109 protein-coding genes, 3 tRNA genes and 1 pseudogene (1 of these 113 cut by a window edge) are annotated in these 115,343 nt (G+C 43.6%); 69 read left to right on the forward strand and 44 right to left on the reverse strand.

Going from position 1 to position 115,343, the window contains the following annotated elements; all coding sequences use genetic code 11:
- The 11 genes and pseudogenes from kdsA to DW121_RS00615 form a co-directional block, all read left to right on the forward strand.
- Positions 1-198, forward strand: the 3' end of a protein-coding gene (kdsA, locus tag DW121_RS00565; RefSeq protein WP_117711214.1) for a 3-deoxy-8-phosphooctulonate synthase. 603 nt of this gene lie to the left of the window's left edge; the window shows 198 of its 801 coding nt (coding positions 604-801); the start codon falls outside the window, past its left edge; it ends in the stop codon at positions 196-198.
- 76 nt (positions 199-274) lie between these two features.
- Positions 275-3,094, forward strand: coding sequence for a M16 family metallopeptidase (locus tag DW121_RS00570; RefSeq protein WP_187119989.1), 2,820 nt, complete (start codon positions 275-277; stop codon positions 3,092-3,094).
- 199 nt (positions 3,095-3,293) lie between these two features.
- Positions 3,294-4,781 carry a DUF5687 family protein gene (locus tag DW121_RS00575; RefSeq protein ID WP_117711212.1) on the forward strand — a complete coding sequence of 496 codons (1,488 nt, stop codon included), beginning with the start codon at positions 3,294-3,296 and terminating at the stop codon, positions 4,779-4,781.
- Positions 4,782-4,812: 31 nt separating this feature from the next.
- Positions 4,813-5,574: an ABC transporter ATP-binding protein gene (locus tag DW121_RS00580; protein ID WP_117711246.1), complete on the forward strand. Its 762-nt coding sequence runs from the start codon at positions 4,813-4,815 to the stop codon at positions 5,572-5,574.
- A 2-nt stretch (positions 5,575-5,576) separates the two neighbouring features.
- Positions 5,577-6,089, forward strand: a complete 513-nt coding sequence (locus DW121_RS00585) for a C40 family peptidase (RefSeq protein ID WP_118322711.1) — start codon at positions 5,577-5,579, stop codon at positions 6,087-6,089.
- An 88-nt stretch (positions 6,090-6,177) separates the two neighbouring features.
- Positions 6,178-6,810 (forward strand): annotated as a pseudogene (locus DW121_RS00590) (HAD family hydrolase); the annotation flags it as partial.
- Between the two features lie 411 nt (positions 6,811-7,221).
- Positions 7,222-7,539, forward strand: a complete 318-nt coding sequence (rplU, locus tag DW121_RS00595; RefSeq protein ID WP_117711209.1) for a 50S ribosomal protein L21 — start codon at positions 7,222-7,224, stop codon at positions 7,537-7,539.
- A 22-nt stretch (positions 7,540-7,561) separates the two neighbouring features.
- Positions 7,562-7,831, forward strand: a complete 270-nt coding sequence (gene rpmA, locus DW121_RS00600; RefSeq protein ID WP_117711208.1) for a 50S ribosomal protein L27 — start codon at positions 7,562-7,564, stop codon at positions 7,829-7,831.
- A gap of 158 nt (positions 7,832-7,989) precedes the next feature.
- Entirely contained in the window at positions 7,990-9,264 is a 1,275-nt protein-coding gene (serS, locus tag DW121_RS00605) for a serine--tRNA ligase (protein ID WP_118322713.1), read from the forward strand.
- Between the two features lie 348 nt (positions 9,265-9,612).
- A complete protein-coding gene (gene tnpA / locus DW121_RS00610; RefSeq protein WP_117711206.1) occupies positions 9,613-10,065 on the forward strand; it encodes an IS200/IS605 family transposase in 453 nt (150 codons plus the stop codon).
- 235 nt (positions 10,066-10,300) lie between these two features.
- The gene (locus DW121_RS00615; protein WP_118322716.1) at positions 10,301-12,607 is read left to right on the forward strand and encodes a bifunctional dihydroorotate dehydrogenase B NAD binding subunit/NADPH-dependent glutamate synthase; all 2,307 of its coding nucleotides are present in this window, start codon (positions 10,301-10,303) and stop codon (positions 12,605-12,607) included.
- Positions 12,608-12,683: 76 nt separating this feature from the next.
- On the opposite strand, the gene panD is transcribed toward DW121_RS00615, so the two are convergent.
- Positions 12,684-13,037 carry an aspartate 1-decarboxylase gene (panD, locus tag DW121_RS00620; protein ID WP_004289575.1) on the reverse strand — a complete coding sequence of 118 codons (354 nt, stop codon included), beginning with the start codon at positions 13,035-13,037 and terminating at the stop codon, positions 12,684-12,686.
- Between the two features lie 22 nt (positions 13,038-13,059).
- On the reverse strand, positions 13,060-13,905 hold the full coding sequence (panC, locus tag DW121_RS00625) for a pantoate--beta-alanine ligase (RefSeq protein WP_118322718.1): 846 nt from the start codon (positions 13,903-13,905) through the stop codon (positions 13,060-13,062).
- A 245-nt stretch (positions 13,906-14,150) separates the two neighbouring features.
- On the opposite strand from panC, the gene DW121_RS00630 reads away from it, so the two are divergent.
- Both DW121_RS00630 and DW121_RS00635 read left to right on the forward strand, forming a co-directional pair.
- Positions 14,151-14,975: a glycogen/starch synthase gene (locus DW121_RS00630; protein WP_118322721.1), complete on the forward strand. Its 825-nt coding sequence runs from the start codon at positions 14,151-14,153 to the stop codon at positions 14,973-14,975.
- A gap of 23 nt (positions 14,976-14,998) precedes the next feature.
- Positions 14,999-16,606: a DUF4270 domain-containing protein gene (locus tag DW121_RS00635; protein WP_117711202.1), complete on the forward strand. Its 1,608-nt coding sequence runs from the start codon at positions 14,999-15,001 to the stop codon at positions 16,604-16,606.
- Between the two features lie 86 nt (positions 16,607-16,692).
- On the opposite strand, the gene DW121_RS00640 is transcribed toward DW121_RS00635, so the two are convergent.
- The 3 genes from DW121_RS00640 to DW121_RS00650 are packed head-to-tail and all read right to left on the reverse strand — an operon-like array spanning position 16,693 to position 21,334.
- Positions 16,693-18,096, reverse strand: coding sequence for a glycoside hydrolase family 57 protein (locus tag DW121_RS00640; protein WP_117711201.1), 1,404 nt, complete (start codon positions 18,094-18,096; stop codon positions 16,693-16,695).
- Positions 18,097-18,113: 17 nt separating this feature from the next.
- On the reverse strand, positions 18,114-19,379 hold the full coding sequence (locus DW121_RS00645; RefSeq protein WP_117711200.1) for a glycosyltransferase family 4 protein: 1,266 nt from the start codon (positions 19,377-19,379) through the stop codon (positions 18,114-18,116).
- A gap of 14 nt (positions 19,380-19,393) precedes the next feature.
- On the reverse strand, positions 19,394-21,334 hold the full coding sequence (locus DW121_RS00650; RefSeq protein WP_117711199.1) for a glycogen debranching enzyme N-terminal domain-containing protein: 1,941 nt from the start codon (positions 21,332-21,334) through the stop codon (positions 19,394-19,396).
- A 172-nt stretch (positions 21,335-21,506) separates the two neighbouring features.
- Between DW121_RS00650 and DW121_RS00655 the strand changes: the two genes are divergently transcribed.
- On the forward strand, positions 21,507-22,118 hold the full coding sequence (locus DW121_RS00655; RefSeq protein ID WP_118322724.1) for a rhomboid family intramembrane serine protease: 612 nt from the start codon (positions 21,507-21,509) through the stop codon (positions 22,116-22,118).
- Here DW121_RS00655 and DW121_RS00660 read toward each other — a convergent pair.
- On the reverse strand, positions 22,115-22,711 hold the full coding sequence (locus DW121_RS00660) for a MarC family protein (RefSeq protein WP_117711197.1): 597 nt from the start codon (positions 22,709-22,711) through the stop codon (positions 22,115-22,117). The genes DW121_RS00655 and DW121_RS00660 overlap by 4 nt on opposite strands.
- Positions 22,712-22,889: 178 nt before the next feature.
- On the opposite strand from DW121_RS00660, the gene DW121_RS00665 reads away from it, so the two are divergent.
- Positions 22,890-23,573, forward strand: a complete 684-nt coding sequence (locus tag DW121_RS00665; protein ID WP_118322727.1) for a Crp/Fnr family transcriptional regulator — start codon at positions 22,890-22,892, stop codon at positions 23,571-23,573.
- Between the two features lie 35 nt (positions 23,574-23,608).
- Here DW121_RS00665 and guaA read toward each other — a convergent pair whose 3' ends face one another.
- Positions 23,609-25,162 carry a glutamine-hydrolyzing GMP synthase gene (gene guaA / locus DW121_RS00670; protein ID WP_117711195.1) on the reverse strand — a complete coding sequence of 518 codons (1,554 nt, stop codon included), beginning with the start codon at positions 25,160-25,162 and terminating at the stop codon, positions 23,609-23,611.
- Positions 25,163-25,355: 193 nt separating this feature from the next.
- On the opposite strand from guaA, the gene DW121_RS00675 reads away from it, so the two are divergent.
- A complete protein-coding gene (locus DW121_RS00675; protein ID WP_117711194.1) occupies positions 25,356-26,066 on the forward strand; it encodes a DUF5039 family protein in 711 nt (236 codons plus the stop codon).
- A gap of 109 nt (positions 26,067-26,175) precedes the next feature.
- Here DW121_RS00675 and DW121_RS00680 read toward each other — a convergent pair whose 3' ends face one another.
- The 12 genes from DW121_RS00680 to DW121_RS00735 all read right to left on the reverse strand — a co-directional run bounded on the left by DW121_RS00680 (position 26,176) and on the right by DW121_RS00735 (position 36,312).
- Positions 26,176-26,415: a hypothetical protein gene (locus DW121_RS00680; protein ID WP_118322730.1), complete on the reverse strand. Its 240-nt coding sequence runs from the start codon at positions 26,413-26,415 to the stop codon at positions 26,176-26,178.
- 3 nt (positions 26,416-26,418) lie between these two features.
- Positions 26,419-27,171, reverse strand: a complete 753-nt coding sequence (locus tag DW121_RS00685; protein WP_118322733.1) for a glycosyltransferase family 2 protein — start codon at positions 27,169-27,171, stop codon at positions 26,419-26,421.
- Between the two features lie 12 nt (positions 27,172-27,183).
- Positions 27,184-28,647 carry a B12-binding domain-containing radical SAM protein gene (locus DW121_RS00690; RefSeq protein WP_118322736.1) on the reverse strand — a complete coding sequence of 488 codons (1,464 nt, stop codon included), beginning with the start codon at positions 28,645-28,647 and terminating at the stop codon, positions 27,184-27,186.
- A gap of 14 nt (positions 28,648-28,661) precedes the next feature.
- Positions 28,662-29,375, reverse strand: a complete 714-nt coding sequence (locus tag DW121_RS00695; RefSeq protein ID WP_233555748.1) for a glycosyltransferase family 2 protein — start codon at positions 29,373-29,375, stop codon at positions 28,662-28,664.
- A gap of 56 nt (positions 29,376-29,431) precedes the next feature.
- Positions 29,432-30,340 carry a glycosyltransferase gene (locus DW121_RS00700; protein ID WP_118322742.1) on the reverse strand — a complete coding sequence of 303 codons (909 nt, stop codon included), beginning with the start codon at positions 30,338-30,340 and terminating at the stop codon, positions 29,432-29,434.
- Positions 30,341-30,346: 6 nt separating this feature from the next.
- Positions 30,347-31,531 (reverse strand): hypothetical protein, encoded by a 1,185-nt coding sequence (locus tag DW121_RS00705; protein ID WP_147399657.1) that lies wholly within the window; start codon positions 31,529-31,531, stop codon positions 30,347-30,349.
- The gene (locus tag DW121_RS00710) at positions 31,528-32,370 is read right to left on the reverse strand and encodes a glycosyltransferase family 2 protein (protein WP_158573907.1); all 843 of its coding nucleotides are present in this window, start codon (positions 32,368-32,370) and stop codon (positions 31,528-31,530) included. Before DW121_RS00710 ends, DW121_RS00705 begins: the two co-directional genes overlap by 4 nt.
- A 53-nt stretch (positions 32,371-32,423) precedes the next feature.
- Positions 32,424-33,290, reverse strand: coding sequence for a glycosyltransferase (locus DW121_RS00715; RefSeq protein WP_118322751.1), 867 nt, complete (start codon positions 33,288-33,290; stop codon positions 32,424-32,426).
- An 8-nt stretch (positions 33,291-33,298) separates the two neighbouring features.
- A complete protein-coding gene (locus tag DW121_RS00720; protein WP_118322754.1) occupies positions 33,299-34,006 on the reverse strand; it encodes a glycosyltransferase family 2 protein in 708 nt (235 codons plus the stop codon).
- 107 nt (positions 34,007-34,113) lie between these two features.
- Complete coding sequence (locus DW121_RS00725; protein ID WP_118322757.1) at positions 34,114-34,995, reverse strand: DUF4435 domain-containing protein; 882 nt, start codon at positions 34,993-34,995, stop codon at positions 34,114-34,116.
- 3 nt (positions 34,996-34,998) lie between these two features.
- Positions 34,999-35,745, reverse strand: coding sequence for an AAA family ATPase (locus DW121_RS00730; protein ID WP_233555749.1), 747 nt, complete (start codon positions 35,743-35,745; stop codon positions 34,999-35,001).
- Positions 35,746-36,126: 381 nt separating this feature from the next.
- Positions 36,127-36,312 carry a hypothetical protein gene (locus DW121_RS00735; RefSeq protein ID WP_117711183.1) on the reverse strand — a complete coding sequence of 62 codons (186 nt, stop codon included), beginning with the start codon at positions 36,310-36,312 and terminating at the stop codon, positions 36,127-36,129.
- A gap of 182 nt (positions 36,313-36,494) precedes the next feature.
- Here DW121_RS00735 and DW121_RS00740 point away from each other — a divergent pair, with 182 nt between their 5' ends.
- Positions 36,495-38,600, forward strand: a complete 2,106-nt coding sequence (locus DW121_RS00740; protein ID WP_117711182.1) for a BT4734/BF3469 family protein — start codon at positions 36,495-36,497, stop codon at positions 38,598-38,600.
- Between the two features lie 55 nt (positions 38,601-38,655).
- Here DW121_RS00740 and DW121_RS00745 read toward each other — a convergent pair whose 3' ends face one another.
- The gene (locus tag DW121_RS00745; protein WP_117711181.1) at positions 38,656-38,898 is read right to left on the reverse strand and encodes a DUF4248 domain-containing protein; all 243 of its coding nucleotides are present in this window, start codon (positions 38,896-38,898) and stop codon (positions 38,656-38,658) included.
- Between the two features lie 200 nt (positions 38,899-39,098).
- Here DW121_RS00745 and DW121_RS00750 point away from each other — a divergent pair, with 200 nt between their 5' ends.
- From DW121_RS00750 to DW121_RS00755, 3 genes are read left to right on the forward strand one after another with little or no spacing between them, the layout of a single operon-like run.
- On the forward strand, positions 39,099-39,575 hold the full coding sequence (locus DW121_RS00750; RefSeq protein ID WP_117711180.1) for a DNA-binding protein: 477 nt from the start codon (positions 39,099-39,101) through the stop codon (positions 39,573-39,575).
- 42 nt (positions 39,576-39,617) lie between these two features.
- On the forward strand, positions 39,618-39,725 hold the full coding sequence (locus DW121_RS15555; protein WP_158560991.1) for a smalltalk protein: 108 nt from the start codon (positions 39,618-39,620) through the stop codon (positions 39,723-39,725).
- Complete coding sequence (locus tag DW121_RS00755) at positions 39,722-40,135, forward strand: N-acetylmuramoyl-L-alanine amidase (RefSeq protein ID WP_117711179.1); 414 nt, start codon at positions 39,722-39,724, stop codon at positions 40,133-40,135. Before DW121_RS15555 ends, DW121_RS00755 begins: the two co-directional genes overlap by 4 nt.
- A 136-nt stretch (positions 40,136-40,271) precedes the next feature.
- On the opposite strand, the gene gmd is transcribed toward DW121_RS00755, so the two are convergent.
- From gmd to DW121_RS00790, 7 genes are read right to left on the reverse strand one after another with little or no spacing between them, the layout of a single operon-like run.
- Positions 40,272-41,363: a GDP-mannose 4,6-dehydratase gene (gmd, locus tag DW121_RS00760; RefSeq protein ID WP_118322760.1), complete on the reverse strand. Its 1,092-nt coding sequence runs from the start codon at positions 41,361-41,363 to the stop codon at positions 40,272-40,274.
- Between the two features lie 13 nt (positions 41,364-41,376).
- Complete coding sequence (locus DW121_RS00765; protein WP_118322763.1) at positions 41,377-42,339, reverse strand: GDP-mannose 4,6-dehydratase; 963 nt, start codon at positions 42,337-42,339, stop codon at positions 41,377-41,379.
- 5 nt (positions 42,340-42,344) lie between these two features.
- Entirely contained in the window at positions 42,345-43,412 is a 1,068-nt protein-coding gene (locus DW121_RS00770; RefSeq protein WP_118322766.1) for a glycosyltransferase family 4 protein, read from the reverse strand.
- 59 nt (positions 43,413-43,471) lie between these two features.
- The gene (locus DW121_RS00775; protein WP_233555750.1) at positions 43,472-44,785 is read right to left on the reverse strand and encodes a lipopolysaccharide biosynthesis protein; all 1,314 of its coding nucleotides are present in this window, start codon (positions 44,783-44,785) and stop codon (positions 43,472-43,474) included.
- Positions 44,786-44,840: 55 nt separating this feature from the next.
- A complete protein-coding gene (locus DW121_RS00780) occupies positions 44,841-45,476 on the reverse strand; it encodes a sugar transferase (protein WP_117711176.1) in 636 nt (211 codons plus the stop codon).
- A 37-nt stretch (positions 45,477-45,513) separates the two neighbouring features.
- A complete protein-coding gene (locus tag DW121_RS00785; RefSeq protein ID WP_118322772.1) occupies positions 45,514-45,996 on the reverse strand; it encodes a UpxZ family transcription anti-terminator antagonist in 483 nt (160 codons plus the stop codon).
- 16 nt (positions 45,997-46,012) lie between these two features.
- Positions 46,013-46,546 carry a UpxY family transcription antiterminator gene (locus DW121_RS00790; RefSeq protein WP_117711174.1) on the reverse strand — a complete coding sequence of 178 codons (534 nt, stop codon included), beginning with the start codon at positions 46,544-46,546 and terminating at the stop codon, positions 46,013-46,015.
- Between the two features lie 660 nt (positions 46,547-47,206).
- Here DW121_RS00790 and DW121_RS00795 point away from each other — a divergent pair.
- The gene (locus DW121_RS00795; protein ID WP_118322775.1) at positions 47,207-48,382 is read left to right on the forward strand and encodes a TlpA disulfide reductase family protein; all 1,176 of its coding nucleotides are present in this window, start codon (positions 47,207-47,209) and stop codon (positions 48,380-48,382) included.
- A gap of 129 nt (positions 48,383-48,511) precedes the next feature.
- On the opposite strand, the gene mscL is transcribed toward DW121_RS00795, so the two are convergent.
- Positions 48,512-48,946, reverse strand: a complete 435-nt coding sequence (mscL, locus tag DW121_RS00800; protein WP_117711172.1) for a large-conductance mechanosensitive channel protein MscL — start codon at positions 48,944-48,946, stop codon at positions 48,512-48,514.
- A gap of 141 nt (positions 48,947-49,087) precedes the next feature.
- Here mscL and gap point away from each other — a divergent pair, with 141 nt between their 5' ends.
- From gap to DW121_RS00830, 6 genes are all read left to right on the forward strand, one after another.
- On the forward strand, positions 49,088-50,098 hold the full coding sequence (gene gap / locus DW121_RS00805) for a type I glyceraldehyde-3-phosphate dehydrogenase (RefSeq protein ID WP_009122556.1): 1,011 nt from the start codon (positions 49,088-49,090) through the stop codon (positions 50,096-50,098).
- Between the two features lie 140 nt (positions 50,099-50,238).
- The gene (locus DW121_RS00810; RefSeq protein ID WP_117711171.1) at positions 50,239-52,296 is read left to right on the forward strand and encodes a M3 family metallopeptidase; all 2,058 of its coding nucleotides are present in this window, start codon (positions 50,239-50,241) and stop codon (positions 52,294-52,296) included.
- On the forward strand, positions 52,293-52,811 hold the full coding sequence (locus DW121_RS00815; protein ID WP_118322778.1) for a DUF4847 family protein: 519 nt from the start codon (positions 52,293-52,295) through the stop codon (positions 52,809-52,811). Before DW121_RS00810 ends, DW121_RS00815 begins: the two co-directional genes overlap by 4 nt.
- Before the next feature lie 14 nt (positions 52,812-52,825).
- Positions 52,826-53,263, forward strand: a complete 438-nt coding sequence (locus tag DW121_RS00820; protein WP_117711169.1) for a dCMP deaminase family protein — start codon at positions 52,826-52,828, stop codon at positions 53,261-53,263.
- 76 nt (positions 53,264-53,339) lie between these two features.
- The gene (locus tag DW121_RS00825; RefSeq protein WP_118322781.1) at positions 53,340-55,085 is read left to right on the forward strand and encodes a S41 family peptidase; all 1,746 of its coding nucleotides are present in this window, start codon (positions 53,340-53,342) and stop codon (positions 55,083-55,085) included.
- Entirely contained in the window at positions 55,027-55,536 is a 510-nt protein-coding gene (locus DW121_RS00830) for a 5-formyltetrahydrofolate cyclo-ligase (RefSeq protein ID WP_233555763.1), read from the forward strand. The genes DW121_RS00825 and DW121_RS00830 overlap by 59 nt, the downstream gene beginning before the upstream one ends.
- Positions 55,537-55,608: 72 nt before the next feature.
- On the opposite strand, the gene DW121_RS00835 is transcribed toward DW121_RS00830, so the two are convergent.
- Both DW121_RS00835 and recF read right to left on the reverse strand, forming a co-directional pair.
- Complete coding sequence (locus DW121_RS00835; RefSeq protein WP_009122563.1) at positions 55,609-55,899, reverse strand: DciA family protein; 291 nt, start codon at positions 55,897-55,899, stop codon at positions 55,609-55,611.
- The gene (gene recF, locus DW121_RS00840; RefSeq protein ID WP_118322925.1) at positions 55,896-57,035 is read right to left on the reverse strand and encodes a DNA replication/repair protein RecF; all 1,140 of its coding nucleotides are present in this window, start codon (positions 57,033-57,035) and stop codon (positions 55,896-55,898) included. Before recF ends, DW121_RS00835 begins: the two co-directional genes overlap by 4 nt.
- Positions 57,036-57,211: 176 nt before the next feature.
- On the opposite strand from recF, the gene DW121_RS00845 reads away from it, so the two are divergent.
- The 16 genes from DW121_RS00845 to DW121_RS00920 all read left to right on the forward strand — a co-directional run bounded on the left by DW121_RS00845 (position 57,212) and on the right by DW121_RS00920 (position 73,194).
- Complete coding sequence (locus tag DW121_RS00845) at positions 57,212-57,895, forward strand: tetratricopeptide repeat protein (protein ID WP_117711166.1); 684 nt, start codon at positions 57,212-57,214, stop codon at positions 57,893-57,895.
- A gap of 146 nt (positions 57,896-58,041) precedes the next feature.
- Positions 58,042-58,536, forward strand: a complete 495-nt coding sequence (ribH, locus tag DW121_RS00850) for a 6,7-dimethyl-8-ribityllumazine synthase (RefSeq protein ID WP_118322786.1) — start codon at positions 58,042-58,044, stop codon at positions 58,534-58,536.
- A 72-nt stretch (positions 58,537-58,608) separates the two neighbouring features.
- Positions 58,609-58,691: transfer RNA gene (locus DW121_RS00855), tRNA-Tyr, on the forward strand.
- An 8-nt stretch (positions 58,692-58,699) separates the two neighbouring features.
- Positions 58,700-58,772 (forward strand) — tRNA-Gly (locus tag DW121_RS00860).
- A gap of 116 nt (positions 58,773-58,888) precedes the next feature.
- Positions 58,889-60,103 (forward strand): site-specific integrase, encoded by a 1,215-nt coding sequence (locus tag DW121_RS00865; RefSeq protein ID WP_118322926.1) that lies wholly within the window; start codon positions 58,889-58,891, stop codon positions 60,101-60,103.
- A gap of 451 nt (positions 60,104-60,554) precedes the next feature.
- Positions 60,555-61,076 (forward strand): hypothetical protein, encoded by a 522-nt coding sequence (locus tag DW121_RS00870; protein WP_118322789.1) that lies wholly within the window; start codon positions 60,555-60,557, stop codon positions 61,074-61,076.
- Positions 61,057-61,548, forward strand: a complete 492-nt coding sequence (locus DW121_RS00875) for a hypothetical protein (protein ID WP_118322791.1) — start codon at positions 61,057-61,059, stop codon at positions 61,546-61,548. Before DW121_RS00870 ends, DW121_RS00875 begins: the two co-directional genes overlap by 20 nt.
- 57 nt (positions 61,549-61,605) lie before the next feature.
- A complete protein-coding gene (locus tag DW121_RS00880; RefSeq protein WP_118322794.1) occupies positions 61,606-63,426 on the forward strand; it encodes a DEAD/DEAH box helicase family protein in 1,821 nt (606 codons plus the stop codon).
- Between the two features lie 495 nt (positions 63,427-63,921).
- Complete coding sequence (locus tag DW121_RS00885; protein ID WP_118322796.1) at positions 63,922-64,947, forward strand: DUF3871 family protein; 1,026 nt, start codon at positions 63,922-63,924, stop codon at positions 64,945-64,947.
- Between the two features lie 84 nt (positions 64,948-65,031).
- A complete protein-coding gene (locus DW121_RS15750) occupies positions 65,032-65,307 on the forward strand; it encodes a hypothetical protein (protein ID WP_016271279.1) in 276 nt (91 codons plus the stop codon).
- Positions 65,308-65,318: 11 nt separating this feature from the next.
- Positions 65,319-65,765: a RadC family protein gene (locus DW121_RS00895; protein ID WP_118322798.1), complete on the forward strand. Its 447-nt coding sequence runs from the start codon at positions 65,319-65,321 to the stop codon at positions 65,763-65,765.
- 104 nt (positions 65,766-65,869) lie between these two features.
- Positions 65,870-66,544, forward strand: a complete 675-nt coding sequence (locus DW121_RS00900) for a recombinase family protein (protein ID WP_057329276.1) — start codon at positions 65,870-65,872, stop codon at positions 66,542-66,544.
- 515 nt (positions 66,545-67,059) lie between these two features.
- A complete protein-coding gene (locus DW121_RS00910; protein WP_118322804.1) occupies positions 67,060-69,582 on the forward strand; it encodes a leucine-rich repeat protein in 2,523 nt (840 codons plus the stop codon).
- A gap of 354 nt (positions 69,583-69,936) precedes the next feature.
- Positions 69,937-70,040 (forward strand) — tRNA-Gly (locus DW121_RS15560).
- Positions 70,041-70,401: 361 nt separating this feature from the next.
- Positions 70,402-71,625, forward strand: a complete 1,224-nt coding sequence (locus DW121_RS00915) for an LruC domain-containing protein (protein ID WP_117711165.1) — start codon at positions 70,402-70,404, stop codon at positions 71,623-71,625.
- Positions 71,626-72,309: 684 nt separating this feature from the next.
- Positions 72,310-73,194 (forward strand): YitT family protein, encoded by an 885-nt coding sequence (locus DW121_RS00920; protein WP_117711164.1) that lies wholly within the window; start codon positions 72,310-72,312, stop codon positions 73,192-73,194.
- Between the two features lie 2 nt (positions 73,195-73,196).
- Here the strand turns inward: DW121_RS00920 and DW121_RS00925 are convergent, their stop codons facing one another.
- The 3 genes from DW121_RS00925 to truA form a co-directional block, all read right to left on the reverse strand.
- Entirely contained in the window at positions 73,197-73,847 is a 651-nt protein-coding gene (locus tag DW121_RS00925) for a DUF3256 family protein (protein WP_118322807.1), read from the reverse strand.
- Between the two features lie 96 nt (positions 73,848-73,943).
- A complete protein-coding gene (locus tag DW121_RS00930; protein ID WP_118322809.1) occupies positions 73,944-74,843 on the reverse strand; it encodes a DMT family transporter in 900 nt (299 codons plus the stop codon).
- Between the two features lie 68 nt (positions 74,844-74,911).
- Entirely contained in the window at positions 74,912-75,670 is a 759-nt protein-coding gene (gene truA, locus DW121_RS00935; protein ID WP_118322811.1) for a tRNA pseudouridine(38-40) synthase TruA, read from the reverse strand.
- 148 nt (positions 75,671-75,818) lie between these two features.
- On the opposite strand from truA, the gene DW121_RS00940 reads away from it, so the two are divergent.
- Positions 75,819-76,499, forward strand: a complete 681-nt coding sequence (locus DW121_RS00940; protein ID WP_118322814.1) for a DUF5715 family protein — start codon at positions 75,819-75,821, stop codon at positions 76,497-76,499.
- 570 nt (positions 76,500-77,069) lie between these two features.
- Here the strand turns inward: DW121_RS00940 and DW121_RS00945 are convergent.
- Complete coding sequence (locus DW121_RS00945) at positions 77,070-78,584, reverse strand: NAD(P)H-hydrate dehydratase (RefSeq protein WP_187119996.1); 1,515 nt, start codon at positions 78,582-78,584, stop codon at positions 77,070-77,072.
- A 182-nt stretch (positions 78,585-78,766) separates the two neighbouring features.
- Here DW121_RS00945 and hpt point away from each other — a divergent pair, with 182 nt between their 5' ends.
- The gene (gene hpt, locus DW121_RS00950; RefSeq protein WP_117711158.1) at positions 78,767-79,303 is read left to right on the forward strand and encodes a hypoxanthine phosphoribosyltransferase; all 537 of its coding nucleotides are present in this window, start codon (positions 78,767-78,769) and stop codon (positions 79,301-79,303) included.
- Between the two features lie 62 nt (positions 79,304-79,365).
- Positions 79,366-79,938, forward strand: coding sequence for an adenylate kinase (locus tag DW121_RS00955; RefSeq protein ID WP_117711157.1), 573 nt, complete (start codon positions 79,366-79,368; stop codon positions 79,936-79,938).
- A 96-nt stretch (positions 79,939-80,034) separates the two neighbouring features.
- On the opposite strand, the gene DW121_RS00960 is transcribed toward DW121_RS00955, so the two are convergent.
- Positions 80,035-80,877, reverse strand: a complete 843-nt coding sequence (locus DW121_RS00960; RefSeq protein WP_118322819.1) for a helix-turn-helix domain-containing protein — start codon at positions 80,875-80,877, stop codon at positions 80,035-80,037.
- 90 nt (positions 80,878-80,967) lie between these two features.
- On the opposite strand from DW121_RS00960, the gene DW121_RS00965 reads away from it, so the two are divergent.
- The 21 genes from DW121_RS00965 to miaA all read left to right on the forward strand — a co-directional run bounded on the left by DW121_RS00965 (position 80,968) and on the right by miaA (position 102,670).
- Positions 80,968-82,302 (forward strand): nucleoside hydrolase-like domain-containing protein, encoded by a 1,335-nt coding sequence (locus tag DW121_RS00965; RefSeq protein ID WP_118322822.1) that lies wholly within the window; start codon positions 80,968-80,970, stop codon positions 82,300-82,302.
- Between the two features lie 123 nt (positions 82,303-82,425).
- A complete protein-coding gene (gene obgE, locus DW121_RS00970; protein WP_117711154.1) occupies positions 82,426-83,607 on the forward strand; it encodes a GTPase ObgE in 1,182 nt (393 codons plus the stop codon).
- On the forward strand, positions 83,604-84,428 hold the full coding sequence (gene pgeF / locus DW121_RS00975) for a peptidoglycan editing factor PgeF (RefSeq protein ID WP_118322825.1): 825 nt from the start codon (positions 83,604-83,606) through the stop codon (positions 84,426-84,428). The genes obgE and pgeF overlap by 4 nt, the downstream gene beginning before the upstream one ends.
- Positions 84,429-84,437: 9 nt before the next feature.
- Positions 84,438-85,103 (forward strand): B3/4 domain-containing protein, encoded by a 666-nt coding sequence (locus DW121_RS00980; protein WP_118322828.1) that lies wholly within the window; start codon positions 84,438-84,440, stop codon positions 85,101-85,103.
- A gap of 138 nt (positions 85,104-85,241) precedes the next feature.
- Positions 85,242-86,237 (forward strand): PhoH family protein, encoded by a 996-nt coding sequence (locus DW121_RS00985; protein ID WP_118322831.1) that lies wholly within the window; start codon positions 85,242-85,244, stop codon positions 86,235-86,237.
- 33 nt (positions 86,238-86,270) lie between these two features.
- Complete coding sequence (locus tag DW121_RS00990) at positions 86,271-87,215, forward strand: phosphoribosylaminoimidazolesuccinocarboxamide synthase (protein WP_117711150.1); 945 nt, start codon at positions 86,271-86,273, stop codon at positions 87,213-87,215.
- 3 nt (positions 87,216-87,218) lie between these two features.
- On the forward strand, positions 87,219-87,956 hold the full coding sequence (gene ubiE / locus DW121_RS00995) for a bifunctional demethylmenaquinone methyltransferase/2-methoxy-6-polyprenyl-1,4-benzoquinol methylase UbiE (RefSeq protein WP_117711149.1): 738 nt from the start codon (positions 87,219-87,221) through the stop codon (positions 87,954-87,956).
- 37 nt (positions 87,957-87,993) lie between these two features.
- Positions 87,994-88,740, forward strand: coding sequence for a shikimate dehydrogenase family protein (locus tag DW121_RS01000; protein WP_117711148.1), 747 nt, complete (start codon positions 87,994-87,996; stop codon positions 88,738-88,740).
- 1 nt (position 88,741) lies between these two features.
- On the forward strand, positions 88,742-89,692 hold the full coding sequence (locus DW121_RS01005) for an alpha/beta hydrolase (RefSeq protein WP_118322833.1): 951 nt from the start codon (positions 88,742-88,744) through the stop codon (positions 89,690-89,692).
- A gap of 39 nt (positions 89,693-89,731) precedes the next feature.
- Positions 89,732-90,643, forward strand: a complete 912-nt coding sequence (locus DW121_RS01010; RefSeq protein ID WP_117711146.1) for a TPM domain-containing protein — start codon at positions 89,732-89,734, stop codon at positions 90,641-90,643.
- A gap of 87 nt (positions 90,644-90,730) precedes the next feature.
- Positions 90,731-91,312: a LemA family protein gene (locus DW121_RS01015; protein ID WP_118322834.1), complete on the forward strand. Its 582-nt coding sequence runs from the start codon at positions 90,731-90,733 to the stop codon at positions 91,310-91,312.
- 252 nt (positions 91,313-91,564) lie between these two features.
- Positions 91,565-92,734 carry an AIR synthase-related protein gene (locus DW121_RS01020; protein WP_118322835.1) on the forward strand — a complete coding sequence of 390 codons (1,170 nt, stop codon included), beginning with the start codon at positions 91,565-91,567 and terminating at the stop codon, positions 92,732-92,734.
- Positions 92,735-92,776: 42 nt separating this feature from the next.
- Entirely contained in the window at positions 92,777-93,889 is a 1,113-nt protein-coding gene (gene prfA / locus DW121_RS01025) for a peptide chain release factor 1 (protein ID WP_118322836.1), read from the forward strand.
- Between the two features lie 2 nt (positions 93,890-93,891).
- Positions 93,892-95,664 carry a DUF4153 domain-containing protein gene (locus DW121_RS01030; RefSeq protein ID WP_117711142.1) on the forward strand — a complete coding sequence of 591 codons (1,773 nt, stop codon included), beginning with the start codon at positions 93,892-93,894 and terminating at the stop codon, positions 95,662-95,664.
- 26 nt (positions 95,665-95,690) lie between these two features.
- The gene (gene pyrF / locus DW121_RS01035; protein ID WP_117711141.1) at positions 95,691-96,521 is read left to right on the forward strand and encodes an orotidine-5'-phosphate decarboxylase; all 831 of its coding nucleotides are present in this window, start codon (positions 95,691-95,693) and stop codon (positions 96,519-96,521) included.
- 20 nt (positions 96,522-96,541) lie between these two features.
- Positions 96,542-97,768: an HD domain-containing protein gene (locus tag DW121_RS01040; protein ID WP_117711140.1), complete on the forward strand. Its 1,227-nt coding sequence runs from the start codon at positions 96,542-96,544 to the stop codon at positions 97,766-97,768.
- Positions 97,769-97,852: 84 nt separating this feature from the next.
- On the forward strand, positions 97,853-98,893 hold the full coding sequence (gene lpxD, locus DW121_RS01045; RefSeq protein ID WP_117711139.1) for a UDP-3-O-(3-hydroxymyristoyl)glucosamine N-acyltransferase: 1,041 nt from the start codon (positions 97,853-97,855) through the stop codon (positions 98,891-98,893).
- 3 nt (positions 98,894-98,896) lie between these two features.
- On the forward strand, positions 98,897-100,282 hold the full coding sequence (locus DW121_RS01050) for a bifunctional UDP-3-O-[3-hydroxymyristoyl] N-acetylglucosamine deacetylase/3-hydroxyacyl-ACP dehydratase (protein WP_117711138.1): 1,386 nt from the start codon (positions 98,897-98,899) through the stop codon (positions 100,280-100,282).
- A 7-nt stretch (positions 100,283-100,289) separates the two neighbouring features.
- Entirely contained in the window at positions 100,290-101,066 is a 777-nt protein-coding gene (gene lpxA / locus DW121_RS01055; protein WP_117711137.1) for an acyl-ACP--UDP-N-acetylglucosamine O-acyltransferase, read from the forward strand.
- 13 nt (positions 101,067-101,079) lie between these two features.
- Positions 101,080-101,640 (forward strand): IS1096 element passenger TnpR family protein, encoded by a 561-nt coding sequence (locus DW121_RS01060; protein ID WP_117711136.1) that lies wholly within the window; start codon positions 101,080-101,082, stop codon positions 101,638-101,640.
- Between the two features lie 115 nt (positions 101,641-101,755).
- Entirely contained in the window at positions 101,756-102,670 is a 915-nt protein-coding gene (gene miaA, locus DW121_RS01065; RefSeq protein WP_117711135.1) for a tRNA (adenosine(37)-N6)-dimethylallyltransferase MiaA, read from the forward strand.
- A gap of 40 nt (positions 102,671-102,710) precedes the next feature.
- Here miaA and DW121_RS01070 read toward each other — a convergent pair whose 3' ends face one another.
- The gene (locus DW121_RS01070) at positions 102,711-103,949 is read right to left on the reverse strand and encodes a hypothetical protein (RefSeq protein WP_118322837.1); all 1,239 of its coding nucleotides are present in this window, start codon (positions 103,947-103,949) and stop codon (positions 102,711-102,713) included.
- A 156-nt stretch (positions 103,950-104,105) separates the two neighbouring features.
- Here DW121_RS01070 and DW121_RS01075 point away from each other — a divergent pair, with 156 nt between their 5' ends.
- Both DW121_RS01075 and DW121_RS01080 read left to right on the forward strand, forming a co-directional pair.
- Positions 104,106-104,810, forward strand: coding sequence for a hemerythrin domain-containing protein (locus DW121_RS01075; protein WP_118322838.1), 705 nt, complete (start codon positions 104,106-104,108; stop codon positions 104,808-104,810).
- Positions 104,800-105,414 carry a response regulator transcription factor gene (locus DW121_RS01080; protein WP_118322839.1) on the forward strand — a complete coding sequence of 205 codons (615 nt, stop codon included), beginning with the start codon at positions 104,800-104,802 and terminating at the stop codon, positions 105,412-105,414. The genes DW121_RS01075 and DW121_RS01080 overlap by 11 nt, the downstream gene beginning before the upstream one ends.
- Here the strand turns inward: DW121_RS01080 and DW121_RS01085 are convergent.
- The 8 genes from DW121_RS01085 to DW121_RS01120 all read right to left on the reverse strand — a co-directional run bounded on the left by DW121_RS01085 (position 105,398) and on the right by DW121_RS01120 (position 115,253).
- On the reverse strand, positions 105,398-105,712 hold the full coding sequence (locus DW121_RS01085; protein ID WP_117711131.1) for a hypothetical protein: 315 nt from the start codon (positions 105,710-105,712) through the stop codon (positions 105,398-105,400). The genes DW121_RS01080 and DW121_RS01085 overlap by 17 nt on opposite strands.
- A 212-nt stretch (positions 105,713-105,924) precedes the next feature.
- Complete coding sequence (gene ccsA / locus DW121_RS01090) at positions 105,925-107,988, reverse strand: cytochrome c biogenesis protein CcsA (protein WP_118322840.1); 2,064 nt, start codon at positions 107,986-107,988, stop codon at positions 105,925-105,927.
- An 11-nt stretch (positions 107,989-107,999) separates the two neighbouring features.
- Positions 108,000-109,148, reverse strand: a complete 1,149-nt coding sequence (locus DW121_RS01095; RefSeq protein WP_118322841.1) for a Rid family hydrolase — start codon at positions 109,146-109,148, stop codon at positions 108,000-108,002.
- A 33-nt stretch (positions 109,149-109,181) separates the two neighbouring features.
- Positions 109,182-109,886: a hypothetical protein gene (locus DW121_RS01100; protein WP_117711128.1), complete on the reverse strand. Its 705-nt coding sequence runs from the start codon at positions 109,884-109,886 to the stop codon at positions 109,182-109,184.
- A gap of 23 nt (positions 109,887-109,909) precedes the next feature.
- A complete protein-coding gene (locus DW121_RS01105) occupies positions 109,910-111,121 on the reverse strand; it encodes a porin (RefSeq protein WP_117711127.1) in 1,212 nt (403 codons plus the stop codon).
- Positions 111,122-111,164: 43 nt separating this feature from the next.
- Complete coding sequence (locus DW121_RS01110; protein ID WP_118322842.1) at positions 111,165-112,598, reverse strand: di-heme oxidoredictase family protein; 1,434 nt, start codon at positions 112,596-112,598, stop codon at positions 111,165-111,167.
- A gap of 19 nt (positions 112,599-112,617) precedes the next feature.
- Positions 112,618-113,853 carry an imelysin family protein gene (locus DW121_RS01115; RefSeq protein WP_118322843.1) on the reverse strand — a complete coding sequence of 412 codons (1,236 nt, stop codon included), beginning with the start codon at positions 113,851-113,853 and terminating at the stop codon, positions 112,618-112,620.
- A 23-nt stretch (positions 113,854-113,876) separates the two neighbouring features.
- On the reverse strand, positions 113,877-115,253 hold the full coding sequence (locus DW121_RS01120; RefSeq protein ID WP_117711124.1) for a hypothetical protein: 1,377 nt from the start codon (positions 115,251-115,253) through the stop codon (positions 113,877-113,879).
- Positions 115,254-115,343 lie beyond the last annotated feature (90 nt).

Raw genomic sequence — 115,343 nt, forward strand, 5'->3', positions numbered from 1 at the left:
AGCGGTGTCACAGGCGGTATGCCGCAACTGATTGAAACCGTAGCCAAAGCCGGTATAGCCGTCGGTGCAGACGGCCTGTTCATCGAAACACACGAGAATCCTGCGATAGCCAAGAGCGATGGTGCCAATATGTTGAAATTGGATTTATTGGAGGGACTTTTAACTAAATTAGTACGTATCCGGGAAGCGATTAAATAAAAAAACAAAAACGTTTTGTGATTTATTATTTACCGTTTCGACAGATAAGGCAAAAACATTTTAAAATCAAATAATGATGAAACATTTATTACGCAACTTATGGATTGTTGCATTAATCGTATGCTGTAACTTCCAGCAGGTATTTGCCCAACAAATGCCCCCTATTCCTATCGACAAGGATGTCCGCATCGGCAAACTGGATAACGGATTAACTTATTACATCCGCAAAAACAGTCTTCCCGCCAACCGGGCCGACTTCTATATTGCCCAAAAAGTAGGTTCCATACAAGAAGAAGACAACCAACGCGGTCTAGCCCATTTCCTTGAACATATGTGCTTCAATGGAACAACTCACTTTCCCGGTAACTCCCTGATACAGTATCTGGAACGTATCGGTGTGAAATTTGGTGAGAACCTCAACGCCTATACCTCTATAGACGAAACAGTCTACAACATTTCCAACGTACCGGTCGGCACTCCGGGCGCCATCGACTCCTGTCTGTTGATTCTGCACGACTGGAGTAACGATCTTATTCTGGATCCCAAAGAGATTGATAAAGAACGTGGCGTTATCAATGAAGAATGGCGTACCCGCATGAGCGCCATGCAACGTTTTCAGGAAAAAATGCTTCCAACGATGTTTGCCGGAACCAAATACGCCAACTGTTTCCCCATCGGAACAATGGATGTTGTGATGAATTTCAAGCCTCAAACACTAAGAGACTATTACGAAAAGTGGTATCGTCCCGATTTGCAAGGGATAGTAGTGGTAGGTGACATTGATGTAGATGCCATTGAAGCTCTAATCAAAAAAACATTTGCCGACATTCCCTCACAACCCAATGCCGCCAAACGTGAATATTATCCTGTAACCGACAATAAAGAACCTATCATATTGGTTGCCAAAGACAAAGAACAGCCATATGTACAAACCTTCATTTTCAACAAGCATGAAGCCACTCCCGATGAAGAAAAGAACAATGTAGGCTACCTGATGCAAAACTATGCAGCGACCCTCATCACCAATATGCTGAACGCACGTCTGAACGAGTTGCTCCAGGTTGCCAACCCACCTTACATCTACGCTACAACATACGATGATGATTTCTTCGTAGCCAAGACAAAGGATGCTCTCACCAGTGTCGTAGTTTGCAAAGAAGATGCCATTGAAAACGGTATCTCAACCATTCTCCGCGAAATAGAACGCGCCCGCCAATTCGGATTCACAGAAACAGAATACAGTCGTGCCCGTGCAGAATATTTACGCCACTTGGAGTCCGCTTTCCAAGAACGCGACAAACGTAAGAACGAAAGTTATGTAAAAGAATATGTCCGCCACTTCCTCGACAACGAGCCTATTCCGGGAATTGCCGACGAATATGCCATCATCAACCAAATAGCTCCGGCTATTCCGGTAGCTGCCCTGAACCAAATGATGCAACAAATGGTGACAGACAGTAACCAAGTCGTTGCTCTGTTTGGTCCTGAAAAAGAAGGTCTGACACTTCCTACGGAAGAGGCTCTTAAGAATCTTCTGAAAGAAGTAAAATCAGAGAAACTGACTCCGTATGTAGACAAAGTTTCTAACGAGCCTTTGATGAAGGAAGCCCCGAAAGGCGGTAAAATCGTTTCTGAAAAGAAAGATGATATCTTTGGAACTACTATGCTGACACTGTCCAACGGTGTAAAAGTCATCATTAAAAAGACAGATTTCAAAGCTGACGAAATCCGCATGAAAGGTGTTAGTATGGGTGGCAGTTCACTCTTCCCCGATTCGGAAATCATCAACATCAACGGACTGGATGCGGTAGCATTAGGTGGTCTGGGTAATTTCAGCGCTATTGAACTTGAAAAGACTTTAGCCGGTAAAAAAGCTTCCGTAAACTATGGTATCGGTGATAAGACAGAGGCCGTAGTCGGCAATTGCTCTCCTAAAGACTTTGAGACAATGATGCAACTCACCTATCTTACTTTCACCGCTCCGAGACGTGACAATGACGCTTTTGCATCCTACAAGAACCGCAGCAAAGCCGAATTGCAGAATATGGACCTGAATCCCGGCTCTTCATTCAGCGATTCCATCACCTCCACTCTCTACATGAAGCATCCCAGAACCCTGCGTATGAAAGCTGACATGGTGGACAAGATGGATTATGACAAAATCCTGTCTATGTATCAAGACCGCTTCAAAGATGCCAGCGACTTCACCTTCATCTTTGTAGGAAATGTTGACGTAGAAGCCGTGAAACCCCTGATTGAATCTTACTTGGGTTCATTGCCTTCCATCAACCGCAAGGAAACGTTCAAAGACAATCACATTGCAATGCGTAAGGGTGTCTACAAGAATGAATTTATCCGCCAACAGGAAACTCCGAAAGTAAACAATTTCATCTGCTATAGCGGCACTTGCCAATACAACCTTCGCAATGACATCCTTATGAGCATGACCGACCAGCTTCTGAACCTTATCTACACCGAAAAAGTACGTGAAGACGAAGGCGGTACTTACGGTGTATATCCGAGAGGACAACTCCTTAAATATCCGACGGAGAAAGCCGTCCTTCAAATCTTCTTCAATACAGCTCCCGAAAAACAAGACAAACTGATGAAGATTATCTATGCCGAGGCAGAAGCCTTTGCCAAGAACGGTCCTGACGAAGCCAGCCTGAACAAGGTGAAAGAATATATGCTGAAGAAGCACAACGAAGACCTGAAAGAAAACGGTTATTGGCTGAACAGCATAGACGAGTATCTGTATACCGGCGTAAACCCGGTGAAGGACTACGAAAAAATCATTAACAGTATCACCACCAAGGACGTTCAGCGCTTTGCCGACGAACTCTTGAAACAAAAGAATCAAATCACTGTTTCAATGATTAGTCCCGAAAAGAAATAAAGGCATTTACCTTTAGAGTTGTAAAGCTGACCTTTAGAGTTGCAGAGTAGACCTTTAGATTTGTAGAACAGAGCTTCACGAATCATATCATCAGCAAAGAGGCTTTCAGCTTTCCAACCTCAAAAACAGTTTCTAAAAAAGGCTGCGTTGTTCGTAAGGCAGCGCAGCCTTTTTCATATACACTAACCACCCATCCATTATGAGCCTCTTTATAGAATTACGTAAACAAGGAAAGTTGGCTGCCAAGCGAAACCCAATGTATGAAAAGAACAAATTCGGAAAGTTCTGGATGTACTTCATGGCTGTGTTCTGGGCCGGCTATCTGATTTTTCTCGGAACATTGTTTGCTATTGCTTTCAGTGACAGTTCAACCGAGGCATACCATGTATTGAACAGCGGACTGATATTTGTTCTTGCTTTGGACTTCCTGATGCGCTTCCCGTTTCAGAAGACGCCCACCCAAGAAGTAAAACCTTACCTCCTGCTGCCGATAAGACGCAATCGCCTCATTGACTTCCTGCTGATACGTTCCGGACTAAACGGTTTCAACCTGATATGGCTCTTCTTCTTTGTTCCGTTCGCTATCATCAGCATCACTAAATTCTATGGTATAACAGGCGTGCTGACCTATAGTATCGGAATATGGTTATTGATGGTACTCAACAATTACTGGTTCCTGCTATGCCGCACATTAATGAACGAACGCATCTGGTGGATAGCCTTGCCGGTATTGGTGTACGGAGCCATAGCGGCCGGACTGTTCATACCGGAAAACAGCCTGCTATTTGATTGGTCTACCGACTTGGGAGAAGAATTTATCCTCGGGCATCTTATTGCTTTCATCGGGACATCCGCAGCTATCGCAGTGCTATGGTTCATCAACCGCAGACTAATGATTAAACTGATTTACAACGAAATAAACAAAGTAGAAGACACTAAGGTAAAGCATGTATCCGAATACAAGTTCTTGGACCGCTACGGTGAAATCGGAGAGTATATGCGACTGGAACTGAAGATGCTACTGCGCAACAAAGTCTGCAAGACGGCCCTGCGCACTGTATTCTTGGTTGTCATAGCCTTTACCTGCGCCCTGAGTTTTACCGAAGTATACGATGGCCAGGGGATGAAGAGTTTTATCATGGTCTACAACTTTGTGATTTTCGGTATTCTGTTCCTGTCGAGCCTGATGAGCTACGAAGGCAATTATATTGACGGGCTGATGAGTCGCAAAGAGTCTATCTATACATTGCTCCGCGCCAAGTATATCTTATACAGCATTGCCATACTCATACCCCTAATCCTGATGATACCCGCCATGGCAAGCGGCAAACTATCTGTACTGAGTTGCATTGCCTGGGCCATATTTGTAGCCGGTGGCGTTTACTTCTGCCTGTTCCAATTGGCAGTATACAACAACAAGACGGTGGATTTGAATGCCAAAATGACCAACCGCCAAAATATGGGAACCGGACTACAGAACCTGATTTCCGGAGCGGCATTCGGTGTGCCCCTTCTTATGAACTTTACACTGACAGCCTTTTTCGGTCCCACCGTTACAGCTTGGATATTGATTGCAATCGGTGCGGGATTTATACTGACTTCTCGTTTTTGGTTGAAGAACGTGTATCATCGTTTCATGAAACGACGCTACAAGAATATGGAAGGATTCAGAGACAGCAGACAATGAGGTTTATAATTTAGATTTATAATTTATGGCTATGATTCAGATAAATAATTTACAAAAACGCTTTGGCGAAAAGACCGCCGTAGATATCGACAACTACACCATCCATCAAGGTGATATGTTAGGTTTGGTAGGTAATAACGGAGCCGGAAAGACTACCCTTTTCCGACTGATACTGGATTTATTGCAAGCCGACCGCGGCAATGTCACCATCAATGACATAGATGTATGTAAAAACGAGGATTGGAAGAAATTTACCGGCGCCTTCATTGACGACGGTTTCCTGATAGACTATCTCACCCCGGAGGAATATTTCTATTTCATCGGCAGGATGTACGGTCTGAAAAAAGAAGAAGTAGATGAACGTATCGCTCCCTTTGAACGCTTCATGAACGGTGAAGTCATGGGACAGAAGAAGTTCATACGCAATTTCTCAGCCGGAAACAAACAAAAAATAGGTATCATCTCCGCCATGCTGCACCATCCGCAACTACTGATATTGGACGAACCCTTCAACTTCCTCGACCCCAGTTCGCAGTCCATCATCAAGCAACTGCTGAAAAAGTACAACGAAGAACACGGAGCCACCGTCATCATCTCCAGTCACAACCTTAACCACACGGTAGATGTATGCCCGCGCATCGCCTTGTTGGAACACGGAATTATCATTCGTGACATACAAAACGAGAACAATTCGGCAGAAAAGGAACTGGAAGCCTATTTCAATGTCAGCGTAGAAGAAGCCGATACAGGAGTTGCAGATAGTACAGACGAAGAAACACCCGCAGAAGAATAAGCATGAAACAATCCTTTTCTTATACAATTGCTCTCATAGGGTTAGTATTCTGTTTAAGTTCCTGCCATACTGCCGCTCCCCGCTTTGACTATAAGGCCCTGGCAAAAGCCTCTGTGCGTCTGGGTATGGATATTGAATTGACAGACAACCACAAACTCTATATCAATGCAGCCGGATGGATAGGTACTCCCTATCGGTCCGGCGGCGACAACAAGCATGGAACGGACTGTTCCGGTCTGGTATCCCAACTTTATAAGAAAACCTACCGCATACACTTATCGCACAGCACGGACGGGCAACTAAAAGAAAGCCACAGAATAGCCCGCCGCAACCTGCGTGAAGGAGACTTGGTGTTTTTCACCAGCCGCTCATCGCGTAAAAAGGTAGCCCATGTAGGCATCTATTTGAAAGACGGCAAGTTCATTCATGCCAGCACCAGTCAGGGAGTCATCGTCAGCAGTCTCAAAGAGAAGTACTATACGCAATACTGGCTCTGCGGAGGTAGGATACAATAAAGCGCAAAGCAGCTAATATTAAGAAATCCAATAAACAAGTGTAACACAAAATTCCGATTTATTCATAACTTCGCCCACAAAAAAACTTATGAATTATACAACCTACCTCTTTGATTTCGACTATACGCTTGCCGATTCTTCGCGTGGCATTGTTACTTGCTTTCGCAACGTGCTGAACCGCCATGGCTACACTCGCCCCACAGACGACGACATTAAGCGTACCATCGGCAAGACATTGGAAGATTCTTTTTCCATTCTTTCCGGTGTAACCGATCCCCTGCAACTTGCCGAATTCAAAAAAGAATACGTAAGAGAGGCAGATACGCATATGACCGTCAACACGGTACTGTTCCTTGAAACCAAATCCGTACTGATAGCTTTAAAAGATTCCGGCGCCCGCATAGGAATCATCTCCACCAAGTTTCGCTATCGCATAAAAGAACTGCTGAGCCAGCACTTTCCTGAAGATTTTCTAGACATCATCATCGGCGGAGAAGACGTAAAAACACCCAAACCCTCCCCCGAAGGGCTCTTGCTTGCCATCAAACAGCTACACACCACTAAAGCCGAAACACTGTACATCGGCGACAGTACGGTAGATGCGGAAACAGCCCAAAAGGCAGGGGTGGACTTTGCAGGCATCACGCATGGCATGACCACCGCCGAAGAACTGCAACGCTACCCGCACAAAAAGATAATGAGCAGCTTGGAAGAGTTGTTAGAGCAAGAGCCGCTGCCCGTCGTTGCTCCGAAGAACACAAACATACGGCGCATCCTCTTGCTGCTGGCACTTTTCGCCGTATTCGTCGCACTTTTCTGTTTCCTTACTTACGCATAATTCCTGCAAGATTTAAATCGTTCCTTCATGGAGAACTTTTCGTTCCACCGTGGAGGAACGAATAGCAATTCACGCTTCTGTTGCCTGACACCGCTTCCGGAACACCGGCTTATCGCGGGAAAACCGTCTAAACATGAAAATATTAATTGTCTTAAAAAAGAGGAAGAAACATTTGCCCGTTCCAAATAAAAGAGGTACTTTTGTGCCCGATTATTCCGCACCGGGTTTAATTAAGTGCTTTCTAAGTGATTAGAGACCACCCGACGGAGCTAACTTATACATTATATATAAGAAATGTACGCAATTGTAGAAATCAACGGTCAGCAATTCAAAGCAGAAGCTGGCAAAAAGCTGTTTGTACACCATATGCAGAATGCAGAAGCCGGTGCGACAGTAGAATTCGAGAAAGTTCTTTTGGTAGACAAAGACGGTAACATCACTGTAGGTGCTCCTACTGTAGAAGGCGCAAAGGTAGTTTGCGAAGTTGTTTCCGGTTTGGTAAAAGGTGAAAAAGTTCTTGTTTTCCACAAGAAAAGAAGAAAAGGTCATCGCAAATTGAACGGTCACCGTCAACAATTCACAGAGTTAACAATTAAGGAAGTAGTAGCTTAATCAATTAAAAAAGTAAGAAGAAATGGCACATAAAAAAGGTGTCGGTAGTTCTAAGAACGGCCGCGAATCACAGAGTAAGAGATTAGGCGTTAAGATATTTGGTGGCGAAGCTTGCAAGGCAGGTAACATCATCGTTCGTCAAAGAGGTACTGAATTCCACCCGGGTGACAACATCGGTATGGGTAAAGACCACACTCTTTTCGCTTTGGTAGACGGAACTGTACAGTTCAAGGTAGGTAAGGCAGACAGAAGATCTGTCTCTATCATTCCCGCTGAAAACGCAGAAGCATAAGTTTCCGGACAAAAAATAAAGCAAAGGGATGCAATCAGTTAGATTGCATCCCTTTCTTTTTAAACGTAAAAATAAGCAAGTTTCTTTTTTGTATTACTTTTGATTTGCACTATCTTTGTCCTCGCAAATCCAGAGTATCATAAAAACAAGTATAAGATATGCTTACCATTAAACAAATTACAGACAACACCGACGCGGTAATCCGCGGACTGGAGAAAAAGCACTTCAAAAATGCCAAAGAAACCATTGAGCAAGTGCTGGAAACTAACAACAAACGACGCAATACCCAAACAATCTTAGATAAGAACCTGTCGGAAGTCAACTCCCTTTCCAAGTCTATCGGACTGTTAATGAAAGAGGGTAAGAAAGATGAAGCCGAAGCCGCGAAAAATCGCGTAGCCGAACTCAAGGAAGCCAACAAGGCATTGCAGGAAGAAATGGATCAGGCTGCAACCGAACTCCAGAACCTACTTTATACAATCCCCAATATCCCTTACGACAGTGTACCCGAAGGCGTAGGCGCCGATGACAACGTGGTGGAGAAAATGGGCGGCATGGAAACCGAACTTCCCAAAGACGCACTTCCCCACTGGGAACTGGCCAAGAAATACGACTTGATAGACTTCGACTTGGGTGTTAAGATTACAGGTGCAGGTTTTCCCGTATACAAAGGCAAAGGCGCACAACTTCAGCGTGCACTTATCAACTTCTTCTTGGACGAAGCGCGCAAATCCGGCTATACCGAGATAATGCCTCCCACGGTGGTTAACGCTGCCTCCGGCTATGGTACAGGCCAGCTGCCCGACAAAGAAGGGCAGATGTATCATTGCGAAGTAGACGACTTGTATTTGATTCCAACCGCCGAAGTTCCCGTAACGAACATCTACCGTGACGTAATCCTCGACGAAAAGCAGTTGCCCATCAAAAACTGCGCTTATACGCAATGCTTCCGTCGCGAGGCAGGCTCATACGGCAAAGACGTACGCGGCTTGAACCGCCTGCACGAATTCTCCAAAGTAGAATTGGTGCGCATCGACAAGCCGGAACATTCCAAAGAATCCCATCAGGAAATGTTGAACCACGTGGAAGGATTGCTCCAAAAACTTGAACTACCCTATCGCATCCTGCGCCTGTGTGGTGGCGACATGAGTTTCACCGCCGCCCTTTGCTTTGACTTCGAGGTATATTCTGAGGCACAGAAACGTTGGTTGGAAGTCAGTTCGGTATCCAACTTTGATACTTATCAGGCCAACCGCCTGAAATGCCGCTACCGTACAGCAGAAAAGAAGACAGAACTTTGCCACACATTGAACGGCTCTGCACTCGCCCTGCCACGTATCGTAGCAGCCTTACTGGAAAACAACCAGACTCCGGAGGGTATCCGTATTCCGAAAGCGCTGGTTCCGTATACAGGATTTGAGATGATTGACTAAGGGGTTTCATTCCTCATCCAAAATAACAAAAGGTGCGTCAGAATAATAGAAGTTTCATATTCTGACGCACTTTTCTTATTCAAAGACCGGCAGCCTAAGAAGAAAACAACGTGACTCCTTAGAACTACAAAAATAAGAGCAATGAAAGTCAGAACAAAAAGCTATGAAGTAAAAGGCTGAGGGACGGAGCTGAAGACCGAAACATAAAGCTGAAGACTGGAACATAAAACTGAAGACCGAAACATAGAACTGAAGGCTGAAAGCCTTATAGCTTACAGCCCGGGGTAACACCCCGGGTTAATTATCCCCTCATTCCTCTTACGCCCTGAAAGGGCAAAACCAAACATCATGTCACAATCCTTAAACAAAATCTACATACACATCATCTTCTCCACCAAAAATCGCGAAGACCTATTACCGGAAAAAAACCTGAATGAAATACACTCTTACATAGGTGGAATCATCAACCAAAACCTGTGCAAAAGCATCATCATAGGTGGCACCGCCAATCACATACACATTCTATGCGAATTGACAAGTACCGTTTCTACCGCCATTCTACTACAAGAAATCAAAAGAAGTTCCTCTAAATGGATAAAAGGCAAATATTCCCAATATTCCAATTTTGCATGGCAAAGCGGTTATGCCGCATTTTCAGTCAGTCAATCAAAAGTTGACGCCGTCACCAATTATATCCGAAACCAAAAAGAACATCACACAAAGAAAAATTTCAAAGAGGAATTGGTTGAATTCCTGAAAAGTTATCAGGTTGAGTATAAGGAGGAATACCTGTGGAGTTAATTCTTATGCCCTTACAGGGCGCAAAAGGAAAATACCGTTCTTACCCGGGGTGTTACCCCGGGCTATAAGATATGAGGCTTACAGCCTTCCTCCCCCTCCCTCAAAATCGTCTTATCCCTTCTTCCGCCTTCTTTTTTCCCCGCACATTCTTTGTTATTAACAAATAAGCCGTATCTTTGCAAAATCTATCATTCTGAAAGAAATTACGTAATTATACCAACAAAATTATAAGATAATGAATAAAATCATTAGCAAAGAACATTTCTCAGAAAAGGTCTTCAAGTTAGTAATCGAAGCACCGTTAATTGCTAAATCACGCAAGGCAGGACACTTTGTAATAGTACGCGTAGGCGAAAAAGGCGAGCGTATGCCGCTGACCATAGCCTCTGCCGACCCTGTAAAAGGAACTATCACTTTGGTTGTGCAAGAAGTAGGCCTCTCATCCACCCGTCTGTGCGAGCTGAATGAGGGCGATTACATAACCGATGTTGTTGGTCCGCTGGGGCAAGCCACCCATATTGAGAACTTCGGGACTGTTGTTTGCGCCGGCGGCGGTGTGGGCGTGGCTCCGATGCTTCCTATCGTGCAAGCGCTGAAGGCTGCCGGAAATCGTGTAATTACGGTATTGGCAGGTCGCACCAAAGAACTGATTATCCTTGAAAAAGAGATGCGGGAAAGTTCCGACGAAGTCATCATCATGACGGACGACGGCTCGTACGGCCGCAAAGGCTTGGTTACGGAAGGCGTGGAAGATGTTATCAAACGCGAGAAAGTAGACAAATGCTTCTGTATCGGTCCTGCCATTATGATGAAATTCGTTTGTTTGCTGACAAAGAAATACGAGATACCTACCGATGTATCCCTGAATACCATCATGGTGGACGGAACAGGAATGTGCGGTGCTTGCCGTATCACCATCGGTGGTAAAACCAAATTTGTATGCGTAGACGGGCCGGAATTTGACGGTCACCAAGTAGATTTCGACGAAATGCTGAAACGCATGGGTGCGTTCAAAAACATAGAACGTGAAGAGATGCACAAGTTGGAAGAACCGCAAACCTGCCAAGCTACCGGCGAGAATACTCGGGAAGCGGACGAAAAGAGCCGCAATGCCGCTTGGCGTCAAGAATTGCGTAAATCCATGAAAGCCAAAGAACGTACTGCCATTCCCCGCGTGGAAATGAACGAACTGGATGCGGAATACCGTTCGCACAGCCGTAAAGAAGAAGTAAACCGGGGATTGACCGAAGAACAGGCGTTGACAGAAGCAAAGCGCTGTTTGGACTGCGCCAATCCGGGCTGTATGGAGGGTTGCCCCGTAGGTATAGACATCCCCCGTTTCATCAAAAATATAGAACGCGGCGAGTTCTTGGAAGCCGCCAAGACGCTGAAAGAAACCAGCGCACTGCCCGCCGTTTGCGGTCGCGTCTGCCCGCAGGAGAAGCAGTGCGAGTCCAAATGTATCCACTTAAAAATGAACGAAAAGCCGGTTGCCATTGGCTATCTGGAACGCTTCGCTGCAGATTATGAACGCGAAAGCGGACAAATCTCCGTACCGGAAATCAAAGAAAAGAACGGTATCAAGATTGCCGTAATCGGTTCGGGTCCCGCCGGTCTGTCTTTCGCGGGAGACATGGCGAAATATGGCTACGACGTTACCGTATTCGAAGCGCTGCACGAAATCGGCGGCGTACTGAAATACGGTATTCCCGAATTCCGCTTGCCCAACAAAGTGGTGGATGTAGAAATCGAGAACCTTGCCCAAATGGGTGTAAAGTTCATTAAGGACTGCATCATCGGCAAGACATTAAGCGTGGGGCAACTGGAAGAAGAAGGCTTCAAAGGCATATTCGTCGCTTCCGGTGCCGGATTGCCTAACTTCATGAATATCCCCGGTGAAAATTCCATCAACATCCTGTCGTCCAACGAATACCTGACGCGTGTCAACCTCATGGACGCCGCCAGTGAAGATTCCGATACGCCTGTGCCCTTCGGCAAATGCGTAGCCGTAATCGGAGGTGGCAATACGGCTATGGACTCCGTCCGCACAGCCCGTCGTCTGGGTGCCGAACGCGCCATGATTATCTATCGTCGTTCGGAAGAAGAGATGCCCGCACGTTTGGAGGAGGTGAAACACGCTAAAGAAGAAGGCGTGGAGTTCCTGACACTTCACAACCCGATAGAATACATTGCCGACGAACAAGGAAAAGTAAAGCAGGTGGTTCTTCAAAAGATGGAATTGGGTGAACCCGACGCGTCCGGACGCCGCAGCCCTGTACCCATTCCGGGAGCTACCGAAACAATTGATATAGACCTTGCTATCGTCAGCGTAGGCGTATCTCCCAACCCTATCGTTCCCAGCTCCATCAAAGGACTCGAATTAGGACGTAAAGGCACCATTGCCGTAAACGACAGTATGCAGTCGTCTATACCAACCATCTATGCCGGCGGCGACATTGTCCGTGGCGGCGCTACCGTAATCCTTGCCATGGGAGACGGACGAAAAGCGGCAGCGGCAATGAATGAGCAGTTGAAGAAATAAGAAACCTCACCATAAAAAGAAAGTTCCGTTTGCCATTCAGCAAACGGAACTTTCTTTTTATTATCTGATAAAGACCTTACTTCACCACCTTGTTTGTTGCCGGGTCGGGAAAAATCACGGTCGGCTTAAACGTCTTGGCTTCTTCAAAGTCCATCAATGCATACGACATGATAATAACAATGTCATCCGGTTGAACCTTACGGGCCGCCGCACCGTTCAAGCATATTTTACCCGAACCGCGCTCGCCTTTAATGATATAAGTTTCAAAACGTTCACCGTTATTGTTGTCGGCAATATAAACCTTTTCACCGGCAATCATGTTAGCGGCATCCATCAAATCCTCGTCAATCGTGATGCTTCCCATATAATTGAGGTTAGCTTCCGTAACACGGGCACAATGGATTTTCGACTTCAACACTTCAATCATCATAAGATTGTCTTTTTTATGTTTATTACTCCTTATACTTGATATTGTCAATCAGGCGGACTTCTCCACAGAATACCGTAATGCAACCTACGGCATATGAGGTATCTTCCCAATTGGCAATCTTCTGCAACGTATTACCGTCCACCAGCTCGAAGTACTCCAAACGCAAGCCGGGAGCGGCTGCAACGGCATCCTCCACAAATTTCTGTGTCTCGGCAACTGTATGTGAAGTTGCAAAGGTACGACTTTCAAATAAAGTCTGCGAAATTTTTAAAGCATTTTTGCGCTCTTCAACGGACAAACGGGCATTACGGCTGCTCAAGGCCAATCCGTCCTCCTCACGCACGATAGGACAGCCCACAATCTCCAACGGATAATTCATGCGGCGTACCATTTCACGAATAATGGCCAGTTGTTGAAAATCTTTCTCACCAAAATATGCGCGGTCCGGCTGTACCGCATCAAACAGCTTGCTCACAATCTGGCACACGCCGTTAAAGTGTCCCGGACGAAAAGCGCCTTCCATAACGGTATCCAAGGGTGCGTAGCTGAAGCATCGGGTATCCGGTTCCGGATACATCTCTTCCACAGCCGGAGCAAAGACAAACGCAGCCCCGCACTCTTCCAGCAGACGACAATCAGCTTCCAGCGTACGGGGATATTTGACTAAATCATTCTGGTCATTGAACTGGGTAGGATTTACAAAAACACTTACTACAGCGGCATCATTCTCTGCCACACAACGTTTTACCAATGAAGCATGACCGGCATGCAAGGCTCCCATCGTAGGCACTAAACCTACCTTTTTACCTTGGGCTCTCATAGCCGAAAGTCCGGCCTGCAAGTCCTTGATAGTATGTACTATTTCCATTTTTATTGGTTATATATAACTTAGTTGTTTGCAAAAACGGTGCAAAATAAGCTATTATTTACCACATAAAGAAGAAATATCGTAAATTAATGCAAAAGTTGTCCCAAAGCCGGAGGTGAGATTTCGTCTATTTTCTACTGATATACAAGCGGTTAACAATTCATAAGGAATTATAGACGAGCCCGGTTTGCTTTATTGCCCGATTTTTTTTATATCTTTGCAGAATAATTGAGAACATTGTTATTATGACAAAGGCGAACAAGGTTTTATTTATAACACAAGAAATTACCCCTTACGTTTCAGAATCCGAGATGTCCCTTGTAGGCAGAAACCTGCCGCAAGCAATCCAAGAAAAAGGCAGAGAAATCAGAACGTTTATGCCCAAATGGGGAAATATCAATGAGCGCAGAAATCAGTTGCACGAAGTGATACGTCTCTCCGGTATGAACCTTATTATTGACGATACCGACCATCCGCTTATCATTAAAGTAGCATCTATACAGTCTGCCCGTATGCAGGTTTATTTCATCGACAACGATGATTACTTCCAGAACCGCCTGCAAGTGATTGACGAAAACGGTGTTGAGTACGAAGACAACGACGCACGTGCTATCTTCTATGCCCGTGGCGTACTGGAGACTGTTAAGAAACTGCGCTGGTGTCCGGACATCATCCACTGTCATGGCTGGATGACTGCATTAGCACCGCTGTATATCAAGAAAGCATACAAAGACGAACCTTCATTCAGAGATGCAAAAGTAGTCTTTTCACTGTATGACGATGACTTCAAGCAGCCGTTTCACCCCGATTTCGCAAGCAAGCTCCTTCTGAAGGGTATCACCAAGAAAGATATTACCGACTTGAAAGAGCCGATTGATTATACGGCTCTCTGCAAATTGGCGATAGACTATTCCGACGGTGTTATTCAGCAAAGCGAACACGTAAACGAAGAAGTCATGGAGTATGCCCGGCAAGCCGGTAAACCTATCTTAGGTTATCAATCTCCCGAAAACTTCGCAGATGCCTGCAACGACTTCTACGACCAAGTTTGGGGAGAAGAACAAGAATAAAGTTGATTTCAAGACGAACAATTATGAAAGTAAAATATTTAGGAATATTGCTTTTAGCACTCCTGGCTTTCTACGGATGTGATGACAACACCGGAACATTGGGCATGGATATGTTGCCCGATTCAGACGGTATCAAAGCCCAAACCGAAAAATTTAATGTTACTACCAAATCAATTCTTGCAAAGAAAGTTTATTCCAAAACCAGTACGGGATATATCGGTAAGTTTACAGATCCCGAATCCGAAGGGTTCGGAAGCTACGAAGCCAGCTTTTTAGCAGAATTGAACTGTACGGAGAATTTTACTTTCCCCGCTGTATATAAAGAAAGCGCTGACGGGAAAAGCGGTACCGGTACAATGGTTAAAGACGAGGTAGAAAAAATCCAGTTAGTGGTCTATTACTCCAGTTGGTTCGGCGACTCCCTAAATGCATGCAGAATGAGTGCATATGAGTTGGACGAAGATTGGCTGAAAGTACGTAAAAAGCCCGAAATGTATCGGTACACCAATATTGATGTCAAGGAATATTACAACAACGAAACACTCTTGGGCAGAAAAGCATATACAGCCTATGACACCTCAGTGCCCGATTCTGTAAGAAATGCAACTGACTCAAGCGGCAATTCCATTTATTATCCCAACATCACTTTCCCATTGAGCAAAGATTTGGGAAACAAGATTCTGAAGCTGAACCGTGAATATCAGGAAGGAAAGAATGATTATTTTGATAACTCGGAGAAGTTTATCGAAAACGTATTCAAGGGCGTCTATCTGCAAACTGATTACGGTGATGGGACTATCCTTTATGTAGACCGTGTAGACCTGCAGATGCAGTTCCAATTCCATTACGTAGACAGCCTGGGAGTGAAGCTTACCAAGAAAGTCACCGACAAAGACGGTGAAGCGGGTTCAGACTCTTTATACTACGCCACAGCCGTTGCTTTTGCTTCCACCAAAGAAGTAATCCAAGCCAATAAATTTGAAAACTCAGAAAAACTGGAGGAAAAAGTAAACAGCGACAGCGAAAAGGGTTGGAGTTATCTGAAATCACCGGCGGGCATCTTCACAGAAGCAACCCTGCCCTATGACGAAATAGCTGAAAAGTTGACCAATGATACGCTGAATGCAGTTAAATTGACTTTCACCAACTATAGCCAGGACAAACAATACAAATTCAGCATGAGTGCGCCGCAAACCGTTTTATTGGTACGCATGAAAGATATGGACTCTTTCTTTGTAAACAATGAATTGACAGACAATGTCACATCATTTGTGGCAACCCACAACAATGTAGAAACTAATCAATACACCTTTAAAAACATAGCCCGCTTAGTGTCAGCCTGCATCAACGAGAAAAAGGCCGCCAAGCAGAAAGCTAAAGAAACTGCCGGAAGTTCATGGGATGAAGCTTCCTGGGAAGAAAGCTGGAGTAAAACAGATGAAGGAAAAAACTGGGATAAGGTAGTATTAATCCCCGTAGTTGTGACCTACGACACGAACAGCCAGACTCCTTCCATGATTGGCATCCAGCATGACTTAAAGCCTACCTATGCCAAACTTAAAGGTGGAGATCCCGCCTTTGGCGGAAGTGATTTGGAAATAGAAGTAACCTATACTTCTTTTAATAAATAAAAGTTCCATCAATCAGATACATAAAAAGAACTCCCGTTCCGGATATTTCGGAACGGGAGTTTTTCATTACCTATCGGAAAGGTTGCTTATTCAGCTTTCTTCTTCGGTGCAGCTTTCTTTGTTGCAGGCTTTTTGGCAGCCAGTTTTGTAGCGGTTTTAGGAGCTGTCTTCGCTTCTTTTTTCTTCTCGGCAGCTTTCTCCTTCTCCAACTTATTCTGCGCTTTTTCCAGTTCTTTATGCAATTCTTCTATTTCATCTCCCTGATTCTTGATAGTAGTAAGCAAAGCATTCAACTCTTCGTTATCAATATCTATCGGGTAGAGAGAATCAACACGTTTGATGAAATCTCCCAAAATGTTCATATAGTTGGTGAATGCGTCATACGGAGACTCATAAATGCCACGATTCAAGCCCACACCGCTATCCTTAGTCGTCATGAAGCGGAAGTTATTGCTTGCCTGCAGATAATCCCAATCTTGCTTGATACGGCGATCATCACAGATATGTACGCGTTCGGCAACACTATACAGTTTATTGAAGGCTTCACGCTGCATCACGTTACCCAGCCAGCAACTCGTATCTCTTTCTTCGTCCACCCACGACATAGGATATGGAACATCCAACTGCGAAACAGACTTCAATTTAGTGACAATCTCCGTAGGAGTTGAGAAAGTAATGCCCTTTTCCTTAGCGCATGCAGGCAACGCTTTCAGGAATTCCAGAATATTGGAAGACAGCGGCTGCGACATACCCAGTGAACAAAGTTCCATAAATATATTGATGACTTGTTCTTCCTGCGGGAATGCGTCAATCCAACTGATGTACTTGTCGGCAAACAAAGGATATTCACTCCATTCCGAATTAGAGAAGCGCAGGCTTATATCATCTGACAATTTGAAATCACGCAACAGCAACTTCAGATTCGGGTTCATGTTGCAATGATACACATAATGCGGACTCTTCCAACCGAGGACGTGCTTGGCACCTTCGGTCAACATACCCTTGAAGCCCATACTTGCCACTACAGCACCGATTTCATCATTATATATCAAACTGGAATTACGGAACACTTTCGGAGCTTTGCCAAACATTTGTTTCATCTTGGCGCTCTGACGCATTACGTCTTCTTTGAAGCAATCCTCATTGGCCAGTGAAGACAGACCGTGCGAGTACGGTTCGGCAAGGAATTCACAGCATCCCGTATCATTAAGCTGATGCAACAGGTCGATTACTGCAGGCGCATGGATTTCCAATTGCTCCAATGCCACACCAGAGACAGACAAAGCCACTTTGAACGCACCTCCCGAATTCTTCACCATTTCAATGAGCGTATTCAAGGCAGGAATATACGAACGTTCGGCAACTTCATTGATGCTTGTTTCATTGGCATAGTCATCATAATAATAATGATTGGTGCCGATATCAAAGAAACGATAACGTTTCAGATGTATAATTTGATGTATCTCAAAATAAAGACAGATAGTTCTCATTTGTATTCAGTATTTTATTATTTACCATAGTTTCTTAACACATCCTCATAAAGAGCGCGGATTCTCAAGCCTACTTTTTCCCACGTAATTCCGTCCACTTCTTTCTTGCCTTCCTCCTGAAGATAGTGGAAAAGAGACGGGTTTATACAGATAGAATAGATGGCGTCGGCCATAGCGTGAATATCCCAATAATCGGTTTTAATTACCTTATCGAGAATTTCACCGCATCCGGACTGTTTGGAGATGATGGAGGGCGTTCCGCACTGCATGGCTTCCAACGGCGCAATACCGAAAGGCTCGGATACGGAAGGCATGACGAATACATCACTGTTCTTGTAGACCTCGTACACCTGTTTTCCTTTCATAAAGCCCGGGAAGTGGAACCGGTCGGCAATGCCCCTCTCGGCAGCCATATTAATCATGGCATTCAGCATATCGCCCGAACCCGCCATAACAAAGCGGATGTTGCGGGTACGCTGCAACACCAGCGCCGCAGCTTCCACAAAGTATTCCGGACCTTTCTGCATAGTGATGCGCCCAAGGAAAGTCACCACCTTCTCTTTGGAATGATCCGGACGCGGAATGTCCTGCAACTCCTGTGAGAGCGGATATACCGCATTGTGCATGGCAAACACCTTTCTCGGATCCTGATGATACTCATTGATAACCGTACGGCGGGTAAGTTCCGATACACACATTATGCAGTCCGCATAATCCATTCCATTCTTCTCCATAGAGTAAACGGTAGGATTAACCTTACCGCGCGAGCGGTCAAAGTCCGTTGCGTGCACATGGATGCAAAGCGGCTTTCCGCTTACCATTTTCGCATGTACACCTGCCGGATAAGTCAGCCAGTCGTGCGCATGGATAATGTCGAACTCCTGTTGGCGTGCAACCACTCCGGCTATAATTGAGAAATTATTGATTTCTTCGTGCAGATTTCCCGGATAACCGCCGGCAAAGTCCATACACCCCAAATCATTGACGTGCATATAGGAGAAATCCGAATAAATATGATCGCGCAATGCATAATACTGTTCCGGACTCATCGTCGACAAACGCGACTTCAAATAATCGTAATCAACGTCACGCCACACAACAGGCACTTGGTTCATGCCGATTATATTCAGGAATTTCTCTTCTTCGCCTGTGGGCTTCGGCATACAGAAAGTTGTTTCCACATCCCCCTGCAAACTCAGTCCCTTAGTTATTCCGTATGATGCAACTGCAAGACCGCCATATATTTTGGGAGGAAATTCCCAACCAAACATTAAAACTTTCATCTTCGTTCCTCCTCTTATAAATTATACTTAGACAACAATTTCAAAATACGCAGAATCTCTGCCACATTCATGGCAAACGACACTGCCCCCCTACCCTTAAATGGCGGATTTCCGTCAAACAGTTCAGGCAGCGAACCTATACAGTGGCTTGTCATTTCATCTTCAAAACCTATCAGATAACGCTCTACAAACGAAATGCCGCTCATCTTATAGATGCGTAAGTATGCCTCCATATAGAATCCCATGAGCCATGGCCACGCCGTACCCTGATGATATGCATAATCTCTTTGAATCTGAGGACCGACATAGTTCGGATTATATCCGCCGCTCTTAGGACTCAGCGTACGCAGGCCTTTCGGAGTCAGCAATTCTTTCGTCACAATATCGAGCACCTGTTTCTTCTGTGCACGGTCCAGTGGAGAGTAGTCGAAGGCAACAGCGAATATCATGTTGGGACGAACGCTCCAGTCCATCATATAACCGTCTACATAGTCGAAGAGATAGCCGTATTCGTTACGGAAAATATCCACAAAAGATTTTCCCGTAATTTCAGCCTGAGCATCCAATTCGCCTGCAAGTATATCGTTTCCGCCCTCACGCACTATATCCGCCACAAAACGCAACGCATTATACCACAAAGCGTTCACCTCAACAATATAGCCGGTGCGCGGAATTACGGGATGACCGTTAGCCGTAGAGTTCATCCACGTTACAGCCTTCTCCGTACCATTGGCATAAAGCAAACCGTTTTCATGCAAGAAAAGGTTATCATGCTTCCTGCCACGGATATAGTTCATAATATCTTCCAGCAACTTGCCATACTTCTGACGGCACTGTTCGCGCGAGGTCTCTTTAGCATATTGCTGCAAAGTCCATACTGCCCACAGGAGTACGTCGGGATGCTCCATTTCATAAATTTTATAGCCTACCGGCTTATCTTCTATGAAATCGCGGATAGCTTTCTCCGCAGTCTTCATAACATCTTCAAATTCATCTTGTTCGTCCACCGCCAAAGTTAAACCGGGCAAAGAAATAAATAGATCGCGTGCACGGCATTTGAACCAGGGATAACCGGCAAGTACATAATGCTCATCTCCTTGTTTGTTGTGGAACTGGTGAGCCGAATTTTTCAGACAGTGATAGAAACTGTCCCGCGGAGTGCGGTCCTCGGCTTCGGCCTCAAAGGTCTGTTTCAGCTTACGCGGCGAAATCTCCGAAATACCGGCAGAGAACACAACGCTTTCGCCTTTCTTTATATCTACTTCAAAATAGCCGGGTACATACAGGTCTTCGTTAAAGTCATATCCGCGTTCCTGTTCTTTCGGATATTCAATGCCACGATACCAATCCGGCTGATAATGGAATTCATTCTTTTTGTTCAGCTGCATATAAAGTTCCGGATAACCGGGATACATACAGGTTTTAATACCGTTTTCCACCAATTGGTAATCACGGTTTGCCTGGGCATTTTCGTGCGTATATTCGCGTACACTGCGGAATGCAAGGAAAGGACGGAACCGGAGTGTTGTTGCCGAGTGGGCATCGACCAAGGTATAACGAATCAGAATGCGGTTCTCGTGATGTACAAAAATTTTCTCTTTACGGAGGATTACACCTCCTACACGGTAAGTCGTTGCCGGGATATGCTCGCAGTCGAACTCACGGATATACTTATGCCCATTCGGACTAAAGTTATTCCCCTGATACTTATGCAGCCCCAGATTAAACTCAGCACCGTGTTGAATTACCGTTTCATCCAAAGAAGACAGCAGCACATGGTTTTCATCATCCAGGTTGGGGACGGGAATCACCAACAAGCCGTGATATTTGCGTGTGTTACAATCTACAATTGTTGTACAATGATAGGCCCCCGATTTGTTAGTCCGAAGTATCTCCCTTGGCAAAGATTCTTGCAGATTAACCATCAAGGTCTTGTCAAATCGTAAATAACTCATAGTTGTGCATTATTTAAAGGTTAATTATTCAGGTATATGCGCTACAAAGCTTGTAGCGATGCCCAAAAATACAAATTAAAGCCTATACGCAAAATAAAAAGTCAGTTTTTTTTCGTTTTTCAAGTAAATAATTCGTAGCATTGTACAAAAATAACCAATCCTTGTACAATATATGAAGCATGACGCCCGACGAATAGTTCTGGCAGCGGTTATACCGCTATTTTTACTGTTCATTTTATATACACTGAAATTTCTGGAGACAGGTATGGACTGGGACTTTACCCGTCTTGGGGTGTACCCGATGGAGAAGCGGGGAGTGTTCGGCATATTCGCGCATCCGCTGGTGCACAGCAGTTTCAAACATCTTTTAGCAAATACCATCCCGCTCTTTTTTCTGTCTTGGTGTCTGTTCTACTTCTATCGAGACATCGCACCGTATATATTTTTCGCAATTTGGACGGGTTGCGGACTTCTTACCTTTTTAATAGGCAAACCGGGATGGCATATCGGTGCAAGCGGCATCATCTACGGACTGGCTTTCTTTCTTTTTTTCAGCGGCCTGTTACGCAAGCACATGCCGCTTATAGCAATCTCTTTATTAATAACTTTCCTTTACGGAGGGCTGGTATGGAATATGTTCCCGCAGTTCGCCAAAGAAACGACCTCTTGGGAAGGACATCTCAGCGGAGCCATCACAGGCACACTCTGTTCGGTTGCTTTTATGAAATACGGGCCTCAACGTCCGGACCCGTTTGCAGATGAAGATTCAGATTTTAAATCTTAATGATGAAAACTCTCCAACAGCAGTGATATGTTTGCCATGAACAGGCGTACGGAGATTGCCAACAGGATAATGCCGAAGAACTTACGAATGATATAGATTCCGCCTTTACCCAAGAAACGTTCTACTCGTCCCGTCATACTGACCACAAAATACACCCATATCATGTTCAGTACCAGTGCTATGATAATATTTACACTGGCATACTCGGCACGCAAAGAGAGCAGTGTGGTAAAAGCGCCGGCCCCTGCCAGCAACGGAAATACCAACGGGACTAATGTAGCTTCTTTTATAGGCCCCTGGTTCTTAAATATCTCAACATCAAGAATCATCTCCAACGACATCAGGAAAATGACGAACGCACCGGCCACTGCAAATGATTCTATGTCTACATGAAACAGTTTCAGCATCATATCACCCGCATAAAAGAAACCTATCAACAGAGCAAACGATATTAGCGTAGCTTTTAGGGCGTTTACATCCTTTCCTTTCTCTTTCAGGTTAATGATGATAGGAATAGAGCCAATTATATCTATTACGGCAAACAGTACAATGAAAGCGCTGGTCATTTGCTGCCAATTAAACTCTGAAAACATACGTCCCTCCTTTTTTATTTGCAAAGATAATCTATTTTTATGCATTCCGCAAAAATTCTTAAAACTGAATGAGTAGCACGTTTAAGAAATAATAAAAAAAACAAAAAGAGAGGGTAAGTGTTTACGGCAGAGACCGATTATACCTACTTTTGTTCTGAAACAAGAAGATGAAAATGATATGGAAACAATGTTCGATACACTATTACAATTGCCCCTTTTCCAAGGACTTGCCCAAGAAGACTTCACCTGCATTTTGGAGAAGGTAAAATTGCATTTCACGAAACATAAGCCGGGAGAACTTCTTCTGCAAGAAGGCGCCCCTTGCCACGAGCTGGTGTTTGTACTAAAAGGAGAAATAGTCTCTTCCACATCATCCGCTGATGACTCCTATAGCTTTACGGAATATATTCCGGCCCCCTGCCTCATCGAGCCTTACTCCATGTTCGGCATGAAGACGTCATATGCTTCGACCTACCGGGCAAAGACAGAAGTACATACCGTCAGCATTAGCAAAGCCTTCGTAATGAAAGAGCTGTTCAATTACGAGATATTCCGCCTGAACTACATGAATATAGTGAGCAACCGCGCCCAAATACTGCACAGCCGTTTATGGAAAGTGGCGGATGATAATCTTGAGACACGCATCGCCCACTTCATCCTCAGCCACGTAGAGCGTCTGTCGGGAGAAAAAGTATTGAAAATAAAAATGGAGGACTTGGCTCTAATTGTCAATGACACCCGTGCAGGAGTATCAAAGGCACTCAACAGTATGCAAACGGAAGGATTGGTGGAGTTGCATCGCGGAGAAATCGCAATACCCGATGCAGAGAAGCTGATGTCTGTAAAAAGAATGTCAGAATGATAAATCCTTATCAATCTGACATTCCAAAATATAACTTATTCCCACTCTATTGTGGAAGGTGGTTTTGACGAAATATCATAGGTTACGCGGTTCACCCCTTTCACCTTATTGATAATATCATTGGAAATCTTGCCCAAGAACTCATAAGGCAGATGTGCCCAATCGGCGGTCATGGCATCGGTAGAAGTTACGGCACGCAAGGCAACGGCACGTTCATAAGTACGTTCATCACCCATCACACCTACAGACTGTACCGGAAGCAGAATAACCCCTGCCTGCCAAACCAGATGATAAAGCACCGTTTCATTGCCTTCGGCATCCTTCACTTTCCAGTCGCGCAAGCCTTGAATAAATATATCGTCCGCATCTTGCAGTATGCGCACCTTCTCCGGAGTTATATCACCCAAGATACGCACGGCCAGTCCCGGTCCGGGGAAAGGATGACGGGTAATCAAGTGATCCGGCATACCCAATTCGCGTCCTACACGGCGAACTTCATCCTTGAACAACAGGCGCAACGGTTCGCAGAGCTTCAAATTCATTTTTTCGGGCAGACCACCCACGTTGTGATGGCTCTTGATTACGGTTCCCGTGATAGAAAGCGACTCAATGCAGTCGGGGTAGATAGTACCCTGTGCCAGCCACTTCACATCTTTTATTTTATGGGCTTCTTCATCGAACACATCGATAAAGCCTTTTCCGATAATCTTACGTTTCTTTTCCGGCTCGGTCACGCCTGCCAGCTCTGCAAAGAACTTGGCGCTTGCATCCACACCCACCACGTTCAGCCCAAGGCATTCGTAATCGTGCAACACATTCTTAAACTCATTCTTGCGCAGCATACCATGATCCACGAAAATGCAAGTCAGATTCTTGCCGATAGCACGATTCAGCAGTACGGCAGCAACGGAAGAGTCAACACCCCCGCTCAAGCCGAGCACCACTTTGTCATCGCCAAGCTGTTCCTTAAGCTGGGCCACTGTAGTTTCAATGAATGATGCGGCGCTCCAATCTTGCTTGCAACCGCACACTTCCACAACAAAATTCTTCAGCATCTGTGTGCCGTCTTCACTATGGAACACTTCCGGATGAAACTGAACACCCCACATCTTTTCACCTTCCACCTGATAAGCGGCAATCTTCACTTTGTCTGTCGAGGCTATTGTTTTAAAATTAGCAGGAATAGCGGTGATTGTGTCACCATGGCTCATCCAAACCTGAGTGTTTTCCTTCACTCCTTTGAAAAGTACATTTTCCTTGTCAAAAGAGGCCAGATGAGCACGTCCGTATTCACGGCTGCCTGCAGGTTCAACCTTTCCGCCGTTGGTGTAAGCGATGAACTGCGCACCGTAGCAAATTCCCAAAATAGGATATTTACCGCGAATCTCGTTTAAATCTATTTTAAACGCACTTCCATCATATACGGAAAACGGGCTGCCCGAAAGAATAACTCCCTTTACACTTGCATCTCCCTGAGGAAATTTGTTGTAAGGCACAATTTCGCAATATACATTCAACTCGCGAACCCGGCGCCCGATAAGCTGCGTGGTCTGTGAGCCAAAATCAAGAATAATAATCTTTTCTTGCATAGAAACAGAGGTGTTAATTATTTGGAGCACAAAGATACGAATTTGTTTAGAGCAGAAAGCAAATTATGGCAAAAATTGTTTAGGGCAGAAAACATCTCCTGCATTGATTTCTCAAAAAAGTAAAAGATTTATTGGATTTGTAAGGTAAAGAATTTATATTTGCCCGATAACTAACCAAGAATATCTAAGTATCATGAAAAAAAGTATTTTATTATTGTCTTTTGCCTTTTGCAGCCTGTTACCGACAGTTGCACAACCCCTTTCTAAGGCAGATTCTTTACAAAATGCAATCACTCAATTGGAAAATGCACTGGCAAGCATACAGACCGATTTACAAGAGAAAACCTTACAATACAATTGGGAAATGACGGAAAAGTACATCGAATATTGCAAAAAACTCTCCAAAATTACAAACTTCAACCAAGAGCCCCGGTTGGTACAACTTGCCACCACCATAAAGCCACAGGAATTGGAACCTAAAAGGTTGGCCTACGAAGAAGCTAAAAAAGAATTCGAAGCACTGTTGAAGTCCTATCCTGAATACACCACCCTCGACTCTTTATATAAAAGAGCCGCCAATGGCGAGCAAAAGAAAGACCGTAAAGTAGCCTTAGACGGTTTCTACCAACGCATATATAATGAAGACGCAGCTTACCGTCCGCTACTCGAAAAAAGACGTAAAGCCCTCAAAGAGCATTACATCGCTTGTGCTTCCTATCTATTGAATGAATGTAAGAAGAACCGGGAGATTGTACCGGATATCTACGACTACAAGACAGGACGCATTCTTAAAGAAACCAATCCCCGGCTTCGCCAACTGTCCATAGAAATAAGCACACTTGAGAATCTTCAACGGGAAACTATTCGTAAGTACCAAAAGCTAAAATACAATTTGGAGGACTAAAAAATAATAATTGCAAATAAAAACAGCCGAAACCACTTCAAAAAAGCGATTTCGGCTGCGCCTAAAACAAAGTAACCGCTGTTACCCGTCATTTACTTGTTTTATTGTATTACATACGGTCACACTCCACTTGGAAAACATCCTTTCTCCTGCGCACTACCAACGGCGCTCCAAGTTCTTCACGCTCCACGACTTCAAGAAAGCCGCTTTGCTCCAATTCGAAGAGGGCGGGATATACACGCAATTTGTCCGCACCGGAGTACCGAATGATGTCTTCAACTCGAACAACAGCAGAACAAGAAACTATATAGTCAACAATCTTCTGCGTATCAATAATCTTATAATTCATATTTTATTTTTTACATTTCAATAATGCACGCCAAGCATAATGTACAAAATAATAACAGGTGCTGAAACAACCGATTTTCTCTACATTCCTGTAAATATTCCATTGCCAAGAAACAACAGCCAGTTTGTTGGCAGAAACAGATTGTTTTCTCACTCTGTATAAAGCATGAACCGCATTTGTATTTTTTGCTATATATCCTTTTTTCAAAATAGACAACCACAGTACATAATCTTCATGATGTATCTTCCGGCAATATACCTTACCTACTTTCTCTACATCATACATTCCGGTCAAATTACCAATCACGTTCCCTTTCAGTAATTCTTTGTAAGAGACTTGCTGTGGAGCAGTTACTATTCTTCCTGCCCGTACTCCTTCCTCACTTATTTTCTCATAATTAGAATACACAATGGCAGTCCTTCCATCATCAAACCACCTTAGCTGTTCCGACAACTTATTAGGCAACCACACGTCATCACTATCCAAAAAGGCAATGTAACGACCTTGCGCATTTCTTATACCGACATTGCGAGGTTCACAAGGAGAACCAGAGGCCTTATCTGTATGAAAAAGACGAATTCTGTTATCCTTTTTTACATAATCACTAACAAGGGTAACCGATAAATCGGTGGAGCAATCATCTACAACCAACAATTCCCAATTTGAATAGCTTTGCGCCAAGACAGAATTTATGGCAAACGCTACATACTTTTCCGCATTATAAACAGGCATAATGACAGAAACAGTCTTATTCATAAAACAAACTGATTATTTACTACTAAACAAATAATGCTTTAATTTTCCAAAAGCTTTGATAGAACGTTTTAGGTCAGAAGGATTAGACAAGCCTACACGCAAGCGATGAAGAATATAGCTGATACGTAGATAATATCTTTTACGAGCCATATTACAAAATGCCACCATATCTTCAGCTGTGAGCTCCGGAGTGGAAAGTACCGTATTATGTGTGCCGTCCGGCAGACAGTATTTTGCATAATCTGTTTCTATATAATTGTTGCTCTTTGCCCACTGATAGGCTTCTGTACCCGGATAAGGTATTAAAGGGAAAAATTGTGCCGTATCCGTATTCAACCTCAGGGCCAGTTGTAGAGTTTCCTTCATAGTGTCTTTCGTCTCGCCCTCATTACCTACCATATAACAGGCATGAATCAATAAACCTGCCTTCTTGGCATTTGCCACATATTCATAGAACTGTTCTACTTTTGTTCCTTTCTTTATATTATCAAGAATCTGCTGGCTACCACTCTCAATCCCCGGTATAATCAAACGGCATCCTGCCTTTTTCATCGCTTTCATAGTCTCAAGGTCTAAATCGACACGAGCATTACACAACCATTTTAAACGTTTATTTAAACCTTTATCAATCAACAGACGACAAATATCCAGCACCCGTTTTTTATTTGCAGTAAATGTGTCATCTTCTATAACTACTTCCTTCACATCGGGAAAGTTCGCCGCAATATATTCAAACTCAGCAACTACATTTTCTGCAGAACGAGCTCTAAAGGCATGTCCATGCATCGTTTGCGGATAAACACAAAAATTACAACGAAAAGGACAACCACGTCCTGTAAAGATTTGAATGGATGGATAAGTAGCTGCCGCAAAAAAATAATTCTTTTCATCCAAATATTCTTTTATGAATTGAGAAGCAAAAGGCAGTTCATCCAAATTCTTCAACGGTGGCATTACAGACGTTCGAATATATTTTTCTTTTTCCCTTAAACACAACCCCCTCACACCTCGCACATCCTCACCTCTTTCAAGTGTATCAGCCAACTCTTTAATAATACAGTCATACTCGCCTATCGCTATCGCATCAATAGCCGACGAATAACCCAGCGTTTCTTCCGCACATGCAGAAGGATGTGTTCCAACTAAGATGACATACGATTTCGGATAAAGTTGCTTCAATCTTTCACCAAAAGCGACATCGCTTTTTATAGAAGGAGTACTTGTATCAAGCACAAACAAAGCCCGTTTATTGTCCTCACACTCTATTTTTTCTAATGACTCCATTTCATTAATTTGCTTAGCCGGAGCATCCAAAAAACGAATCGTATGACCGCCTTTCTTAGAATACAATGCTGCATAAATTAGCCACAAAGGATAATATAGCGCTCCACTTTTAGTTATTGCCGGACTACGTGATTCTCGTGAGAATTTTCCAAATTCAGCTTTGAAAGGTGGATTTATAAAATAAATTTCCATATAATTTTAATTAATCAAATATTTGTAAATCTATATTTCAACGAACGCCATATAAGATGAGGAAATACATATAAACGATAACGAATTTTGAATAATAAAGAGTTCGTGTTTTTCTTTCCTGCAAAAGTCACGGTATCTTGATGCCGTCTATAAAGCATTAATGCATCATTACAATACCCACATTTTAAATTAATTATAGCAACTAAATATATCCACAAGTCATGTAAAACAACTTTCTCCGGAAATGGTAAAAAGACATTCAATGCCTTTCGAGTAAAGACCAAACAGCATCCTAAGCAAGCACAACGATACAAATTGCTAAGAATACTTCGTTTCATAGGACAGCTTTCATCAAAAAAGGGATTTTTTATTATAGATAACCTTTCATCCACAAGTATGCAATTACTCATTACCAAATCATAATTTCCACTTACCAAAAAATCAACCATTGTTTCTATTTTATGTGGTAGCCACACGTCATCTTGATCTGCCAAAAAAATATAATCACCCGAAGCATGCATTAATGCATGCTCGAAATTGTGAGTACAGCCTTTTCGCCTTGAATTAAAATAAAATTTTATGCGACTATCATTATATGAATTTATTATATCGAAAGTCTCATCCGTGGAATGATCATCCGAAATTACCAACTCGTCATCCATCGACAATTGACATAATATGCTATCGATTTGCTCTTTTATAAATTTACTACCATTATAGGTAGCCATACATACAGATATCATCTTATAATATTAATTTACAATTCAAAACAGGACAATATTTATCATACAGCATTTAACAGAATTTTTATTTTCAAGTTGACATTCAAAGACAATGACTTCATACATAGCCCCTTATATCCAAATAAGAATTTAATCTTTTGAATAATGCTTATCCGATAGTGACACAAAACAGAGAATAAACAGAAATCATCATCAGACAATTGTTCGTGAAAAGAATGATAAAATTCTAATGCCATTTTTTCGACAGGTCTTTCTCTAATTTTTCCAACAAACAAACACTTATCTTTGAACCACTTTCTAAAAGTTCTTTTTTCTCCTACCACATTCTTTTCATGCTGACGATATAGAATATAAGAATTCACATCATAGTACAAATTTCCGATAAATATCGCACACAAGAGTATCCATTTATCATGCATCCCAACAAATGTTGAAGGTAGATTATTTAAAACCATTTTTTTCAGAGCACTATTAAATACCATAGTACAACCAGCCCCCCAACTATCTATTAAAGCAGAAGCCTTACTGAACTTTTTCAATCTTTTATTATGAAAAAAATACATAAATGACAAATGACTATTTACTACACTCAAATTAGAACAATATAAATTAGGGACATCAGTAGAGTATTGCTTTAATATCTGAACTGCCGTGAGTAATTTATCAGGAAGCCAAACATCATCCTGATCACAGAAAGCATAAAATTCTGCTTCCGGAGCATTTTCCAACAAATCAATAAAGCTCAATGCCGGTCCCTTATTTTCACCTGAATACCAATTTAGTAGCCCTCGAGATTGCCAATCATCCAATATTCCCGTTGTTCCATCTGTCGAACCGTCATCACGAACATAAATTTGAGTTTTTATTTCTTTTTGGTGAATCAAGGAAGTGAGTTGTTCTTCTAAATAAGACTCTCCATTATAAGTAGACAATAAAATGCAAACCATCATAAATTATTATCTTTCTAAACTATTTTGACACAAGGGATTATAAGCATAAGAATATACAACAAGCAGGGCAAGCATTCCAGTCGAATTAACTAATAGAGGATTGGTTCCGGCAATTAATAGATATAAAATATAGCCACCAATTATCGAATACGCATATTTTAGCCTAAGCCGATTTTTCCAAATAACAGAAACTGGATATAAATATATCATGATAATATATATAGCGCCGAATATTCCAAAATATCGTATAAGTTCAATAAAAGACCATTCAGTCAGCATAGTAGAGACTCCAAATCCTTCTGTATAGAACATCCCACCTACTCCCTGTCCCCAAAATAAGATGTCAAGATTTCTATCAAAAAGTTCCATATAAGACTTTAAATGCCCATATTTAATCTCATTAGAACTTTCATCCGTTTCTGCCAGCAATGAAAAAAGTAACATTCCGAAAAACATTGTTCCCAAAACAAAAAGCAGATATAAAATGAGCATTCCACCCTTTACTTTATAAAGTTTCGTTATGGCTGTCCCTATGAATATCAACAAGGCAGAAAGCATACTTGCCCGTGTACCGCTAAAAAATAATGCAGCAAATAATATTAAGGATATAGCTAAATTCTTCTTATTATTCTGTTTTTCAAACCAATATTTATAGCTATACACGCTACACGGAATTATAACGAGAGGAAGTGATCTATAAAATACGCCGGTAAATGTCATGCCTAAGAATTCTCTTCTAGACATCATTATAAAGTTATTATTATCACTAAGGAAATCATAAATTAATACCTCTATGTCTTCAAACCAAAACATTGTAAATGTTATCAGAATACATATAATGCCTATGCAGACCGAAGGAAATGTTACTTTACTTAATAGCTCTATCTTATCAATCCACAGTAATAATAAAAGAGGAGCAAAAGACTTAAACATTAATATTGTAAAATCATAATCATATTCATATCCTGCATATACACCTCTCATCAATGTTGCAACCAGTAAAGCATAGACCAGTAAGAAAACACATATTCTTCTTACAGATACAGCATTATATAAAGACATGCATAAAAAAATTATTGCTATATATACAAAATCTTTTATTCTAAAAATGACATTGGGAGGATCTACTATTAGAATAAAGCAAAATATAGATGTAAAAAACGCAAGTAATTTTTTCTTATTCAGATTCAAAAACATGAAGTATTTTTCTTAAAAAAATATACTATCCTACTAATTATAAATCGGGATTTCGACAGTTTATTATCGAATGCATCGTCAGCTACCCTATAATACCCAACATATCCTTTTATTATACGTTTTACAGAAAGCAGTTTACTGATATAAAATCGCCAGCCGATATTTACTTCATATGCTCCATATACATTCTTTCCATGTTGCCTATACAAAACTAAAGGCTCCTCTATATAACCGACTATACCATTATTTGCCAATATTCTTAATGCAATCCATGCATCATGCATAATAGCATGTTTACTTATAGGGTATACTAACTTTTTGGCTTCTTGATTAATAATCATAGTACAACCTGTGAATATATTACAATGCATAGCATACTCTTTTTTCGTAAGTAAATCCGGTCTCAGTTTCATATACTTCCAAAAAGAATTACTTATAACATCAAGGTTACTATCAACCACCACTAAATCAGAACAGACCAAAGCCGCCCTATGGGGTTGTTCTATATTACTAATCTTCTTTATAGACACTGCTACTTTAGTGGGCAACCATACATCATCATGATCACAAAACAGATAGTAATCAGCCGTAACATGCTCTAATAACCACAAAAAACTTCCCATTGAGCAACGATGCAATATAGGATCATCCAATAATACAAAGTTTGAATAACGGTCACAATATGACTTCACTATTTCTATAGTAAGATCAGAAGAACCGTCATCTCGTATGTATACAATAAAATCCTTATAAGACTGATTTAATAAAGAATCTAATTGTTCTTTTAAATATATCTGACTGTTATAGGTCGCCAATAGTATTGCAGCTTTCACAATAATGCGGAATTAATTCTAAAAAATACATTTAATGCAATTCTTGTCTAATTTCACCTAACTTTAATCTTATGCCGAAGCCATAGAAGGTCCATTAATAGAAATATAGCAATAGAATAAAACTTAAATGTTTTTCCAAATTCCAGAAAAAGCATCTTACGAGTATAAAGCATTTTTTTTGCATAACACCAATATGAAAAAGCCTGTTTAATTTCCATTAATAATTGCTTTTTTATTGTTATACCTGTTATACAAAGAGGTAAAGAAGCCGAGTATTTTTCTCTAAACAAAGAGGAATACTTCAAATAATCCCCACTGTAATCTCCCCGTGAAAAGTGTCGTATATCAATTGAGTAACAAACAAAATTTTGATACCCCTTTAACCATATCGCTGTTGAAATGTCCATATCATAGAAGTGGAAACCATCAAAGTTCTTTTCGTCAAACTCCGTTTCTTGCCAAACACTTTTTCTCATAAATAGAAAGAGACCATCAAGTGTTATCACAGAACCAAACTTTTTTTGCTCATAGCCTGTCCTTCTCCTTTCCCAACTAGTGCCATCTTCAGAAGGGAATATATAATTTTCTCTTCTACAATCTACAAACCATGAAATATGGTTTCTTGCTACATAAGCTCCACCTGCAAATCCAACAACTCCGCAATTAGAAGTACTTTGAATGAATGTTGTCAATATCTGTCCCCAATCATTCGTTTCTATGAGAATATCCTCATGAATAAAACATAGATATTCTCCCTTTGCCTTTCTGGCTCCCCAGTTATAAGCCTTACAAATTCCCCACTGCTGTATGCTATTATCTATAATAACGAACTCATGTGGATAAGAAATCGTTGAGTTTATATTATTTACTAAACAGTTATACTTATCTGCATTTATAGAGCAAACTATAATACTTATCATTATCTAAATCATTTTTTTAAGAAATTATGCAAAAGCATCCTACATTTACTTATCAGTAAAACACGAATTAATCGCTGTATAGGTATACGATCAAAAATATAATCAACACATAACTTTTGATACCAACACCATTCACCTCCAGATACTCCTCCTTCTTGATTTATCGATATGGGAAAATCAACCTTCATTATTTCATTTGAAGGAACTAAATTAAAAAACAAATAATCGGATACAATATAATGGGGAGTAACAATATAATCACCCAATCTATCATGAAGTTTTCTCTTATAAATAATTGATTGATGTAACAATATGCCTTTCTCATAAGATGCGCTTACTTTAATTTTTATTCCTTTTTCATAGACATAAAAATCTGAAAACAAAAAGGAATATTCATCTACAGAGCCAGTCGAAAAAATATTAGTCAATACATTTTTATCACAAAATATATCTCCCGCATTCATAAAATTAATCCACTCCCCCGTCGCCACCTTTATCCCCTTATTCATCGCATCATAAATCCCCTTGTCCGGTTCGCTCACCCAATACGCTATTTTGTCAGCATATTTCCGGATAATATCAACAGTACCATCAGTACTGCCACCGTCAATAATAATATATTCTATGTCATGATACGTCTGATTAAGAACAGATAGCATAGTTCTTTCAATTGTGTCCGCTGCATTGTAGCAAACGGTTACTACTGATATTTTCATTATTTATTTTTGATTGGAATGTAAAAAAAGTGCATAAAAGACACACCGATTACCCAACGGCAACCGGGAACTGTATTTTCAATAAAATGCTATTATGAATATTTCGATTAAGACAACAGGCTCAAATTTTCTCCTGATTTTTTAATTTCCCAATAAGTATCAAATGCTAAATAATCCAGCAGAATATCATACTCAAAACTGACATTCGTACCACTACACAGATGCCTGCCTATGCTGCGCACCATATCATAAACATTGTGTCCCCTGAAATGCAAAAACGCATTCTCCTCACTCAGTCCCAATACTGCATAAAAACTCTTTTCCTGCTCTATATCAAAACCGGTTTGGATTTCAAGCGGATTCGTAAAGGATTCCAACGAAGCACGAAGCCTTTGAATTGCAGCTGCTCCATTATCCGCTAAATCTCCGGTTTGGTACTGCAACGCAGACAATCCGTTTAATGTCTTTTGAGTGAATCCCGGCAACCCTTTCCTATCCATAAACAAATACAGCAACAAGGGTCTGTAGACAACCGAAGAATAAGACTTTAGAAAAATATTGAAATCAAAGAGTGAAGAACGTTCCGGTAACTTCCTGAGCAGGCTTTCTTGCAAACGTTCCGCCACACAATAATGATTCTCCCAAGAATATGTATAAGTCTGGCAAATATAATATCTGTAATCAATGCCGGATTCTTGTCTCAAATACCTATAATCGCTATCAATACATATAAAAAACAAAGATGACAGATGTTCTCTGAATTGCAAGCATTGCGTGCAACCACTTGTTTGAGCTCCGGCTTCATGACGACTGTAATAAATATAATTATACGTGCCGGGACGATATTTTTGCAACATCCTGTCCCAGTACCATTCATCATCTCTGTTTTCCAAATGAATACTGGCACGGCATCTTCTCAACAGAGCCTGACCTGCATAGTCTGTCGCAAGTTGTTTGTAATAGGCCGCTATTTGAGATGCCGTACGCATACCTTAATACAAATCCTCCATATAGGTTATTTTATCTCCCCAACCTTTAGCAAAGATACTGGGAGAATGGGTCGAAAGAATTATCTGGCAATTTTCATTCAGCCGTCGAAGTGCATCAAGCAACTGTTGCTGCCAACTAATATGTAATGATACTTCCGGTTCGTCCATCAACAAAATAGCTGGCTTTTTCTCCTGAAGAAAAACTTTCAATAAAATAAGCAACAACTGTTTCTCTCCGGACGACAACTGTTCAAGACTGATGACATCACTATCCAACTGAAAAACGAGTGCACTGTTATTTCCTTTGGATATAGCAATTTTTTTTCCCGTATCGGCAAACATATCATCAATAATTTCAAACAGTTCGTCAATATTTCGCTGTATGTTTGGAGCTTCCTGCGGATAGTCCAACATTTTCATACGATAGTTGAAGAAAGAAAGCCCTTCTTTATTTTGTATAACCACATTATTCAATTCCTGCATCAACGGACTGTCCGACTTACGTTTATCCGACACCGGAACGTCATAAGAGCGAAGATAAAAAACGGGATACACCTCATCTGACAAAGGAATACCGGAAAAATCGCCTATGTATTTTTTCAGTTCCCTGACATCATTTCTATAATATGCATCAATCATATTCAGCAAAGTAGTTTTGCCACTTCCATTGATGCCTACAAGAATATTTATATCCGGGCGTATATTTTGCCACAGAACGTCTTTTCTGCCCCAAAGACCTTCTATTTTCACTTCTTTTATGTATGATTTCCCAATCTCGCTGCTCATAGTCACAAATATCTACCACAAAGATACAGCTTATTTTGAAGCGTACAAATCTTTTTTATCATCTTTCGTTACTGTCCTTATCTCCTTCTTGTGACACCCTGTTACCACCCTTGCATAACTTTTCCTCGCGCGCGCAGGAGAGAGATTTTTTTTCCGAGTCTCAAACTCTCATTCCTCATGCGCGCGCATAAGGAAAAGTTGCTCAAGGATGGTGCCAAGGTGTCAAGGCATCAAGGCGCTACCTGTTGCAGTAATCCAGTTTGAGACGTTCGTACAACTCTTTCAGTACAATATGCAGGGTATCGGCATCTTCCCGAACGATAAGTTCGTCCAGATAGAAACAGATTACCGTATAGTACGGCAAGAGGTTCGGTACGGAGCCCCCTTTAAACTCGTATAAGTTTTGCTACTCATGCCGGTGCACTGACAAATGACACGATCCGTAAGGTGCTTGCCGCACACCGGAACCATTTCCTGCAACAGAGTCAGGAAATCTCCCAATTCAGCATTGGGAGCGGGATTTTGCTTCATTGTTTATCGTTTTAGAAACATTATTGAATATTCGTGCGTAACAGCTCGAACCAGTGAAGTTAATTACAGTTAAATATAGGCCTCTTGTTTTCCCTATGTGGAAAACAAGCTATTATAAAGTTCCGGTTATTATACCCACCTTTGCAGCCATTATTTAGAAGTTATACAAACAACAACGAACAATGGAAAATACTTTAGTCAGCCTTTTTAAAGGCTACGCGGATACCTGTCCGATAGAGGTTCCCCTGAAAACAGTCATCAACCTTCTCCGCGATAATCAGACAGTGCTTGAGCATACCGAGAAACATCGCTACTACCTGAAGCAAGAACAAGTCACCGCCGCTGCCCGCGAAAAGGCATCCTGTCCTTGCTTCGCCGTAAGCGTGCGCTTTGAAGGCGGAAAACAGAAAGCAAACATCAGCGAATGGACAGGGCTCTGCCCCGTAGACATCGACCATGTACCGCCCGAACGTATGGAATGCTGTCTGAAATTACTCAGAACCGACAAACACACCCTACTCCAGCACATTACTATCAGCGGACAAGGCATCCGCCTGCTTTGCCGATACACCGGACTGACCGATGACTGCGAAAAAAATCTTCGTCTCCACACCCGTATCTTCGCTGCCATTAACGAGTACTACACACGCCTCACCGGGCTCGAATGCGACCTGAAATGCAAAAACGCCACTCGCCTGAGCGGACTTGCACATGATGAGAACCTGTTTTTCAATCCCGACGCCGCCCCTTTCAGCCTACCCGCAGAAACACACCTGCATCCCGGCCGCACAACAGCGGACAACACCAAAAACCGCCGACGCCTGCAAAGGGTGATAGACACCGCCACCCGCCTGCTGGCTGATGAAGGCGTGGAATATACAGAACATCACCACAACGAATACATCATGCGAATGGGCTATCTGCTCAATGCCTACGGAGTGGCGCAGACCACAGCCACCGAATGGGCAAAAGAGCGTTTTGCCGACTATGACGGTGACGTATCAAGTATCTTCGCCTCCTGCTATCTCAACATCAAGGAACACGGCAGCCGCCCACTCCCCTCACGCCACCAGGCACAGGCCGACAATGAGCGACAGGAATTTATGGCATCCGTGGCAGACATCGAACAGTTTCTCAGCAATCAGGGCTCTTTTCGCAAGAACACCGTAACCGGCAAGTGCGAAGTGCTGCCTGCCGAAGGCGGTGAAGACTATGAGGAGCTCACCGACCGCTATGTCAACACCTTATGGTGCCGGATGTGCAAGGAACTGAAACCGGGACAATCCGCCCACATACGGGCAGTACTTGAATCGGAATTTGTCGATACGTTCAATCCCTTTGAACAGTATTTCGAGAATCTGCCACCCTGGGACGGGAGTACCGACCATATTGCACGGCTTGCCTCCCACGTGCACGTCCGTAACAACACCATCCCCTTTGCCTTTTACTTCAAGAAGTGGCTGGTGGGTATGGTTGCCTCCCTTTTCGATAAGGAAACGGTGAACCATGAAATATTGGTGCTGATTGGCCGCCAAGGCATTTACAAAACCACTTGGCTCAACAACCTGCTCGCACCCGAACTTCGCCGCTACTTCTACCTGAAATCCAACGCCCACCGCATTACTAAAGACGACCTCCTCACTCTTTCCGAATTTGCCCTTGTATGCTTGGAAGAGCTGGATGAAATGGAAACGCAGGAGGTAAACCAAATAAAAGCGCTCACCACCATGAAGGTAGTCAATGAGCGCGCTGCCTATGCACACTACAAGGAGCATCGCAATCACATCGCCAGTTTCTGCGGAACCAGCAACAACACCCACTTCCTTGTAGACCCCACCGGAAACCGTCGTTGGCTGCCCTTCGAGGTGGAAAACATTGACAGTCCCTACGACTTTCCCGTAGACTATGCCGGTATTTATTCACAAGCATACGCCCTGCTGAAAAATGATTTCCACTACTGGCTGGAGGACAAGGAGATTGAAGCCCTCAGCCTGCACAACAGGCATTTCGAAGTACCCTGCCTGGAACGAGAACTTATATTGACTCATTACCGCCGCCCCATGCCGGGCGAGAAATGTATGTTCATCACCAACTCACAGATACTTTGCCGCATCAACTCCGGTATCCGCCAAAAACTGAGTCCTGTAAAAATAGGCATGGTGCTAAAACAAGAAGGTTTCGAACCCATACGCACCGGTGGCAAGCGGGGATACCGCATGGTGGAACTTACGGGAGACGAAATTCAGGCTAACTCGTATGCTATGGGGCGATATACGGAGCATCTCTAAAGTGCCACTCTGCATCTCTAAAGTGCTATTCTGTGAATCTAAAGTGCCACTTTATTCAGCTTTCAACTCTCAACTCCCCTTCCGGTTCTCCCAACGCATCAACAATGAGCCGTACTTGTGCCGGTGTATATGTCCGCACCTTATCCGAAGGAACCAACGCATGAAGCTCGCTCCGCAGTGTGGGATGAAAATCTATCCATTGATTCAGTTTGCGGAAAGCGGCTTGCGGGCAAAGACCCGGGCAATAAATCTGGGCCAGTTCCGTCCGCCCGTATGTACGTATCTTAAAAATATCCATATCTCTTGAATTCGTTAGTTCTTATTGAGCAAAGATACGGAAATATCTCCACATCAAAGCTACTCTTTCCGTATATAACGAACCCTAACGGACGCTAACGGACTGAAAGTGACAAACCCGCTTGTACATGGTTGTATCTTCGCATCGTGATCACAAAGAGATAGTAAACCGAATTTTAAGAACTCAAAAAAACAAGAACAATGATTCGTTACAAAAAGTATCAGATGACGGGCGAAAAAAGCCCGCTGAAAGGGCTTTGGTATGCCCGCCCCGTAATCGAGGAAACCTTCAACGCCGAAGCGCTTGCCAAGCACATGGCAAACCATAACACACCCTATTCCGCCGGTGTCATCAAAGGGGTGCTTGCCGACATGATTTCCTGTATCAAGGAGCTCATTCTAGACGGCAAGAATGTCAAACTGGACGACCTCGCCATATTCTCCGTAGGCATCGTCAGCAAGAAAGGTGCAACTTCAGCCGCCGCCTTCACCCTTGCCGACAACGTAAAAGGACTGAAGCTCAGGGCACGTGCCACCGGAGAATTGAGCAACGCCCAAATCAACTTGGAGGGCCAACTGAAGGAGGCTTCCAAATATGCCGTGGAAAGCGGGAGCTCCAACGGTGGAAACGGAGATAATATCCCCGACGGTGGAGACGATAATAATCCGCTGGGATGAGAATAGCAACCATTAATCATTAATCACCAATCACCAAATACAATGAGTACAAAATCAAAATCAGTATGGGGCATTATCCTCAAATCCATCGTAGCGATAGCCACTGCATTGGCGGGAGTATTCGGTCTTAGTTCCTGCATAGGCCGATGAGAATCATCACGCTTATCATCATTCACTGCTCGGCCACGCCTCAGGGCGTGAGCCTGAGTTTTGAAGACTGTCGTATGGATCATATCCGTCATCGCGGCTTTAGCGACATCGGTTATCACTTCTACGTGACGCGCGACGGAGAAATTCATCGCGGCCGTCCGCCGGAGAAAATCGGAGCACATTGCCGAGGGCACAATCGTCATTCCATAGGCATCTGCTACGAGGGCGGTTTGGATACCAACCGGAAGCCGGACGACACCCGCACACTACCGCAGAAAGCCTCACTGGTAGCTCTGCTGCGCGAACTGAAACGAATCTTCCCGAAAGCGTTGGTGGTGGGACATCATGATTTGAATCCCATGAAAGAGTGCCCCTGCTTTAAGGCAGTAGCGGAATATAGGGGGCTTTAAGGTAAAGGAGAAAAGGTGGAAAAAAGAACAGCCACCTTTTCCACTTCAGGAGCAAACACTACTTTCATCACTTAAATAGAGTTTGTATACGGCAAATATACAGCTATTCTTGCAATAATCTATTTGTGCCCTGCATTTATTTCACAATCCCCTTCTCCAAATACTCCGCAAGGTTCGTACGGATATGTCCTGCAACACGTTCTACAGCCACCTTTTCCATATCATGTTTCATCATGATACTTACCAGTTCTTCAAATGAAGTTTTCATCGGATTCCAACCCAGTTCCTTACGGGCTTTTGCGGGATCTCCCCAAAGGTTCACCACATCTGTAGGACGGTAAAAATCTTCCGAGACCTCTATCAGTACGCGTCCCGTAGCTTTGTCGATGCCTTTTTCTTCAAGTCCTTCGCCCCGGAACTCCAACTCGATGCCTGCATAACGGAAAGCCAGTTGACAAAACTCACGGACGGAATGTTGTTCGCCTGTGGCTATCACGAAGTCCTCCGGAGTCTTGTTCTGCAGGATGAGCCACATACACTCCACATAATCCTTGGCATACCCCCAGTCTCGCAACGAGGACAAATTGCCTAAATACAACTTATCCTGCTTGCCTTGCGCAATACGTGCGGCAGCCAATGTTATCTTACGGGTAACGAAAGTTTCCCCTCTACGCTCGCTCTCATGATTGAAAAGAATACCCGAACAACAGAACATATTATAAGCCTCACGATACTCCTTCACAATCCAATAACCGTAAAGTTTTGCCACCGCGTACGGGCTATAAGGATGAAAAGGCGTATGCTCGTTTTGCGGAACTTCCTCCACCTTGCCGTAGAGTTCCGAAGTGGAAGCCTGATATACCTTACAAGTTTCCGCCAGTCCGCTCTGACGAACAGCTTCCAGTACACGCAATACACCTGTGGCATCCACATCCGCCGTAAATTCCGGTGCATCAAAGCTGACCTGCACATGACTTTGTGCCGCCAGATTATAGACTTCCGTTGGGCGTATCTTGCCGATAATCTGCATGATACTCATGGAGTCACCCAAATCGGCATAGTGCAAGTGAAAATCCGGAGTACCTTCAAGATGCGCGATGCGTTCACGGTAATCTACTGAAGAACGACGGATAGTTCCATGTACTTCATATCCTTTTTCAAGAAGAAATTCGGCAAGGAAAGAGCCGTCCTGACCGGTGATGCCGGTGATGAGTGCGATATGTTTCATAATAAATTCAATTTCAATTCAATTTTATTTTCCAATACTCTATAATATCACTAATACTATTTTTCAAACAATAATGAGGATGCCAATCCGTATCATTGCATAGTTTTGAATTATCTCCAACTATCAACATATTATCATTAGGTCTGACTAAGGCATCGTCAACAGAAGGTATTACGCGTATATCCAATGCCTCTGAGATAAACATTATAATCTCTGATAAACGAACGGCACACCCGCTACATACATTATAAATTTCCCCTTTTTTCCCTTTATGCAGAAGTTTGTAATAAGCACTCACTACATCCCGAACATCCAAAAAATCACGAATAATATCAATATTACCAACCGGTAGTTGCAGTTCTTTCATCCCGCTCATCTTGGCCTCCAATATTCTTCGGACAAAAGACGATACAACAAAAACATCACTTTGCCCCGGACCGATATGATTAAACGAACGAGTCATCACAATATCCTGATTATAAGATTTTGCATACAATGAGGACAGCATTTCTTGGGAAACCCGAGCCACGGCATAAGGAGACAAAGGATTAAGACCAGCCGTTTCTTTCAGAGGAATATCTGCCTCATTAACATTACCATATTCCTCTGACGAACCAATAGAAAGGATGCGAGTCTTCAATGAATATTCACGAACAACTTCCACCAGATTAAGAAAAATATTCACATTATTCTGAAAACTCAATATCGGATTTTTCCAACTGAAAGCCACACTACTATACGATGCCAAATGCAAAACATATTCCGGCTGAAACTGAAATAAAATCTTTTCAATCTCTTTTTGCTGCAACAAATCAATACACGCATAATGAAAATCTATATACTTGAATCCATTATACATACATGCCGGCTGAATATCAATGCCCAACACTTGGGCACGAATATGGTTATCTTCTAAATAATCCAGAAAATGTTTGGCAACAAAACCATTTAAACCCGTAATTAGTATTTTTTCCATACTTATTATACTATGCTTTTATAGATAGCCGCAGTTTCCTTTCCCATTCTCTCCCATGAATATTGCTTCAGCACGTTATATCCATTAGCTATCTGGTGTTCCCGATAAGACCCATCAGACAAAAGCATGGATATTGAATGTACCATTGAATCGATGTCATAAGGGTCAAAATAGCATCCTCCTGACTGTGCCACTTCGGGAAAACAACTCGCATTACTTAAAGCGATGGGACATCCTGCAGCAAACGCTTCCAAAACAGGAATTCCAAACCCTTCGTACACAGACGGAAACACAAAACATTCTGCTTTAAGGTACAAATAAGTCAGTTGCGCATCTGAAACAAACAAATGAAGGACTTTCTTTGACAAATGTAATGAAGCTATTTTTTTTTGTTCTTCTGTTGTAAACTTCCCTCCCGTACAAACCAAGAACAAATCCGGACATTGTTCAGCCAACACAGCAAAAGCTTTTAAGAATGTATCAAAATTCTTATAACCATAACGTCCACCGACATACAACAAAAAGCTGGAAGGCAAGCCATTCACTTCCTCAGCCTTATTTACATTAGTACTCTGCCCCAAATACACAACATCTATTTTCTGTTCATCCATCCCATACAATTCAATCAAATCTTGTTTGGTCTGATTGCTAATAGCTATCACCTTAGCGGCATTCTGTACCGTTTTTTTCTTAAATTCCGCTGTTCTATCATTAGGAAATAAGTCCGGATATTTCTCGTGAATCATATCATAAACTGTAAGAACATAAGGCTTTCTGATTTGCTGCAGAAAATAAGGATTATAATAGGTGGGATGAAAGACATCGTAATCTGACAACTGCAAAAGACGAACTGTATTTAGTTTGTTTACAAACGAATACATCCGATTTTTTCCTTTAAAGTCATTGAAGGAATGCTTCCCTTGCATATCCTGCAAATAGATATTATCAGTCAATACCGCAGATTGTTTTGTTACAAATTCAGCCGGCAAATTACACATCAGCTCCACAAAATAGCGTGATATTCCACCTATCTTTTGAGTGGAGAATATTTGATGATCATACAAAATATTCATTCTACAAACTTATTTAGATATTTGAAATTATTATTTTTTAATTATCAATTCACCAACCATTATTTAAACCAAATACCGGTAGCCTTACAATTTATTATTTTCCAATACTGGATTGGAGCCCAAACAGCACTCGGTAATAAACACACGCAAAGAGCTAACAAAATCCCTGCTATCTCCCAAACAGAACCAAAATAAAATGCCAGTGGAAAAAAGATGACCCCTGAAATTATTGAAGAATATAGTTGAAGTCTTACTTTACCTACGCCGTTTATGAAATAAGCAAATATGTTATTCCAATTTGCGATACTGACATAAAAGCCGCAAAGTACAGACAATACAAACGGAATATGTATATCTTCTCCAATCCACACCTTGTAAACATTAGTAGACATCAACACCATAATCATTGTCAAGACAATTCCACCAAGCCATATCAAAACTAATTTCTTCATAGCTTTACGAATCCATATCAAATCTTTATTAACATAAGCATCCGTTATAGCGGACCAAATCGGGTTGATTATGATTGTAAAACCTGTATTAACCAATGAAAAATATTTAAATGCTATATTATATGGGGTAACGGATTCAGGACCGAACATTTGGCTAATTACAAGATTGGAAGTCATAAATAAAATCAAACAAGCCATTTGAATAATAAAAAACTGAATTCCCAAAGACATCAGTTCCCTAAGATAACCAAACCTCACCCAATACACAGACGGGCTAATCTCTTTCAATTTCCAAAAAGTTACAGGATATGCCAATAGAAAAATCAGTACAGGAGCTGCGGAGTAGATAATTGCTACCTTTTCCAACGATCCTTCCGTAAAAATAGTACAAAGATAAATTAATACTAAAGATACAATATTCGCCATTAAAGACAACAAGTCATTTATGGCAGGTTGTTGATATGCCATATAAATATTGCCTATAAGCCTTAATACAAAACTGGCACAGAAAAAAGTAAAAACTATAATTACTATATAACTGAGATTTTGTACTTTTTGTGCATCAACATTGAGTATTAATTCCCAATTCATCCAAGATTGCACCAATATGAATAATAAATAGATAGTGGTAACCAATATCAATAACGAAAAGAAGGAAGTACTCACATAAATTTTCGCTAATTTTAAGTCATTCAAAGCCAAGGCTTCCGTTAACTTATTGCGAAGTCCGTTACCTAACCCTATATCAAATATATATACCCATGTTAAAACAGAGCTAAGAGTTAACCAGATACCATATTCATAAGGATTTAAATAAGATAAAGTCATGGGAACTAATATCAACGATATTAAAATTGAACCTCCTTTAAATATCATTGATGCTATTACATTTTTAATAGCCTTTGCACTTCTTGCTTTCAAAGTAAAAATATTGTTTCAAATCAAATAACGACTCTAATTTTATATCAAAAACAATTTAGAACTTTTTTCCGAACGCAATATTCATAAACGTCATGAAAAGTATCTTGAAGTCAAATCCCCAAGAACGATGCTCCAAATAGAACAAGTCATAGCGAAGACGACGAAGCATTTTCTCCAACGTATCGGTATAGCCATTATAGAGCGTGGCATATGAAGTAACTCCCGGACGAATCTGGAATAAATAGCGATAACGGGAATCCTCCTTCATGATTTGGTCTATAAAATACTGGCGTTCGGGGCGAGGACCGATGAAGGCCATATCACCGCAAAACACATTCCAAAGCTGGGGAAGCTCATCCAGATGATGGTCACGAAGAAACTTACCGGTTTTGGTCATGCGAGAATCCCCTTCACCCGCATAAAGGGCAGGGCCATGCTTCTCCGCATCCAGCTTCATGCTACGAAACTTATAGATGTAAAAGGGACGGCCGAATCTGCCGATACGTTCCTGCTTGAATATTGCGGGACCGCCGTCCTCACGCTTCACAGCTATATAACAGATTAAAAATAAAGGAGAAAAAACAATGAGCGCGCCAAGTGCCAGAAGACAGTCACCGATACGCTTTACATTACGTTCAAAGGCGTTCATACCGTCGGGTATGAAATGATCGTCTTTTTCAATTGGATCCATAGAATTATAATAGTCTTAGTTTAGTTTCATGTTCACGCTATTCCATCACTTCGTAAGGATAAGGATTCTCCTCTATGTTCCGGAGTTCCTCGATTATCTCGGCTTGCTCCAAAGACAGGGAATTCCTATCCCAACCTGCTATTATCTTATGGGCCTCACGAAGCATAGCATCCTCATAGACCTCTCCGTAGCAATAAGTAAGCAAACGGACTTTCAGCAAGGAAGCGGGGAGTTGTTCGAGCACTTCACAGGAACGGTCTAACACCGACTGTTTTTTCTGTTCCTTATCCCCATAGTCGTAAATCGTTGCGTTGTAGCCCAACAGGAGCGCCAGACAAAGATTGGCTTCCTCCTCGGGAAGGGTACTGCGGAGAGGAAAAAGAGAATCGCACTGCACAAGGACGTCCTTATTCAGCCGGCAAAAGGTGTCTGAATAGAGCGGTTCACCGTCTACACCAAGATACATCAGCTCGTGAGCAACACGCTGAAGCTCAAGAGCACGAGAAGTCAAATCATTCATGCGGAGTTTATGATATTTATTGGATTATCTTCAGATAGGATTTGGGAACCTTGACGCTGGCGGTCAAGATGTCCTTGATACGGATTACGACATACGTTTTATTGGACTCGACGGCTACTTCGCCCTCAACACCGCTGAGGTCACCCTTGACAACCCGCACCCGGTCACCTACCACAAGGGATGCGTTGTCGAAACTGACACCGGCCGGATTCAAGTCCATTACGAACATAAAGTCCGACATCTGCTTGTCGGGAACGATAAGCATGGAACGGGTGAAAAGGTCTTTCATATAAAAAAGGCGGACACCATAGACATTGGAAAGGTCGCAGGCTGTCTGCTTGGTAGTATGGATAAAGACCAAATTACGGATTACAGGAACTTCACTGCGCTTGCGACGGTACTTCAACTGGGAAACCACAATACGGGTGGGAAGGTAGTAATCCACATCCAAATGCTCCTCAGACTTCAATTTGGCAAGGGATTTACATACTGCAAATTCCTGTTTGTCACGCGTACGGGCAGCAAACCAATATTTCTGTGTGTCAACCACTTAAGAATAATGTAATAAAGAGAAATCCTTCGGGTTCGGGTACGCTTCGCGGTTTGAACGAGACATCTGTTCTCGGTCAAACCGTATATGTTAGTTTAGCGTCTATAAAGTATTGCAAACGAATGAATTAAAAGCAAAAAGTGTTTTTTAAACGTTCGTTTAAAAAACGTCAATATTTCAGAATAGAGAACTATTGAAATACAGAAAAACAGATAGAAACTTCAAATAATATATAAAAAAATAATTAACTGAGGTACAAATACTTAAACCCTATATTTCAATAACAGAGATAATATTTTTATTAAACACTTTGTTCATTTCAAAAATACCTCTTATCTTTGCGAACATTAAACGAACGTTTAAAAAACACTTTCTACATCCTTCAAACTCTTCTAAAAACAAACTATTACACATTTATTTTCCAATTATACTTTAATATAATTATACATGGAATTCCAACAATCTTTAAGTTGGAAAATTCAGAAAAAATTTCAAAAACAGTCATTATCCTGATTGTTAATCAAATTTCCTACCATTTACTTGCAGATGACTAAAAAATTTACGAATATTGCATATGAGTTTGGGGTTATAGTATTTGTAAAAATCAACGTTTTAGCTTTATTATTTCGCCAACATAATGTGTAACTAAAAACCGACAAAATGAAAGGACGTATTATGACTATCTGTTTCCTGCTGACAGGAGGACTGTTGGCAGGTTGTTCCTCTACCCCCAAAGTGCCCAAAGGTGAATTTCTTATGCAAGGAGAGCTGGCGAATGTACCGGACAGTACGGTAATTCGGCTATTGAAAGAAAACGGAAATCTACTCACAACCATCCAACAAGATACAGTAATCAACGGAAAATTCTCTTTCCAAGATACTATCAGCGGTGTAACCCCTAAAAAATTACTCTTACTATCCAATGATAAAGGATTCCCCGGCATGTGGCTGAATGTATGGATACAATCCGGAAAATACGTCCACATAACAGGAAATGACCGTCTCCTTCCTTTATGGAACGTCAGCAGTGACATAGCCCAACAAAAAGCATCCAATGATTTTATGGCTTTATGCCCCTCAGAAAGAAAACGCATTATGCAATGGATGGCTCAGGAATATGACCTGTTTCGGCTTGAAAAAGAACAAGGTCTTGACTGGAAAAAGATAGATTCCTTGCGTACATTGCGCAATCCATTGGACAGCCTTGTCTACATGGCCGAACTGAACTACATGAAAACAGCTCCGGTTACGCCTGTATGGCTGGACAAATATCAACTCTTTTGCTCATTTTTGCAATACAATCAGAAATTTGGCAATCAAGACTTAATCCGTTCACTCTACACACGCATGTCCGAAGCCGACAAGCAGACCGAAACAGGACAGCTTATTACTGCTTATTTAAATCTGCCGGAAAAGGTGAACGTGGGTGATGAAATGGTAGATGGTGATTTATACGATTTGGATGGAAATGTCCGCCACTTGACCGAGTTCAAAGGCAAATATATTTTATTGGATTTCTGGAGTCAGGGATGCGGTCCATGTGTACAATCGCTTTCCGAAATGGAAGAAATCACCGAAATGTATAAAGGCAGGATGGAAGTGGTAAGCATCAGTCAAGATCCCAAAGACGCATGGAAAAAGTTTATAGCCGAAAAACAGTTGAAAGGTAACCAATGGAATGAACTCCGCAAAGGAAGCACCAAACTCGGAGCCAGCTATCAAGTAAAAGGCATCCCTCACTATGTAATGATTTCGCCTGAAGGAAAGGTGCAACAGATATGGGCAGGCTACGGTAAAGGTTCTCTGAAAGCAAAAATGAAAGAACTGATAAAGTGAGAACGCTTCAGGCTCCACCCATAAAATTATTACAAGGTCACAAATATAAATATCCTCGGAAGAAGTCTGAACATCTTCCAAGGATATTTACATTTACGAACCGCCTTTATACCAATAGGCAGTTGAGAGTTATTTCTCTTTCAAGATATCGCGAATCTCAGTCAGCAATACTTCTTCCTTGCTTGGTGCAGGGGGAGCGGGCGGAGTGGCAGGCGCTTCTGTTTTTTTCTTCTCCGTCAATTTGGTTATCAGTTTAATAAACATAAAGATAGAGAAAGCGATAATGAGGAAGTCGAAAGTAGCTTGCAGGAAATTACCGTAATTCAACGTTACGGCGGCAATTTCCTTACCGTCCACCACTTCGGCAGGCTTCATCACCCACTTTAAGTCGGTAAAATTTACGCCACCTATCAACAAGCCCAAAGGCGGCATAATCACATCGGCCACAACAGAAGATACAATCTTGCCAAACGCACCACCGATGATGACACCGACAGCCATATCTACCACGTTACCTTTCATGGCAAAAGCCTTAAATTCCTGTAAAAATGAACTTTTTCCCATCTTTTCAATTATTTAATTATGAATTTAAGTACGAATATAAAAACATTTTCTTACTTTTGCACCGCAATTCATAAAAGAAATGCAGAAAAAGTTTGAAAGTTTAATTTTAAACATTATAAAACCCTTAAAAGTTTAAACAAAATGATTAAAGTAGGTATTAATGGATTCGGACGTATCGGACGTTTCGTATTCCGCGCTGCAATGAAGAGAAACGATATTCAAATCGTAGGTATCAACGACCTTTGCCCGGTAGATTACTTGGCTTATATGCTGAAGTATGACACAATGCACGGTCAATTCGACGGTACTATCGAAGCTGATGTTGAAAACAGCAAGCTGATTGTTAACGGTCAAGCTATCCGTATCACTGCTGAAAGAAACCCGGCTGACTTGAAATGGAACGAAGTTGGTGCTGAATACGTAGTTGAATCTACAGGTTTGTTCTTGAGCAAAGACAAAGCTCAGGCTCACATCGAAGCCGGTGCAAAATACGTTGTAATGTCTGCTCCTTCTAAGGATGACACTCCGATGTTCGTTTGCGGTGTTAACGAGAAGACTTACGTTAAGGGTACTCAATTCGTATCTAACGCTTCTTGTACTACTAACTGCTTGGCTCCTATCGCTAAAGTATTGAACGACAAATGGGGTATCACTGACGGTTTGATGACTACTGTTCACTCTACAACTGCTACTCAGAAAACAGTTGACGGTCCTTCTATGAAAGACTGGAGAGGTGGTCGTGCTGCTGCAGGTAACATCATCCCTTCTTCTACAGGTGCTGCTAAGGCCGTAGGTAAAGTTATCCCGGCTTTGAACGGTAAACTGACCGGTATGTCTATGCGTGTTCCGACTTTGGACGTTTCTGTAGTTGACTTGACTGTTAACTTGGCTAAACCGGCTACTTACGCTGAAATCTGCGCTGCCATGAAGGAAGCTGCTGAAGGCGAATTGAAGGGTGTTCTGGGTTACACTGAAGATGCAGTTGTTTCTTCTGACTTCTTGGGTGATACTCGTACTTCTATCTTCGATGCTAAGGCCGGTATCGCTTTGACTGACACTTTCGTAAAAGTTGTATCTTGGTACGACAACGAAATCGGTTATTCTAACAAGGTTCTTGACCTGATTGCTCACATGGCATCTGTTAACTGCTAATATACAGTTAGAAAATAATAAAAAATAGGCGGCTTCTTTTATGAAGTCGCCTATTTTTTTTGCACATTTGCAGTTCAATTATTTTTTCTAACAAATCAGTTATGACAAGATTCAAACTTACGCTAATATTACTTTGCTTTATGACTATGATACAAGCCTCAAACCCTTTCTTTGAAAAGTATGCCACGCCGCACGGAACTGTTCCTTTCAACCTGATAAAGACCGAACATTATGCGCCTGCCATCCACGAAGGCATCCGCCGACAAAATGCAGAGATAGACGCCATCATCAATAACCCCGATGCGCCTACATTTGAGAACACGATAGTACCCTACGAAAAATCCGGAGAGCTGCTGCATCGTGTCAACACGGTGTTCGGCAATCTGCTCAGTGCCGAAACCGGTGATGAGCTGCAGGAACTGGCACGTGAAATCATGCCGCTGATGAGCGAACATGAGAACAACATCAGTCTCAACGAAAAACTATTTGCACGCATCAAAGCCGTATATGAGCTGACGGACAAATCCGGACTTACTCCCGAACAATCCAAATTGCTGGAAGATATTTATAACGGTTTTGTCCGTAACGGGGCAAATCTGCAAGGAGACTCCAAAGAGCAATATCGCAACTTAAGCAAGGAGCTAAGCCTGCTTACTTTGCAATTCAGTGAAAACGCCCTGAAAGAGACGAACGACTACCGACTGGTGCTGACAGACAAGTCGCAACTTTCCGGTCTGCCCGAAAGCGCCATTGACGCCGCCGCAGAAGCCGCACAGGAAAAAGGCGTAGAGGGCTGGGTATTTACCTTGCACGCACCAAGCTACAGCCCTTTTATGACGTATGCCGACAATCGTGACCTGCGCCGCGAACTCTACATGGCATATAATACAAAATGCACGCACGATAATGCCTGCAACAATCTGGAAATCGTAAAGAAAATCGCCAATACCCATATGGCAATAGCCCAACTGCTGGGCTACGACAACTTTGCCGAATACAACCTGAAGGAACGAATGGCGCAAAACAGCGATGCCGTGTACAAGCTGCTGAACCAACTGCTGGAAGCCTATACGCCCGCTGCACAAAAAGAGTATGCCGAAGTACAGGCATTAGCACGCAGTGAAAAAGGAAACGACTTTATCCTTATGCCGTGGGACTGGAGTTATTATTCTCAAAAGCTGAAAGACCGGAAGTTCAGTATCAACGATGAGATGCTCCGCCCCTACTTTGAACTGAGCAAAGTGAAAGAAGGTGTTTTCGGACTGGCAAGCAAGCTGTATGGCATCACATTCAAGAGAAATACGGACATCCCCGTCTATCACAAAGACGTGGAAGCTTACGAGGTGTTCGACAAAGACGGTACATACCTTGCCGTACTCTATACCGACTTCCACCCCAGAGCCGGAAAACGTTCGGGAGCATGGATGACGAGCTACAAAGGACAGTGGATAGACGAGAAAAGCGATGAGAACAGTCGCCCGCACGTGTCTATCGTAATGAACTTCACCAAGCCTACGCAAAACAAACCTGCCTTGCTGACTTTTGACGAATTGGAAACTTTTCTGCATGAGTTCGGCCACAGCCTGCACGGAATATTCGCCAACTCCGCCTACGAAAGTCTGAGCGGCACAAACGTTTATTGGGACTTCGTGGAACTGCCTTCCCAGTTCATGGAAAACTTCGCCATTGAGAAAGAATTCCTGCATACCTTTGCCCGTCACTATCAGACCGGTGAGCTCATCCCCGACGAACTGGTGCAACGCATTGTGGACTCTTCGAACTTCAACGCCGCCTATGCCTGCCTGCGCCAAGTAAGTTTCGGGTTGCTGGATATGGCATGGTACACACGCAATACCCCGTTTGAAGGAGACGTCAAAGCCTATGAGAAACAGGCTTGGGAGAAAGCGCAGATTCTGCCTGTTGTGGAGGAGACTTGCATGAGTACCCAGTTCTCGCATATCTTTGCCGGCGGATATTCTGCCGGATATTACAGCTATAAATGGGCGGAAGTACTGGATGCGGATGCCTTCTCCCTGTTTAAACAACGCGGCATTTTCAACCCGGATGTAGCCGACTCTTTCCGCAAAAATATCCTGTCGAAAGGTGGTACGGAACATCCGATGACGCTCTATAAGCGTTTTCGCGGACAAGAGCCTACCATAGATGCACTATTAATCAGAAACGGAATCAAGAAATGAAAGAAAAAATAAATATAAAAGTAATCGGCTGCTGCCTGATGATAATGACCATGTTTCTTGGCTTCAGCGCTTGCAACAACGAAGACGACGTAATGGAAATCTTCAACAACAAGACCTGGAAATTAGCCCGCATAGCCACCGAAAAAGGGAAAGAACAATTTTATCAGGGCTTGTGGAACAACGAAACAGAAGAGAAAGCCAGCCGTGAACTGCTCAAAGTAGAGGGAAACTTCACCTTAAACTTCAACTGCGCCGACGTGAACGGAGAAATATCCGGTACAGTCAACGCACATGCCGTAAAATCGAACATCAGCGATGCCACGCTGAGAATAGACGGCAAAGAACATAGCATAAAGATTGGCGGGAAAGTTATCGGTACGGAAAGCGATAAACTGGCAAAGGTATTCAACAATGGTGTGCTGAACGTATTCAAGTACGAAGGGGATATACATAATCTGACCCTCTACTTTAAAGACGGAAATACAACGAAAGTAATGGGATTTACAGCCCGCTAAATACAACTAAAGATATGGACGAGACTACGAAAAACAAACAAGAAGCGCTGGACAAGCGTTATATACGTATGGCAAGTATATGGGCGGAAAACTCCTACTGCCAACGCAGACAGGTAGGTGCACTCATCGTTAAGGACAAAATGATTATTTCTGACGGATATAACGGTACGCCTTCCGGCTTTGAGAATGTATGCGAAGATGAAAACAACGTCACCAAGCCGTATGTACTCCATGCCGAAGCCAATGCCATTACCAAGATAGCACGTTCCAACAACAGTAGCAACGGCGCCACAATGTACGTCACAGCTTCTCCCTGCATAGAATGCGCCAAACTCATCATTCAGGCAGGTATCAAACGTGTTGTATACTCCGAGAAATATCGTCTGGAAGACGGCATCGAATTGCTGAAACGCGCAGGCATTGAGGTGGTATTTGTTTCAGTTGAAAGTTAAGAGTTAAAAGTTGAAAGTTGAAACTCCGTGCGCAGCCAAATAGTAAATAGTAAATTGTAAAATAGTACATATCATTATGGGTACAAAGAACTCCTCCCGATTTACACCGCTTATCATCGCAATCAGCGTAGTAGCGGGTATCCTTATCGGAACGTTTTATGCCAAACATTTCGCAGGAAACCGTTTGGGTATTATCAACGGCTCGTCCAACAAGCTGAATGCCTTGCTGCGAGTGGTAGACGACCAGTATGTGGACAGCGTCAACATGACTGATTTGGTAGAAAAAGCCATGCCGCAGATATTGGCAGAGCTCGACCCCCATTCCACCTACATTCCCGCCCAGAAACTGGAAGAAGTCAACTCCGAACTGGAAGGCAGCTTCAGCGGTATAGGTATCCAGTTTACCATACAGGAAGATACCATACACGTAAACAGCGTGATACAGGGCGGTCCTTCCGAAAAGGTAGGGCTTATGGCAGGCGACCGCATCGTCATGGTGAACGACAGCCTGTTCGCAGGCAAAGGACTGACTAACGAAAAAGCCATGCGCAACCTGAAAGGGCCTAAAGGCACCCAAGTGAAGCTGGGAGTAAAGCGCGCCACCGAAAAAGAACTGCTGGACTTCACCATTACGCGTGGAGATATTCCCCAAAATACGATTGACGCCGCTTATATGCTGAACGATGATTTCGGCTACATACAAGTCAGCAAGTTCGGGCGTACTTCACACGTGGAACTACTGAATGCCATCGCCCAACTGAGCCACCAGAAATGCAAAGGTTTCATCATCGACCTGCGCGGCAATACCGGCGGTTACATGGAAGCCGCCACACGTATGGTAAACGAATTCCTCCCGGAAGGAAAACTCATTGTATATACACAGGGACGTAAATATCCGCGTATGGAAGAATATGCCAACGGTACGGGCAGCTGCCAAAAGATACCGCTCGTGGTATTGGTGGACGAAGGCTCCGCCTCTGCCAGCGAAATTTTTGCAGGCGCCATACAGGATAATGACCGGGGAACTATCGTAGGACGCCGCTCCTTTGGCAAGGGATTGGTACAACAACCCATTGATTTCAGTGACGGTTCCGCCATTCGTCTCACCATCGCCCGCTACTACACCCCATCAGGACGCTGCATCCAGCGCCCCTACGAAAGCGGCAAGGACTCCAAATACGAAATGGACTGGCTGACCCGCTACGAACACGGAGAGTTCTTCTCGAAAGACAGCATCAAACTCGATGAGAACCTGCGCTACTCCACGGGATTGGGACGTCCCGTTTATGGCGGAGGGGGCATCATGCCCGATGTTTTCGTACCGCAAGATACAACCGGAGTTTCCTCCTATCTGATAGAGGTCGGCAACAAGGGATTGATTATACAGTTCAGCTTCCAGTACACCGACCGTAACCGTGCCAAACTGAGCGTTTTCGACAACGAACAGGATTTACTGAAATACCTGCGCCGCCAGGGTATCGTAGAGCAATTCATACGTTTTGCCGACTCCAAAGGGGTGAAAAGACGCAATCTGCTGATACATCGTTCCTACAAGCTGATGGAGCGAAACCTTTATGGCAACATCATCTACAACACGTTAGGCAAAGAAGCCTATATCCGATACATCAATGAGAGTGACGCTACCGTAAAGAAAGCATTGGAAATACTGGAACGCGGAGAAGCCTTCCCGAAAGCCCCGCTACAAACGGACCAAGAAGAAGAAAAGAACAAGAATGGAAAAGAAAAAAGAACTGCGCAAGCGTATGGCTCTGCTGAAGACCCTTCACAAATCTACCACTACGCATCAGTCACAGTCTGCTGAGATACTTGCCGCCCTCGAAGCACACCCGGCTTTCAGGGCGGCAAACATTATATTGTTGTACCACTCATTACCGGACGAAGTAGATACGCACGAATTCATCAGGAAATGGAGTACTGAAAAACAAATACTTCTGCCCGTCGTCGCAGGTAACGATTTGGAGCTTCGTGCCTATACAGGACCTGCAGACCTTGCCGTTGGCGCCTACGGCATTGAGGAACCTACCGGAGCATTGTTCACCGACTATGCCGCAATAGACTTCATTGCCGTTCCGGGTGTAGCCTTCGACCGTAGAGGAAACCGGCTGGGAAGAGGAAAAGGATATTACGACCGGCTGCTTCCCCGCATACCGTCTGCCTACAAAGCCGGCATTTGTTTTCCGTTTCAAATCGTAGAAGAAGTTCCTGCGGAGCCGTTCGACATCCGTATGGATGAAATCATAACACAACAATGAAAACTAACTACCACACTCATACCACACGCGGATACGCTGAAGATGATGCGAGGAGAAAGCAACGGGAAAGTATCACCGAAATATAATGTTAGTAATCACCTGCGCCCCTACGTGCCGGTTCAGGTTACGCACCAGCAAATCCCGCCCCATCATCAGTTCCTGACGGAGAGCGGCGGAGGTAAGATGCACGTACAGCACTTGATTCTTAATATAAAGTTCGCGCGTATAGGAAGCGATAGTCGGTCCCAAAACCTCAGCCCACGAACTGATAAGCCGCCGCTCGTTCAGCGGAGACTCCAAACTTTCCTGTCGCAGGAAACTTCGTATCAGCTTCCCTATCTGTTCGGCATCATTCCGTTTCATCTCTTAATTTCCTCCTCATCGGTCAATATGGTGTTTTCCTCCATTTCCGAAACTTCGCCCTGCTCCACACGAAACATCTTATAATCGCTGCCTACCTTATGCAGGATACGGTCTAAATGTTCGCGGTTAGTATCCGTAATAAAGATTTGTCCGAAACTATCTCCCGCCACAAGTTTGATAATCTGTTCTACACGCGAAGCATCCAGTTTGTCAAAAATATCATCAAGCAACAGCAAGGGAACCGTAGCCCCTGTCCGTTTCAGGAAGTCGAACTGCGCCAGCTTCAAAGCCACCAGATACGTTTTGTTCTGGCCTTGCGAACCTTCCCGCTTGATTGGGAAATCACCCAACAACATATTCAATTCGTCTTTATGCACTCCGCGGAGAGAGAAACCCATAATCCGGTCACGCATACGGCTCTCCTTCAACACTTCCAGCAAGGAAGCATCACGGGCGTGCGAATCATAAGTCAGCCCTACTGCCTCCTTATCCTGCGAAATAAACGAATAAAAAGACTGAAAAATAGGAATGAACTCACTGATGAACTCTTCCCGTTTACGGAACACCACTTCACCGGCTTGCGCCATCATCTCTTCCCACACCAGAAAAAGTTCCTCTTCTACCGGCATTTCATTTTTCAGCAATGTGTTTCGCTGCGCCAATGCCTTGTTGTAGCGAATCAACGCATCCAAGTATTCCTTGTCGTACTGTGAAATCACTACATCCATAAAGCGGCGGCGCTCGTCACTGCCTCCGTTTATCAATGCCGAATCGGCGGGAGATACCATTACCAGCGGCAAGAAACCGATATGGTCGGACAAACGCGTGTATTCCTTTTTGTTCCGCTTGAACTGCTTCTTCTGCCGGCGCTTCATGCCACAGTAGATTTCTTCCGGCGTACCGTCGGCTGCCTCGTAGAAGCCCTGAATAACAAAGAAGTCCGCATCATGCCTTATATTCTGCGAGTCGATGGGATTGCCCGCACTCTTACAGAAAGACAGGAAATAAACAGCATCCAGCAAGTTTGTCTTTCCCATTCCGTTCTGTCCGAAAAATGCGTTCAGCTTCGGAGAGAAAGCAAGTTCCGTTTGCTCCAGATTCTTATAGTTGAGTATAGATATACGTTTCAGTATCATATGGCGGCACATCTTTGGCTTTTCTGCACAAAGATAATGCAAAGCAAAATAATTCTGCGGTTTTGGGATGTAAAATAAAAAAAGATGCCGCTAAATTTCGTTGATAGCTATAAAAAACTTACTTTTGCGGGTCGAATCAGCTATTAATGAATAATAACAAAAAGAATATATAAAAAATGGCAGAACAAAAGAAGACGAACGAAGCCTTAAACGTGGAAGACGCACTGACACAATCAGAGGCATTTCTCATCAAGAACAAAAAGACAATTATCGGTGCTATTTTGGCTATAATCATTATTATAGCGGGTATAGTAATGTACAAGAACCTCTATGCGGAACCTCGTGAGGAAAAAGCACAGGCAGCCCTTTTCAAAGGACAAGAATATTTTGAAGCCGACGCTTTTGCAGAAGCCTTGAACGGTGACAGCATCGGTTATGCAGGTTTCATCAAGATAGCCGACCAATATAGCGGCACAGATGCAGCCAACCTCGCCAAAGCCTATGCAGGTCTTTGCTATGCACACCTCGGCAAGTTTGAGGAGGCTGTAAAAGCATTGGACAGCTTCGACGGAGACGACCAAATGGTAGCTCCCGCCATGAAAGGCGCTATGGGTAACTGCTACGCCCAACTCGGCCAACTCGACAAGGCATCTTCCATGTTGCTGAAAGCTGCCGACGAAGCCGACAACAACACACTCAGCCCCATCTACTTGAAGCAAGCCGGAGAAATCTTGGTTAAACAAGGCAAGTACGACGATGCTATCAAAGCATACACCTCTATTAAGGAGAAATACTTCCGTTCATATCAAGCTATGGACATTGACAAATACATCGAGCAAGCCAAGCTGCTGAAGAAGTAATTTGCACCTTATATATAATAAGATATTTCGAGCACGGATTACACGGATATACACGGAAGTCAAAACCGTGAGTGCCGTGTAATCCGTGCTCTTCTTTTTCCCTTCCCCCTATTTTTTAATTTTAAATTCTTAAACTTTAATTCATCATGGCTACAGCTTATCACAACCTTTCGGATTATGATTTCAACTCAGTACCCAGTGCAGAGAATATGAAATTCGGCATCGTAGTGTCCGAATGGAACTACAATATCACCGGCGCTCTCCTAAAAGGAGCTGTCGACACCCTAAAGAAGTACGGAGCAAAGGACGAAAACATCATGATAAAAACCGTACCCGGTAGTTTTGAATTAACTTTCGGCGCCAATCAAATTATAGAATACAGCGAAGTTGATGCCGTAATTGCAATTGGTTGCGTAGTTCGTGGAGATACGCCGCATTTTGATTACGTCTGCATGGGTGCAACGCAAGGAATCACTCAATTAAACGCAAGTGGCGATGTTCCAGTGATTTACGGATTAATTACCACCAATACAATGGAACAAGCCGAGGATCGCGCAGGAGGAAAATTAGGAAATAAAGGTGATGAATGTGCAATTACTGCGATAAAAATGATAGATTTTGCTTGGAGTTTACAAAAATAGTCGTATCTTTGCACCGCAATTGAGAAACAAAGCTACTTAAAAAGAGATTTAAAGTAGTTCTCGATAGCAAAAGGGCAAATACCAGAGTGGCCAAATGGGGCAGACTGTAAATCTGCTGGCTTACGCCTTCGGTGGTTCGAATCCATCTTTGCCCACTAAAATTGCGGAAGTAGCTCAGTTGATAGAGCATTAGCCTTCCAAGCTGAGGGTCGCGGGTTTGAGCCCCGTCTTCCGCTCTTCTGAAAATCAGATAGTTATCGCAAGATTTCTATCTGATTTTTGTTTTTAGAGGGTGCTGAATCTGCACGAAACTATGCGGTTGAAGTCAACCAAGAAGTCAACCAAAAATTTTATGAGTGCAGCAATCAACGTAGTGTGCTACAAGTGGAAAACTTTAGCAAATGGAGAATCCCCCTTAATGGTAAGAGTAGCCAAAGGTGGCAAACGGACTATGCAGAGTTTAGGCATATCCGTCAATCCTAAATATTGGGACTTCACACGAAACAAGCCTAAGCCCAACTGTCCTAACAAAGAGTATATTCAAAAGATTATCTTGGATAAACAGCGAGAACTTCAACAGCGAATGTTAGAGTTGAATGTCGAACAGAAAGAATATACCACTACTACCCTACTCAATAATGAGAACACCAAGTTTGAACTGAAAACTGTTAGTGAGTTCTATCACGAACTGATAGAGCAATACACACGTGAAGACAAATGCGGCAACCGCCTCATCTATAAAAGTTCTTTCAATTCTCTTAAAGTGTTTACGAAAGGGAAGTTAGATATTCCTTTCAGCGATATAGATACTTCTTGGCTTACCAAATATGAGAAATGGCTACGCTCCAAAGACAATAAAGAAACCACTATAAGCCTTATGTTTCGTACATTACGCAGTACATATAATAAAGCAATCAAAGCGAAGTGTGCCCGGAAGTCCGATTATCCATTTGATGATTACAAGATTAACAAATTCGATACCACTACCCAAAAGAGAGCCATTGCCAAAACAGACGTGCTGAAATTCACAACAGAGGTGCAGCCTATTGGAAAGCAGCAGTACATGGAGTTGAGCAAAGACATATTCGTGTTCAGTTATCTATGCGGTGGAATCAATTTCACTGATATAGCCAATCTGACAAACGAGAATATTCAAAATGGCAGGTTACACTATATTCGTCAAAAGACAAAAAAGCAAATCAAAATAGGAATACCGCAGGAAGCTATGCAGTTAATTGAAAAGTATTCAAAAGAGAGTAAAGGCTATCTTTTTCCAATTTTGAATAGCAAGATACACAAAACCGCCTTACAAAAGCAGAACAGAATACATAAGATACTGGGAAAGGTCAATAAGAACTTGAAACTGCTTGCCGCAAATTTAGGTGTTGAAGCTAATATAACAACCTATGTCGCTCGCCATTCATTCGCAAGTGTTCTTAAGAAATCGGGAGTAAACATAGCATTGATAAGTGAAGCATTGGGACATTCAGACTTGGCGACTACTCAAATATATTTGGATAGCTTCGACAACGAGCAAGTAGATGAAGCTATGAAGAATTTGCTGTAACTAAAAAGAGTTCTGCCTTATATATAATAAGGTGGGACTCTTTGTTTCTGTTAAAAGGTTATCAATTAGTGAAATAGAATATTAATCCTTATGATTAAATAGGAAAATTCCTTTGCTATTAAAAAACTTGTCTATACATTTGCAGCACGATTCAAAATGAATCATGTGAGGGAGGAAACGGTTCCTCCACTAAAATTATTATCAGAGTCGATAGGCAGACGTGTTTATCAAATGGCTCATCTACTGAAAGAAGCTTGTCAGCATCATTTTCTACTATACAGTAGCGGCTTCTGCAACTAAGTTTATCCGGTCTATATCGGAGTATCAAACTTGGAACATCACATATCATTACTTGTGCAAACAAGGGTGGAATGTGTCCAATTCGATAGTAAGCTTAGTTGGAGAAGCCTTTTTTATGCCCTCACTTTTATTATTTTCAAATTTTTATAATATGAAAAAAAATGATTGTAATCAAATTGAGAGGAGTCTCTACAATTTGAAAAGTTTGAAACGCTATTTAATTAGCCTGTCTGAATTGACAAAAAGTGAGGAAGAACTGGAAGAAGTTATTAAAAAGCTAAACATCCGGATTCTCCCAGCGGGAAGCAAACAGTATGTTTGTGAATCTTTTTTTCAAGTTACTGATGAAAACCGCCAGTTCTTGGAAGAAATCAATTATGGCAAATGGAAATTTATGTTGATTGCCAATGAATTGGTAAAGAAACTACCTTTCATCATTCACGAAATTGCCATAGACGATATGGATGTAAATAGCATTGATGCTTCCTTACCCGAAATCAGAGAAAGATTGAATTGTAGAGTCTTGAAATTGTACAGTAATGGCAATGATTTCTGTACTGTAAAAGAAGATGAGTTAGCGAACCTTCCTAACTCATACAAAAGGATTGGCTGGTCTGTTAGTTATAAATCTTATCAAGAGAAAGGAGATGATTATGATAGCTTTCAGGTTTGAAAATATTACTGCAAGCAACCGAGAGCCATATAATAATGTGGCTGCGCATGAAGAATTGAAGTCCATGATGTCACGTTTTGACAGATTAAACATCTTCTTCGACATTGACGAGGACGGTTACGAAGTGATAAAGGTCGAAAGCACATACGTGAAACGCTTCGCGTATCAGTTGAACAATGAATCTGCAAACTGGCTTATGACATACCTTTCTACTGGCAAGAGTGAGGACTTTGGCGTAGAACCGTCAGAAGTTCAGAAGTCAGACCAAACTAACGGTAACGAGTATCGAAAGAATATGCTCAAACTGTTTGTGGAAAGTAAGGCTGTAAACATTCAGTTTACACCCGAGTTCAGAGACCGCAGAGGGCAGCTAACAGCAGTAGCCAACTTCAAGTTCGGTAACATCTTCTTCTTTGTAAACCGAGACGAGGACATTGTTTCGTACTTGCAAGAGAAAGAGTTAATTCGCTAAATCCAAACGGAGCAGAGGAAGTGTAAATTTCCTCTCTCCTTTTAAAAACTGACAAAAATGAAAACGGAATATAAACCAATATATAAAATAGCTGGTAAAATCCAGTACTTGACAGAAGTCCTCCCACAGATAGAAACAAATACTATCCTTTGCAAGACATTAACTGGATTGGGTGCAACCTATTCCGAAATAAAGGCTAAGCGACATTCTGTTATTATCGTTCCCAATGTTCCGCCTATCATTGGCAAGTGCAAAGACCCGAAGCATAAGAATGACAATCTGTTCGGTGTCAAGCAAGGGGTGACAACAGAAGAAGTCATTGATTATATTGAAAAGACATTAGCCGCAGGAAAGTTTATCAAGTTGATAAGCACTCCCGAAGGATTTGCTAAAATCAAACGTGCTTTCGAGGAACTGGAACTTGACATATATAATATATGCTTCTTCCTATCCGATGAATGCGACAAGCTGATAAAAGATGTTGATTACAGAGCTGATATAATTCTTCCTATGGATGATTTTTTCAAATTCAGAGAAAAGGCATTTGTTTCAGCCACTCCCATACTACCGAGTGACCCACGTTTTGAAAGTCAAGGTTTCAAAATAGTAGAAATACAGCCGACCTTTGACTACAAACGTCCTATCAGCATTGTGCAGACCAACAATGTTTTGGAAGCATTGAAAGAAATTCTACCACAGATAAAAGCACAACAAGAGCAACCACGTAGTATTTGTTTCTTTGCCAACAGTGTTGATATGATACACCAGTTGATGAGTAAATTGGGAATTGAAAATGAGTCCGCAGTATTCTGTGCAGAGAAAAGTGTTGAGAAGTTGAAGAAGAAAGGATTCAAACGCGCTTATGAACACTGGAATATTAAGCATAAAATGCCTTATATGTGGTTTACTTGTAGATTTTATACGGCTGTGGATATTGAATTGGAAGAACAACCCGATATAGTATTTGTCACTGAACCGTATTTTGCAGAATACACTATCATTGACCCATGCACTGATGCGGTACAAGCAATAGGACGATTCAGAAACGGTACTTCTTTGGCTATTCATGTTGTCAATGCCAATGAGAACTATCCGATACGCACCCAAGCAGGTATCAAGGAATATCTTAAAGGTTGCAGGGATGCTTACAAGACGATTAAAAATCTCTATGAATGTGCAACATCTTCGGAAAGCCGAAATGCTTATAAGGCTGCATTGGATATACTGCCATATAACCGGATGCTAAAAGACGGAAAGACCAACTATTTTGCGATTGACAATTTTGTTGATGAAGCATTGGTTAAGTCTGCCTACAACAATATTGATTCAGTAGTGAACCGATACAAGGAAAGCAGTTTGTTTTTACCGAAACTGACCCAACCTCTGTTTTACAAATTGGGCGATAAGGAAAGGTTGAGCCTAATGGATAAGAGCAGTTCTATCAAAGAAAGCCGAAAGCGTATCGTTGAATTACTGGAATCGTTGAAGGATGACAGAAACTCTCCATTGGCACAATCGTTTATCAGTGACATCAGACAAGTTGATGCTTTTATTATTGATGCTTACAATACGGTAGGCAAAGAAGTTATTGAAGTAAACAATTATTCATTCAAAAAAATCAAAGAAGCCATGATTATGAAAAACTATAGAGAAAAAACAAGCGGAGTAGAGTTTGTTCAACTCCTTAAAAACTCCTTTAAGATTGGCGAGAAATACACTCGTGAATATATCAAAAAAGAATTAAAGCGTTTATACGCATTGGTTAAGACTGCGCCTAAAAATGCGATTACAGCCATGACTATAAAAGATTTCTTCAAAATTCAAGAGTGTAAAATAGGAAATCAAAAAGCTATCAGAATATTAGAACCATTAATATAGGATAGTACTTTTTTTGATGAAAGTTAGTTTTATAGGGTCTGTTTTAAAAAGGTACTCTATCATTAATATTTAACTTTATCAAATCATTTATAAACGAAGAGTTTCCGCTGATGAAAGTGGGGACTCTTTTTTTATTTGAACATATCTTCATGTCGTAATTCACTCCCCCATGCTGTGTCAGATGATAAAAACGGAGGTACACCACCTTTTTATGCCCCCTCATGGGCATGGAAGAAAAAAGCATTCTTTACTTCACGATGATACTATTACCTCACATCATCCATGAAAAAGAATGTCTTTTGTCAGCAGCGTATATGTTCACAATTCTATTCCCATAGCCAAGCAATAATTTACTAATGCTCCGAATTTCTTTTAAAAGAATATTTAGGGAAAGACATAGAACGAGCCTTAGATGCAAGCGAAGAAATTCACTTGTGTTTAGGGTTTGTTCTTGTTAAAAACATTCAATCAATAATCATTTAATTCAAATTCATTATGGAAGCATTACAAATTATGCCTATCATGGCACAGAACCAATCGAGATTTAACTTAGGCGAGTATGCGGAAGAAGCTGCCATTATCCAAGACGAACCAACTGTACAGCCGAGCGTAAACTTTTTGGAAGCCAACACCGATGCAATCACTATGGACGAGCTTACAAACAAATGCGTTGTTCCAACTTGGGCTAACCAAGAATTGACTATCGCACACCAAGACTTTATTTCATGTGTGCACGATGCGGCTTGCTCATTCTATGCAGGTGAAAGAGTGAATGAGCCGGATATTAGAGTTTCACACATTGTACGTGGCAGAACACCTCAAAGTTTAGGCAAGAAAGCAAGTGAACTGTTAGAATGTGAAAAGACACAATTCTACCAACGTCTTGCATTTGCCTTTACCATTCCAACCATTATCGAAACGGTAAGAGGGCAAAGACTTGAATTGTGCATCGGTGGGGTAAGGAACTATTCAGACCTCAACCTTTATCGTGCATCCAAAGGCTTGGAGAAATTTTCTTGTTTTGTAGGCTGGAGAGTTAGAATTTGTAGCAATCAAATTTTAACGGGAGAAGGTGCCAAGTTCAATATGGAAGTAACCAATATCAGCGAACTTTATAGAAACGTGCTTGAATTATTCCACAGTTTCAACCCTGCAAAGGAAATCCACTTGATGCAGTCACTTACCAACACTTCATTGTCCGAAACACAGTTCGCGCAAATCGCTGGAAGAATGAGAATGTTTCAAGCATTGTCACCTGCAAGGCAGAAAGCCATTCCAAGACTTCTGATTACGGACAGTCAGATTAATTCTGTTTGTCGCGACTACTACCACAACGAAGTGTTCGGAGCAAAGGACAACGCCATATCAATGTTCGATTTCCACAACCTTTTGACGCAGGCTAACAAGGGAAGCTACATTGATACTTATCTGCAACGAGCTGTAAACGCTACGGAAGTCAGTGTAGGAATTAACAATGTCCTGCAAGGACTTGATAACAAATACGCTTGGTTCTTGGGCTGAGTGGATTGTTGATTGAGAGAGGAAAGGGCAGCTATTCAGTTAGTTGTCCTTTCTTCATTTTATTAACCATCAAATATTACAATCATGGATAAATCTAAAATTGAAAATGCTATCAATCATATCACTTCTTTACAAGAGAAATTATGCTACTGTGAGAATAATCTGCAATACATCAAACGCTTACAAGCACTTAAATATTGGCTACATAAGTTTGATTCATTTTTGGATAGGAACAGCAGGCAGCATGGTGAATATGCAGCAGTTTATGAAAGCTACTTCCATACTTGCTGTGGGTTCTCATTCTACGATAGAGTATGCAATTCAATTCTTGTTTATGAATATGGCGATAGACCATTTTAATACTTGATATTATGGATATAGATTATACTGTTGGAGAAGTGGAACTAACTTACAAATCCACTTCAAAAAGCCGGAGCAAAATATATAGTTCGGAAGACGCTTATAAATACTTGCTTCCTACATATAAGGAAGGAACTATCTGTTACAAAGAATACTTCAAGGTTCTGTTCCTAAACCAATCCAACCAAGTTTTAGGCTACACTCTCATATCAGAGGGTGGAATTACTGAAACTTGTGCTGATGTCAGAGTAATTCTACAAGCTGCATTACTCACCAACTCAGTAGCCATTATTCTTGCACATAATCACCCAAGTGGTAGCATGAAACCAAGTAGACAGGATATAGAGATTACTAAACAGGTCAAGGATGCTGCAAGACTTATGAGGATTACAGTAACAGACCACCTCATATTAACAGATGCAGGATATTACAGCTTCGCAGACGAAGGACAGTTATAGCGTATCATCTTAAAAGGACATTCAATTTTTAAGTTGGGTGTCCTTACTTACATAAGCTGAACGAACATTCAGCACTTGTAACCAACTATTAATAATTGTGAATTATGAAGACATACATAGCATATCTAAGACAATCCACCATGAAGCAGCAAATATCGGGTCTTGGTGTAGAAGCACAACGGGAGATTATACACAACCATGTAAAGAATAAACCCATACTTGCTGAATATATTGAAACGGAGAGTGGGAAGAAATCTAACAGACCTCAACTCCTTGCAGCTTTAGCGATGTGCAGGAAAACAAATTCTATTCTGATTGTAGCCAAATTGGATAGGTTGTCAAGAAATGTTGCATTTACTTCTAAGCTGTTGGAGAGTGATGTTGAGATTGTGTTCTGTGACTTTCCACAAGCCAACAGATTAATTCTGCATATCATCAGTAGCATAGCCGAATATGAAGCAGGATTAATCAGTCAGAGAACCAAACAATCACTTCAAGCCAAAAAAGCAAGGGGTGTGCAGCTTGGTAAAGCGGAGAATTTGATGAATAAATTTGAACAAGCTGTTCAACATAGTATCGTTACCAACAAGGCTAAAGCAGATAACAATCCAAATAACATGAGAGCGATAGCACTGTTACGGTCACTATCAATGCAAGGCAAATCATTATCCGAAATGACTTGTCTGTTGAATGAGCAAGGCTTCGTTACATCTAAGGGATGCAAGTTTCAGATTACACAAGTCAAGAGATTACTTGTCAGAGCAGGGTTGATGTCGTGAAGTCACTTTGAAAGGCAGGACAAATTTAGAGTAAGGTCAATCTTATATACCCCAATCTGAATTTGTCCTACCTAAAAATCAGCCGGAACAATAAACTTTAACTCTACAACCTATTCAGAGTATGTTTGAGGGCATAGAATTTACTATTAATCCACACTTCATACCTAATGATTTAAAACCTTTCACTATCTTTGCATCAATTCCAATGAACTAATGCGTTAGGGAGTTGGAAGGACATATTTAACGAAAGGTGTTATTGAAATTATCTTCTATTCTCAAATTCTCGCAAAATTTGAAATGCTGTGAAGATGATAGCAGTAGCACCCACACTTGGATATATACCTACCTCATCTTTGTGAGGTTTCTATATGCCTTTTGGTGTGGGTCGCTATTGTTTTATCCACAGCAAAGGCAATGCGAGAAGCCAGAGAATAGGGTAAAGCAAATAGTGTTCCCACATCTTTTTTATTTATGGCTCATTGTAGGGAACAGGTGAGCGTAGATTAAACTCGATAATGAAAACATTTAGATTGCTGGCAACTTCATTATTGATTGCCGTATGCGCAGGATTTAGTTCTTGTGGCGATGATGAATTAGACAAAAAGCCACTGGAGCCCGTTATAGATGAAATTACAATCAGTGATGCTTCTTTCGATTTTGAAGCTAATGGTGGAGAAAAAACATTATCTTTTTCAACTAACAGAGATTGGACTGCAAGCCTTGCCAATACTGCTAATGGTGAGAATTGGTGTACGGTTACTCCTTTAAATGGAAAAGCAGGAGACAACAACATTCAAATCAAAGTAGCAGCAAACAAAGGTTATGATGATAGGAATGTGTCTCTTACCATAGCAGCAGGTGGTACAAGCAGAACTGTTATCATCAACCAAAAGCAACAAGACGCTATGACCCTTACAGCAAATAAATTTGAAGTAGGTAAAAATGGCGGTAAAATTAATGTGGAAGTAAAAGCCAATATTCAATATGAAGTTATTATATCGGAAACATCCAAAAGTTGGATTAGCCAATCAGCTAAGACACGTGGACTAACCAGTAATAATCTCTCGTTTGATATTGCGCCAAGTGAAGAATATGATAAGCGAACTGGAGAAATTATAATCCAAAGCGGTGAACTTTCTGAAACAGTCCATGTGTACCAAAGCGGAGAAGGTGTTCTGTTGCTTACCAAAAGCGAGTATTCAGTGAGTGACAAAGGAGAAACGATTGCTGTTGATTTAAAAAGCAATTTTGAATTTGATGTTAAAATGCCTGATGTGGATTGGGTGCAGTCCGCAGCAAAGACTCGCGGAATGTCAAGTCATACCCTTTATTATACCATTGCTCCAAATGAAACTTACGACAGCAGAGAAACAGAGATTATCTTTTATGATAAGAACAGCTCCATAAAAGACACATTGAAAATAGTGCAGGCACAGAAAAATGCAATCATCATATCACAAAAAGACTATAATGTTTCTACCAACGGTGAAATTATCGAAGTGGAATTAAGTGCGAACATAGATTATACAGTACTGATACCTTCTGATTATAAATGGATAACACAAATGCCTACAACAAAAGGACTGATTAACAATAAACTTTATTTCGAGATAGCATCCAATATAGAAGAACATAGCAGGAATGGAATTGTAGTGTTTCAGAATGACATAGAGAATGATACAATAAATATTTTCCAAGAAGGGGCAGTTTATGACCCTTCAACAATCCATCTGCATATAGAAATGGCAGGAAGTCTTTCCAGTATGATAGCTGCGTCAAAAAAATATCAAATTACCAATTTGACTTTAACCGGGACGATAAATGATGCAGATATACGTTTTCTTAAGGAGATGGCAGGCTTTCGAACAGAAGGGAAACTTGCTAAACTTGACATTACTAAATGTGAAATTGTAGATGCCTTGTACAGACCTAATAATATCATCGCAAGTAATATGTTTAGTTATTGTGAGGCGTTAGAAACAATATTGTTACCTCAAAAAGTTACAGAAATTGGAGCTTCTGCCTTTAGTGAATGTACAAATTTAAGCTCTATTACTATACCCAATTCTGTTCTTTCTATTGGTTTTAATTGCTTCTTTAATTGCATATCCTTGCAGAATATCATTTTACCAAATAGTTTAAATACAATTTCGGAATCGGCTTTTCAAGATTGTAAAAACTTGACATCAATAAATATTCCAAGCAATGTAAAATCCATTAGTGCCAGAGCTTTCGATGGTTGCATAAATTTGCAGGCAATAAATGTTGCTTCCGATAATCCCTATTGTAAATCTATACAAGGCATTCTTTTTGACAAAAAAGAGACGACTTTAATTCGTTTTCCTGCGGGGTTACAGATGTTGACATATGAAATACCTAACAATATTAAATATTTAGGATATTCAGCATTTGAAAGCTGCACAAAACTAACATCCGTTACTGTCAATAATGAAATTGAATATATTGATGGATATTCATTTAGTAATTGTAAAAGTTTAAAATCCATCACTCTTGGTAAGAACATACGAAGATTAGAATACTCTACATTTTCTGATTGCACGCAACTACAAGAAATACATTGTTTACCTATAACTCCCCCAACTATAACGGAGTTTTGTTTTGACAGTGAAGTGTTGAATAATTGTAAACTGTACATACCTAAAGGTACTTATAATGATTATTGGATAGCTCAAGGCTGGGGTGATTTTAAAAATATTATCGAAGGAGATGGCTCGATAGATTCAGCCCTTATCATTGGCAACTGGAAGCTATTAACTCACAACGGACAAGTAGCTACACACGTAACATTTAATAATGATGGAACATTTCTATATACAAGTGTTAATGATGGGGCATACTCGGAACATGGTATCTACAAAATAGAGAACAATATTCTTTATGAAAAATTCAGTGATGAAGATACGTGGTGCATGAGTGAAATTTTCACATTAAATTCAATCGCTTTGACATTGAGAGATTTAGATGAAGATGGAATAACTTATGTGGGAGACTCTTATACATATCAACGTGTAGAATAATAAGTGGAATATAAAAGGCGGCATTGATTATCTTTGTCGCCTTTACTTATGCACTTTTATGAATAAGCAGTATATAACAGCTATAATGTGTTTCAATCAATAATAGTACCTTTTTTAGTGAAAGTTAGTTTTATAGACCCCAATTCAAAAAAGTACTATGATTACTTTGAATAACTATATAGATAGTTGAAACTTCATTTTATAATTGCTATTTTTGCAATGCAGGTTTATTCTGCAAAAGAGATTATTAATTTATTTATTATGAACCATTCTTGGCACTTGACCTTAAAAGTCAACCAAGACGTCAACCAATAGTTTCTAAATAGAATCAGATTCTAAAGATAGCTATCATAAAAGGAAGTAGCTCAGTTGGTTGCTGACGAAAGCGCAGCTTTTGGCAGCCGCAGAAGAGCATTAGCCTTCCAAGCTGAGGGTCGCGGGTTTGAGCCCCGTCTTCCGCTCTTAATGAGAACCTTGATAGTTAAGCAATTAACTGTCGAGGTTTTCTGCTTTTAAGAGGTTACTACAAGCATAGATTTAGGCGGTTTCAGGGGGCATATGTAAACCAAGACGTAAACCGAAATCGAATGGTCTCTAAAAAGTATATTCAGAAAATCATTCCTGATAAACAAAGTTACAACAACAAATGTTAGAGTTCAACCCTGAACAAAACAAAATGTGACAACAGAGCCACCTACCAATGAGATACCTTTTCATAAGTCAGGACTATTTACTTGATATTTTGCACAATTTTGTTGCAAATTCTGCAACTTTATCGTACCTTTGTACCTTGTAATGCAACCATAACAAACATAGATTATGAGAACTTGGAATTTATTGTTATTAAGTATTTTATGTATGAGTGTCGTTAGTTGCAGCAATGACGTATATAATCCGGAAAATGACCATCTGCAGAGAACGACAGACTTGCAAGTGCCACAATCTTTTGATTGGAACAGTACACATATGGTAAAATGCGATTTTAGCGCACCTGTGGACTGTATAGTGGATATTTATGGGGATGAAGCCTGTAAAGAAGGTTTGGCGACATATTTAGTCGAGGCAGCCAAAGAGAACTTGATTACTTTAGAACTCCCTGTGAGTAGTGAAAGTTTCTATGTGCAATATGCAACAACAAGCGGATTGCAAGTTCAGAAAGTTGCGATACCCGTAACGCAGACAAGAGCCGAACAACAGATTGGAATACGTCTGCCAGAAGAAGTGGAAGAATATAGAGGTAGTTTTATTGGTGCAAATTCATATTCCTCTTCCCCTTCTGAACATGGATTTGGAACGTTGATGTTTGAGGATTTATATCCGGCATTGGGCGATTACGACTTTAATGACTTTGTCGTGCAATACAACACAACTGTAAAATATCCTTCAGGGGTTATTTCTGGAAATTTTATTGATGGCAGAATAATAATCAAACTGAAATTGCAGGCTATTGGCGGTACTTTGCCCTATCAATTAGCTTTGGAATTGAGCAAGGTACCAGCTAAGATGATAAGTGATAATATTGAAATTAACGCGGAGCAAGGTTTAGGTATGCAATTACTAAATAAAGGCTCTAACGCTCCCGCCGTATTGCTTCTTACCGGTACAGAAAATCTGAAAGATAAAGGCTATTTTAATGTCCTGCCTCAATCAGATGTACGGCCAATGCCCAGTTTGACTTGTACTATCAAATTAAAAGCTGGATTTATGGAAAGTGAGCAAGAAAAAATAATAAGAGAATGTTATAGCAACCATGCAGAGGCGTTTAATTTCTTCCTTCGTAATAGCGCTACCGGTGAAGAAATCCATTTAAAAGGATACCCAACCAGTAAGCTTTATACAGGCAGCGTAAAATGGGCTGATTATCACAATGATAAAAATTTTGTATGGGGGATTAAGATTCCTGCAAAAATTTCGCATCCTATTGAGAAAATAGATATTAAAGATGCTTATCCCCAATTTGCATCATGGGTAACCAGTGGTGGAAAAAATGCTAAAGAATGGTATAACAATAGCGTGGCAGATAAGGTTGTTCCCATAAAATAAATAGAGCGATTATAATATAGACATAAATTAAAAGACTATGGTACCAAAAGCCGCATGAGAAATGCGGCTTTTTTCGTGTAAAGCCCATAATGCCTATTAGTATGTAGCACATAACACGACTTATCAGCTTGATTATACCAAAAAATAATGAAAACTTTAAGATTAATCGGATAACCAAAGCATCTACCATATCAGAAGATGAACCCGATGTTAACTCCAATACAATATATATTACACTTCAGATGCAATAAAGCCCCCTTTTGAAAACAAACAAAGGATGCCTGATACTTTTTGATGCAACATTCGGAATTGATATGGACGAAATGGATTTTGCATATTATGCAGGTTTACCGGGAATAGTAACTAAGAATTTGCCAATTCGGCATGCTTTTAAATCCTTCTTATCTGAAGATACGATAGATTTCTCATGAGAACAGACAGCATTTGAAGCAATTCATTTGCTGTCTGTTTTATAATGCAGCAAGGAACGTTTTAGTAAATCTCCGGCAAAGATTTACTAATTCTTTGCCGGAGATTTACTAAAACGCCGGAAAGGTTTCTGCAAACAGATAAAATATCTATAGCTTTATATTTTGAGATATAAGAAAGTATTATCTTTGTCCGATTTTTAGTTGTAAAACCACAATATCTATTGCAAGACAACAATTTAACTGCAAACGACAAATGAACGTGAACATTCCTTCCCGTCAGAACATATTTCGTGAGATGCGGGATTATCTAATGATTGCCTTAGGCATGATTATGTATGGCATCGGGTGGACGGTATTCCTGCTTCCCAACGACATCACCACAGGCGGTGTACCGGGTATCGCTTCACTGGTATATTTTGCAACGGGGCTACCGGTACAATATGTCTATTTCGGCATCAACTTCCTGTTGCTACTGCTCGCCATCCGCATTTTGGGGTGGAAGTTCAGCATCAAGACAATCTTTGCCGTCTTTACCCTGACTTTCTTTCTGCCCGTCATTCAGCAACTGACAGCCGGCGTCCAACTGCTGCACGACCAGCCTTTCATGGCATGCGTCATCGGCGCGTCTTTCTGTGGCGGCGGCATCGGCATCGCTTTCTCCTCGAACGGAAGTACGGGCGGTACGGATATTATAGCCGCTATCATCAATAAATACAGAGACATCACGCTGGGACGGGTGATGCTGATTTGCGACCTTATCATTATTTCTTCCAGCTACTTTGTGCTGAAGGACTGGGAAAAAGTGGTATACGGTTATGTCACCCTCTACATTTGCAGCTTCGTACTGGACCAAGTGGTGAACAGCGCACGCCAGTCCGTACAATTCTTCATCATCAGCGAAAAGTACGAAGAAATAGCCAAGCATATCAACGTATATCCGCACAGGGGCGCAACGGTAATCAATGCGTCCGGATTCTACACCGGCAAGGAGATAAAGATGCTGTTTGTCCTTGCCAAGAAGCGGGAATCGACCATTATCTTCCGGTTAATAAAAGATATAGACCCGAACGCCTTTGTATCGCAAAGTCAGGTAATCGGAGTGTACGGAGAGGGATTCGACAAGATTAAGGTGAAGTAATCTTAATCTTCACGCACGAACTTTCCTTCTTTCCACGTATAGCTTACGGGGCGGCGGAGAAACGGTTTCAGTTTTTCCGCCGCTTCTTTTTCCATATAGTCGGGAGTAGTGAAAGTAAAGGTCAGTGTGGCATCCTTGCCCGAAAGGTCGGCTTTCATCAAGAGCATATCGGCTTGGAGGCGGGCATCCTGATACTTATACACATCTACCGTATCGGAAGCGGGTGTTATGAAATCGTCCATGCCGGGAAGCGACGCCAGATAGGGCGCGGACGGCAACTCCCGCCAGTCGGTTGTGTAAAATTTGACATGGCTGTCGCAAGCCGGAGCGCATACGGTGGAAACGGTGCAGATGAGACGGGTACTGTCGTTCACAGACAGAAGTTTCATCTGCCAGATGCTTTGGGGCGTTACCTGCACACGGATATAATCGGGGGTAAGCTCCGTCATTTCCGACTTGCCGCCAAAACGGTTGGTTACTTCGGCTTTCATCTTACTCTCCAGAAAGTCGATGAAGTCGGCGCGGTTCACGGCTGTAAGCAACGGACTCAAGGAATCGGGCATATTGGTGAAACAAGTCTTTGCCAGTTGCGCCGACAAAGAACCAACTCCCATACATAGTACAAACAAAAAGACTACCAACTTCTTCACCATATCATTGCATTATTTTATCGATACTAGATTCTTCTTCTTAAATAAATCATATTGCAGATAAGAGCATAGCTCTTCCGCCATAATTCACCCAAAATCCTATTTGCTCCCCAAATATAGGAAGAACATTCCAATCAACACCAAAATGAGGTCTACCGCCTTGCTTTTTAAATTCTTTTCACGGAAGAAAAGAGCACCGAACAGGAAGGAGACAACCACACTGCCACGCCGCACCATAGATACGATGGAAATCATGGAATCTTCATAGCTCAAAGCGTAGAAGTACACGAAGTCCGCCGCACAGAGAAAGGCGGATATGCCGATGATGGTCCAATCCCAGCGGAACGGCGTGCTCTCCTTTCTCTTGGGATACCACAGCAACAGGATAATGGGGCACATGATAAACACCTGATAGATATTGTACCATGACTGTACCACCATAGGCGGCAGTTGCTTCATCAGATACTTATCGTACAGTCCGCTGACGGCCCCCGTCACAGCCGCCAACACAATAAAGAGAATCCACTTGTTGTGCTTGAAGTCGATACCTTCTTTCTTGCCGGAACGGCTCAGCATGAAGAACGACAGCACCGCCAGCATCACACCTATCCATTGATAAAGATTGAGCCGCTCGCCGAATACAAGCATCGCTCCCACAAGTACCATTACCGGACGGGTGGCATTAATAGGGCCTACAATGGTAAGCGGCAGATGTTTCATTCCGAAATATCCGAATATCCACGAGGAGAGGACTATGAAAGACTTGATGATGATGAATTTATGCACATCCCACCCCACTACAGGAACATCGAACATCGTACCGCCCAATACCGCCGGAGCAAAAACCGACACCAAGATAAACGGAAGGAATATCAAACTGGAAAATACCGTATTCAGAAACAAGACCGGAAGCACGGCATTGTCCTTGAGCGCCTGCTTCTTGAAGGCATCATAAAATCCCAGCAAGGCTGCTGAGAGGAAGGCTAATAATAACCACATTTTTAGTTGAAAGTTGATAATTGATAGTTAAAAATAACAGCTGACAGTTAATGAAAATTCTTCATTCCTCATTCTTCATTCAAAAAAATTTCTTCCGGATAGGCAACGTCTACCAAGAACAATGCGTTGCCGGGTACGGAAGTCCCTGCACGGCAACGGTCTTTCTGTTCGATAACACGGCGGAAACCCTCAACGGTAAGTTTGCCCCTGCCCACCTCGAGTAACGTGCCTACCACGGCACGCACCATGTTCCGCAGAAAACGGTCGGCTTGAATGGTGAACACCCAAGTTACTTCATCCACTTGTGTCCAGGCGGCATACATTATCTTGCAATTATTGGTTTTGACATCGGTATGCAACTTGCTGAAACTGGTGAAGTCCGTATATTCAAACAAAGTCTGTGCGGCTTCGTTCATCCGTTCAAAATCAGGAGTTTGGAACAGGCGGCAACGGTATTGACGGTCGAAAGGCATTTTGGCGGTAGTGACATAGTACTTGTATGTACGCGCCGTAGCGTCAAAACGCGCATGGGCATCGGGACGCACGGCACGCAGACGATATACGGAAATATCGGGAGGGAGCAAGCGATTCAGCTTGTCCGCCATAAACGTTACATCCAACGAAGTCTCGCTGTCAAAATGCGCCACCATCACAGAAGCATGTACACCGGCATCGGTACGCCCTGCGCCCACCACTTCCACTTCACGCCGCAACAAGGTGGAGAGCGCTTTCATTAAACACTCCTGTACACTCGCACCGTTGGGCTGAATTTGCCAGCCATGATAGGCTGTGCCGTCGTAAGCCAAATAGATAAAATATCGTTGCACGTTTCTTTTTACCTCCTTATTTTGGCTGCAAAGGTACAAAAAGACAGGAAAAAAGCCGCATACTCTTCCGATTGTTCTGACAGATTACATTATCTTTGCAGGGATTTTACCGCAAATTACACAGATTTACACAGATTCAGAATTAATTATGTATAGCAAAAACCGTTTTATCTCCCTGTTTTTATTGGCAAGCATGGCGTTGACCTGCTGTCTGGCGGGATGCAAAAAGAAGGATATGTCACTTAAACTGAATGAACCGCGCAATATACGGGGTGTTATCAGCTACAAACGCTCTTTCGGCGATTTGAATGAAAAACATCTGAATGTGGCGCAAGCTATCGGTATCCGTCCGTTGGCATCGCGCAAGGAAGCGGAAGGAATGAAAGAGAAGCTGCAATATATCGCGACGAACGATTTATATGCGGTAGATTCATTGACGCACTCCATTCCGTATCTCATTCCGGGAGCGGCTACCCTACTCGACACTATCGGTTATAACTTCCTTGATTCTCTGACCGCCAAAGGGCTGAACCCGAACAAGATTACAGTAACTTCCGTACTTCGCACCAAAGATGACGTGAAACGTCTGCGCCGACGCAACGGCAACGCATCCGAGAATTCCGCCCACTTCTACGGCACTACATTCGATGTCAGTTGGAAACGCTTTCAGAAGGTTGAGGATGAGGACGGACGTCCGTTACAGGATGTCAGCCCGGATACGCTGAAACTGGTGCTGTCCGAGGTTTTGCGTGATTTGAAGAAGGCAGAGAAGTGCTACGTGAAATATGAATTGAAACAAGGATGTTTCCATATTACGACGAGAATGTAAAAATACAAATCTGTTAGTATATGGCATGTTAAGACATCAGAACATCAATATTAATATGCAGTTTACAAAAAAACATATACAAACAAGATCCTAACTTACCCCTAAGGCTGAAAGCCTTTTATCTTATAGAGGGATGCATCAAAACGAATTTAAGCTATCATTCTGTCATTCAGAGGAGCTTGCGACGAAGAATCTTTTCTCTTATATGTCAGGAGAAGAGATTCTTCACTTCGTTCTGAATGACAGAATGATAGCTTAAATTCGTTTTGACACATCCGCAATATGCGAATAATAATATTACGCCCTGTAAGGGCAAAAGACCCATATACGTATCTTTTGCCCTTACAGGGCGCAAATCTTGAGACACCTGTGCCCGGGGTGTTACCCCGGGCTATAAGATAAAAGCCTTTCAGGCTTAGAAAAATCATCATAGATTGGCGCTATTGCGCTATCGGCACTATCGGCACGGCACTATTGGGACTATCAGCACCATCGGCACTATCCACTATTGTATGCGAACAGGAAACTCCAGAATTCAAACTTTATAGAAACTATCTATAAATGAAACCATTATTTCTCCTCCAGCATCCGCCATGCCAACGGCAAGCAAGTTACAATATCGCCTGCCGTCATTCCCATAGCACCATGCTTTTTGCAGGCAATATCTCCCGCCAAGCCATGAACATAGACAGCCAGCTCTGCAGCCGTCTCCGCATCATACCCCTGCGCCAACAAAGCCAGTACAACACCGGTCAGCACATCACCGCTGCCCCCCGTTGCCATACCGGGATTTCCGGTAGGATTAAACCGGCATTTGCCCGACGGGGTGATAACAACGGAATAAGCTCCCTTCAATATAATATGTACTCCGGCGCTTCTTGCCAGTTCACGCGCTTTCATCAGGCGTTCATACGAATTTTGGCATTTTCCCACCAACCGCTCCAACTCTTTGGGATGCGGAGTAAGAATACTGCCTTTGGGCAGACGACCGATGTAACTGCGATGCTCTCCCAACAGATTCAGTGCATCGGCATCCACCACCATGGGCGTCTGGCAAGATTCTATCTGTTCCAGCAAGGCGGCTTCGGTATCCCCCGCCTTGCCCAATCCGGGACCGATGCCCACCGCCTGATAATCGTCCGTATCGGTGGCGCATGAAAAGCGTACATCGTTTATATCTATTTCCGTCATAGCTTCCGGTACGGAAGTCTGCACGATAAAGTTATTGCAGAAAGGAACATGAACCGTCAGCAACCCCACGCCGGAACGCAGACAAGCACGTGCCGCAAGCACCGACGCCCCTGCCATACCTTGCGAACCGGCTATCAGCAAGGCGCGTCCGAAACTCCCTTTGTGGGCAAACTTACCACGAGGCTTCAGCATCGACGGCATATCCTCATGTTCCGTCAATGCAAAGTCCGTCTCCTTTTCATCTATGGCTTCCTCGCTCAGACCGATATCCAGCAATTGCCATTCACCCACAAACGGTTCGTTCTCGGCAAAAAGAAATGCCAGCTTCGGCAGTTGCAGGCTCAGCGTCAGGTCTGCACGGATGATATTAGCTTGGATATTATAGGTATTATCCTCTCCCATCAAACCGGAAGGCACATCAATGGCAACTACCGTAGCCGAAGAGGAATTGATGTACTTCACTACCGCAGCGAAGCCTCCGTTCAAAGGTTTGTTCAGCCCGCTGCCGAACAGCCCGTCTACCACCACGTGCTCCGCAGTCAAGACCGGCGGAACGAATTGCGTGGTTATCTCATGGAAATCCACTCCGGCAACTCCTGCCAAGCGTTCCTTGTTCGTTTCACAATCCGGAGACAAAACGCCTTTTGTATTGAAAAGATACACCTCTACCCGATAGCCTTGTTCCGCCAACAAGCGTGAAACGGCCAGTGCATCTCCGCCATTGTTTCCGGGTCCGGCAAATACCGTAAAAGGTGTTTCCACACTCCAACGTTCGGCTATCGCCTGCGCCAATGCCTGAGAGGCGCGTTCCATAAGGTCTATGGACGAAACAGGCTCATTTTCTATCGTATAAGCATCCAGTTCTTTTATTTGGATGGTAGGAAATATTTTTATCATCGCAGCTTATTCATTTAAGTTACGAGCAAAGATACGAAAAATAATAACTACTTTGTTATCTGTTTCGCAGTAAAGGATATGTAGCTCATCCTCTTCCTGCTTTCAAAGAAATTGCAGAAGATGATGCATGGAGTGGAATAAAATCACTATTTTTGCGCCAACTTAAAAAACTCCCGTTTATGGATACCATACAAATAAAAGACAAAATGTTCACCGTTTCCATTAAGGAACAGGACATATTGAAAGAAGTAACCCGTGTAGCGAACGAAATCAACCGAGACCTTGCCGGTAAGAACCCGCTTTTCCTAAGCGTACTGAACGGCTCGTTCATGTTTACCGCTGACCTGATGAAACGCATCACCATTCCCTGCGAAATCTCTTTCGTGAAACTGGCTTCTTATCAGGGAGTATCTTCTACGGGAGTCATCAAAGAAGTTATCGGTATCAACGAAGATATTTCTGACCGCACGATTGTTATCGTGGAAGACATCGTAGATACAGGCCTCACCATGCAACGCCTGCTGGAAACTCTCGGCACACGTGCTCCAAAGGACATCCACATCGCCTCGCTGCTGGTGAAACCCGACAAGTTGAAAGTAGACCTGAACATCGAATACGTAGCCATGAACATCCCCAACGACTTCATCGTGGGCTACGGCCTGGACTATGACGGATTCGGACGCAACTATCCCGACATCTATACAGTGGTAGACTGAAACGGGGAGAAGGTATTGGAAGAAAGTATTAAATTGTAAATCATAAAATAATAGCTAAACAAATGTTGAACATTGTAATTTTCGGTGCTCCCGGTTCAGGAAAGGGAACACAAAGCGAGAGAATTGTAGAGAAGTACGGCATCAACCACATTTCTACGGGAGACGTACTCCGTGCAGAAATCAAGAACGGCACAGAACTGGGCAAAACAGCCAAAGGCTACATCGACCAGGGACAACTGCTGCCGGACGAACTGATTATCGACATTCTGGCAAGTACGCTGGACAGCTTCAAGGACAGCAAAGGTGTTATCTTCGACGGTTTCCCCCGTACCATCGCACAGGCGGAAGCATTGAAAAAGATGCTGGCTGAACGCGGACAGAGCGTAAACATCATGCTGGACCTCGACGTGCCCGAAGATGAACTGATGAAACGCCTCATCAAACGAGGACAGGAATCAGGTCGTGCCGACGACAACGAGGAGACTATCAAGAAACGTCTTACCGTATATCATTCACAAACAGCTCCGCTGATTGACTGGTACAAAAACGAAAAGCTGTATGCGCACATCAAAGGCATCGGTGAACTGGAAACGATTACGGCAGATGTTTGCAAAGCGATTGACGCAGCAAAATAAAGTAATATAACCATAAAGCAAAAGCGCGGTAATACCATAAATGATATTTACCGCGCTTGTCATTTTCCCATCCACTCCTAAAAAAATAGCAATAGATTATTTCATAAGCTTCTTATATTCACGTGGAGTACATCGAATTTTCTTGAAAAACGTAGCATTGAACCTTGCTATAGTATTGAATCCACATTCATATGCAATATCTGTTATGCTCATGTCGGTAGTCAGTAGTTTACGTTGTGCATGTGCTATCCTTAGCTCAGCTATATAATCAGTTATCGTAGTGCCGAATGCTTTCTTGAATATATAATTAGCATAATCAGGATGCAAACCTACTGCTTCACCAATATCATTGGCTTTAATGTTATTACAATAATTTTTAGTGAGATATATGGTTATTTTTTCAATAAGTGTCGTTTGATATGATGCTAATGCTATGCCATCGTCTGACGACTCTAAATGATGAGCCATACGGATGATTCTGGCTTGCATCTCCAATAAGATTATAAGGCTTGATTGAATACCGGCATCGTTATCCTTCAACCAATTATTCAACAAAAACTCATCATACTGAGAGTAGTCATTTGTCTTCTCATATAGAATATCTCCCTTAAGCAAATTGTCTACAAACTGTACAGGAAGATTCCAAGACAAAAAGCGTGCTAAAGGAATGGTACATACATAATATCTGTCCACATTCTCATAACGAATAATTTGATGCGGAACGAGTCCCCAAAATATTGTAAACCGTTTATTAGGTATCGTTATCTTCTCATTATGACGCAAGTAAGTAATATTTCCCTGAGGCAAGTAATTTATTTCTATTTCATTATGCTTGTCACATCTGGGCATAATACTAGGTATCCATGTTTCGCAGGTAAGTCCATAAGGCTTAAATTCCTCACGAGATTTATCAAAGCTGTAGCATTTCTCGGAATTCATTATGTTTATATCTAAATATAGAGAGTGTTATTCATCTTTTGGCAGTAAATTTGCAAAAATAATCCTTAAATACCAAATATAATAACTACCATGAAAAAAGTACTTTTCTTCTTTTCCTTTCTAACAATATGGTGCCTCTACTCAAAAGCGCAGGTTGCCAACGAAGACAAACATCGACTGATTGTGACCACCGACTTAGGAGGCACTGACCCCGATGATGTTCAGTCAATGATACATTTATTATTATGCTCGAATATGATTGATATTGAAGGACTAATCAGTTCACAAGTCTGGATGGACGACCCGGATAAAACGGCTAAAATATCAGAAGTTGTAGAGCGATTCGGTGAAGTTCTGCCGCGATTGAATAAACATGCGGAAGGTTATCCCGATTTAAATCAACTGCAGGCTGTCATAAAGCGGGGACAACCTGTTTCTAATATGACAGGAGTAGGCTCAGGCAAAGATTCACCGGGTTCAGAACTAATCATCTCGGCAGTTGATAAGAAAAAAGACCAACGGCCCGTATGGCTTGCGGCTTGGGGCGGAATGAATACGATAGCACAAGCTTTATGGAAAGTGAAACATACACGGAGTGAAAAAGCCTTCAAGAAGTTTATCGCAAAAATCCGTATATATGATGTCTTGGGACAAGATGACGCCGGAGCTTGGATAGCCAAGAACTTTCCTGAAATCGTGTATATCAGAAATAAGGAAGTTTATGGCTGGGGACCTTCCGACCAATGGATTAAAAAGAATATTCAAAGCTGCCTGCCATTTGGTAAGCACTACCCCAATCGAGTTTGGGCAGTGGAGGGAGACTCACCTTCTTTCTTCTATGTATATGCCAATGGTCTGAATGTGCCTGATTCACTTGAATATGGTGGTTGGGGAGGTCGCTTCTCCAAGCAAAAGACAAGCGGCATACGAGGTATGGACTTTATTGTACGTAGCGGAAAAGATGAAACGCAATACGATCCCTATTATATGTATGGAAGCTGCAAAGAGGGCAATGCCGCTATCAACAAATGGCGACAGCATATTTGGAATAATTTTGCAGCACGTATGTTGTGGACTACAACCGATGATTATAAAGCGGTCAATCATCATCCCCACGCAGCGCTCAATGGAGACCATTCTCTGAAATGTATCTTTAAAAAAGTAAAAGCCGGAAGCTCCATTGTCTTAGACGCCAACGGCTCCACAGACCCCGACGGCGATAATCTGATATATCAATGGAGCGTTTACACTGAACCCGGCAGTTATAAAGGTAACGTAAAGATAGAAGGAGGCAATGCCAAAAAATGCAAAGTACATATTCCTTCGGATGCTACCGGCAAGGACATACATATCATTTTAGAGTTAACGGACGAAGCGACTCCGGCACTTACCGTTTATAGACGAGTGGTACTAAAAATAAGTTAGAAACACCCCCTGCGATTGATTAATCAATAAAAAGGAATAAAAAGTTTGAGGTAGTCTTGGAGAATCGTTACTTTTGCATCAGAAAAAGGAATAAGTATTTTAAAATCAATCGTAAGGAAAAATATGGCTGAATCGAATTTTGTTGACTACGTAAAAATCTATTGCCGTTCCGGTAAGGGCGGTCGAGGCTCCACGCATATGCGACGTGAGAAATATATTCCCAATGGCGGCCCCGACGGTGGTGACGGAGGACGAGGCGGCCACGTGATTCTTCGCGGCAACCGCAACTACTGGACATTGCTGCACTTGCGCTACGACCGACATATCATGGCCGGGCACGGAGAATCGGGTTCAAAGAACCGTAGTTTCGGCAAGGACGGAGAAGATAAAGTTATCGAAGTGCCCTGCGGCACGGTAGTTTACAATGCCGAAACCGGTGAATACATCTGCGATGTGACCGAACATGGACAGGAAGTCGTCCTGCTGAAAGGCGGACGCGGCGGATTGGGCAATTGGCACTTCAAGACCGCCACCCGTCAGGCTCCCCGCTTTGCACAACCGGGCGAACCGATGCAGGAAATGACGGTTATCATGGAGTTGAAGCTGCTGGCGGATGTAGGTTTGGTAGGTTTTCCCAATGCAGGGAAGTCGACACTGCTCTCAGCAGTATCTTCGGCAAAGCCGAAAATTGCCAATTATCCCTTTACTACACTGGAACCCAATCTGGGAATTGTGTCATATCGCGACGGCAAATCGTTCGTAATGGCAGATATCCCCGGCATTATCGAGGGTGCAAGTGCGGGCAAAGGTCTGGGACTCCGTTTTCTACGCCACATCGAACGCAACTCATTGCTGCTGTTCATGGTTCCTGCCGACAGTGACGACATCCGTAAGGAATATGAAATTCTGTTGAACGAACTGCGCACCTTCAATCCTGAAATGCTGGACAAGCAACGTGTGCTTGCTATTACCAAATGTGATATGCTGGATCAGGAACTGATGGACGAAATAGAACCTACGTTGCCCGAAAGCATTCCGCACGTATTCATTTCGGCTATATCCGGTCTGGGTATCTCTGTTCTGAAAGATATACTGTGGGAAGAGCTGAATAAGGAAAGCAACAAGATAGAAGGCAAGGTTGAAAGCATAGCCCATCGTGCCAAAGATATGAGTCACCTGAAAGAAGAACTGAAAGATGAAGGTGAAGACGAGGACCTCAGCTACGAATACATTGACAACGAGGACATTGAAGACCTTGAAGACTTTGAATACGAAGAAGAGGACTGGGAGGATGACAAAAAATGATTTCTCTTACAGAAGATAAAAAAATGTTGGGATATGAGGTATTTGCCCCGTATCCCGACATTTCTTGTTTTGTAACCACCCGGCATGGCGGATGCAGCACCGACAACTATGCTTCTTTCAACTGCACCCCTTACACCGGAGACGATGTAAATTGTGTACGCCAAAATCAGGAAGCGTTATGTGCTGCATTGCCTTCATATCCGCAAGAACTCGTTATTCCTTTTCAAACTCACAGTACCAATTCTCTCATCATCGACGAAACTTATCTGAATGCAACATACAGTGAACGGCAGTCTATGCTGCAAGGTGTAGATGCGCTTATTACCGATATACCCGGTTGCTGTATTTGTATCTCTACCGCCGATTGCATTCCTATATCATTATATGACAAGCTACGTCGCGTCGTTGCCGTAGTCCATGCCGGCTGGCGGGGAACGGTAAACCGCATACTTGCATCAACGCTCCACCGGATGCAGGCAGCCTACGGCACAGAGGGCAAAGACATCATAGCCAGCATTGGTCCGGGTATCTCCCTCGCTTCTTTTGAAGTAGGCGATGAAGTATATGAAGCTTTCCGAACTGAGAATTTCCCAATGGAATACATATCCGTATGGAAACCAGAAACGCACAAATACCATATCGATTTGTGGGCAGCCAACCATCTGCAACTTTCCGACTTCGGAGTGCCGTCCCAACAGATAGAAAATGCAGGGATTTGCACTTATCAACAGTATGAGGATTTCTTTTCGGCACGCCGATTGGGTATCAAGTCAGGACGCATACTGTCGGGAATAATGATAAATCCAATAATTAATGTTTAGTGATTAGCCATGTATAACATTACCGTATCAGAAGAAATTAAGAAAGCCTGCCCTATCTTCAAAGGTGCGGCCGTATACGCAGAAGTTGCCAATACCGCATTCTGCCAAGGTCTTTGGGACGAGATAAACGCCTTTACCCAAGAACTGAGAGCAACCGAAACCACAGACAGCATCAAGCTGCAACCCGCCATTGCCGCCACCCGCGAAGCCTACAAGCGTTGCGGAAAAGACCCGAGCCGCTACCGCCCCTCGGCCGAAGCATTACGCCGCCGTCTTATGCGGGGACTGGAACTGTATCAGATTGACACGCTGGTAGACCTCATCAACCTCGTTTCCCTCCGCACCGGATACAGCATAGGCGGCTTTGATGCAGACAAGATACAGGGAAACAGCCTCGAACTCGGAGTAGGACGTGCGGAAGAACCTTTCGAGGGCATCGGGCGCGGAGTGCTGAATATCGAGGGACTTCCCGTCTACCGCGACCCGGCAGGCGGAATAGGCACCCCCACCAGCGACAACGAGCGCACCAAGATGGGAATGGAAACCCGCCACATCCTCGCCATTGTAAACGGCTACAGCGGATGTGACGGACTGGCGGAAGCTACCGGAATGATACAGGAACTCCTGCGGAAGTATGCCGCTTCCGACGGTGGAACAGTGCTCTATTTTGAATAAACGACGACCGCGGACATAATGCCGCAGCTACACCCGATGCAAAAAAATAACAGACTGAACCGTCCAAGTATTCAAACGTTTCACTACCTTTGCAAAGCGTTTCACTCGAAAAAAAGAATTGAACTTTAAAACATATCAATGATAGAGAAACTGATTGTTCTTGAGGATATTGATCCGGTAATCTTTTACGGCGTAAACAACGCCAATATGCAATTGATAAAAGCATTGTATCCCAAACTCCGCATCGTTGCCCGCGGCAATGTCATCAAGGTTCTGGGAGACGAAGAGGAAATGTGTGCGTTTGAAGAAAACATCACCAAGCTTGAAAAGTATTGCGCCGAATATAATTCTCTGAAAGAGGAAGTCATCATCGATATAATCAAAGGGAACGCCCCGCAAGCGGAAAAGTCCGGCAACGTCATCGTGTTCAGCGTAACGGGAAAGCCCATCATACCGCGCAGCGAAAACCAGTTGAAGCTGGTTGAGGCTTTCTCCAAGAACGACATGGTGTTTGCCATCGGCCCCGCCGGTTCGGGCAAGACATACACGGCTATAGCCCTTGCCGTACGTGCGCTGAAAAACAAGGAAATCAAGAAAATAATCCTCAGCCGCCCCGCCGTAGAGGCCGGAGAGAAGCTCGGCTTCCTGCCCGGCGACATGAAGGACAAGATAGACCCCTATCTGCAACCGCTTTACGACGCATTGCAGGACATGATACCTGCCGCCAAACTGAAAGAATACATGGAACTGAACATCATTCAGATTGCCCCCCTCGCCTTCATGCGCGGGCGTACGCTGAACGATGCCGTAGTAATTCTGGATGAAGCGCAGAACACTACCACCCAACAGATTAAAATGTTCCTCACCCGCATGGGCATGAACACCAAGATGATTGTAACGGGAGACATGACACAGATAGACCTTCCCCTATCGCAAACCTCCGGACTGGTGCAAGCGCTCCGCATCCTGAAAGGCGTGAAAGGCATCAGTTTCATCGAACTGAACAAGAAAGACATTGTACGTCACAAACTGGTTACCCAGATTGTGGAAGCCTACGAGAAGTTCGACAAAGAGACGAAAGCGGAACGGGAGAAACGGAGAGAGGAAAAAGCCGGACTGCAACTCCCTGCATAAACAGTAAATATTCAACTCATAAATATCACAAAAATGAAAGCATTAACAGCAACAGAATTCAATTTTCCCGGTCAGCAAAGCGTATACCACGGAAAAGTGCGTGATGTGTACAACATCAACGGTGAAAAGTTAGTGATGGTCGCTACCGACCGTATTTCAGCCTTCGACGTAGTATTGCCCAAAGGTATTCCTTTCAAGGGTCAAATGCTGAACCAGATTGCAGCCAAGTTCCTCGATGCCACTACCGACATCTGCCCCAACTGGAAAATGGCCACCCCAGACCCTATGGTAACAGTGGGTGTAATGTGCGAAGGTTTTCCTGTTGAAATGATTGTACGCGGCTACCTCTGCGGCAGCGCATGGCGTGCCTACAAGAGCGGTGTCCGCGAAATCTGTGGCGTGAAGCTGCCCGAAGGCATGAAAGAGAACCAGAAGTTCCCCGAACCTATCATCACCCCGACTACCAAAGCCGAGATAGGCGAGCACGATGCCGACATTTCCAAAGAGGAAATCCTCGCCAAAGGTCTTGCCACTCCCGAAGAATATGCCGTTTTGGAGAAATACACCATGGCCCTCTTCAAACGCGGTACGGAAATCGCCGCAGAGCGCGGATTGATTCTCGTTGATACCAAATACGAATTCGGCAAGCACAACGGCACCATCTATCTGATGGACGAAATCCATACTCCGGACTCCAGCCGCTATTTCTACTCCGAAGGCTACGAAGAACGCTTCTCCAAAGGCGAACCGCAAAAGCAACTCTCAAAGGAATTCGTACGCGAATGGTTGATGGACAACGGCTTCCAAGGCAAAGAAGGACAACATGTTCCGGAAATGACGGACGAAATCGTAACTTCCATCAGCGAACGCTACATCGAGTTATACGAACACATCACCGGTGAGAAATTCGTGAAAGAAGATACAAGCAATATCGCCGAACGTATCGAGAAGAACGTAACGGAATACCTAAAGGAATGAAGAATGTATTACCCGCAAGAACACATCAAGCCTTACGGTAGCGACGGCAAGAAGAGCGAACAGGTCGAAGAAATGTTCGACAATATCGCACCCGCTTACGATAAGCTGAACCATACCCTGTCAATGGGTATAGACCGCAGCTGGCGTAAGAAAGCGATTAATGCGCTGCGCCCTTTCAAGCCCCGGCACATCATGGATGTAGCAACCGGAACCGGCGACTTTGCCATACTTGCCTGTCGCGAACTGCAGCCCGACACGCTGATAGGAACCGACATATCCGAAGGGATGATGAATGTGGGACGTGAAAAAGTAAAACAGGCGCACCTCTCGGACAAGATTTCCTTCGCCCGGGAGGATTGCACCTCTCTCTCATTTGCCGATGAAAGCTTTGATGCCGTGACCGTAGCGTTCGGCATCCGCAACTTCGACGGACTGGACAAAGGACTGTCTGAAATGTGCCGTGTACTCGTGCCCGGCGGACACCTCGTGATACTGGAACTTTCCACTCCGGACCGCTTCCCAATGAAGCAACTCTTTACCGTCTACTCCAAAGTCATCATTCCTCTACTCGGCAAATGTATCTCGAAAGACAACAGCGCTTACACCTATCTGCCCCAAAGCATCCGCGCCTTTCCGCAAGGTGAAATCATGCAAGGAGTAATCCGTAAGGCAGGATTCAGCGAGGTGCGCTTCAAGCGGTTGACTTTCGGAATATGTACCTTATACATCGCTAAGAAATAGTTGCTACTTATTATTACCCCCTTTAACACACTTGGATATGCAGAAATACGGTCTAATCGGTTACCCGCTGAAACATTCGTTCTCCATCGGCTACTTCAATGAGAAATTCACAGCCGAGAACATTGACGCAGAATATGTAAACTTCGAGATTCCCCGCATCGAAGACTTCATGGAAGTGATTGAGGAAAACCCCAATCTCTGTGGACTCAACGTAACCATTCCTTACAAAGAACAAGTCATCCCCTATCTGGATGAGCTGGATAAGGATACTGCCCAAATAGGCGCGGTCAACGTTATCAAGATTGTCCGTCTCCCCAAAGGCAAAGTCAAACTGATAGGCTGCAACTCGGACATTATCGGATTTACGCAATCCATCGAGCCGTTGCTGCAACCCCACCACAAGAAAGCGCTGATTCTGGGTACGGGCGGTGCGTCCAAAGCCGTATATCGCGGTCTGGAGAACTTAGGAATAGAAAGCACGTTCGTATCACGCACCAAAAAGGACGACAAATTCCTTACCTACGAGGAACTGACTCCGGAGATAATGGCCGAATATACGGTTATCGTCAACTGTACCCCCGTCGGCATGTTCCCCAAAGTAGATTTCTGCCCGAACATACCGTACGAACTACTTACACCCAACCATTTGCTCTACGATTTGTTATATAATCCAAACGAAACACTCTTCATGAAGAAAGGCAAAGCTCAAGGAGCCGTCACCAAGAACGGACTCGAAATGCTGTTGCTGCAAGCCTTTGCCGCATGGGAGATTTGGAATAGATGACATGAAAAGAAAAATTAAATACGGTCTGATAGGATTATTGGCGGTAGCATTCGCCACCATCGTCAGTGGAAGCTATTATATGCTCGGTTACTCGCTGACACCTAAAGAGAACAAAGGCAAGGACATTCCTGGGTCATACAAGTATATGCACCGCACATATCCGTTTATCACGTCATGGCTGGATAGCCTGCAAACCTCAGGTGCCTTGCGCGATACCTTTATCATCAATCCGGAAGGGAGACAACTGCATGCAATTTTTGCCGCAGCCGCACAATCTACCGATAAAACGGCAGTCATCGTGCACGGCTATACCGACAATGCCATCCGTATGCTGATGATAGGCTATCTTTATAATAAAGGACTGAACTACAATATATTCCTTCCCGACTTGCAGGACAACGGTCTGAGCGGAGGTCCCGCCATACAAATGGGGTGGAAAGACAGGCTGGATGTACTGAATTGGATGAATATAGCCGACAGTATTTTCGGAAACAACACTCAAATGGTAGTACACGGCATCTCTATGGGAGCTGCCACTACCATGATGGTATCCGGAGAACCGCAACAACCTTTTGTGAAATGTTTTGTAGAAGATTGCGGCTACACAAGCGTATGGGACGAATTTTCCTTTCAATTGAAGGATATGTTCGGGTTGTCCGAATTTCCGCTAATGTACACAACCGGATGGTTATGCAACGCCAAGTACGGCTGGAACTTCCGAGAAGCTTCTTCGCTGGAGCAAGTCAAAAAATGCAGCCTTCCCATGTTATTCATACATGGAGATGCGGACACATACGTACCTACGTGGATGGTTTATCCCTTGTATGAAGCCAAGAGCGAACCGAAAGAGTTGTGGATTGTACCCGGTGCAACACACGCCATGTCCTACCGGGATTATCCGCAGGAATATACGGAGCGCGTAAGGAATTTCGTAGGGAAATACATCCATTAATGTGATTTTTCCTATCTTCGCCCCTACAAATACAATAGTATGAAACGATTTATCTCCATAGCACTCTTCTTGTGCGTGCTTGTTTCCTTGCAGGCACAAGAGATTTACACTACCAAAAACATTCCTAAAGTACATCTTCAGGACAAGACACGCTACGTCTGCAACCCCGCCGGCATCCTCTCTGCTTCGGTATGTGATGAAATGGACCGTATGCTTTATGCACTGGAACAGCAAACCGGCATTGAAACCGTAGTGGCCGTCGTACCTTCCATCGGCAACGAGGATTGCTTTGACTTCTCGCACCAATTACTCAACGAATGGGGTGTGGGCAAGAAAGGCAAGAACAACGGGCTGGTTATCCTGTTGGTAACCGACCAGCGCTGCATCCAGTTTTATACCGGATACGGATTGGAAGGAGACCTGCCCGATGCCATCTGCAAGCGCATTCAGACACGATACATGATTCCTTACCTGAAAGACGGCAATTGGGATGCGGGTATGGTGGCTGGTGTGCGTGCCGTATGCGCCCGCCTCGACGGCAGTATGGTAAACGACTCGGATGAGGATGGCGGCGCCTCCCCGATAGGATTGATTCTGGCTGTTGTCGGCTTCTTCGCCATCGCCATTGCAGCGGGAATATTGAAGACACGTGCCGCAAGCAAATGCCCGCAATGCGGACAGCACAAGCTGCAACGGAGCAACAGCGTACTTGTTTCACGCCACAACGGAGTACGGACGGAAGATGTCACTTACATATGCCGTAATTGCGGACACAAGGTAGTACGCCGTCAGCAATCCTACGATGAGAATTACCGGGGCGGCGGTGGCGGCGGTCCTGTCATTTTCGGCGGCGGCTTCGGAAGAGGCAGTTTCGGGGGCGGCGGCGGTTTTGGCGGCGGCAGCTTCGGCGGAGGTATGGGCGGTGGCGGCGGAGCCGGTTCACGGTTCTGATTGGAATAGTGTCAATCTGGAATTATTCAGTTAGGAGTCAGAGGAGTTACAAAATGTATTGTATCACTTAATAATAAAAGAAGAAGTATGAAAAAATCAACCATTATTATCATTGCTATTATAGCCCTTCTCGCCATTTGGGGTATTACCGGCTATAACGGACTTGTCACTATGGACGAAAATGTCAGCGGACAATGGTCTAACGTCGAAACACAATATCAACGTCGTGCCGACTTGATTCCGAACCTTGTAAATACAGTCAAAGGATATGCCTCTCACGAGAAAGAAACACTGGAAGGTGTGGTAGAGGCTCGCAGCAAAGCTACCCAAATGACCGTAGACTCCAACGACCTGACACCGGAGAAGCTGGCTGAATACCAAAAGGCTCAGGGTGCGGTTACTTCCGCTCTCGGCAAGCTGCTTGCCATTACCGAGAATTATCCCGACCTGAAAGCCAACCAGAACTTCCTGGAACTACAAGCCCAGCTGGAAGGTACGGAAAACCGCATCAACGTAGCACGTACCAACTTCAACAACGCAGCGAAAAGCTTTAATACAGCCATCCGCCGTTTCCCCAAAAACATCCTTGCCGGTTTTTTCGGCTTTGAGAAACGCGCTTATTTTGAAGCTGCCGAAGGCAGTGAACAAGTTCCCAAAGTAGAGTTCTAACAACAAGGAATTAAAAATCCGAACTGGGGTTGTTTTAAAATGTAAAAGTCCTATCATTCTATCATTCTGAACGCAGTGAAGAATCTCTTCTCTGCATACATAAAAGAGGAGATTCTTCGTCGCAAGCTCCTCTGAATGACAGTATGATAGGACTTTTACATTTTGAAACACTCTCATATTTTTTACGCAAAGCTAAGGCTATAAGCGAAATAATCACTACTTTTGTGCACAATTGAACAAACTTATTATCTCATGAGTAATCAACGATATATGATGAGAGGCGTCAGCGCATCCAAAGAAGATGTGCACAACGCTATCAAGAACATCGACAAAGGTATCTTCCCGCAGGCTTTCTGCAAAATTATCCCCGACATTCTGGGCGGTGATCCCGAGTACTGTAATATCATGCACGCCGACGGTGCAGGAACCAAATCCAGCCTGGCATACATGTACTGGAAAGAGACAGGCGACCTCTCCGTCTGGAAAGGCATTGCGCAGGATGCGCTGATTATGAACATCGACGACCTGCTTTGCGTAGGTGCAGTAGACAATATCCTGGTATCAAGCACTATCGGACGCAATAAGTTGCTCATTCCGGGAGAGGTGATTTCCGCTATCATCAACGGAACGGACGAACTGCTTGCCGAACTCCGCGAAATGGGTGTGGGTGTATACGCTACCGGCGGTGAGACTGCCGATGTCGGCGACTTGGTACGCACCATTATCGTAGACTCTACGGTAACTTGCCGCATGAAACGTTCGGATGTCATCGACAATGCCAATATCCGTCCGGGAGATGTGATTGTAGGTCTGTCCTCTTGTGGACAAGCCACTTATGAGAAAGAATATAACGGCGGTATGGGCAGCAACGGGCTAACCAGCGCCCGCCACGATGTATTCTCCAAATACCTGGCAGAGAAATATCCGGAAAGCTACGACAAAGCCGTACCCGACGAACTGGTATACAGCGGAAAACTGAAGCTGACAGACAACGTGGAAGGCAGTCCGTTGGATGCCGGCAAACTGGTACTCTCTCCTACCCGTACGTATGCACCGGTAGTTAAGAAATTACTCGATGCGCTCCGTCCCGAAATTCACGGTATGGTACACTGCTCCGGTGGCGCACAAACCAAAGTACTGCACTTTGCCGGTGACAATTGCCGCATTATCAAAGACAACCTTTTCCCCGTTCCACCATTGTTCAGAACCATCAAGGAGCAAAGCGATACGGACTGGAGCGAAATGTACAAGGTATTCAATATGGGACACCGCCTTGAGGTATATCTTTCTCCCAAACACGCAGAAGAAGTGATTGCCATCAGCAAGAGCTTCAATATTGATGCACAGATTGTAGGACGTATCGAAGAGAGCGATAAGAAAGAGTTGATTATCAAGAGTGAATTCGGAGAGTTCAGATACTAATACCGACTTATCATCCCATCATAACATTACCACTTGAATTAAATGGCAGATAACAATACCATACTTGAGAAACTGGAAGGCCTCGTTGCCCGCTTCGAAGAAGTATCTACGTTGATAACCGACCCGGCAGTGATTGCCGACCAAAAGCGCTACGTCAAGCTTACCAAAGAATACAAAGAATTGGGTGACTTGATGAATGCCCGCAAAGAGTACATGCAGGTACTGAGCGGCATTGAGGAAGCGAAAGAAATCATCGCCAACGAAACCGATGCCGAAATGCGCGAAATGGCCCGTGAGGAACTTGATGCCTGCCAAACACGCCAGCCGGAGCTGGAAGAAGAGATAAAGCTGCTGCTTGTCCCTGCCGACCCGCAGGATAGCCGTAACGCAATTCTTGAAATCCGCGGCGGTGCAGGTGGAGACGAAGCCGCCATCTTTGCCGGCGACCTCTTCCGTATGTACACCAAGTATTGCGAAGCAAAAGGCTGGCGATTGGAAATATCCAGCGCCAACGAAGGCGCAGCCGGCGGTTTCAAGGAAATCATCTGCTCCGTAACGGGTGATAATGTATATGGTACACTGAAATATGAATCGGGCGTACATCGCGTACAGCGTGTGCCTGCCACCGAAACGCAAGGACGTGTGCACACATCCGCTGCATCCGTAGCCGTGCTGCCCGAGGCCGAAGAATTCGATGTAGTCATCAACGAGGGAGAAATCAAATGGGATACCTTCCGAAGCGGTGGTGCGGGCGGTCAGAACGTAAATAAGGTGGAATCCGGCGTACGCTTACGCTACAACTGGAAGAATCCGAATACCGGTGTCGTAGAGGAAATCCTCATCGAATGTACTGAAACGCGCGACCAGCCGAAGAATAAAGAACGCGCCTTGTCTCGCCTGCGTACCTTTATATACGACAAGGAGCACCAGAAATACATCGATGACATCGCTTCCAAACGAAAGACCATGGTTTCTACCGGTGACCGTTCGGCCAAGATACGCACCTACAACTATCCGCAAGGACGTATCACCGACCACCGCATCAACTATACCATCTATAACCTCGCCGCCTTTATGGACGGTGATATTCAGGACTGCATCGATCACCTGATTGTTGCGGAAAATGCGGAAAGACTGAAAGAAAGCGAATTGTAGTTATGAAAGGGTTATCAGTAGAGAAAGCGTTTCACACAGCTACCGAAGCGTTTCAGAATTGTTTGAAACGCTTTCCGGTTGCAGTAACCTTTATCTTTGCATTCACAGCCTATCTCATCTATCTGACATCGACAGGCTGGAAGGGCGAAGACCGGTTACTGTTCATCACCGGCTACTATCTGTCGGTGGGCATCCTGCTTTCGCTCACACTTCATCTATGGAGCGAGGAAGTAAAAAGCCGCCTGTGGAAGACAACCATACAACTTGCTGCGCATGCCTTACTTATAGCCGACACTTTCCTACTCTATCATTATCTCACCACGGAAAGTTCGTGGATTGAAATCGGTATCGCCCATGCGGCAGCCATTCTTGCCGTAGGGTTCTCCACTTTCTTCCTTTCGTTCCTGCGCGAGAAGAACGACATCGCCAGCTGGAACTTTGCGCTGAACACCGTTTCGGCATACATCGTTACACAGGTGATAGGCCTTATCCTATGTGCAGGCATCAGCCTACTGCTGTTCTCATTGCATCAACTGTTCGATATTCACATCAGCGGGAAGTGCTATGCCTATATCTACTATCTGTGCAATGTATTGCTCGGATTGATGCTATTCCTCGGATTGTTGCCGCAGGGAGACGACAAGCACAACCGGAAGCCGCATTCATCGGAATTCCTGAACGGCATCCTGCACTATCTGTTCCTTCCCCTTACGGCCGGTTATCTGATAGTGCTTTATATCTACGCCACTCGCATCCTCATCAGTTGGGAATTGCCCATCGGCTGGGTGTCATGGCTTATCGTAGCATTGATGACGGTCTGTATCGCCATCCAATTCGGGCTATACCCTACACGTTTCAAAGAGAACAAGCGGTTTGACAACTGGATTGCACGCTGGATGCCTGTGCTGATATTGCCACTGTTACTGCTGATGACAATAGGCATTATACGCCGGTTCAACGATTACGGTGTTACTATCAACCGACTCTATCTCGCCACGCTCAATGGCTGGTTCTATATTGTCTGTATCGGGCTGTTCGTCATAAAAGCGCGACGTATCAACTGGATACCCATTTCGTTTGCCGTCATCTTTTTGCTGACATCCGCATTGCCCGTCAACTATGCCGGTATTACAAAGAATACTATTCTTAATGAGATAAAGGCCGAAATGCAACGCAGTTGCCAAGCGGAAGTTCCCCTCTCATTAGAGCAATATAAGGAATGGATTTACTCACTGCCGGAAAAGCAAGCTGTACAGATAAACAGTAAATTCAAATATTTGAGTAACTGGTTCGGCACGGAAAGCGTTACTCATTTGATAGAGAAGAATGTGACACACAACCTCTATTCTGTGGCAGCGGATATTGAAACAGATACGGTAGCCGTTGACACAGATAACGACAGGGTTTCCTACAGTGGCGAAATCGATATCCAAACTATCATCAATATACCCGAAGGCTATACCCGGTTTATCGCCATACCTGACGGCAGCATATCAAGCCACCGTTTCACCGTTTCCCGCCAAAGCCTCGAAAGCGGCATATTACCCGTTTCGCTCGATACCCGAACGGGCAAGCTGAACGATAGCGTGTACATCGAGCTCAACACATTGGAAATGCTGGAGAAGAACAGCAAGCACGGCCATATACCGCCTACCTCTTTCCGATGCAACTCCCCAAGAAATTTGTTCATCCTGACTGCATTCGACATTCATTATGAAAAGGACAGTGACGAAGATGCGAGAATGAGTATCAAGGGATATTTATTTAAAAAGTAAAATCATTAAACCAACAGAATTACGATATGAACAAACAACAGCTTTTTGAGAATATAAAACGTAAGAAATCATTTCTTTGCGTAGGTTTGGATACGGATATTAAGAAAATACCGGAACACCTGTTGAAAGAAGAAGATCCTATTTTCTCCTTCAATAAAGCAATTATCGATGCAACAGCCGATCTGTGTATCGCCTATAAACCTAACCTTGCTTTCTATGAGAGCATGGGAGTAAAAGGTTGGATTGCCTTTGAAAAGACCGTAAACTACATCAAACAGAATTATCCCGACCAGTTCATCATAGCTGATGCCAAGCGTGGTGACATAGGCAACACCTCTGCCATGTATGCACGCACTTTCTTTGAAGAGCTGGACATAGACTCGGTAACCGTAGCCCCCTATATGGGCGAAGACAGCGTTACCCCGTTCCTCACTTATGAAGGGAAATGGGTTATCCTGCTCGCATTGACCAGCAATAAAGGTTCTCACGACTTCCAGTTGACAGAGGACAAGGACGGTGAACGTCTTTTTGAGAAAGTCTTGCGCAAATCACAGGAATGGGCAAGTGACGAACAAATGATGTATGTAGTAGGCGCCACCCAAGGACGTGCTTTTGAAGATATCCGCAAGATTGTTCCCAATCACTTCCTCCTGGTACCCGGCGTAGGCGCACAAGGCGGTTCATTGGAAGAAGTCTGCAAATACGGCATGAACGAAACTTGCGGGCTAATTGTTAATTCCAGCCGCGGAATCATTTACGTAGACAAGACAGAGAACTTTGCAGCCGCTTCACGCAAAGCTGCACAGGAAGTACAGGCGCAAATGGCGGAACAGCTGAAGAAAGTGATAAACGATTAGTGACTAACAACCCTCCAAAGGTGCAAGCAAGAAAAATCATCAACGACCCGGTATTCGGGTTCATCAATATACCAAAGGGGCTGCTGTACGACATTGTACGGCATCCCCTTTTGCAACGTCTCACCCGTATCAAGCAACTGGGCTTGTCTTCCGTAGTGTACCCCGGCGCGCAACATACCCGTTTCCAACATTCTCTGGGTGCGTTCTACCTCATGAGTGAGGCTATACAACAACTCACAGCCAAAGGCAATTTCATCTTCGACAGTGAAGCGGAAGCCGTACAAGCAGCCATTCTTATGCACGACATCGGGCATGGTCCGTTCTCTCATGTACTTGAAGACACTATTGTAAAAGGCGTTTCGCATGAAGATATTTCTCTGATGCTGATGGAGCGCATCAACAAGGAGATGAACGGGCAACTGACACTCGCCATCCAGATTTTCAAGGATGAGTATCCCAAACGTTTCCTTCATCAGTTGGTAAGCGGTCAACTGGATATGGACCGCCTTGATTACCTGCGTCGCGACAGCTTCTATACAGGCGTTACGGAAGGCAATATCGGTTCGGCACGAATCATCAAGATGCTCGATGTCAAAGACGACCATCTGGTGGTAGAGTCCAAAGGCATCTATTCCATTGAGAACTTCCTCACCGCACGTCGCCTGATGTACTGGCAGGTATATCTGCACAAGACATCGGTTGCTTATGAAAAGATGCTCATCAGCACATTACTGCGTGCCAAAGAGTTAGCCGGAAAGGGAATAGACCTGTTTGCTCCGCCTGCACTGAAATTTTTCCTGTATAACGACATCAATCGGGAAACATTCTATAATAACCCGGATTGCTTGGAAAACTATATCCAACTGGACGACAATGATATTTGGACTGCATTGAAAGTATGGAGCACCCATTCGGACAAAGTCCTTTCCACACTAAGTCTGGGCATGATTAACCGTAACATATTCAAAGTGGAAATCTCCGCCGAACCTTTCGGTGAGGAACGTAAAGAAGAAATAATTCGGCAAACCGGTGAGCAATTAGATATTTCCCTTTCCGAAGCCGGTTATTTTATCTCCACTCCCGGCATTGAGAAGAATATGTACGATCCGGCAGATGACAGTATTGATATCCTATACAACGACGGTTCCACTAAAAATATAGCTGAAGCATCGGATATGCTTAATATATCTCTACTGTCCAAGAAAGTAAAAAAATACTACTTATGTTATCAGCGTTTGCATAGATAAGTATAAAATATTCATCACAGAGCAAGGATATATAAAAAAAAAGTCCGTTATTTGTGTTTTGAAACCATCTAACAACAATAAGACATGGAGTTCTCTGCTAAACAAATTGCAACATTTATTCAAGGAGAAATCGTTGGAGACGAGAATGCAACCGTACACACCTTCGCAAAAATTGAAGAAGGAATTCCCGGAGCAATTTCTTTCCTATCCAACCCTAAATACATACCTTATCTGTACGAAACCCTATCGAGTATCGTTTTGGTAAACAAGGATTTCGTTCCTGAACAAGAAGTAAAGGCTACAATGATTAAGGTAGACAATGCTTACGAGAGTCTTGCTAAATTATTAAATCTTTATGAACAAAGCAAGCCAAAGCGTACCGGTATTGATTCACGAGCATACGTTGCCGAGACCGCGAAAATAGGCAAGGATGTTTACATCGCCCCCTTTGCTTGCATCGGAGAGTATGCAGAAGTGGGAGACAATACGGTGATTCATCCGCATGCCACCATTGGAAGCGGCGCTAAGGTAGGCAGTGACTGTATTATTTATGCAAATGTAACCATCTACCACGATTGCCGCGTAGGCAATCACTGCATTTTGCACGCCGGTTGCGTCATCGGTGCAGACGGATTCGGCTTCGCCCCTACTCCCGAAGGCTATGAAAAGATACCCCAAATCGGTATCACTATCTTGGAAGATAATGTGGAAATAGGAGCCAACACTTGCGTAGACCGTGCTACAATGGGAGCAACTATCGTGCACAGTGGTGTGAAACTGGATAATCTGGTACAGGTAGCCCATAATGATGAAATCGGTTCGCATACGGTAATGGCAGCTCAAGTAGGCATTGCCGGATCCACCAAAATAGGTGAATGGTGTATGTTTGGCGGTCAGGTCGGTATAGCCGGACACATCCATATCGGAAACAAAGTGAACCTTGGCGCACAGTCGGGTGTTCCGAGCAATATAAAGGAAGGCAGTGTTTTAATAGGCACCCCGCCTATGGAGGTAAAACCTTATTTCAAGTCACAATCCGTATTCCGCAAACTACCGGATATGTATTTTGAACTGAATGCGCTTCGTAAAGAACTTGATGAATTAAAAAAACAATTAAATAAGTAACCAATGTTGAAACAAAAGACTCTGAAAGACAGCTTTTCGCTCAGTGGAAAAGGTCTTCATACTGGACTTGATCTGACCGTTACTTTCAACCCGGCTGCGGACAATCACGGATATAAAATTCAGCGTATCGACCTGGAAGGTCAACCCGTCATTGACGCTGTTGCCGATAATGTGACTGAAACGACACGCGGTACTGTCCTCTCTAAAAACGGGGTTAAGATAAGTACCATAGAGCATGGTATGGCTGCACTTTATGCACTGGGCATAGACAACTGCCTGATTCAGGTGAACGGTCCGGAATTTCCGATTTTGGACGGAAGTGCTCAATATTACGTCAACGAAATAGAACGTGTAGGTACAGTAGAACAGAATGCTGTAAAAGATTTCTATATTATCAAGTCCAAGATTGAATTCCGCGATGAAACCACCGGTTCGTCCATTATCGTATTACCCGATGAGAATTTCAGTCTGAATGTGCTGGTATCTTATGACTCCACCATCATCCCCAACCAATTCGCCACATTGGAGGATATGACAAAGTTCAAGGATGAAGTAGCCGCCAGCCGTACTTTCGTATTTGTACGCGAGATAGAACCGCTGTTACAGGCCGGACTTATCAAAGGCGGTGATTTGGACAACGCCATCGTTATCTACGAACGCGAAATGCCTCAGGATGCTTACGACAAGCTTGCCGATGTAATGGGCGTACCGCATATGGATGCCAAACAGCTGGGTTACATCAATCACAAACCGCTGGTATGGCCCAACGAATGTGCCCGCCATAAATTATTGGACGTAATCGGCGATTTGGCTCTGATAGGAAAACCCATCAAAGGCCGCATCATTGCCACACGTCCGGGACATACCATCAACAATAAATTCGCCCGCCAGATGCGTAAGGAAATCCGTCTGCACGAAATACAGGCTCCCTCATACGACTGCAACCGCGAACCGATTATGGATGTAAACCGCATCCGTGAATTGCTACCGCACCGCTATCCGTTCCAACTGGTAGATAAAGTAATTGAAATTGGCGCCAACTACATTGTAGGTGTCAAGAATGTAACAGCCAACGAACCTTTCTTCCAAGGACACTTCCCGCAAGAGCCCGTAATGCCCGGTGTATTGCAAGTGGAAGCAATGGCACAGACCGGAGGTCTGCTTGTCCTGAACTCCGTAGACGAACCGGAACGTTATTCCACCTACTTTATGAAGATAGACGGTGTTAAGTTCCGCCAGAAAGTAGTGCCGGGAGATACTTTGATTTTCCGCGTTGAACTGCTGGCTCCTATCCGCCGAGGGATTTCTACTATGAAAGGCTATGTATTTGTAGGCGAAAAGGTAGTGTGCGAAGCTGAATTTATGGCTCAAATAGTAAAAAACAAGTAAGTTAATTATGATAAGTCCCTTAGCGTATATTCATCCCGAAGCAAAAATCGGGGAAAACGTAGAGATTGCTCCTTTTGTTTTCATTGACAAGAATGTGGTAATCGGCGATAACAATAAGATTATGGCGAATGTCAACATTCTGTACGGGTCACGTATCGGCAATGGAAATACAATCTTTCCCGGAGCCGTAATCGGCGCCATTCCGCAAGACCTGAAGTTCAGAGGAGAAGAGACCACCGCCGAAGTAGGCGATAACAATATTATCCGTGAAAACGTAACTATCAACCGAGGCACAGCTGCCAAAGGAAAGACCGTTGTAGGCAATAACAACCTGCTGATGGAATGTGTACATGTGGCACATGACGCCCTCATTGGAAGCGGTTGCATTATCGGCAACTCCACTAAAATGGCAGGTGAGATTGTAATAGACGACAACTCCATCATCAGTGCCAACGTACTGATGCACCAGTTCTGCCGCGTAGGCGGATTTGGTATGATACAAGGCGGATGCCGTTTCAGCAAAGACATACCGCCGTACATCATAGCCGGTCGCGAACCCATCTGTTATGCAGGTCTCAACATTGTGGGGCTGCGCCGCCGCGGTTTCTCCAACGAAACAATCGAAGCCATTCATGACGCCTACCGCATCATCTATCAAAGCGGACTGAACAATACGGAAGCTTTGAAGAAGATTGAAAATGAAATGGAAATGACACCCGAAATCAGCTATATTGTAAACTTTATACGTGAATCAACTCGCGGCATTATCCCTGCAAGTAAATAAAAAAGTTAACACTATGATATATAGATTTACTCTTATCTCCGATGAAGCGGATGACTTCGTAAGAGAAATACAGATTGACCCGGAAGCTACATTTTATGATTTTCACGAAGCTATCCTGAAATCAGCGGGTTATACCAGCGACCAGATGACCTCTTTCTTCATTTGCGATGATGATTGGGAGAAGGAAAAAGAAGTTACCCTTGAAGAGATGGATGATAATCCGGAAATAGACAGCTGGGTAATGAAAGATACCCAAATCAGCGAATTGGTAGAAGACGAAAAGCAAAAACTTCTATATGTATTCGACTACATGACGGAACGTTGTTTCTTCATCGAACTCTCCGAAATCATCACCGGCAAAAACATGACCGGAGCAAAGTGCACCAAGAAAGCCGGAGAAGCACCCAAACAAACCATTGACTTTGAAGAAATGGCGGCAGCCGGCGGTTCGCTCGACTTGGATGAAAGCTTCTATGGCGATCAAGACTTCGATATGGAAGACTTCGACAAAGAAGGCTTCGGCGGTTTAGACGAAGGCTCTGCCGATATACCCTACGAAGAAGACAAATTCTGATAGAACCGTTCGGGCGAATAACAATTTGCTCCAATGATAATGAAATATCCCATAAGGATACATTCATATCGGAGGATACAACTGTTTTTCGCCCGAACTATTTTTTTACGACCTCATGAAAACATTGATAGTACTTATAGGCCCTACGGGAGTAGGAAAGACGGAACTCAGTCTCCGATTGGCAGAGCATTTTCAAACGTGCATCGTTTCTGCCGATTCAAGACAACTTTATGCCGATTTAAAAATCGGTACGGCCGCTCCTACTCCGGAACAACTGCAACGAGTACGGCATTATTTTGTCGGTACACTGCAACTTACCGACTATTACAGCGCCGCCCAATATGAAACCGAAGTACTGCAACTCCTTGAGAAACTCTATACCCGGCATGAGGTTGTACTCCTTACCGGAGGTTCCATGATGTACGTAGATGCCGTATGTAAGGGGATTGACGACATTCCTACCGTAGATGCCGAAACTCGCCGGTTGATGTTGCACAAATACGAAACAGAAGGTCTGGAAAATCTCTGTGCCGAACTGAAGCTGTTGGACTCAGAGTATTACAAAATCGTGGATTTAAAGAACCATAAACGAGTAATCCATGCCCTTGAAATCTGTTATATGACAGGAAAGACCTATACCTCTTTCCGCACGCAGAAAAAAAAGGAACGCCCCTTCCGTATCATTAAAATAGGGCTCACCCGCAATCGTGAAGAATTGTACGACCGCATAAACCAACGTGTAGAACAGATGATAACGGACGGACTGGTAGAAGAAGCCCGCAGCGTCTACCCTCACCGGGCACTCAATTCATTGAATACAGTAGGTTATAAAGAGATATTCAACTATCTCGACGGCGAATGGACACTCCCTTTTGCCATTGAGAAGATTCAACAGAACTCACGCATCTACTCCCGCAAACAAATGACGTGGTTTAAGCGGGACGAAGAGATACACTGGTTTCACCCCGAACAAGAAGCGGAAATACTGACACATATCGAGCGTTGCATAGCGGCGGACAGAGACGAATAATACCGATATACATAAAACCGATATACCTCTAACCGGATAATTACAATTCGAACAAGTCCGCGTATTGCATACTGATAAAAGTATCCAGTTCATTATAAAGCAACTGCATAGCTTTGGCGTCCGCACTTCCTTTCCTGCGCCACTCCTTCAAAAGCGGTTCTGTACGCCGAAACACCTCATTCTCCACCGGAGCCAGCAACTGCATATAGCCATTCTTATCAGCATTAAAAAGCCTTTCCCAGTTCATATAGCGATTGCTGCCCATCCCTTGCTCATAAGAGAAAACATCACCTGCCAATGTTACCGACCAATTACCCAGAGGAGAGACCTTCTTTATTTCATCGCGAACAAGAAGTTTCGGCAAAGCCTTATCCGCCCCCTTCACCCAAACAGGCATTGCCACTCCGGTAGGCGGATACCCCAAGACGGTCCACATCGTGGTGAGTTCGGGATGCTCTCCCGCCTTCACTCCCTGCACAACAACCGAACTTGCCGTACTGCTACGCGCTATAAAGTCCTGATCTACAAACCACCCGGTTGTCTTAGGACGATTGAAATCACCGTTCTTCAAATCAATCCCCAAGAGCGGATTGGCAAAAGAACGAGAGAGTTCACTGAATATCCATTGCGGGGTAATCTGCCCCGTAGCCGAGGCCGGCATCAATAACTTATCTTCCTGCATAAAGCGAACATAGCCCGCTCCCTCATTCACCTTGCCGGAAAAGGAGAAGTTGGTACGTGCAATGTACCCACAAGGTGCATCTTTGGGGTCATTGGCATCATACATCACATACTTATAATAATCCACCTCGAACATGGCCGCACCTCCTTCGGCATCAATCACGCCGAAGTTTGCTTCAATCAAACTGGGCTTAGAGAGTGTGTCAAGAAATTGACAGAAATCCTTTACCGTAGCACACACTTCCAATGCACGCCGCATGACCCGTCCGTTAGCCTCTCCACGCTCCTCACCGGGTTTCACCTCGACTAAATTATAGGATTGTGTGTTCATAATGGAAAAACCCACGGCATTCGTACCTATCCATACATCCGTCGGATTATCTTCCACACTGTTGACAACGGCTACAAACGGATAGCGCTCACCTGAGAAATATCTCACACTGTTTTGCGGAAAGTCCGTATCGCGGTTTTTCCACAGCAAGGGGCGGCCGTCGGGAGTTACCTTGCCGGAAATCACTGCAGAAGTACAGGCGGAAAGCGGTCCGGCGTTTCCCAAAGATATAATGACAGCAATCAAAGCGAGCAAAGTCCGTTTCATAGCAAAGAAGTTTTATCATTAGTTTCGACAAAGATAAAAAATCAATCCGGATTAGTACACCATACCACTCAAAATACCTACAAATAGCGATTGCAGTTCTCGAAGAAAAGCCGTTACTTTGCGCCCGAAACATAGAGTGGAAAGGAATAACCTACAATGAATGAACAACATAAATATCGGGCAACGGACAAGATGAGCGACCTCATCTGCGATAATTACTCCTTATTAATGGTGATGAGCCGCTTCGGTTTGTCGCTTGGATTTGGAGACAAGAGCGTAAAGGATGTCTGTGAAGCCCAGAATGTAGACTACCGCACTTTCCTCGCCGTGGCCAATTTCATCAGCGAAGAGCAATACTCTTACAGTGCGGATGATGACTCATTCTCTATTCCGGCGCTTATGGATTATCTGAAACGTGCGCACGCCTACTTCCTCGACTTCAACCTGCCTGCCATGCGCCGCAAGCTGATAGAGGCCATAGACTGCTCCAGAGATAATGATGTGGCCTACCTCATCCTCAAATTCTTTGATGAATACGCCAAAGAAGTGCGCCGCCATATGGAATACGAAAACGAGGCTGTCTTTACTTATGTGGAGCAATTGCTGCAAGGCAAGCTATCCGATAAATACAACATCGCCACATTTGCCAGCAAGCACAACCAGATAGATACCAAACTGAAAGAACTGAAAAATATCATCATCAAGTACTATCCGGAAAAAGAAAACAATAATCTCCTGAATGCCGTTCTGTTCGACATCTTCAACTGCGAACAAGACCTTGCATCGCATTGCCAGGTAGAAGACTATATGTTTGTTCCCGCCGTAGCACAAATAGAAAAAAGACTGAAAGATGAACAATAATATTTCTCTGAAAATAGTTGTTGCAGAAACTTCGGTCATTGTACGAAGTGGTCTTGCGGCAGTACTCAAACGCATTCCCAACCTGAACGTACACCCCATCGAAGTGTCGTCACCGGAAGCGCTGCAGAACTATATCCATCTGCACACTCCCGATATTGTAATCGTAAATCCGACTTTCGGCGGCTGGTTCAACCTGCCTTCTTTCAAGACAGACCACAACAGCAACAGCATCAGATACATCGCATTGGTATGTTCCGTCATCGACAATAACGCGCTGAAAGAGTACGATGAAAATATCGCCATCTGTGATGATATTGAAGTAATTACCTCAAAAATCAACCGCCTTCTCCATACCGAAGAGGAAGACGAGAAGGACAGCGAACAGGAAACGCTCAGCCAACGCGAAAAGGAAATCATCACTTGCGTTGTAAAAGGAATGACCAACAAGGCGATTGCCGACAAACTGTACCTGTCTATCCATACCGTCATTACCCACCGCCGCAACATTGCACGCAAACTGCAAATACACTCTCCCGCAGGCCTCACCATTTATGCCATTGTGAACAAGCTGGTAGAACTGAGCGACATTAAAGACTCCTTATAAACTCCCTGCCAAGCCTTCCTACGCACCCCCTATTAGAGAAGAGGGCTAAGTCCCTTTCCAAACCCGTCTCTCCATAGGAGAAAGACATCTTAACCTGCCGTTTGGGTTTCATCTCCAGCTTAAAGATACACATCTTTAGCGTAGAGATGTCCATCTTCAGCCTAAAGACGAACATCTTCAAGTTGGAGATAAAGATTACCCCGTACCTTAGCACCCTTTCCCAAGCAACTCTGACGGTTTCGATAAGCATCCCTGATAATCTTTTCCCTATACTCAGCCCGACAGCATCCTCCTTCATCCGCAACAAAATAAATCCCCGCTTCACGATGTCACATCGGAAAGCGGGGATCCTTTTATCTTCATAAAAGTGGTTACGTAATTATGACTAACTAATTCATTCTTTAAATCTGATGTTGCAAAGATACGGCATCCGTCCCGATGCCGCAATCACCCGATATAGGTATAATAAAGGGCGACAGTCATTATAAATAGGTAACATCATCGTTTTAATCAAGCATTTGCATAACTGTGCATTCCGCCCAAGATGTAATTCACTCCGAAATAAGTCATCAATACCGTAAGAAAAGCCGCAATCATATAGATATGAAAGAACAACGGCCTGCGGAAAGCGGGCAGGCTCTTCAAGTGAAACGCCATTCCGTACACAAGGAACGTAATCAACGCCCAAACCTCCTTAGGGTCCCATGCCCAATACCGTCCCCACGACACATTTGCCCAGACAGCCCCCATAAAGATGCCCGCACCCAAGAAGAAGTTCGCCGGATAAAGCAGAAGACGACTGAGGAGCATCAGCATCTTCCCGTGCCTGCGAATGCACAAAGCAAGTATTCCGTTCAGCATCATAAAGGCGAACAGCGCATAGGACATCATTATCAGTGAAACGTGCATACTGAGCCAAGGAGACACAAGTACAGGCATCAAAGGGGTAATCTGCGGATTCATCTGTCCCAAATGGGCGACGAGCAGCGCAAATCCCGAAAGCAGGAAGCCGAAAGGAACCGTAAACGGAAACCTGCGGCGAAACAAGCATGCCAACAGCAGTGTGCACAAGGCCATAAACTGCATCGTCTCATATCCGTTGCTCAACGGAATACGCCCGCCCACATACCAGCGCAGACCATATCCGAGGAGCTGGAAAAGGAATGCCGCATAAAGGACCGCCACAAACAAACGGCTTATCCGGCGTGACAAAGCGCTCCGCTCCGAAGAACGGCGCAGACCGCAATATACCAAATGGAAGAATGCCAGCAAACCAACCGTCAGATTGAACATGAACAGGCATTTACTGAAAGGGATGCGGTTGTAGATTAGTTCTGCACGTACCTTCGACAATGACAACGGCTTTACACTGCCATCCTTAGGCAGAGGGCGAATCAAGGTGCCCTTTTGAAGCATCAGAATCAATCCCACCTTTTCGTCCGTTTCCACGATTGCCTTTTCCAAAGGAGACATTTTCCAGCCGGTTTCCCGCCCGCCCTGCCAGAAGTCCTGCAAGCGATACCGCTGTCCGTCAAACAAGTCGGTCACAGAAGCATAAGACGTTTTCAAGTTCAACAAACGGCATAGTTCCCGGTTCTTAATGTAAATCATCGGTTCGTACCGCCACACTTCCGGACGCAGCAACCAGCCGCCGATAACCTGTTCGGGAGTTAAACCCGCATAAGACGCCCGTCCCGTCAACTTCATCACAAAATCACGGGCAAGGGTATTGAAAGGTACCACCCTGTCATGATAAATAACCTGCTCGGAAGCCAGACTGTCCGCCTGCCTGATGTTTAAGACCGGAAGCATTCGCCCCTGTACCTGCATATTTCCCGCCAACAGCAAAAGGCAGAGCACGCCCCCCTTTTTAAGTAGCGGATGATTCATCAACCTGCGAAATTCTCCCTTGCGGCTGAAAAGTATTCCAATCATAGAGATACCCAACAGGATGTATCCCACATAAGTAATTCCTATTCCCCAAGGGTCGTGATTCACTGTCAGCCAACTGCCCTGCTTGTCTTCATCAAAAGACGACTGATAGAAGCGGAAGCCTTGCTCTGACAAAATGCGGTTCATGGAAACTGTGCGGCTGCAAGAGGAACTGTCCGCACCCTGCCCCGGCCGTAAGATGCGGATATGGCTGATATAGTCCGCGGGGGCTTCCGTACCGGGATAGTATTCCACCCGAAAGCTGTCCAAAAGCAATGTAAAGGGTAAATCTATCTCTCGGCGGCTCTCCTGTTCCACAAAACTGCTTACCTTGTTCCCTACAATAAGATGTACATACCCTTTCCTGCCGCCGGCAAACGTAATCATGGCTCCCGCCAAAATCACGAGGAAGGAGCCATGCAACAACAACGCAGGGAGAAACTTCCGCAGCCGCTTTCCAACTGATGCTATAATAGCCGCAACGGCCAGAATCCCCCAGACACAACAAAACCAAAAAGCATGATATATATACTTTTCTATAAAATCCGTCCCGTACGCCTGCTCCAGAAATGTAGCTATGGCAAGCAAGCATACGAGGCAGATATATATAGTTACAAACAATCGTTTCAAATTACGACGCATCAGTCAGTTCTTTAGAAAGGGGCATACTCCTTATTCTCAAATCTCCTCACACCCATACACTCCATTTCTATCAGCCAGCCCGGACGGCATACAGGCGCATGGACAAACACTTTGGGAGTAGCGGGAAAACGTTTGTCGTACATTTCTTTCACCACAGTATAATCCGCCATATCACGCAGGTATACAATCATCTGTCCCAAGTCGGCGAATGTGCAACCGGCCTCTTTCAGAAGAGCCTCCACATTTTCCCACATACGTTCGGTCTGCTTACGGATGTTTCCCGGATGCACCACCTCGCCTTTATTATTGATACTTGCCGTACCGGAGATAAAGACCTGCCGGCGGTCGCCGTAATCCACATACGTGCCACGCTCAAAACTGACACCATACTCATAAGTAGGATTCAAATGTGCAGGCGCATACAGGAAATGAACTTGTCCGGGCTTTATCCCGTCGACGGCATACGCGTCCATCTGCACAGACACTCTCGAATCGGCATGGCGACCGCCAATACCGGTACTCGATATGTAATGCGTCTTCTCGGTCAGGTTTTGTGTAACAAATACTTCGTTGCGGGCTTTCACCACTCCGGCATAGTTCACGTCTACATTCTGCACAAAGAACCACGTACGGATACAGTTGTCCGCCAATTTGCATCCCTGTTCCATGAGCTGCATCACATAGTCATTCAGCAACAAACGGGTTTGATATTCGGAGTTGGCCGCACGATTAAAGGCATTGCCGCTCCAGAGATGACGGTAAGCGCCATGCTTCACCTCAAACAACCCGTTGTGAAGCACTCTTGTCTGTACTCCGGACTGCAGGTATGCCCACAAGGCTATTTTAGAGCCGTCCAACGGTGGCTGTTCCACAATGGAAAGCGCGCAATCCGAACTCTCAGTAGTAAGCGCCAACAGCATATCCGATTGATTGGCGGCATCGCTCAGAAAATAACGTTTGAAAACGGCAACAGCACCATGAAGCTCCCCTTCGAGCAAAGTGAAATAGGCATTCACCACTGCATTCAATTGCTGCTCGTATGTATCTTCCGGACAACGCGCATGAATCATCACATGATATTCCGAAACGCCATTTTCCACATTATATTCAAAGATTTCAGCGAAGGTCTTTTCTGTTGGCTTTTGTTGTTTATTGTTCATAACAATATCTTTTTTCGTTGTTGTTGATAGAAGTTATTCTTTGGCGCCGGAGTCTATCCAGTCTTTAAGCATATCAAGCGTTATAGACGATTCTATATCCCGCGAATGATCGTGTCCCCACTCTTTGCTTATAGGGGAGGAAAGTATTTGATACAACATACTTTCATCGGAATTACCCGGATTAACACGCATCCATTCGGGCATTATGACAGACGGACTGTTCACAAGGTTCTTATAACTGACACCCTCTTTCAAATCCAGGTTGGCAGCGGCAGTCGTACTGGTTCCATGACAACCTACACACGACTTACCGAGAAAAATACCCTGCTGAATGGCATTGAACATACCCGCATTGATTGTTCCGGCATCCACCCGGGTGGTATCGGCATTCACTGTCGAGAAGTCCTGTGTGTAAAATGAATAGACACGTTCACGAATACGGTTCGTCACGCAAAGTTCGATGGAAGTGACGTCTTCACCTATACCCGCCATTACCATGTCCACATCACCGTTGTTCGGGATGGATTTTGCTATCAGCGAATACTCCTTACCGGCATTGAAACCCGCAAGAACCACCGTGTAGCCGTCCGGCCATGTATCCACTCCGCTCATATTCACATGCAGCTTCACCACACGCCCTTCTTCCGGCACGATAAGCCTGTCCTGATAAAGCCTGCCCTCATCGCAAGAAGCGAAAACGAACATGAACAGCGATAAGAAAAGAATATAGTTCTTCATAGATAAATCCTTTCTTCAATCTGTTAGAATGTATATTGCAGCAAAACGGTAGCGGAATGCGTAGCCAGTCCCAAGTTATCATTATCGCGGTCAAGCTGTGTGTCATGTCCCCAACGGGCTATATACTGATACATAGCCTGCAACTTCAAGTTGCAACCTTTGAAGAAATAATTCATACCCACAGCCGGCATATTCAGGAAGCCGTCGTCACCGGTACCGTTACGGTTGAAGAAGTCGTAGCGTGCGGCCGCCTGAACACGGGGAGCCACAAAATAACCTCCCTGCACGTAACCGCCCAAATAATGATACGTCTCATCAATCTTCTGCCGCTTGGTGAACCCTACATTCATATAGTACGCCTCGGCAGCCAGATAAAGCTTGTTCTTCAACATCGCAAACTCCAAACCGACACGCGTATCGTTTGTACTCTCATTTTCACTCTCTACATTGATAGAACCGGACAAGCCGAAAAGCATCTTGTCTTCATTCAGGCGGTTCGGATTACCTTGCGTGGAAGGCATCACTCCCTTAGGCATATAAGTCAGACGGCCCGCATAAAGCAAAGAAGGTATATGCCAGTCGTCACTGATAGTTTTTGACGCTGTATTCACGGAAATTCCCGTACCATTGAACAGGCCTACCTCATAGCCAAACTTCTCGCCTACCAGTCCGTGCAGTTCCACGCCCAAGTCAAAGCCGGTAGCCATATTCGGAGTAACAGCGTTCAGCGAATAAGGCATGATGACGGAAGATGTCAGCGAGACAGGCAACTGCGGCAACAATGTTTCGCCCAACGTAGTCAGGTAGGAATGCGAGAAAGGTGTCTTGAACTTACCTACGCGCAATGCCAGCTGCTTCCTGAACTGCACATCAAACCAAGCCTGCTGCAACAAAGCGCCACCGCCGGCCGCCGCATTGATGGAAAGGTTGAAAGACACTTTTCCGAAAGCCTTACCCGTAAAACCCAGTACCGCATAAGGCACTGAGAAACCGGAGTTGGCGAAGTTATCCTGATTATAAGCCTTGTCCAAGCCTTCATCATCATACCAATTCAGATTGGCACTTGTCTGTACCAGCAAATAGGGTTTGAAAACAAAGTCGCCTCTCTTGCTGGAAATAGTAAAGCCCTCCCTTCCGGCCAATGACACCACGCCATTCTCCGTATCTTCTTCGTGCTGCGCCATTGCTATCAACGGCATAGCAGCAAGCGAAGCCAATAATATTAATTTCTTCATACGATTATATCGTTTCTCATTTTAAATACTATGTAACTTGTTGTTACAGTGAATTGATAAATGCAATCAGTGCATCACGGTCTTCTTTACTCATATTCTTAAACAGATTCTTGGAAGCCTCCGCCTCACCGCCATGCCACATAATGGCCTCAACCAGGTTGCGGGCACGCCCGTCGTGCAAGAAATAGGTATGTCCGTTCACAATCTCCTGCAAGCCGATGCCCCACAACGGGGTGGTACGCCATTCATTGCCGCGTGCCAGACCGCTGACATAGTTGTCGTTCAATCCCACACCCATAATTTCCGAACCCATATCATGAAGCAAAAAATCCGAATACGGATGAATGGTTTGGCTACCCAGCCACGGGAGCTGCGTCCCCATCAACAAAGAACTGCCACGCGGTTTGGTATGCAATGTAGTGATATGGCAAAGGTGGCATTTGGCTTCATAGAACTTCCGCTCACCTTTGATAACCTGTTCGTCATCCACATTGCGACGGGCCGGTACACCCAAGCATTGCAAATAGAGGTCTACGTCCTCCATATCCTCCGCTGATACATCCAGCTTATCATAGGACAGTCCCATCATGCTGCCCTGATCCATTTGCAATTGCCCTTCACAGATTTCCTCCGGATAACGGCTGTTGGTAACTCCCAAGTCGCTGGAAAAGCCCAATTCCACGGTCAAATCCGCATGCTGGGCCTTGTTGCCCGACAATCCCAAACTTTTCACGCCTTTCTCCGTAATGTAATTACAGCGCCCGCTAATGCCATATTCGGGATAATTGCTTTTAGCGGCAAGCGCCTCAATCTCTTTCGGGTCAAGCGCCATCATCTGTCCCATTCCCACATGCCGCAAGGGAATACGAACCGTACAGAACAAATCTTCCGGTTTTATTTCTTCCGCATACCAGTCCGTTATCGTATAAACGGGCTTGGCAAGCTGATAAGGAGTACCGTCAGGAAACTTAAAATCCTGATAAATATATTCCACTTTCAGCTTTCCTTCCGCCTTTACGCCATAAATGGACTGGTCGTGAAGTACACGCCCGTAGTTGGGAAAGAAAGCGCCGTTCTTGCGGGTAATGTATATCAGCATAGAAGAGAAACCGCTACTGCCCGACCCTCCCTCACTCCACAATGTAGGACGTGTACGGCCTGCGTTATGATGGCAACTGCCGCAGGAATATCCGGCATAGACAGGGCCTAAACCGCCTCCCGTTCCGTTAGTGCTGGTACGGACATCGTCGTAAAGTCCGTCTCCGTTATTGAAACGTGAGTTATAGGCTCCCGTCACCCAGTTGGCCGGAGTGTCATAAGCCTTGGAAGAACGCATAAATACAGTGGCGGTACCGGCAGATAACTCATAACCGCTCGGCACTTCTATATCCAGTATATCATAAGTATCGCCCTCACAAGCACAGCAAAGCAGCGAGCCAAGCAACAACGGGAACAAACGTTTCTCTAAATATCTCATAAGCAACAGAGTTTATTTTTTACTCGGCAGGTGCTGTACGAGGATTACCATCCTTGAAAAGAAGGAATTCCAATGTATGGAAACCGCGGACATTCTGAGCGGATGCAATACTCTCTACGGGGTCGCCGTTCTCATCGGTAATGAATTCACCGTTCCATTGTAACTTGGTGAAATCTCCCGAATTCAAGATATTGACAATCGCATCCGCATCCAACGGCCAACTATCCATATTGGGGTCCAAGCCATTATCGGCAACAGGGCCAAACAGGAACGCTTCACTTGTTTCCCAAGGTTTACGGGCTATAATCCATTGGGCTGCAGCTGCCTTAAAATTCGCATTCGTCGGATTTTTCTGTAAAGCACTTACTTTTTCCAATAAGACAGCAACTTCGTCTTTCAAATCCTTGTAAGTAGGGAGTACAACATCATCCACATAAGTATTTACCACCTCATTCAGTGCCGCATCATTATATATATCCTGCTTTTGAGTAATCTCCGGAAGTAATTTATTATTCAAAAGAATAGCCAAATCCGCACAAGCATCTTGGGCTGCCAATGCTTCCGCACTGTTAATATGACTGCGGAAAGGAGCAGGAATAGCCAAAATTGCATCATAGGTTTTCTTAATAGCCTCGCGAGTAGCGTCTGCCAATCCTTCGTTATTGTTAGCTTTGACTACATTATAAATAGAGTTTGCAGCAATTTCCGAGCTTGCCAAATCCATTACATCATTGCTCACTTTCACATTTCTTGTACCGCAAATGGCACTATAAATAGAAATGATGTTATTTGAATAATCTTCACGAGAATGCCAGCTGAACCAAGACTCCACAGCATAAAGGGCATCTTGTGTTTTTCCACTTGCATACAAATCATAAGGGTCTCCGATTTTGGCGTCACCTACCTCATTGGCTATATCCCAACAACCTTCAATTATTTGCCGAACGCAGTTATTGGCAGTACCGAAGTAAGCGGAATTATTATGACTTTTAAAAATTGAAGCATAAGAAGCTCCCCCTTTATATCCGGTATTCCAATCATCGTAAAGCGTAGTGGCATCTTCTTTCAACAGATTTGCGACATTAATCATGTAGCTATACCAATTTGCCGCATTATCCTTGGTAATGTTGATTTCTTCTACAGCACCATTACCATTTCCCTTGGTGGGGTCATCATCGTCACTACATGCGGACATCATTCCGCCCAAAGACAGCATAAAAGCTGCAACATACAAAAAATACTTTTTCATTTTCATCGTTATTATTTGAGATTAATATGCTATTTCTTAATAAACCAACCGACGTAAGCGATGCCGATAGAGAATTCATTTTCACTGTTGTATTTACCTTTACCGAATACCTTGCCCGTACCTATTTGCCGGGTCATATAATCAGCCTTCACTACCAGATTAGGCAATGCATACCAGTTCAGACCGGCAGTCCACATACTCACCTGATTTCTCTTATCCATAGGAAGCTGTCCTTTTTCTCCCTCTTCCTGAGGATTGTAATATTCGTAACGGACAAACGGATAGATTACGGGGACTTTCCTGTTATCATTGCAAATAGAACGGAGATTAATGCCGACCTCTCCGGCATAACTCACCGCTTTCTTCGCTACCTGTACCACACGGGTATAAGGAGAGGAATTGGATAAACCTTTATTCTTATTGCTAATTGCGGTAGAACCTGTCAGATTTCCAAATACAAAATTCGTACGCGCCGTGACATACTTGTTCTTATACTGACCGTCGACTGTATAAATACGCAACGGCGCTTTTACTCCGGCATAAGTGGCTATTTTATCAGAATTGGATGCCGTATTGGCACAATAATAAAAAGATCCGCCTATACGCAGACCCGGTACTCCTCTATAGTCCAAACGAGCAACATAAGCGGGAGAAGTAAAATTATCGACTTCAAAGAATCCCTGTTTTCCACCTGCAACCCAATTATTACGGTCGAATCCATTAGCATTCAAACCTGCCACAATCAAAGCCTGATAATCAAACGTGGCATACCCCTTTCCGAAAGTACCGAAGAACTCAATACCAGTTTCATGCCATGTAGAGGGAAGAATACTCGTCTCACCTTCGGGACGATAAGTTCCGAAGAAGTTGACGGGCTCATGGTGCGTATTGGTAAGTCCCACAGGAACAATCATATGTCCGGCACGTACATTGAATGCCGGGTGTATCAAACGTGTTATGTGAAATTGTTCCAAAGCAACTTCACCACCTTTTTCTATTTCCGTCTCGTACTCTCCATTTTCTGAATTCTCCAACTCCACAGCCGTACCCGTACCACCGGACTCAAACTCTATCTCAGCTCCCAACACCCATTTGGAGTTAAACTTATAATCGAATGCCAACACAAAACGCGGAATGGCGATTGTGTTGCGATGATCGTCCGAATTACCCCGATTACCACCAAAGAAGCGATTGATGCCATAGTCCTTAAAACTGGCTACCATTTCTCCATATCCGCCGAAACGGAATTTCTTGTAGCTGCTATCATCCGAAGCGCTTGTCTTTTCTTTTTTCAACGTACTCCCGGTACTCTCTGTCCCGGCGCTTGCCTTATCGGGTTCACCCGCCCACAGAGCACCTGCCGACAACAAAAAACATAGTGTAAATAAGCTCGTTAATTTTCCCATCTTTTATCTTAATTTTTGTTGGGACAAAGGTAGAGGTTGTTAAAAATGGTAACAATACCTAAAACAGAGTATAAATTGAAGATAAGATAA

Source organism: Bacteroides sp. AM10-21B (assembly GCF_003472565.1).
GTDB lineage: Bacteria > Bacteroidota > Bacteroidia > Bacteroidales > Bacteroidaceae > Bacteroides > Bacteroides propionicigenes.

Coding starts and splice junctions, on each gene's coding strand:
- DW121_RS01105 (WP_117711127.1), bottom strand. CDS start 111,121: ATGAAGAAATTAATATTATTGGCTTCGCTTGCTGCTATGCCGTTGATA.
- DW121_RS00980 (WP_118322828.1), top strand. CDS start 84,438: ATGTATAACATTACCGTATCAGAAGAAATTAAGAAAGCCTGCCCTATC.
- DW121_RS00835 (WP_009122563.1), bottom strand. CDS start 55,899: ATGAAACGGAATGATGCCGAACAGATAGGGAAGCTGATACGAAGTTTC.
- DW121_RS00725 (WP_118322757.1), bottom strand. CDS start 34,995: ATGCGTACGGCATCTCAAATAGCGGCCTATTACAAACAACTTGCGACA.
- pyrF (WP_117711141.1), top strand. CDS start 95,691: ATGAACAAACAACAGCTTTTTGAGAATATAAAACGTAAGAAATCATTT.
- DW121_RS01115 (WP_118322843.1), bottom strand. CDS start 113,853: ATGAAAATGAAAAAGTATTTTTTGTATGTTGCAGCTTTTATGCTGTCT.
- DW121_RS00940 (WP_118322814.1), top strand. CDS start 75,819: ATGTATAGCAAAAACCGTTTTATCTCCCTGTTTTTATTGGCAAGCATG.
- DW121_RS00665 (WP_118322727.1), top strand. CDS start 22,890: ATGGAAACAATGTTCGATACACTATTACAATTGCCCCTTTTCCAAGGA.
- pgeF (WP_118322825.1), top strand. CDS start 83,604: ATGATTTCTCTTACAGAAGATAAAAAAATGTTGGGATATGAGGTATTT.
- DW121_RS01030 (WP_117711142.1), top strand. CDS start 93,892: ATGAAAGGGTTATCAGTAGAGAAAGCGTTTCACACAGCTACCGAAGCG.
- rpmA (WP_117711208.1), top strand. CDS start 7,562: ATGGCACATAAAAAAGGTGTCGGTAGTTCTAAGAACGGCCGCGAATCA.
- DW121_RS00895 (WP_118322798.1), top strand. CDS start 65,319: ATGGATATAGATTATACTGTTGGAGAAGTGGAACTAACTTACAAATCC.
- DW121_RS00845 (WP_117711166.1), top strand. CDS start 57,212: ATGGCAGAACAAAAGAAGACGAACGAAGCCTTAAACGTGGAAGACGCA.
- DW121_RS01080 (WP_118322839.1), top strand. CDS start 104,800: ATGAACAATAATATTTCTCTGAAAATAGTTGTTGCAGAAACTTCGGTC.
- DW121_RS01085 (WP_117711131.1), bottom strand. CDS start 105,712: ATGAAGGAGGATGCTGTCGGGCTGAGTATAGGGAAAAGATTATCAGGG.
- DW121_RS00715 (WP_118322751.1), bottom strand. CDS start 33,290: ATGATAAGTATTATAGTTTGCTCTATAAATGCAGATAAGTATAACTGT.
- DW121_RS00580 (WP_117711246.1), top strand. CDS start 4,813: ATGATTCAGATAAATAATTTACAAAAACGCTTTGGCGAAAAGACCGCC.
- DW121_RS00965 (WP_118322822.1), top strand. CDS start 80,968: ATGAAAAAAGTACTTTTCTTCTTTTCCTTTCTAACAATATGGTGCCTC.
- DW121_RS00785 (WP_118322772.1), bottom strand. CDS start 45,996: ATGAATGATTTGACTTCTCGTGCTCTTGAGCTTCAGCGTGTTGCTCAC.
- DW121_RS00755 (WP_117711179.1), top strand. CDS start 39,722: ATGAGAATCATCACGCTTATCATCATTCACTGCTCGGCCACGCCTCAG.
- ribH (WP_118322786.1), top strand. CDS start 58,042: ATGGCTACAGCTTATCACAACCTTTCGGATTATGATTTCAACTCAGTA.
- DW121_RS00685 (WP_118322733.1), bottom strand. CDS start 27,171: ATGAATAAGACTGTTTCTGTCATTATGCCTGTTTATAATGCGGAAAAG.
- DW121_RS00780 (WP_117711176.1), bottom strand. CDS start 45,476: ATGGATCCAATTGAAAAAGACGATCATTTCATACCCGACGGTATGAAC.
- DW121_RS00770 (WP_118322766.1), bottom strand. CDS start 43,412: ATGAATATTTTGTATGATCATCAAATATTCTCCACTCAAAAGATAGGT.
- ubiE (WP_117711149.1), top strand. CDS start 87,219: ATGTATTACCCGCAAGAACACATCAAGCCTTACGGTAGCGACGGCAAG.
- DW121_RS00735 (WP_117711183.1), bottom strand. CDS start 36,312: ATGAAGCAAAATCCCGCTCCCAATGCTGAATTGGGAGATTTCCTGACT.
- miaA (WP_117711135.1), top strand. CDS start 101,756: ATGAAAACATTGATAGTACTTATAGGCCCTACGGGAGTAGGAAAGACG.
- DW121_RS01120 (WP_117711124.1), bottom strand. CDS start 115,253: ATGGGAAAATTAACGAGCTTATTTACACTATGTTTTTTGTTGTCGGCA.
- DW121_RS00810 (WP_117711171.1), top strand. CDS start 50,239: ATGACTATGATACAAGCCTCAAACCCTTTCTTTGAAAAGTATGCCACG.
- DW121_RS00825 (WP_118322781.1), top strand. CDS start 53,340: ATGGGTACAAAGAACTCCTCCCGATTTACACCGCTTATCATCGCAATC.
- DW121_RS00910 (WP_118322804.1), top strand. CDS start 67,060: ATGAAAACATTTAGATTGCTGGCAACTTCATTATTGATTGCCGTATGC.
- DW121_RS00695 (WP_233555748.1), bottom strand. CDS start 29,375: ATGGCTACCTATAATGGTAGTAAATTTATAAAAGAGCAAATCGATAGC.
- DW121_RS00815 (WP_118322778.1), top strand. CDS start 52,293: ATGAAAGAAAAAATAAATATAAAAGTAATCGGCTGCTGCCTGATGATA.
- DW121_RS01095 (WP_118322841.1), bottom strand. CDS start 109,148: ATGAACAATAAACAACAAAAGCCAACAGAAAAGACCTTCGCTGAAATC.
- DW121_RS00865 (WP_118322926.1), top strand. CDS start 58,889: ATGAGTGCAGCAATCAACGTAGTGTGCTACAAGTGGAAAACTTTAGCA.
- DW121_RS01050 (WP_117711138.1), top strand. CDS start 98,897: ATGTTGAAACAAAAGACTCTGAAAGACAGCTTTTCGCTCAGTGGAAAA.
- DW121_RS00640 (WP_117711201.1), bottom strand. CDS start 18,096: ATGAGAACTATCTGTCTTTATTTTGAGATACATCAAATTATACATCTG.
- DW121_RS00690 (WP_118322736.1), bottom strand. CDS start 28,647: ATGGAAATTTATTTTATAAATCCACCTTTCAAAGCTGAATTTGGAAAA.
- DW121_RS00925 (WP_118322807.1), bottom strand. CDS start 73,847: ATGGTGAAGAAGTTGGTAGTCTTTTTGTTTGTACTATGTATGGGAGTT.
- DW121_RS00795 (WP_118322775.1), top strand. CDS start 47,207: ATGAAAGGACGTATTATGACTATCTGTTTCCTGCTGACAGGAGGACTG.
- DW121_RS00675 (WP_117711194.1), top strand. CDS start 25,356: ATGAAAAAAAGTATTTTATTATTGTCTTTTGCCTTTTGCAGCCTGTTA.
- rplU (WP_117711209.1), top strand. CDS start 7,222: ATGTACGCAATTGTAGAAATCAACGGTCAGCAATTCAAAGCAGAAGCT.
- panC (WP_118322718.1), bottom strand. CDS start 13,905: ATGGAAATAGTACATACTATCAAGGACTTGCAGGCCGGACTTTCGGCT.
- DW121_RS00585 (WP_118322711.1), top strand. CDS start 5,577: ATGAAACAATCCTTTTCTTATACAATTGCTCTCATAGGGTTAGTATTC.
- DW121_RS00740 (WP_117711182.1), top strand. CDS start 36,495: ATGGAAAATACTTTAGTCAGCCTTTTTAAAGGCTACGCGGATACCTGT.
- DW121_RS15555 (WP_158560991.1), top strand. CDS start 39,618: ATGAGTACAAAATCAAAATCAGTATGGGGCATTATCCTCAAATCCATC.
- DW121_RS00875 (WP_118322791.1), top strand. CDS start 61,057: ATGATAGCTTTCAGGTTTGAAAATATTACTGCAAGCAACCGAGAGCCA.
- DW121_RS00615 (WP_118322716.1), top strand. CDS start 10,301: ATGAATAAAATCATTAGCAAAGAACATTTCTCAGAAAAGGTCTTCAAG.
- lpxD (WP_117711139.1), top strand. CDS start 97,853: ATGGAGTTCTCTGCTAAACAAATTGCAACATTTATTCAAGGAGAAATC.
- DW121_RS00885 (WP_118322796.1), top strand. CDS start 63,922: ATGGAAGCATTACAAATTATGCCTATCATGGCACAGAACCAATCGAGA.
- DW121_RS01060 (WP_117711136.1), top strand. CDS start 101,080: ATGATATATAGATTTACTCTTATCTCCGATGAAGCGGATGACTTCGTA.
- DW121_RS00745 (WP_117711181.1), bottom strand. CDS start 38,898: ATGGATATTTTTAAGATACGTACATACGGGCGGACGGAACTGGCCCAG.
- guaA (WP_117711195.1), bottom strand. CDS start 25,162: ATGCAAGAAAAGATTATTATTCTTGATTTTGGCTCACAGACCACGCAG.
- DW121_RS00930 (WP_118322809.1), bottom strand. CDS start 74,843: ATGTGGTTATTATTAGCCTTCCTCTCAGCAGCCTTGCTGGGATTTTAT.
- DW121_RS00635 (WP_117711202.1), top strand. CDS start 14,999: ATGAAAGTAAAATATTTAGGAATATTGCTTTTAGCACTCCTGGCTTTC.
- DW121_RS00880 (WP_118322794.1), top strand. CDS start 61,606: ATGAAAACGGAATATAAACCAATATATAAAATAGCTGGTAAAATCCAG.
- DW121_RS00820 (WP_117711169.1), top strand. CDS start 52,826: ATGGACGAGACTACGAAAAACAAACAAGAAGCGCTGGACAAGCGTTAT.
- DW121_RS01010 (WP_117711146.1), top strand. CDS start 89,732: ATGAAACGATTTATCTCCATAGCACTCTTCTTGTGCGTGCTTGTTTCC.
- DW121_RS00645 (WP_117711200.1), bottom strand. CDS start 19,379: ATGAAAGTTTTAATGTTTGGTTGGGAATTTCCTCCCAAAATATATGGC.
- DW121_RS00575 (WP_117711212.1), top strand. CDS start 3,294: ATGAGCCTCTTTATAGAATTACGTAAACAAGGAAAGTTGGCTGCCAAG.
- DW121_RS00700 (WP_118322742.1), bottom strand. CDS start 30,340: ATGATGGTTTGCATTTTATTGTCTACTTATAATGGAGAGTCTTATTTA.
- DW121_RS01005 (WP_118322833.1), top strand. CDS start 88,742: ATGAAAAGAAAAATTAAATACGGTCTGATAGGATTATTGGCGGTAGCA.
- obgE (WP_117711154.1), top strand. CDS start 82,426: ATGGCTGAATCGAATTTTGTTGACTACGTAAAAATCTATTGCCGTTCC.
- DW121_RS00955 (WP_117711157.1), top strand. CDS start 79,366: ATGTTGAACATTGTAATTTTCGGTGCTCCCGGTTCAGGAAAGGGAACA.
- DW121_RS00830 (WP_233555763.1), top strand. CDS start 55,027: ATGGCTCTGCTGAAGACCCTTCACAAATCTACCACTACGCATCAGTCA.
- DW121_RS01075 (WP_118322838.1), top strand. CDS start 104,106: ATGAATGAACAACATAAATATCGGGCAACGGACAAGATGAGCGACCTC.
- DW121_RS01070 (WP_118322837.1), bottom strand. CDS start 103,949: ATGAAACGGACTTTGCTCGCTTTGATTGCTGTCATTATATCTTTGGGA.
- DW121_RS01000 (WP_117711148.1), top strand. CDS start 87,994: ATGCAGAAATACGGTCTAATCGGTTACCCGCTGAAACATTCGTTCTCC.
- DW121_RS00650 (WP_117711199.1), bottom strand. CDS start 21,334: ATGAGTTATTTACGATTTGACAAGACCTTGATGGTTAATCTGCAAGAA.
- DW121_RS00900 (WP_057329276.1), top strand. CDS start 65,870: ATGAAGACATACATAGCATATCTAAGACAATCCACCATGAAGCAGCAA.
- serS (WP_118322713.1), top strand. CDS start 7,990: ATGCTTACCATTAAACAAATTACAGACAACACCGACGCGGTAATCCGC.
- ccsA (WP_118322840.1), bottom strand. CDS start 107,988: ATGCGTCGTAATTTGAAACGATTGTTTGTAACTATATATATCTGCCTC.
- gap (WP_009122556.1), top strand. CDS start 49,088: ATGATTAAAGTAGGTATTAATGGATTCGGACGTATCGGACGTTTCGTA.
- lpxA (WP_117711137.1), top strand. CDS start 100,290: ATGATAAGTCCCTTAGCGTATATTCATCCCGAAGCAAAAATCGGGGAA.
- gmd (WP_118322760.1), bottom strand. CDS start 41,363: ATGAAACATATCGCACTCATCACCGGCATCACCGGTCAGGACGGCTCT.
- DW121_RS00660 (WP_117711197.1), bottom strand. CDS start 22,711: ATGTTTTCAGAGTTTAATTGGCAGCAAATGACCAGCGCTTTCATTGTA.
- DW121_RS15750 (WP_016271279.1), top strand. CDS start 65,032: ATGGATAAATCTAAAATTGAAAATGCTATCAATCATATCACTTCTTTA.
- DW121_RS00750 (WP_117711180.1), top strand. CDS start 39,099: ATGATTCGTTACAAAAAGTATCAGATGACGGGCGAAAAAAGCCCGCTG.
- prfA (WP_118322836.1), top strand. CDS start 92,777: ATGGCAGATAACAATACCATACTTGAGAAACTGGAAGGCCTCGTTGCC.
- DW121_RS00720 (WP_118322754.1), bottom strand. CDS start 34,006: ATGAAAATATCAGTAGTAACCGTTTGCTACAATGCAGCGGACACAATT.
- panD (WP_004289575.1), bottom strand. CDS start 13,037: ATGATGATTGAAGTGTTGAAGTCGAAAATCCATTGTGCCCGTGTTACG.
- DW121_RS01110 (WP_118322842.1), bottom strand. CDS start 112,598: ATGAGATATTTAGAGAAACGTTTGTTCCCGTTGTTGCTTGGCTCGCTG.
- DW121_RS00870 (WP_118322789.1), top strand. CDS start 60,555: ATGAAAAAAAATGATTGTAATCAAATTGAGAGGAGTCTCTACAATTTG.
- DW121_RS00985 (WP_118322831.1), top strand. CDS start 85,242: ATGATAGAGAAACTGATTGTTCTTGAGGATATTGATCCGGTAATCTTT.
- DW121_RS00915 (WP_117711165.1), top strand. CDS start 70,402: ATGAGAACTTGGAATTTATTGTTATTAAGTATTTTATGTATGAGTGTC.
- DW121_RS01020 (WP_118322835.1), top strand. CDS start 91,565: ATGAGTAATCAACGATATATGATGAGAGGCGTCAGCGCATCCAAAGAA.
- DW121_RS01015 (WP_118322834.1), top strand. CDS start 90,731: ATGAAAAAATCAACCATTATTATCATTGCTATTATAGCCCTTCTCGCC.
- DW121_RS00630 (WP_118322721.1), top strand. CDS start 14,151: ATGACAAAGGCGAACAAGGTTTTATTTATAACACAAGAAATTACCCCT.
- DW121_RS00765 (WP_118322763.1), bottom strand. CDS start 42,339: ATGGAAAAAATACTAATTACGGGTTTAAATGGTTTTGTTGCCAAACAT.
- DW121_RS00920 (WP_117711164.1), top strand. CDS start 72,310: ATGAACGTGAACATTCCTTCCCGTCAGAACATATTTCGTGAGATGCGG.
- DW121_RS00655 (WP_118322724.1), top strand. CDS start 21,507: ATGAAGCATGACGCCCGACGAATAGTTCTGGCAGCGGTTATACCGCTA.
- DW121_RS00680 (WP_118322730.1), bottom strand. CDS start 26,415: ATGAATTATAAGATTATTGATACGCAGAAGATTGTTGACTATATAGTT.
- DW121_RS01100 (WP_117711128.1), bottom strand. CDS start 109,886: ATGAAGAACTATATTCTTTTCTTATCGCTGTTCATGTTCGTTTTCGCT.
- DW121_RS00960 (WP_118322819.1), bottom strand. CDS start 80,877: ATGAATTCCGAGAAATGCTACAGCTTTGATAAATCTCGTGAGGAATTT.
- tnpA (WP_117711206.1), top strand. CDS start 9,613: ATGTCACAATCCTTAAACAAAATCTACATACACATCATCTTCTCCACC.
- mscL (WP_117711172.1), bottom strand. CDS start 48,946: ATGGGAAAAAGTTCATTTTTACAGGAATTTAAGGCTTTTGCCATGAAA.
- DW121_RS00990 (WP_117711150.1), top strand. CDS start 86,271: ATGAAAGCATTAACAGCAACAGAATTCAATTTTCCCGGTCAGCAAAGC.
- DW121_RS00570 (WP_187119989.1), top strand. CDS start 275: ATGAAACATTTATTACGCAACTTATGGATTGTTGCATTAATCGTATGC.
- hpt (WP_117711158.1), top strand. CDS start 78,767: ATGGATACCATACAAATAAAAGACAAAATGTTCACCGTTTCCATTAAG.
- recF (WP_118322925.1), bottom strand. CDS start 57,035: ATGATACTGAAACGTATATCTATACTCAACTATAAGAATCTGGAGCAA.